The organism is Clostridium tyrobutyricum DSM 2637 = ATCC 25755 = JCM 11008 (assembly GCF_000359585.1).
Classification (GTDB): Bacteria; Bacillota; Clostridia; order Clostridiales; family Clostridiaceae; genus Clostridium_B; species Clostridium_B tyrobutyricum.
The window spans coordinates 115344-209042 of sequence record NZ_APMH01000002.1; the positions used below are offsets into that span (position 1 = coordinate 115344).

At 30.7% G+C, this 93699-nt stretch carries 89 protein-coding genes, 3 tRNA genes, 2 riboswitches and 1 other annotated feature (1 of these 95 cut by a window edge); of the genes, 17 read left to right on the forward strand and 75 right to left on the reverse strand.

The genetic code is table 11. The annotated features are described in order from the left end of the window. From fba to leuS, 7 genes are all read left to right on the forward strand, one after another. Nucleotides 1–208: the final stretch of a class II fructose-1,6-bisphosphate aldolase gene (fba, locus tag J418_RS0101650; RefSeq protein ID WP_017753111.1), read on the forward strand. It extends 725 nt beyond the left edge of the window; the window shows 208 of its 933 coding nt (coding positions 726–933); its start codon lies off the left edge, out of view; the stop codon is at nucleotides 206–208. Between the two features lie 149 nt (nucleotides 209–357). Beyond that, on the forward strand, nucleotides 358–891 hold the full coding sequence (locus tag J418_RS0101655; protein ID WP_017894669.1) for a class IV adenylate cyclase: 534 nt from the start codon (nucleotides 358–360) through the stop codon (nucleotides 889–891). Between the two features lie 6 nt (nucleotides 892–897). Next, nucleotides 898–1773 (forward strand): DUF5685 family protein, encoded by an 876-nt coding sequence (locus tag J418_RS0101660; protein WP_017894670.1) that lies wholly within the window; start codon nucleotides 898–900, stop codon nucleotides 1771–1773. Then, nucleotides 1757–2359 carry a J domain-containing protein gene (locus tag J418_RS0101665; RefSeq protein WP_017894671.1) on the forward strand — a complete coding sequence of 201 codons (603 nt, stop codon included), beginning with the start codon at nucleotides 1757–1759 and terminating at the stop codon, nucleotides 2357–2359. The genes J418_RS0101660 and J418_RS0101665 overlap by 17 nt, the downstream gene beginning before the upstream one ends. Before the next feature lie 115 nt (nucleotides 2360–2474). Then, a complete protein-coding gene (locus J418_RS0101670) occupies nucleotides 2475–2996 on the forward strand; it encodes a hypothetical protein (protein ID WP_017753107.1) in 522 nt (173 codons plus the stop codon). Between the two features lie 77 nt (nucleotides 2997–3073). Next, nucleotides 3074–3148, forward strand: a tRNA-Gln gene (locus J418_RS0101675). Between the two features lie 86 nt (nucleotides 3149–3234). After that, nucleotides 3235–3441: a binding site (T-box leader), on the forward strand. A 40-nt stretch (nucleotides 3442–3481) separates the two neighbouring features. Then, nucleotides 3482–5917 (forward strand): leucine--tRNA ligase, encoded by a 2436-nt coding sequence (gene leuS, locus J418_RS0101680; RefSeq protein WP_017894672.1) that lies wholly within the window; start codon nucleotides 3482–3484, stop codon nucleotides 5915–5917. Between the two features lie 43 nt (nucleotides 5918–5960). On the opposite strand, the gene yjbM is transcribed toward leuS, so the two are convergent. Continuing rightward, nucleotides 5961–6758 carry a GTP diphosphokinase gene (gene yjbM / locus J418_RS0101685; protein WP_017894673.1) on the reverse strand — a complete coding sequence of 266 codons (798 nt, stop codon included), beginning with the start codon at nucleotides 6756–6758 and terminating at the stop codon, nucleotides 5961–5963. A gap of 127 nt (nucleotides 6759–6885) precedes the next feature. On the opposite strand from yjbM, the gene J418_RS0101690 reads away from it, so the two are divergent. Further along, nucleotides 6886–7659 (forward strand): DUF2225 domain-containing protein, encoded by a 774-nt coding sequence (locus tag J418_RS0101690; RefSeq protein WP_017894674.1) that lies wholly within the window; start codon nucleotides 6886–6888, stop codon nucleotides 7657–7659. Nucleotides 7660–7671: 12 nt separating this feature from the next. On the opposite strand, the gene J418_RS0101695 is transcribed toward J418_RS0101690, so the two are convergent. The 4 genes from J418_RS0101695 to J418_RS0101710 form a co-directional block, all read right to left on the reverse strand. Then, entirely contained in the window at nucleotides 7672–8358 is a 687-nt protein-coding gene (locus J418_RS0101695) for a metallophosphoesterase (RefSeq protein WP_017894675.1), read from the reverse strand. Between the two features lie 51 nt (nucleotides 8359–8409). Further along, nucleotides 8410–8676, reverse strand: coding sequence for an EscU/YscU/HrcU family type III secretion system export apparatus switch protein (locus J418_RS0101700; RefSeq protein ID WP_023625210.1), 267 nt, complete (start codon nucleotides 8674–8676; stop codon nucleotides 8410–8412). A gap of 14 nt (nucleotides 8677–8690) precedes the next feature. Then, entirely contained in the window at nucleotides 8691–10718 is a 2028-nt protein-coding gene (locus J418_RS0101705) for a hypothetical protein (RefSeq protein WP_017894676.1), read from the reverse strand. Between the two features lie 136 nt (nucleotides 10719–10854). Beyond that, nucleotides 10855–11469 carry an ECF transporter S component gene (locus J418_RS0101710; protein ID WP_017753100.1) on the reverse strand — a complete coding sequence of 205 codons (615 nt, stop codon included), beginning with the start codon at nucleotides 11467–11469 and terminating at the stop codon, nucleotides 10855–10857. A gap of 97 nt (nucleotides 11470–11566) precedes the next feature. Beyond that, nucleotides 11567–11683: riboswitch (FMN riboswitch) on the reverse strand. A 177-nt stretch (nucleotides 11684–11860) separates the two neighbouring features. Between J418_RS0101710 and J418_RS0101715 the strand changes: the two genes are divergently transcribed. Then, a complete protein-coding gene (locus J418_RS0101715) occupies nucleotides 11861–12133 on the forward strand; it encodes a glutaredoxin family protein (protein WP_080629768.1) in 273 nt (90 codons plus the stop codon). A 164-nt stretch (nucleotides 12134–12297) separates the two neighbouring features. On the opposite strand, the gene J418_RS0101720 is transcribed toward J418_RS0101715, so the two are convergent. Beyond that, nucleotides 12298–14457, reverse strand: a complete 2160-nt coding sequence (locus J418_RS0101720) for a Tex family protein (RefSeq protein ID WP_017894678.1) — start codon at nucleotides 14455–14457, stop codon at nucleotides 12298–12300. A gap of 128 nt (nucleotides 14458–14585) precedes the next feature. Here J418_RS0101720 and J418_RS0101725 point away from each other — a divergent pair, with 128 nt between their 5' ends. Next, a complete protein-coding gene (locus tag J418_RS0101725; RefSeq protein WP_017894679.1) occupies nucleotides 14586–15926 on the forward strand; it encodes a M28 family metallopeptidase in 1341 nt (446 codons plus the stop codon). Between the two features lie 25 nt (nucleotides 15927–15951). On the opposite strand, the gene J418_RS0101730 is transcribed toward J418_RS0101725, so the two are convergent. The 15 genes from J418_RS0101730 to J418_RS0101805 form a co-directional block, all read right to left on the reverse strand. Further along, nucleotides 15952–17184: an MFS transporter gene (locus tag J418_RS0101730; RefSeq protein WP_017894680.1), complete on the reverse strand. Its 1233-nt coding sequence runs from the start codon at nucleotides 17182–17184 to the stop codon at nucleotides 15952–15954. 60 nt (nucleotides 17185–17244) lie between these two features. Then, entirely contained in the window at nucleotides 17245–18432 is a 1188-nt protein-coding gene (locus J418_RS0101735) for an ABC transporter permease (RefSeq protein ID WP_017894681.1), read from the reverse strand. Next, a complete protein-coding gene (locus J418_RS0101740; RefSeq protein WP_017894682.1) occupies nucleotides 18429–19118 on the reverse strand; it encodes an ABC transporter ATP-binding protein in 690 nt (229 codons plus the stop codon). Before J418_RS0101740 ends, J418_RS0101735 begins: the two co-directional genes overlap by 4 nt. Continuing rightward, on the reverse strand, nucleotides 19093–20172 hold the full coding sequence (locus tag J418_RS0101745) for an efflux RND transporter periplasmic adaptor subunit (RefSeq protein ID WP_017894683.1): 1080 nt from the start codon (nucleotides 20170–20172) through the stop codon (nucleotides 19093–19095). The genes J418_RS0101740 and J418_RS0101745 overlap by 26 nt, the downstream gene beginning before the upstream one ends. Before the next feature lie 25 nt (nucleotides 20173–20197). Then, nucleotides 20198–20767: a YIP1 family protein gene (locus tag J418_RS0101750; protein WP_017894684.1), complete on the reverse strand. Its 570-nt coding sequence runs from the start codon at nucleotides 20765–20767 to the stop codon at nucleotides 20198–20200. Between the two features lie 142 nt (nucleotides 20768–20909). Beyond that, nucleotides 20910–22017, reverse strand: a protein-coding gene (gene prfB / locus J418_RS0101755; RefSeq protein WP_182915944.1) for a peptide chain release factor 2 whose coding sequence is annotated in 2 segments (ribosomal slippage) — nucleotides 20910–21938 and nucleotides 21940–22017 — 1107 coding nt in all. Because the reading frame shifts where the segments join, the coding sequence is not laid out codon by codon here. Between the two features lie 16 nt (nucleotides 22018–22033). Next, nucleotides 22034–24592, reverse strand: coding sequence for a preprotein translocase subunit SecA (gene secA / locus J418_RS0101760; protein ID WP_017751483.1), 2559 nt, complete (start codon nucleotides 24590–24592; stop codon nucleotides 22034–22036). Between the two features lie 175 nt (nucleotides 24593–24767). Next, nucleotides 24768–25298, reverse strand: a complete 531-nt coding sequence (gene hpf / locus J418_RS0101765) for a ribosome hibernation-promoting factor, HPF/YfiA family (RefSeq protein ID WP_017751484.1) — start codon at nucleotides 25296–25298, stop codon at nucleotides 24768–24770. 251 nt (nucleotides 25299–25549) lie between these two features. Further along, nucleotides 25550–25747, reverse strand: coding sequence for a cold-shock protein (locus J418_RS0101770; RefSeq protein WP_017751485.1), 198 nt, complete (start codon nucleotides 25745–25747; stop codon nucleotides 25550–25552). 836 nt (nucleotides 25748–26583) lie between these two features. Then, nucleotides 26584–27240, reverse strand: a complete 657-nt coding sequence (locus J418_RS0101780) for a ComF family protein (RefSeq protein WP_017751487.1) — start codon at nucleotides 27238–27240, stop codon at nucleotides 26584–26586. Beyond that, nucleotides 27237–28259, reverse strand: a complete 1023-nt coding sequence (locus tag J418_RS0101785; protein WP_017894685.1) for a hypothetical protein — start codon at nucleotides 28257–28259, stop codon at nucleotides 27237–27239. The genes J418_RS0101780 and J418_RS0101785 overlap by 4 nt, the downstream gene beginning before the upstream one ends. Beyond that, a complete protein-coding gene (gene recD2 / locus J418_RS0101790) occupies nucleotides 28186–30480 on the reverse strand; it encodes an SF1B family DNA helicase RecD2 (protein WP_017751489.1) in 2295 nt (764 codons plus the stop codon). Before recD2 ends, J418_RS0101785 begins: the two co-directional genes overlap by 74 nt. A 117-nt stretch (nucleotides 30481–30597) precedes the next feature. Continuing rightward, nucleotides 30598–31773, reverse strand: a complete 1176-nt coding sequence (gene metK / locus J418_RS0101795; protein WP_017751490.1) for a methionine adenosyltransferase — start codon at nucleotides 31771–31773, stop codon at nucleotides 30598–30600. 68 nt (nucleotides 31774–31841) lie between these two features. Continuing rightward, nucleotides 31842–31940, reverse strand: a riboswitch (SAM riboswitch). A 42-nt stretch (nucleotides 31941–31982) separates the two neighbouring features. Next, a tRNA-Tyr gene (locus J418_RS0101800) sits at nucleotides 31983–32067 on the reverse strand. Nucleotides 32068–32072: 5 nt separating this feature from the next. Continuing rightward, a tRNA-Thr gene (locus J418_RS0101805) sits at nucleotides 32073–32148 on the reverse strand. Nucleotides 32149–32435: 287 nt separating this feature from the next. Here J418_RS0101805 and yyaC point away from each other — a divergent pair. Continuing rightward, nucleotides 32436–32978 carry a spore protease YyaC gene (yyaC, locus tag J418_RS0101810; RefSeq protein ID WP_017751788.1) on the forward strand — a complete coding sequence of 181 codons (543 nt, stop codon included), beginning with the start codon at nucleotides 32436–32438 and terminating at the stop codon, nucleotides 32976–32978. 58 nt (nucleotides 32979–33036) lie between these two features. On the opposite strand, the gene mreB is transcribed toward yyaC, so the two are convergent. The 29 genes from mreB to J418_RS0101955 form a co-directional block, all read right to left on the reverse strand. Continuing rightward, nucleotides 33037–34065 (reverse strand): rod shape-determining protein, encoded by a 1029-nt coding sequence (gene mreB, locus J418_RS0101815; protein ID WP_017751787.1) that lies wholly within the window; start codon nucleotides 34063–34065, stop codon nucleotides 33037–33039. 91 nt (nucleotides 34066–34156) lie between these two features. Further along, entirely contained in the window at nucleotides 34157–34411 is a 255-nt protein-coding gene (spoIIID, locus tag J418_RS0101820; RefSeq protein ID WP_017751786.1) for a sporulation transcriptional regulator SpoIIID, read from the reverse strand. A 160-nt stretch (nucleotides 34412–34571) separates the two neighbouring features. Then, complete coding sequence (locus tag J418_RS0101825; RefSeq protein ID WP_017751785.1) at nucleotides 34572–35291, reverse strand: M23 family metallopeptidase; 720 nt, start codon at nucleotides 35289–35291, stop codon at nucleotides 34572–34574. Nucleotides 35292–35383: 92 nt separating this feature from the next. After that, nucleotides 35384–36400: a stage II sporulation protein D gene (gene spoIID, locus J418_RS0101830; protein WP_017894686.1), complete on the reverse strand. Its 1017-nt coding sequence runs from the start codon at nucleotides 36398–36400 to the stop codon at nucleotides 35384–35386. Between the two features lie 157 nt (nucleotides 36401–36557). Further along, on the reverse strand, nucleotides 36558–37817 hold the full coding sequence (gene murA / locus J418_RS0101835) for a UDP-N-acetylglucosamine 1-carboxyvinyltransferase (RefSeq protein WP_017894687.1): 1260 nt from the start codon (nucleotides 37815–37817) through the stop codon (nucleotides 36558–36560). 52 nt (nucleotides 37818–37869) lie between these two features. Next, nucleotides 37870–38628, reverse strand: a complete 759-nt coding sequence (locus J418_RS0101840; RefSeq protein WP_017894688.1) for a hypothetical protein — start codon at nucleotides 38626–38628, stop codon at nucleotides 37870–37872. Between the two features lie 169 nt (nucleotides 38629–38797). Beyond that, nucleotides 38798–39196: a F0F1 ATP synthase subunit epsilon gene (locus J418_RS0101845; RefSeq protein ID WP_017751781.1), complete on the reverse strand. Its 399-nt coding sequence runs from the start codon at nucleotides 39194–39196 to the stop codon at nucleotides 38798–38800. Nucleotides 39197–39227: 31 nt separating this feature from the next. Next, nucleotides 39228–40625, reverse strand: a complete 1398-nt coding sequence (atpD, locus tag J418_RS0101850; RefSeq protein ID WP_017751780.1) for a F0F1 ATP synthase subunit beta — start codon at nucleotides 40623–40625, stop codon at nucleotides 39228–39230. 12 nt (nucleotides 40626–40637) lie between these two features. After that, entirely contained in the window at nucleotides 40638–41486 is an 849-nt protein-coding gene (gene atpG, locus J418_RS0101855) for an ATP synthase F1 subunit gamma (protein WP_017751779.1), read from the reverse strand. A gap of 22 nt (nucleotides 41487–41508) precedes the next feature. After that, nucleotides 41509–43023, reverse strand: a complete 1515-nt coding sequence (gene atpA / locus J418_RS0101860; protein WP_017751778.1) for a F0F1 ATP synthase subunit alpha — start codon at nucleotides 43021–43023, stop codon at nucleotides 41509–41511. Between the two features lie 10 nt (nucleotides 43024–43033). Beyond that, nucleotides 43034–43573 (reverse strand): F0F1 ATP synthase subunit delta, encoded by a 540-nt coding sequence (locus J418_RS0101865; RefSeq protein WP_017894689.1) that lies wholly within the window; start codon nucleotides 43571–43573, stop codon nucleotides 43034–43036. Between the two features lie 2 nt (nucleotides 43574–43575). Then, nucleotides 43576–44055 (reverse strand): F0F1 ATP synthase subunit B, encoded by a 480-nt coding sequence (locus J418_RS0101870; protein WP_017894690.1) that lies wholly within the window; start codon nucleotides 44053–44055, stop codon nucleotides 43576–43578. 56 nt (nucleotides 44056–44111) lie between these two features. Then, the gene (gene atpE, locus J418_RS0101875) at nucleotides 44112–44351 is read right to left on the reverse strand and encodes an ATP synthase F0 subunit C (protein ID WP_017751775.1); all 240 of its coding nucleotides are present in this window, start codon (nucleotides 44349–44351) and stop codon (nucleotides 44112–44114) included. Nucleotides 44352–44431: 80 nt separating this feature from the next. Further along, the gene (locus J418_RS0101880; RefSeq protein ID WP_017751774.1) at nucleotides 44432–45133 is read right to left on the reverse strand and encodes a F0F1 ATP synthase subunit A; all 702 of its coding nucleotides are present in this window, start codon (nucleotides 45131–45133) and stop codon (nucleotides 44432–44434) included. 33 nt (nucleotides 45134–45166) lie between these two features. Next, nucleotides 45167–45532, reverse strand: coding sequence for an ATP synthase subunit I (locus tag J418_RS0101885; RefSeq protein WP_017751773.1), 366 nt, complete (start codon nucleotides 45530–45532; stop codon nucleotides 45167–45169). Between the two features lie 651 nt (nucleotides 45533–46183). Then, nucleotides 46184–47365, reverse strand: a complete 1182-nt coding sequence (locus J418_RS0101890) for an acetyl-CoA C-acetyltransferase (RefSeq protein ID WP_017751772.1) — start codon at nucleotides 47363–47365, stop codon at nucleotides 46184–46186. A 218-nt stretch (nucleotides 47366–47583) separates the two neighbouring features. Next, nucleotides 47584–48744 carry a non-hydrolyzing UDP-N-acetylglucosamine 2-epimerase gene (gene wecB / locus J418_RS0101895; protein WP_026093912.1) on the reverse strand — a complete coding sequence of 387 codons (1161 nt, stop codon included), beginning with the start codon at nucleotides 48742–48744 and terminating at the stop codon, nucleotides 47584–47586. Nucleotides 48745–48754: 10 nt separating this feature from the next. Beyond that, nucleotides 48755–49783 carry an MraY family glycosyltransferase gene (locus J418_RS0101900; RefSeq protein ID WP_017751770.1) on the reverse strand — a complete coding sequence of 343 codons (1029 nt, stop codon included), beginning with the start codon at nucleotides 49781–49783 and terminating at the stop codon, nucleotides 48755–48757. A 29-nt stretch (nucleotides 49784–49812) separates the two neighbouring features. Beyond that, the gene (locus J418_RS0101905) at nucleotides 49813–50226 is read right to left on the reverse strand and encodes a deoxycytidylate deaminase (protein WP_017751769.1); all 414 of its coding nucleotides are present in this window, start codon (nucleotides 50224–50226) and stop codon (nucleotides 49813–49815) included. Nucleotides 50227–50357: 131 nt separating this feature from the next. Then, complete coding sequence (gene upp / locus J418_RS0101910) at nucleotides 50358–50987, reverse strand: uracil phosphoribosyltransferase (protein ID WP_017751768.1); 630 nt, start codon at nucleotides 50985–50987, stop codon at nucleotides 50358–50360. Nucleotides 50988–51018: 31 nt separating this feature from the next. Continuing rightward, nucleotides 51019–51468 carry a ribose 5-phosphate isomerase B gene (gene rpiB / locus J418_RS0101915; protein ID WP_017751767.1) on the reverse strand — a complete coding sequence of 150 codons (450 nt, stop codon included), beginning with the start codon at nucleotides 51466–51468 and terminating at the stop codon, nucleotides 51019–51021. Between the two features lie 76 nt (nucleotides 51469–51544). Further along, entirely contained in the window at nucleotides 51545–52003 is a 459-nt protein-coding gene (locus J418_RS0101920; protein WP_017894691.1) for a low molecular weight protein arginine phosphatase, read from the reverse strand. 31 nt (nucleotides 52004–52034) lie between these two features. Next, complete coding sequence (locus tag J418_RS0101925) at nucleotides 52035–53087, reverse strand: L-threonylcarbamoyladenylate synthase (RefSeq protein WP_017751765.1); 1053 nt, start codon at nucleotides 53085–53087, stop codon at nucleotides 52035–52037. A gap of 29 nt (nucleotides 53088–53116) precedes the next feature. After that, nucleotides 53117–53839: a ZIP family metal transporter gene (locus J418_RS0101930; protein WP_017751764.1), complete on the reverse strand. Its 723-nt coding sequence runs from the start codon at nucleotides 53837–53839 to the stop codon at nucleotides 53117–53119. A gap of 65 nt (nucleotides 53840–53904) precedes the next feature. Further along, entirely contained in the window at nucleotides 53905–54522 is a 618-nt protein-coding gene (locus J418_RS0101935) for a hypothetical protein (protein WP_017751763.1), read from the reverse strand. Nucleotides 54523–54566: 44 nt separating this feature from the next. Then, nucleotides 54567–55637: a peptide chain release factor 1 gene (gene prfA, locus J418_RS0101940; RefSeq protein WP_017894692.1), complete on the reverse strand. Its 1071-nt coding sequence runs from the start codon at nucleotides 55635–55637 to the stop codon at nucleotides 54567–54569. 90 nt (nucleotides 55638–55727) lie between these two features. Next, entirely contained in the window at nucleotides 55728–56585 is an 858-nt protein-coding gene (gene prmC / locus J418_RS0101945; protein WP_026093911.1) for a peptide chain release factor N(5)-glutamine methyltransferase, read from the reverse strand. Between the two features lie 34 nt (nucleotides 56586–56619). Continuing rightward, complete coding sequence (locus J418_RS0101950) at nucleotides 56620–57537, reverse strand: DUF1385 domain-containing protein (protein ID WP_017894693.1); 918 nt, start codon at nucleotides 57535–57537, stop codon at nucleotides 56620–56622. Beyond that, nucleotides 57537–58139, reverse strand: a complete 603-nt coding sequence (locus J418_RS0101955) for a thymidine kinase (RefSeq protein ID WP_017751759.1) — start codon at nucleotides 58137–58139, stop codon at nucleotides 57537–57539. Before J418_RS0101955 ends, J418_RS0101950 begins: the two co-directional genes overlap by 1 nt. Before the next feature lie 192 nt (nucleotides 58140–58331). Between J418_RS0101955 and rpmE the strand changes: the two genes are divergently transcribed. Continuing rightward, nucleotides 58332–58544 carry a 50S ribosomal protein L31 gene (gene rpmE / locus J418_RS0101960; RefSeq protein WP_017751758.1) on the forward strand — a complete coding sequence of 71 codons (213 nt, stop codon included), beginning with the start codon at nucleotides 58332–58334 and terminating at the stop codon, nucleotides 58542–58544. A gap of 65 nt (nucleotides 58545–58609) precedes the next feature. On the opposite strand, the gene rho is transcribed toward rpmE, so the two are convergent. The 5 genes from rho to ypeB form a co-directional block, all read right to left on the reverse strand. Further along, nucleotides 58610–60088 (reverse strand): transcription termination factor Rho, encoded by a 1479-nt coding sequence (rho, locus tag J418_RS0101965; protein WP_017751757.1) that lies wholly within the window; start codon nucleotides 60086–60088, stop codon nucleotides 58610–58612. 292 nt (nucleotides 60089–60380) lie between these two features. Beyond that, the gene (locus J418_RS0101970) at nucleotides 60381–61988 is read right to left on the reverse strand and encodes a CTP synthase (RefSeq protein WP_026093910.1); all 1608 of its coding nucleotides are present in this window, start codon (nucleotides 61986–61988) and stop codon (nucleotides 60381–60383) included. Nucleotides 61989–62244: 256 nt separating this feature from the next. Next, entirely contained in the window at nucleotides 62245–62550 is a 306-nt protein-coding gene (locus J418_RS0101975; protein ID WP_017751755.1) for a hypothetical protein, read from the reverse strand. 123 nt (nucleotides 62551–62673) lie between these two features. Further along, nucleotides 62674–63093, reverse strand: a complete 420-nt coding sequence (locus tag J418_RS0101980; RefSeq protein WP_017751754.1) for a YwiB family protein — start codon at nucleotides 63091–63093, stop codon at nucleotides 62674–62676. A gap of 72 nt (nucleotides 63094–63165) precedes the next feature. Continuing rightward, on the reverse strand, nucleotides 63166–64533 hold the full coding sequence (gene ypeB, locus J418_RS0101985; RefSeq protein WP_026142611.1) for a germination protein YpeB: 1368 nt from the start codon (nucleotides 64531–64533) through the stop codon (nucleotides 63166–63168). A gap of 313 nt (nucleotides 64534–64846) precedes the next feature. Between ypeB and J418_RS0101990 the strand changes: the two genes are divergently transcribed. Beyond that, nucleotides 64847–66097, forward strand: a complete 1251-nt coding sequence (locus tag J418_RS0101990; RefSeq protein ID WP_017751752.1) for an MGDG synthase family glycosyltransferase — start codon at nucleotides 64847–64849, stop codon at nucleotides 66095–66097. A 54-nt stretch (nucleotides 66098–66151) separates the two neighbouring features. Here the strand turns inward: J418_RS0101990 and spoIIR are convergent, their stop codons facing one another. The 10 genes from spoIIR to J418_RS0102040 form a co-directional block, all read right to left on the reverse strand. Beyond that, nucleotides 66152–66865, reverse strand: a complete 714-nt coding sequence (gene spoIIR / locus J418_RS0101995; RefSeq protein WP_017894695.1) for a stage II sporulation protein R — start codon at nucleotides 66863–66865, stop codon at nucleotides 66152–66154. A gap of 84 nt (nucleotides 66866–66949) precedes the next feature. Beyond that, on the reverse strand, nucleotides 66950–69205 hold the full coding sequence (locus J418_RS0102000) for a Ger(x)C family spore germination protein (protein ID WP_017894696.1): 2256 nt from the start codon (nucleotides 69203–69205) through the stop codon (nucleotides 66950–66952). 20 nt (nucleotides 69206–69225) lie between these two features. Next, nucleotides 69226–70689 carry a spore germination protein gene (locus J418_RS0102005; protein WP_017894697.1) on the reverse strand — a complete coding sequence of 488 codons (1464 nt, stop codon included), beginning with the start codon at nucleotides 70687–70689 and terminating at the stop codon, nucleotides 69226–69228. Nucleotides 70690–70834: 145 nt separating this feature from the next. Further along, nucleotides 70835–71677: a 4-(cytidine 5'-diphospho)-2-C-methyl-D-erythritol kinase gene (ispE, locus tag J418_RS0102010; protein WP_017751748.1), complete on the reverse strand. Its 843-nt coding sequence runs from the start codon at nucleotides 71675–71677 to the stop codon at nucleotides 70835–70837. Between the two features lie 107 nt (nucleotides 71678–71784). Continuing rightward, on the reverse strand, nucleotides 71785–74415 hold the full coding sequence (gene cphA, locus J418_RS0102015; protein ID WP_017751747.1) for a cyanophycin synthetase: 2631 nt from the start codon (nucleotides 74413–74415) through the stop codon (nucleotides 71785–71787). A 15-nt stretch (nucleotides 74416–74430) separates the two neighbouring features. Further along, the gene (locus J418_RS0102020) at nucleotides 74431–75237 is read right to left on the reverse strand and encodes a cyanophycinase (protein WP_017894698.1); all 807 of its coding nucleotides are present in this window, start codon (nucleotides 75235–75237) and stop codon (nucleotides 74431–74433) included. Nucleotides 75238–75373: 136 nt separating this feature from the next. After that, on the reverse strand, nucleotides 75374–76933 hold the full coding sequence (locus tag J418_RS0102025; RefSeq protein WP_017894699.1) for a DUF3794 and LysM peptidoglycan-binding domain-containing protein: 1560 nt from the start codon (nucleotides 76931–76933) through the stop codon (nucleotides 75374–75376). 402 nt (nucleotides 76934–77335) lie between these two features. Then, the gene (locus J418_RS0102030) at nucleotides 77336–77572 is read right to left on the reverse strand and encodes a Veg family protein (RefSeq protein ID WP_017751744.1); all 237 of its coding nucleotides are present in this window, start codon (nucleotides 77570–77572) and stop codon (nucleotides 77336–77338) included. A 204-nt stretch (nucleotides 77573–77776) separates the two neighbouring features. Continuing rightward, complete coding sequence (gene yabG / locus J418_RS0102035) at nucleotides 77777–78661, reverse strand: sporulation peptidase YabG (protein ID WP_017894700.1); 885 nt, start codon at nucleotides 78659–78661, stop codon at nucleotides 77777–77779. A gap of 126 nt (nucleotides 78662–78787) precedes the next feature. Then, nucleotides 78788–79795, reverse strand: coding sequence for a CotS family spore coat protein (locus J418_RS0102040; RefSeq protein ID WP_017751742.1), 1008 nt, complete (start codon nucleotides 79793–79795; stop codon nucleotides 78788–78790). 114 nt (nucleotides 79796–79909) lie between these two features. Between J418_RS0102040 and J418_RS0102045 the strand changes: the two genes are divergently transcribed. Next, nucleotides 79910–81037 (forward strand): glycosyltransferase family 4 protein, encoded by a 1128-nt coding sequence (locus tag J418_RS0102045; RefSeq protein WP_017751741.1) that lies wholly within the window; start codon nucleotides 79910–79912, stop codon nucleotides 81035–81037. Between the two features lie 61 nt (nucleotides 81038–81098). Here the strand turns inward: J418_RS0102045 and J418_RS0102050 are convergent, their stop codons facing one another. Genes J418_RS0102050 through J418_RS0102065 form a run of 4 tightly spaced genes read right to left on the reverse strand, consistent with a single transcriptional unit; the run spans nucleotide 81099 to nucleotide 84183 of the window. After that, a complete protein-coding gene (locus J418_RS0102050; protein ID WP_017751740.1) occupies nucleotides 81099–82127 on the reverse strand; it encodes a CotS family spore coat protein in 1029 nt (342 codons plus the stop codon). A gap of 42 nt (nucleotides 82128–82169) precedes the next feature. Beyond that, nucleotides 82170–82919: a hypothetical protein gene (locus J418_RS0102055; RefSeq protein WP_017894701.1), complete on the reverse strand. Its 750-nt coding sequence runs from the start codon at nucleotides 82917–82919 to the stop codon at nucleotides 82170–82172. A 39-nt stretch (nucleotides 82920–82958) separates the two neighbouring features. After that, on the reverse strand, nucleotides 82959–83153 hold the full coding sequence (locus tag J418_RS0102060; RefSeq protein WP_017751738.1) for a hypothetical protein: 195 nt from the start codon (nucleotides 83151–83153) through the stop codon (nucleotides 82959–82961). A 22-nt stretch (nucleotides 83154–83175) separates the two neighbouring features. Then, entirely contained in the window at nucleotides 83176–84183 is a 1008-nt protein-coding gene (locus tag J418_RS0102065; RefSeq protein WP_017751737.1) for a CotS family spore coat protein, read from the reverse strand. Between the two features lie 175 nt (nucleotides 84184–84358). Here J418_RS0102065 and J418_RS0102070 point away from each other — a divergent pair, with 175 nt between their 5' ends. After that, on the forward strand, nucleotides 84359–85480 hold the full coding sequence (locus J418_RS0102070; RefSeq protein ID WP_017751736.1) for a glycosyltransferase family 4 protein: 1122 nt from the start codon (nucleotides 84359–84361) through the stop codon (nucleotides 85478–85480). Between the two features lie 147 nt (nucleotides 85481–85627). On the opposite strand, the gene J418_RS0102075 is transcribed toward J418_RS0102070, so the two are convergent. From J418_RS0102075 to J418_RS0102095, 5 genes are all read right to left on the reverse strand, one after another. After that, complete coding sequence (locus tag J418_RS0102075; RefSeq protein ID WP_017751735.1) at nucleotides 85628–86902, reverse strand: ABC transporter substrate-binding protein; 1275 nt, start codon at nucleotides 86900–86902, stop codon at nucleotides 85628–85630. A gap of 112 nt (nucleotides 86903–87014) precedes the next feature. Then, nucleotides 87015–88406 carry a radical SAM protein gene (locus tag J418_RS0102080; RefSeq protein ID WP_017894702.1) on the reverse strand — a complete coding sequence of 464 codons (1392 nt, stop codon included), beginning with the start codon at nucleotides 88404–88406 and terminating at the stop codon, nucleotides 87015–87017. Between the two features lie 406 nt (nucleotides 88407–88812). After that, entirely contained in the window at nucleotides 88813–89562 is a 750-nt protein-coding gene (gene larB, locus J418_RS0102085; protein ID WP_017751733.1) for a nickel pincer cofactor biosynthesis protein LarB, read from the reverse strand. Between the two features lie 47 nt (nucleotides 89563–89609). Then, nucleotides 89610–90818, reverse strand: coding sequence for a nickel pincer cofactor biosynthesis protein LarC (larC, locus tag J418_RS0102090; protein ID WP_017751732.1), 1209 nt, complete (start codon nucleotides 90816–90818; stop codon nucleotides 89610–89612). Nucleotides 90819–90839: 21 nt separating this feature from the next. Beyond that, entirely contained in the window at nucleotides 90840–91520 is a 681-nt protein-coding gene (locus J418_RS0102095; protein WP_017751731.1) for a FadR/GntR family transcriptional regulator, read from the reverse strand. Between the two features lie 173 nt (nucleotides 91521–91693). On the opposite strand from J418_RS0102095, the gene J418_RS0102100 reads away from it, so the two are divergent. Together J418_RS0102100 and J418_RS0102105 are read left to right on the forward strand one after the other, a co-directional pair. Then, a complete protein-coding gene (locus J418_RS0102100; protein WP_017751730.1) occupies nucleotides 91694–92305 on the forward strand; it encodes a DNA-3-methyladenine glycosylase in 612 nt (203 codons plus the stop codon). A 12-nt stretch (nucleotides 92306–92317) separates the two neighbouring features. Next, the gene (locus J418_RS0102105) at nucleotides 92318–92563 is read left to right on the forward strand and encodes a GIY-YIG nuclease family protein (protein WP_017751729.1); all 246 of its coding nucleotides are present in this window, start codon (nucleotides 92318–92320) and stop codon (nucleotides 92561–92563) included. Nucleotides 92564–92598: 35 nt separating this feature from the next. On the opposite strand, the gene J418_RS0102110 is transcribed toward J418_RS0102105, so the two are convergent. Continuing rightward, nucleotides 92599–93666, reverse strand: coding sequence for a mannose-1-phosphate guanylyltransferase (locus J418_RS0102110; protein ID WP_017751728.1), 1068 nt, complete (start codon nucleotides 93664–93666; stop codon nucleotides 92599–92601). Nucleotides 93667–93699: the final 33 nt, after the last annotated feature.

Here is a 93699-nt window from a genome sequence, read left to right on the forward strand (position 1 = left end):
TAGAAAAGCTTCATCCATGGCTGTATGTAAAATAAACATGGATACTGATTTAAGATTAGCTATGACTGCTGCCGTAAGAAAAACATTTGGAGATAGTCCTGAAGTATTTGATCCAAGAAAATATTTAGGAGCAGGAAGAGACTATATACAACAAGTTGTAGAGGGTAAAATAGACAACGTATTAGGCTCAGCTAATTCACTAAACTAGCTTATTTAGTTAAACCCCATTTAACTAAAATAATAAAAACTTATATTTTACAAAATTAATCCCAATACTAAGTATCGGGATTAATTTATTTTTATGATAAATATATGATATAATTCAAAATAACAATAATTTTAAAGGTAGTTGATATAATGCGGGAATTTGAAACCAGAATAATTAAAATTGATGTTAAAAATATAAAAAGCATATTAAAATCTGCAAATGCATCAAAAGTTAAAATGGAGAATCAAATAAACAATATATATGATTTTGAAGATAAACGTTTAATAAACCATGGAGGTTATGCTAGAATAAGAATAGTGGAAAATATACTCAATAATTCAACCGAGTACTATATGACTACAAAGAAGATTATAAGTCAGGACAAATATAAAGTAATGGATGAAAATGAAATTAAGATATCTAATGGAGAAGTTGGAAAAAAGATATTCGAATCTCTAGGACTTAAACTTCAACAATCCATAAAAAAGAGCAGGGAAAGTTATAAATATAAAAATAGTCTCATAGAAATAGACATAAATGATACATCGTTTTGCCCTTTTCCCTATATAGAGATTGAGACAAAATCAGACGATGAACTTTCTGAAATAGTAAATCTTCTTGGCTATACAATGGATGATACAACTTCAGATACTATATATGAAATTTTAAAGCATGAGAGGTAGACATTTATGTTTGGTTATGTTACGCCGTGTATTTCTGAACTTAAAGTACGAGACTATGAAAAATTCAAAGCATACTACTGTGGTTTATGCAGAGCAATAAAAAACAATATTGGGAATCTGCCTAGAATAGCATTAAATTATGATATGACATTCCTTGCCATATTGCTTGATAGTCTGTCTAAAGATAAAATTGTATATAAAAGACAGTTGTGCTTGTTTCATCCTACCAGGAAGAAGACCATATTAAAAAGTACATCTGCTTTAGAATATGCTGCTTTTTATAATATTGCCTTCACTTACTATAAACTTTTAGATGATGTTCATGATGATAGCTCAATAAAGAGCAACTTTTTGGCACATTGGCTTAAAATATATCTAAATAAACTTCCTGATAGTTTTAAGAAAAACTTGGAATACATAAAAAAAGGTTTAAATGATTTGACACAAATTGAGACATCCAGAAACAATAATTCATTTGATAAGATATGCCATCCTTTTTCTGACATTACAGCTTTTACACTATGTAATTATACAGATAGCAATAGTGAAACTTTATATGCACTTGGCTATAATCTTGGAAAATGGATATATGTAATAGATGCTCTGGATGATCTAAAAAAAGATATGGAAAAAGGGAAATTCAATGTATTAAATTATTGCTTTAATAAAAATGAACTAAATTATAGTGAATTTTATGTAGAAATACAAAATAGAGTAGACTTTATCTTAGGAAGCTGTGCATCTACATGCATGAATTACTTTAATAAACTCCCTATATCAAAAAATCAAGAATTACTCCATAATATTTTACAATATGGACTTTTAGAAAAAATGGATAAAGTTTTTAAGAGAGGAGCCTATAAAAATGAAAAATCCATATGAGGTGCTTGGCGTAAATGAAAATGCATCTAAAGAAGACATTAAAAAGGCATACAGACAACTTGCAAAAAAATATCACCCGGACCAATATGGCAACAATCCCTTGAAAAATCTTGCAGAGGAAAAAATGAGAGATATAAATGCAGCATATGACTATCTTATGAAAAATTCCTCCAATACAAGCTATTCAAACAATTCCTATGAAAGCAGTGATACTACTTATTCAGGTGAAAATTCAGATCTCTATAAATCTATTGAAGTTGATATAAATAGCGGGGATCTAAGAAGTGCAGAATCAAAACTTGCAAGCTGTAGGACAAGAGATGCTGAATGGAACTATCTTATGGGTATACTGAATATGAAGAAGAGCTGGTACAATGAAGCTATCAACAATTTAACTACAGCATGCAATCTAGACCCAAACAATTTCAAGTACAGACAGGCGCTAAATAACCTTCAGGGTATGAACAATACATATAGACAGCCTTATTATGATACAAGAAGAGGTAATTCTGACATATGTAATATATGTGCAACTTTATACTGCCTTGACTGTCTCTGCGGAGGTGGAGACATTGGAGGATGCTGATTTATATTTTAAATATCAAAGTACAAATATCAAATAACAAATATTATTGACACAAATAGAAAATCAACTGAGTTTAAACTTTGAATCTTAAATTTTAAAAACGGGGGTGTAAAAAATGTCCAGTAATTCAAACAGAACTCAATATATAGCCAAAGGCGGACTGTTTACAGCTGTTGGAGTAATATTAGTATATATAAGTGGAATAATCCCAGTAAATAAAACCTGTTTGTTGGCAGTAGCATCTTTTATAATACCTCTTTCTATCATTACTACAAATGTAAGAAATACATTGGCAGTATATGCTGCAACTTCCCTGCTTTCATTGCTTCTATGTGGAATTAAAATGACCGTAATAGCATATATACTATTTTTCGGACTATATGGTATAGTTAAATTCTATATAGAAAAAATACAAAAGATAATTGTTGAGATCATTCTCAAATTAGCTTTTTTGAATATATGCGTAGTATTGCTGCTTTTAATCTATAAATTATTTTTTCCCGGAGTATTTAATTTTAGATTTTCAATGCATTGGATCATATTAGGACTCCAAATAGTGTTCCTTTTATATGATTATCTTCTAACTTTGATTATAAATTTCATAAATAGACGATTATATAGAAAAAATTTATATTAATATACAAAAAAATTTATATTTCGTATTGACATATCAGCCTAACATGGTATAATATTTTATGTCAACGATTTATACAATGCCCATTCGCCAAATGGTAAGGCACCTGTCTCTGGAACAGGTATTTGTTGGTTCGAATCCAGCATGGGCAGCCAAAAGAACTCATATGGGTTCTTTTTTATTTTTTAAAATTATCCTTGACAAAAGGTTGTCATTTATTATAAAATTTGAAATAAGTTAATATTTAGCTGTGAATAAGGATTAGTAATATTTACATCACTAAAGAGAGCTATTGTCAGGTGAAAAATAGTGTGATATTAAAATATGAACTCACCTTACGAGTTTACCTGAAAAAATCAGGTACGGCAGGAAACCGTTATTATTTAAGGGAAATCATTATTGATTTAATTAGAGTGGTACCGCGAAAATTAAACTTTTCGTCTCTTAGCTAGAGATGAAAAGTTTTTTATGTTAAAGGAGAGATTTTTATGTACAGTACTAAAATTGATGAAAAATGGCAAAAAAAGTGGGAAGAAACACATATCTATAAATTCAACGAAGATGATATAAAAAATAAATTATATGTAATGGAGATGTTCTCATATCCATCAGGCAGCAGACTTCATGCAGGTCATTGGTTCAATTATGCCCCTGTAGATTCCTGGGCCAGATTAAAAAGAATGCAGGGATACAATGTATTTCAGCCTATGGGTTTTGATTCATTTGGTCTGCCTGCTGAAAATTATGCCATAAAAACTGGGATACATCCAAGTGATTCCACTGAAAAAAATATTGCTACAATGGAAAAACAGCTCAAATCAATGGGTGCAATGTTTAATTGGGAAAATGAAGTAATTACATGTCATCCTGATTATTACAAATGGAATCAGTGGCTGTTCCTGCAATTATATAAACATGGTTTGGCTTACAGGAAAAATGCTCCTGTAAATTGGTGCCCTAGTTGTAACACAGTTTTGGCAAATGAACAAGTTCAAGAAGGCTGTTGCGAAAGATGTGGTACTGAAGTTACTAAAAAAGATTTAACCCAGTGGTTCTTCAAAATAACAGATTACGCAGAGGAACTACTTCAGGATTTAGATAAATTAGACTGGCCGGAAACTACAAAGGCTATGCAAAGACATTGGATAGGTAAATCCACAGGTACTAACGTAACTTTTAAAGTAGTTGACTCAGACATTGAATTCAGCGTATTCACTACAAGAGTTGATACCTTGTTCGGTGTTACATATGTAGTTCTATCACCTGAAAATAAACTAGTAGATAAAATAGCTAAAGAACAATATAGAGAACAGATAGAAAATTACAAAGAACAAGCTAAAAAGCAGACTGAAATTGAAAGACAATCCATTACAAGAGAGAAAACAGGTGTATTCTCTGGATCGTATGCTATAAATCCTATAAATGGTCGAAAAGTACCTATATGGATAGGTGATTATGTATTAAATACATATGGAACAGGTGCTGTAATGGCTGTTCCTGCACATGATGAAAGAGATTTTGACTTTGCCACAAAATATAAACTACCTATTGAAAGAGTTATAGATGGTGGTGATACCCTTCCTTATATAGAACATGGAAAAATGATAAACAGTGGCGAATTCAACGGTTTATCTACAAAAGACGGCAAAAAAGCTGTAACTAAGAAATTAGAGGAAATGGGTTTAGGTTCAGGAAAGGTAAATTATAGGTTAAGAGATTGGCTTGTTTCAAGACAGAGGTACTGGGGAACTCCTATTCCTGTAGTTTATTGTGAAAAATGCGGAGTAGTTCCTGTACCAGAAGAACAACTTCCGGTTGAACTTCCTTACGATGTAGAATTTTCTCCTGATGGAAAATCCCCTCTTTTAAAATCGGAGAAATTTATGAATACAACTTGTCCTCATTGTGGAAGTCCTGCGAAAAGAGAAGCTGACACACTTGACACTTTTGTATGTTCTTCATGGTATTATCTAAGATATGTAGATAATAAGAATTCCGAAAAACCTTTTGACGAGGATAAAATAAATAAGATGCTTCCTGTTGATATGTACGTAGGTGGCCGCGAACATGCCTGCATGCATCTACTATATGCCAGATTTATTACCAAAGCCCTTAGGGATATGGGATATTTAAACTTTGATGAACCATTCTTATCTTTAAAACATCAAGGTGTAATACTAGGCCCTGATGGTCAAAAAATGAGTAAATCCAAAGGTAATACCATATCTCCAGATGATTGCATAAAAGAATATGGGGCTGATGTATTCAGAATGTACCTTATGTTCGGTTTTGACTACACAGAAGGCGGCGCATGGAGTGATGATGGTATTAAATCCATGAGTAAATTTGTAGATAGAATTGAAAGATATATATCTCAATCCAAAGAAGCTATAGAAGATACTAAGAATAATACTAAAACTTCCATGGATACTCCTGAAAAGGACTTGAACTATGTCAGAAATTTTACTATAAAATCAGTATTAACTGATACTAATAAATTCCAATTCAATACTTCTATTGCAAGAATGATGGAATTTACTAATGAACTTTCAAAATACCTAAAAATTAAAAATAAAAATATTAAGTTCCTAGAAGATACTATAATCGACTTTGTCAAGATATTAGCCCCTTTTGCACCACATTTTGCAGAAGAACAGTGGGAACTTCTTGGTAAAAAATATTCTATATTCAATGAAAAATGGCCTGAATTTGATGAAAAGGCACTTGTAAAAGATGAAATTGAAATTGCCATACAGGTAAATGGAAAAATAAAATCAAAAATAAATATACAGACCGGTTTATCAGAGGATGAAATAAAAGAAATATCCTTATCTCAGGAAAATGTAAAATCAGCTATTGGCAATAAATCTGTTAAAAAAATTATAGTAGTACGTGGAAGACTTGTAAATATAGTTGCAAAATAACAGTTGGACAGTTGAATACATAATTCAACTGCCCATTCCCTTCTTACATTAATCTGCTATACATTTGAATAGTTTTTTCTGTAGACTTCAATAGGTTTACTAAATCATAGACTTCGCCCTCTTCAATAACACTGTTTAACTGTTTTTGAAATCTTGTGGAATCTGACAATTTTCCCATAGAAGACAATGTAAGTATATTATTCATTATATCTGATACCAAACTTGATTTCACTTCAAATAATTTTTGGGCATCTTTTATTTCGTCCTTGATTTCAAGCATTTGTTCATCAAGTTTAAATGCCAGATCTGCAGCACTTTTAAGTTTATGTTTTATATAATCCGGTATTTCATGTTTATATTTATAATTTAAAGAGTGTTCTATAGTAGCCCAAAAATTCATGGCAAGTGTTCTTATCTGGAACTCAGCCAGTATATCCTTTTCGCCTTCTGCCATATTCACAGGATATTTAATTATAACATGATAACTTCTATAACCGCTGTTTTTCACATTTGTTACATAATCCTTTTCATACATTATCTGCATATCTTTTCTATTCCTGATTATCTCAACTACCCTTTGAACATCATCTACAAATTGACACATTACCCTTATACCTGCAATATCCTCCATTTCATACTCTATTCTATTGAGAGGTATATTAAATTTATTAGCCTTTTCAAGTATGCTGGATATTTCCTTTACCCTTCCAGTTACAAACTCTATAGGCGAATATTCATTCTTCTTTCTGTATTCAAGTCTTATGCTCTTAATTTTTACCTTTAATTCTTCAACTGCCTGTTTATATGGTATTAAAAATGTTTTCCACTCTCCTATTGCCAACTCTACCCTCTCCTACATATATGAACTAAAATAATTTTATAACAAAATCTATACAAAATCAAAATTATATGATTTTTTTTGATATAATTAAATTATAATATTATTTATGATAAGGGTGAAATTTTAAATGTCCAAAGAAATGTCTAATTCAATCCTATATAATCCAGAAGAACAAATCTCTATGTTATATGATAGAAAAATAACCTGTCCAGTATGCGGCAGTGTATTTAAAGCTAGAGCCATTAAAAAAAATTCATATAGAATAATAAAAAAAGATCCTGATTTTTTTATAAGGTATTCAAGAATAAGTCCTTATTTCTATGATGTATGGGTATGCGATGAATGTGGATACGCATCTATAAAAACCGATTTTGAAAAGCTTTCAGATTATGATGCTGATACAATAAAAGAACAGCTGACACCAAAGTGGCATAAGAAGAACTTTCCTGAAGTATATGATATTGACCTTGCCATTCAAAGATATAAACTATCTCTATTAAATTATTATACTATAAATTCGAAACCTAGCAAGAAAGCGATGAATTATCTTAAACTGGCATGGATGTACAGGCTTAAGGAAGATTCAAAAAATGAAATGAATTTTTTAACACAGGCTTTGGATAATTTAAATTCTGCCTATTTCAACGAATCATTTCCTATGTATGGTATGAATAAATTTACTGCAATGTATCTTATAGGTGAATTGATGAGACGTACTGGTGCAGGAGAAAAATCCTTAATTTGGTTTAGTCAGGTTATAACTTCTACCATGGCATCTGAGAATATCAAGGATTTAGCGCGTCAGCAGAAAAATCTAGTAAGCAACGAAGTCAATGAAAATTCTATCAATAAACAACAAAAGGATAAAAAAAAGGGCCTCTTTAACAAGTTCCGTATATAAATTTTATGTTCTTTAGAGTATTATTACAGGATCAAAATCTATATAATCAGCTGATGTAAGTATGTATTCTATGCCTTCTATTGATCCTGTTACGGCTTTTGCAAGAGCCTCCCCATGAAGATGTCCATATATAACCTTTTCCACACTATACTCTTTTAGTACATCTATAAAACTTGACTTCATGGATTTTTCACTTATAGGTGGATAATGCACCATTACAATAAATTTTTTATATCCTTCATTTGATGCACAGTTCAAAGAATTCCTTAATCTTAAAATTTCTCTATTATAAATTTTTTCATCATGCTGTGTAAAATTTTCCGACTCAGGATATATCCATCCTCGTGTACCACATATTGCATATTCTCCATATGCAAAAAAATTGTTTTGGATAAAATCCATATCATCATATAAATTATTAAGTTTAGTTATGCTGGTCCACCAATAATCATGATTTCCCTTTATCAATATCTTTCTTCCAGGTAATTTATGAATCCATTCCAAATCCCAAAATCCATTTTTCATGTCCATTGACCATGAAATATCCCCTGCTATAAGTACTGTATCATCAGATTTAATTTTATTTATCCAATTATTATATATTTTTTTGTCATGTTCAAACCAGTTGTTTCCAAATACACCCATAGGTTTATTTCCACTGCTGTCCAGGTGTAAATCAGATATTGCAAATAAAGCCAAACTTAATCACCTTCTAAAACATATTATATCTTTATATATGCACATATCATTTCACTTTTTATTTAAATTATTATCTATGTCAACTACATAGGCTATTACTTTTGCAACAGCATCATACAATTCTACAGGTATACTGTCACCTACATCTATATTTGTAAGTAAATTGGCAAGCTCTTTATCATAGATAACAGGCACATCAGATTTCCTGGCTTTTTTTAAAATGTTATCAGCTATTTGTCCAATACCTGCTGCAGTAACAACTGGTGATTCATAATTAACATCATATTTTAAAGCGGCAGCCTTTTTTTTGTTATTAATAACAAATCACCTCTTTAAGCCCTTGTATTTATTACACCAAGCTCACTATCTTGGAAAAACTCCCTGCAAGTTGATATATTAATATCTTCTTTCTTTTCATTAAATTCTATATTTATATTATATCCTAATTGAGATAAGCTCTCCACTATTTTTTTATTGCCTTTTGCCAAAATTTTACTCCATAAACCTACGCTCTCTATATTTACATTCATATTTTTATTTTTTACACTTAAATAGGCATCAACAATTCCCATATTTTCTGTACTAATAGAAGTAGCAATTTTCACATTGGTAGTATCTATTTTTTTCCCCTTTTTCCTTTCGTCTCTTATCATCATCTTGAAATTATAATCATTATTTTGAATTTTCAAAGGTAAATCCATATAATAATACGAATTGGAAACTGTATTAAACACCTTAAAATCATTAATCACACTATTTATAATACTATTTTTATTAGCAATAGGCGATTTTCCATCTGAAATCATATTTTTTATAATATTTATGATCTCTTGTGTTTTACTATTAATTTGATCTTTTATAATACTTTCAGTATTGTTTATTGTGCCTTGTGTTACTGTTTGTGATTTATCTTTGAGCTCAATATTATTAAGTATATCATTTATTATATTTAATTTTTCAATGTTTTCATCTACTGTTCCATCAATACCACTCAAAATATTTTTATAGGATGACATGACAAGCCTTCCTTTATCACTTTCTAATGGTATGTCATTATTTGATAAATATTTTAATATAAAACTTTCTCTTTCTTGTGGATTATTTTTTAATTCATTTACAATGGTTTCAATATCTTTTCCATTGTATAATTTAGCATTCAAATCTATATTGTTTTTAATAAATGTAACTAATTCTTCATTATTTAGTTTTGACAGATTTGAAATTATGGATTGTCCTTTTGCACTATCCTCTGGTATGTTTTGAACCGATAAATACTCTTTTATCAGATTTTCCCTTTGAATCGGATCTTTTGCAAGAATATTTATGACTTTCTGTTTATCTTTAGTATCACTTATTATTTGATTTATAACATTTGTACCCCTACTATTCAAATCTACATTATTTTTAATAAATGTAACTAATTCTCCATCATCTAATTTAGATAAGTTTGAAATTATAAATTTACCTTTTGCACTATCCTCAGGTATATTTTCAAGTGACAAATAATCTTCTATTAATCGTTCTCTCTGACCTGAATCCTTTGTAATCATACTTATAATCTCTTGTTTATCCTTAGTATTGTTTATTATTTGATTTATAACATTTGTACCTTCACTATTCAAATCCATACTATTTTCAACAACTGTCGTATTTAGTTTTTGTGATAAATTTTCAATTTCTTTATATATACTGGAATCATTCTTAAATATATTATTAAAACTTTTTATATTTTCACTATTTAAGTCTATATTATTTTCAATAAAAGTTAATACATCTTTATCACTTAGTGTCGACAATTGCTCAAAAAAGGTTTTAAGATTTTCAGTTATAAATTTTCCTTCAGAACTTTCCAAAGATATGCTCTTACTTGCAAGATACTTTTCTATAAAATCACTTTTTTCTTCTGGATTACTTTGAATCTTGTTCATAAAATCGAAAAGTGTTTTTATATTGGAAATATTATCTTTAGTAAGAGAAATATTATGATTCAGCATTTCTTTAATAACTCCATAATCTTTTTCAGTCAGATTCATGAATTTTTCTTTTATAAAAAGTTCTATGGGATCTTTGCCTGGATTTTGATTCCCTGTTTCCTCATTTACAACTTTTAATTTAATTTTTCCATCTTCAAATCCTGAAACCTCAAATTTCATCATTTCATTCTCAGATATTTTTTCTGGATTTTCTACAGATGCAGGAAACTGCCAGCCATCTGAACGCTTTAACAATATGTTTCCTGAGCCATCCTCTGTTTTTACTACTTTAGCTGAAAATTTCTCTCCTATATCAAAAGAAAGTTTTGTGGATATTTTTTTATTATTTACATTATAAACACTATTTACATTCCATATTCCCGCCAAATCCATCACCCTTTATACTAAAAACTATATTATATTTATCGTATAAAATAAATTTTCATGAATAAAAATATCTGGTACCAATAAATTAATATCAATACCAGATATATATTCATAATCTATTTTGTATTATGCACAATTAAGCCGCTTGCCTTCCATCTTTATCTTCTTTTTTTAAAATAACTGATACCTTTTTATAAATTAAAAGTGTAATAACAGTAAGCATACATCCTTTAATCAAATTAAATGGTACAATACTTAGAAGTATTAATGTCCAAACATCAGTTATATTACCATTTATCTTGCCTGCTATAGCTACCATCTGACTTATTGGAAAATTGAATGCCCTCTGATAAAGTGGAAGAAGTACAAAATAATTGATTAAACCTGCTGCTATAGACATTGTTATTGTTCCGGATATAAGTCCTAAAACAGCTGATTTCTTTGTCTTTCTTGCCTTGTATATAAATCCTGCTGTAACTACAAGGACTGTTCCTACGATAAAGTTAGCAAGTTCCCCTACAAATGCTGTCTGACCTGCAAATATTCCATGAAGTATATTTTTTAAAAATTCTATGGAAATTCCAGCAACCGGACCTAATGCAAAAGTTCCTATAAGTGCTGGAAGATCACTTATATCTATTTTCAAAAATGATGGGAAAATAGGTACTGCAAATTCTAAAAACATAAGTAAAAATGCTATAACACTTAATACTGCAACTTTAACTAGCCTGTTTATTTTCTTGTCTCTCATTATTACACCCTCCCAATTATATAATCTCCTAAATTTTTAAAAAGTATAATAAAAAAGCCCTGACTTATTAAAAAATCAGGGCCCAGAAAAATCACACTTTTATCTTCTTTCATCCAGACTTTACTGTCGGCCTCGGAATTTCACCGAATCAACCATTTTACGGCTCGCGGGCTATACCGCCGGTAGGGAATTACACCCTGCCCTGAAGATTATATTCATATTATGTTTTAATTATAATACCTAACTATTTAAAAATCAATACCTTTTCACAATAATTTTTATTAAGTGATAATTAGTAGCAATTTATCTTGAATTTGTTATATAATATGGATATATAATTATACTAAAAGATGTAGATAATATAATTGGTACATCTAAAACCAAAGAAGAAATGAGTGATAATATGAAACCTGTACACATGTTTGTAACAAGCTGGTGTCCCTATTGTAAGCAGGCCCTTTCATGGATGAAGGAATTAAGAACTGAAGATCCTAAATATACTGATGTTGATATTAAAATAATCGATGAAGAACGGCAGCCTGAAATAGCCAAAAAATATAATTACTATTATGTCCCTACATATTTTGTAGGTGATACAAAGATACATGAAGGTGTCCCAACTAAAGAAATTGTAAAAAAAGTATTTGATGATTCCCTTAAGTAGCGAGCCCAAATCTTTGATTTGGTGTGAGTCACTTACTCATTCGACCAAATGGAGAAGGAGTTTCTTCTAAAGTCAGAGCCCAAATCTTTGATTTGGTGCGAGTCACACAAAGGCAGCCTTGAAATAAATTTATTTTAAGGCTGCCTTTTTTACTCTTTAGACAATTATTGTTTTTTCATGCTAAGTGCTATTCTCTTTCTCTTCTCATCCACTTCAATTACAGTTACATGGACTATATCTCCAACTTTTACTACATCTAAAGGATGTTTTACAAATTTATCAGAAAGCTGACTTATATGCACCAATCCATCCTGATGGACACCTATATCCACAAAAGCGCCAAAATCTGCTACATTTCTCACTGTCCCTGTAAGGACCATTCCAGGTTTTAACTGATTCATATCCACTATTCCAGTTTTAAGTATTGGCTTTGGCAATTCTTCTCTTGGATCTCTTCCTGGCTTTTTTATCTCCTTTATTATATCCTTCAAAGTTGGAATTCCTACACCAAGTTTATCTGAAAGATTGCCCATGCCTATTTTCTCAATTCTGTTGTCTATATCTGAAATGCTTGAATTTCTCAAGTCATCACTTATATATCCTATGGTATCCAGAAGTCCTTTAGCAGCTTTATATGACTCTGGATGAACGGATGTGTTATCTAGAGGTTCACTGCTCTCCATAACCCTTAAAAATCCCGCACACTGCTCAAATGCTTTTGCTCCTAACCTTTTAACTTTAAGAAGTTCTTTCCTGTTTTTAAATTTTCCATTTTTATCTCTATAATCTACAATATTGGATGCTATAGCTGAATTTATTCCTGATATATAGGACAAAAGTGAAGGTGTTGCTATATTCAAATCAACTCCAACGCTGTTTACACAATCTTCTACAATCCCACTTAGTGAATCATCCAACTTTTTTGGAGTAACATCATGCTGATACTGTCCTACCCCTATTGACTTAGGATCTATTTTTACAAGCTCTGCCAGTGGGTCCTGAAGTCTTCTTCCTATTGATATGGCACCTCTAATTGATACGTTTATATCAGGATAATCCTTGGCAGCAACTTCTGATGCAGAATATACAGAGGCCCCAGCTTCAGATACTATTACATAGTATAGATCTTTTCCCTTTTCTTCTTTTACTTCCTTTATAAGTCTTGAAATTACTTCTTCAGACTCCCTACTTGCAGTTCCATTTCCAAGGGATACTACATCTACGTCATTCTTATATACTAAATCTTTTAATTTTTTTATAGAACCATCAACATCATTTTGAGGTGCCGTAGGATATATTATAGCTGTATCCAATAATTTACCTGTATCATCCAATACTGCTATTTTACATCCGTTTCTAAAGCCAGGATCATATCCAAGAACATTTTTGCCTTTTATAGGTGGCTGCATTAAAAGAGCCTTTAAATTTGCCTTAAATATCTTTATAGCTCCTTCTTCACCCATATCCGTAAGTTCTGACCTTATTTCTCTTTCAATAGATGGATATATAAGCCTCTTTAATGAATCTTCCACACTTTTTTCTATATAAGCATCAGTAATGGAATTTTCCTTGATACACTGTGCCTTTAAATACTCAAGTATTCTATCCATGTCACAGGTCACTTTTACAGAAAGAACTTTTTCCTTTTCTCCTCTGTTTATAGCAAGTACTCTATGTGCAGGAATAGATTTAATTGCTTCTCTATAATCATAGTACATCTCGTAGGGAGTTGGCTCCTTGCTTTCCCCTTTTGTCTCAATCAACCCATTGTCATTTACAAATTTTCTTATCCACTTTCTGTATTTGGCTTCATCAGATATAATTTCACTTATTATATCCATGGCTCCTGCTAATGCATCTTTTACAGAATCAACTCCTTTTTCTTCGTTTATAAATTCACTGGCATATTTCTCTATATCTTCATTGAAATTGCCATCCCATATAACTTGAGACAGTGATTTTAAACCCTTCTCTTGGGCAATTATGGCCCTAGTCCTCTTCTTAGGTTTATAAGGCCTGTATATATCCTCAACTTCCGTTAAAGTATTGGACTTTTCTATGGATTTTTGTAGTTCATCTGTAAGTTTTCCCTGTTCAGATATTATCCTTATTACATCTTCTTTTCTAGATTTAAGATTTCTAAGGTATGTAAGCCTTTCCTCAAGCTTTCTTAAAGTTACGTCGCTCATACTTCCTGTCAATTCTTTTCTATATCTAGCTATAAAAGGAACTGTATTTCCTGAATCCAACAGTTCGATTACATTGTTCAAATATTTTTTATTTACATCTAGCTCTTCAGCCAGCATATCCACTATATTATTCATATTATCCTCTTATCCTCCTGTACAATCATTAGTTAATTTATAGCAACTAAAAATATATTACAACAGTTATATATATTTTGGCAAATTAATATATATTTAAAGAATCATTAATTGTGAGGTTGTAAACAATGAAAAAAATTGTAATTTCTCTACTTGTGATTATATTTTGTATAATATGCTCATTAAGTTTCGGCTACTATTCAGTAAAACCTTTAAATTCCAACGAAGTAAAAAGCACTATAAATTACCTGTCTTCAGATGACTTTAAGGGAAGATTAACAGGAAGTATTGAAAACTATGAAACTGTAAATTTTATAAAAAACTATTTTGAAAGTGAAAGCCTAAAACCTTATAATGGAAATTATCTAGAAAAGTTCAGTGTTCTTTATCCTAAAAAAACAGATGGCATTCCAAGTCTTGTAGTAAAGGATAAAGATGGTTTCATAGTAAAGCATTATAAATATGGTACAGATTATAAGGAAGACATGCTAAACTTCAGAAAAAATTCCCTGTCCTTTAAGAAAGATGACATTATAATTTGGAAAGGAAATACTTTTCAAGTACAAAAGGGAAAAGACTATTTCCTATTTTACAATCCAGAAAACAACAAATTGAATTTCAGGAGTTCATTTATAGCAAATTCTCCTCATAGTATGTACATAATGATATCCAGTAAAACTGCACAGGAAATAAAAAATTATATAAATTCTGGATATGAAATAAGCTGCTTTATCCCATATGAGAACGAACTAACTTCTGCATACAATGTACTAGGATATATAAAAGGTAAAAACCCAAATTTACCTCCTCTTGTGCTATCAGCTCATTTTGATCATTTAGGTACTGATCTGGCTGGGAATGTATATGATGGTGCCCTCGATAATGCGTCAGGTACTTCTTTTTTACTTGGTATGGTAAAATACATAAATTCAATCGGAAAACCTGATAGGAATATAATAATTGCTTCATTCAACGCAGAAGAATTCGGATGCCTTGGATCAAAAAGTTTTGTGAAACAATATAAAGACAATTTAAGGGGTGGTAAAGTTATAAATTTTGATATGATAGGCAGCAACAAAAGTGTGCCTCTTTCTATAATGTCAGGAAAATGGGATACAAAAAACTCTAATTTTGTAAAAGAAATGGCTCAAGTATTCTCTGCTCAAAATCAACCTTTTACTTACGTATTTGAAAATTCTAGTGACCATCAGTACTTCAGGGCTTATGGTATAGATGCCATAACCCTTTCAGATGCAGATATGTCAAAGATACACACTCCTATGGACAAATCTGCCTATATTGATACAAAGTCCATAGACAGATGCTTTAATATAGCTTCAAAAGAGATTGACAATTATGCTTTTGACAATAACGTGTATTTATTATATCACAGGGAGTTGTTCATAATATCATTTATAGGAATGCTGATAACTTCAATCCTATATGTCAGATTTACAAAAAGATCATAGACCATATTCTAGTGGTTAATGCTTCTTACGCATTAGCCACTCTTTTAATTTTTATAGTTGAAATTCCTATAATGGTAAGTAAAAATATCATTATACCACAACTAAAGAATCCAAATTTTCCACCGAATCTTTCCATTATGGAACCAACAAATGCATTACCAACAGGGGTACTTCCTGTATTCAACAGTGCATATATACTCATTACCCTACCTCTAAATTCATCTGCCGTATTAAATTGCAGAGTAGAATTTGATCTATTTAGAAAAGTAAGATTAAAGAATCCTATAGATATAAAAAGTGCTGCTATGACCAAATAGTTGTGTGAAAATACAGTTAGTATCTGTAAAATTGCTAGAATAAATGAATTTATAACAAGATAATGGCTTATATTTAACTTCCTTCCCCTGCTTGCCATGAACATAGCACCAAGAAGTGACCCAAGTCCTATAAGACTGAGGAAAATACTATATTCTGATGCCCCACCATTCATAACCTCTTTTGCAAATACTGGTATTATAATATTGCTGTTAAATGCAAAAGTACAAACTATAGCCATCATAAACATAGTAGATATAAGTACTCTATTATTAAATGTATAAATTACTCCATCTTTTAAATCATTAAAAAAACCAGAATTCTCTCCAGTAAGTTTAGGCTTTCCAATTACACTTATTTTAAATGCACCATATATAATTGGTATAAAACTTACTGCATTAATAAAAAAGCATTCAAATACTCCAACCTTGTTCATTATTATTCCAGCTAATGCTGGTCCAACTATACGTGACATGTTAAATACAGTTGAATTCAATGATATGGCATTTGGAAGATCTTTCTTGCCTACTAGTTCAATAAAAAAAGATTGTCTTGTAGGCATATCAAAGCTAGTTATAATACCGCTTGCTGCAGCTAGTATTGCAAATATCCAATATTTATTGTCTCCTATATATACTACAAAGCTTAGTGTAAAAGCCTGTATCATATATAAGGACTGTGTCATTAATAAAATTTTTTTCTTGCAATGTCTCTCTATTATAACTCCGCTAATAAGCGTTATTAAAAGTACTGGTACATATTGAAATACTCCTATAAGCCCTAAAAGAAAAGGAGAACCGGTTATTTTATATATGTACCAGCTGAGGGCAGTATTTTGAACCATTGTTCCCATAGTAGACAGAAGCTGTCCTGATAGAAAATATCTGAAGTCCCTATGTTTAAGTGATATAAATGTATCTTGAATTTTCCACTTGAGACTCATCTTTCATACCTCCCAATAAAAAACACTATTGGATGTAAGTCCATAGTGTTTTTTATTACTTTATTTATAAATTGCCTGGATAGGATCCAAATTTGCAGCTCTATATGCAGGAATTATTCCAAAGATTATTCCAATTATTATAGATGTAGCTGACGACCCTGCTAAAATACTTAAAGTTATAACTGGTTTAAATGGTAAAAATATTCCTGCAATAGACGCTATTAAACATCCTGCAAAAATACCGATTATTCCACCTATTACAGTAATAAATATGGACTCAATCAAGAACTGGCTTAGTATTGCACCTGGCTTGGCACCTATAGCTCTTCTAATACCAATTTCTCTACGTCTTTCAGTAACGGAAACATACATTATATTCATAACCCCAATTCCACCTACAAATAATGATATTCCGGAAACTACTGCTATAAAACCCGTTACCGAACTTATTATTTTTTCAAAAGTCTTGGAAATAGCATTAGGATCTCCTTGTGTATAGGTTCCCTTTACATCTGGATGTAAAGCTTCCAATTCCTTTTTTACTTCTTTGAATACATTTTTAGGATCATATCCCTGTATAAGTTTTACATCTATAGAGTTAATGGATGTATCATCCTCTAAAATATCTCTTGCAAAACCCGGTACATAATCTTTTGTCATTGATAATACACTTGAATCCTGATTTTGAATTCCTATAACCTTGAAAAACTCACCTTTTACTTTAATCCCTTTTCCAATAGAATCTTTCAGATCATTTCCAAATAAAGCCTTTGCATGCTCATCTGTAAGTATGATAACATAATTTTTAAAATCACTATCCTCTTTAGTAATATTTTTTCCATACATCAAGTTCAAGTTATCATTATTGTATTTATCTATGTTCAGATAAGTCTGTTTATCAAAAAATACTGCATTTTGATTTACTCCGATCAAGTTTTCCAATCCATTACTGCTTTTACTAACTTTCTCTACACCATCAACATTCTTCAATTTTTGAAAGTCCTTATAATCGAATGGATTTACTACAGATGGACTTCTTTCATCTTTTGGTTCAAAATTAACAGTAATAGTATTGGCATCTACATCACTGGTTGACTTATTTACCTGGGCTTTTAATCCCGCTCCAATAGAAAGTATTACAACTACAGAACTTATTCCAATAATTATACCTATCATAGTTAAAAACACTCTGAGCTTATGTGTACGCAAGCTCAAGACTGCACTGTTTATAAGCTCCAGAAAACTCATATATTATCCTCCTCAGAAAAGACCCCATCTTTAAGATAAACACAATGAGTAGCATACCTTTTAAGGTCATTATCATGGGTTACCATTACAATGGTTTTATTTTGATTATTTAGTTTAACCAACAAGTCAACAATTTTCAATCCAGTTTTCCAATCCAAAGCACCTGTCGGCTCATCAGCAAGAATAAGTTCTGCCTTTGTAACAAGTGCTCTGGCGATTGAAACACGCTGTTGTTGCCCTCCTGATAATTCATGGGGATAATTATTCAACTTTTCTTCTAATTCAACGTCCTTAAGACTCTGTTTTACCATTTCCACTCTTTGACTCTTACTGTATCCTCCATGATATAAAAGTGGCAATTCAACATTTTGTGCTATGGTCAAAGATTCAATCAAATAAAACTGCTGAAATATAAAACCAATATGACTATTTCTAAATGAACACTTTTCTACCTCATTCATCTTAGTAACGTCTTTGCCATTAAATATGTAGCTTCCTTCATTAAATTTATCTAAAAAACCTAAAATATTTAATAATGTAGTTTTACCGCTCCCAGATTTTCCTGTTATGACTACAAAAGATCCTTTTTCTACATTAAAATCAAGACTTTTCAATACATTATATCGATTTTTATCTTGTTCATACCATTTAGATAATCCTTTAATTTCCAGTAGCTGTTGTACCAAAAGTGTCCCCTTCTTTCATTCCAGCTGACGCTTTCTTAATAATCTTGTCTCCAAAATTCAAACCACTTCTTACCTGCATATATGAGGAATCATATTCGTCTAAATCAACTGGGGCTCTTTTGAGTTTGTTGTTTTTTATACGCCAAACATATTTATTGCCATTATGATCGAATACTGCAGACTTTGGAATTTTAGGCAGTTCACTTTCATCAACAGTAGTCGCTTCAACATGAAATCCTGAATATATGTCATTTTGATTATCTATATTGATGTATACAGGATAATTGGATACGCCGGATGATGACTGTGCTAAAGCCGTAGATGTCGCATCTGCTCCAACTTGTGTTCCTTGTACAGGCTCTGTTCCAATAGATGCAATCTTGCCTGTAAATTGCTTGTTTGTGCCATAAGTACTTATTTGAACTTTTTGATTTTTCCTAAGTTTTAAAACATCCTTTTCACTTACATTGGCTACTACCTGCATTTTGGGATTGATGAGTGACAGGACAACCTTACTTGAAACACCATTTGATCCACTGTTTGAATCAGTATTTGACGGTCTGGAAACAACTCCATCAAAAGGTGCCAAAATATCAGTATATCTTTTATCCTTTATGCTATCCATTTGCTGCTGTATACTTGACTTTTGTGTATTATTTGATGACATCTGAACATTTTTTGAATCATTTGTAATCATACTTGATTGTGAATCTAAATCCTTCAATTGTTGTTCAAGATTGTCATACTGTTCAATTATCTGTTCATTTTTATAATTAAATAGTGTTTGTCCCTCTTTTACACTTTGTTTGTCACTTACGTCTATTTTGTCAACAGTCCCATTAACATCATTTTCTACAAAATCCACTTTATTTGAGTACTGGACTTGTCCATCTAAAAATATAGTTTGTCTTTCTGGAATAGTATATGTCTCATTTACTAGATTACTTTCAGCTTTCTTTTTCTTATTGTGCTGTACGTTAAATATTAAAGCCACTATTACACAAACTATAACGATAACAGGAACTATAACAAATAACTTTTTTTTATCTTTCATATGTGCCTCCTAAATACTATATATACTAATGTAATTTTATAAAATATTTAATAACAGGAATTATACTTATTATAAATATAATTACAGGTAAAAATTTATGGACATTTTTGGTTTTTATATTTAATTTCAATGTCATATATATAAATATACTAACTAATGCAGATATAATCAAACTAAATATATTGGTAAATATACCACTTTGACCTCCCAATAGGCTATAAATTGATGTAATTATATAACTCAATATATATGGTACAACATAGCTTGTATATAATAGTTTTTTAACTATTTTCTTATTATAGGTCTTCTTCTCAATTTTATTACATGTAATATATACTACGAAATATACTATATTTACATATATAATAGTACCTATTATTCCTCCTACAACACTAAACGAAAATATAAACCATTTACTAAAATGGACCATGCCTATTACCTTATCAATATCTTTGTTTGAAACAACAAAAACTCCTACGTAAGTACCTAAAGCCAAAAAAATTAAAAATAACAGATACATAAATTTCATGGATATATCTTTATCTCTAGAAAAGTATTTCCGCGGTGATTGTATCAATTCAATTAAGTCATTCACTAATAATCATTCCTTTACTAAATAAAATTTTATTCCAATTATATGTTAATATATAACTAATTAACTTTCAATATAAATATAAATATATGACAAAAATCACCATAGCTTTACTAAAATTGAATAAAGCTACAGTGATTTATTGTCAATTGGCTTGTTGTTTCAAATAAGCAATTATAAAATTATCAATATTTCCATCCATTACTGAAGCTACATTACTGTTTTCCACACCAGTTCTGTGATCTTTAACCAGGCTGTAGGGATGAAATACATAGGACCTTATCTGACTGCCCCATCCCATATCCTTAAGTTCTCCTGTAAGATCCTCTACTTTTTCCTTATGAGCCCTTTCCTTTAGTTCTACAAGCTTTGCCTTTAACATTAACATGGCAGTTTCCCTGTTGTGATGCTGACTTCTTTCATTTTGGCACTGTACAACTATTCCTGTAGGTATATGTGTTATTCTTACAGCAGACTCGGTCTTGTTTACATGCTGCCCTCCTGCACCACTTGACCTATAGGTATCCACCTTTAAATCATCTGATTTTATATCTATATCTTGATTTTTGGTAAGTTCAGGCAGTACTTCTACAGAAGCAAAAGATGTCTGTCTTTTTCCATTTGCATTAAATGGGGATATTCTAACCAATCTATGAATGCCCTTCTCGGCTTTTAAATATCCATATGCAAATTCGCCCGTTATTTTAAGTGATACACTCTTTATACCAGCATCATCTGCAGACAGCATATCCAGAGTTTCAATTTTATATCCAGATTTTTCGGCCCATTTTGTATACATCCTAAGCAGCATTTCTGTCCAATCCTGGGCATCTGTACCACCTACTCCTACATGAAGGTTTAATATAGCATTATTTTTATCATATTCTCCTGATAAAAGTATCTCTATTTTAAGTTTATCAATAATATGTTCAATGTCTTCTACTTCAGACATTATTTCAGTGCATGCAGAGTTATCTTCTTCCTCTTCAGCAAGTTCAGCTAATACCTCTACATCATCCAATCTTTCCTTCAAACTGGTGTACATGTGGATTTTTTCATTTAACAGTCTTTCCTCAGAAGATATTTCCTGTGCTCTCTCAGGATCATCCCAAAAATTTGATTCCTGCATCTTCATTTGAAGCTCTTCTATTTTATTTTTACAGTTATCTAAGTCAAAGAGACTCCTTTACTTGAATTAATGATGTTCTTATTGATTTTATTTTCGATAAAGATTCTTCCAATTCCATTAGCATATATAAACAACCCCTTTTAATTACTAGCATTTCTTCCACAGCAATTTTTATATTTCTTTCCACTGCCGCATGGACAAGGATCATTTCTGCCTACTGTTTTTTCTTTTTTAATTGGCATTCTTCTAACCTTGTCATCTCCAACTTGATTGGTATTTATATTTTTAGCAACTCTTTCTCTTTCCGGAGCCTTTTCTATTTTTACATGGAATAGATATTTGATAGTATCCATCTTAATATTATAGATCATCTCATCAAACATCTCACTGCCTTCAAATTGATATGCCTGAGCTGGTTCCTGCTGTCTGTAAGCTCTAAGTCCTATAGCTCTCTTTAAATGTTCCATATCGTCTATATGATCCATCCATCTTGTATCAACAACTTTTAAAAGAATAACCCTTTCAATTTCCCTCATCTGTTCTGGAGTAAATTCTTCTTCTTTTTCTCTGTATATTTCATCTCCGAGCTTAATGTATTTATCTATTATCTCTTCATCTGAAATATTTGCTATATCATCAAATTTTACAGTATCCTTTGGAACAAAGATTTCTTCCATATAATCTATTAAATTCTTGATTTCATTTTCAAATTCTTCATCGTCCCCCGATATATGAGACTTTACAATTTGAATAACAAGATCCTCAAACATATTGTGAATCTGGTCCTTAAGATCTATGCCTTCAAGAACTTCACTTCGCTGTTTGTATATTATTTCTCTCTGTTTGTTTATTACATCATCATACTGAAGCAGCGTCTTTCTTATATCAAAATTGTTTCCTTCTACTTTCTTCTGGGCATTTTCTATGGCATTGGTAACCATTTTACTTTCTATGGCTTCATCTTCTCCAAGTCCCAGTCTACCAACCACACTTTGAAGTCTGTCTGATCCAAATATTCTCATGAGATCATCTTCCAGTGAAACATAAAATCGTGATTCTCCCGGATCTCCCTGACGTCCTGAACGTCCTCTCAGCTGATTGTCAATTCTTCTTGATTCATGTCTTTCTGTACCTATTATTTTTAATCCACCTAATTTTACAACACCTGCACCAAGTTTTATATCTGTACCACGTCCTGCCATATTGGTAGCAATAGTTACAGTTCCTTGTTCACCGGCATGTGAAATTATATCAGCTTCTTTTTCATGGAATTTAGCATTCAACACTTGGTGAGGAACACCTTTTCTTTTCAACATGTCTGAAAGAAGTTCCGACTTTTCGATACTTACGGTACCTACAAGTACAGGCTGACCTTTCTTGTAAGTTTCATATATTTCTTGCGCAATGGCTTTAAATTTTCCCTTTGCAGTCTTGTATATTAGATCCGATTGATCTTTCCTTATTAAAGGCTTATGGGTTGGTATTACTATTACATCCAAGCCATATATTTCCCTGAATTCGCCTTCTTCCGTTAGTGCAGTACCAGTCATACCTGAAAGTTTATTGAATATTCTAAAATAATTCTGATATGTTATAGTAGCAAGAGTTTTTGACTCTCTTTCTACTTTAACTCCTTCCTTCGCTTCTATGGCCTGATGAAGTCCATCACTATATCTTCTGCCTTCCATCATTCTACCTGTAAATTCATCTACTATAAGTACTTCACCATTTTTAACCATATAGTCTTTATCACGCTTCATAATATAGTTGGCCTTCAATGCTTGAATTACATGATGTTGAAGTTCCATATTCTCTGCATCCGCATAATTTTTTAAATTAAAAAACTTTTCTGCCTTTGATATACCTTGCTCTGTAAGCAATACTGCATTGGCCTTTTCATCTACAGTAAAGTCCCCCTTGTGTTTTACTTCACCAGTTTTCTCATCTGGAGTCTCTTCCTGCTTTTTTAAAGTCTTTGCAAAATGATCTGCCACTTTATAAAACTCAGTAGATTTTTCTCCTTCACCTGATATTATAAGCGGAGTTCTAGCTTCATCAATAAGTATTGAATCCACTTCATCAACTATTGCAAAATTCAGTCCTCTCTGAACTCTCTCTTCTTTATACACAACCATGTTATCTCTTAAATAGTCAAATCCAAATTCACTATTTGTTCCATAAGTTATATCACATTTATATGCTTCCTGTCTTTGAGTTTGATCTAAGTCATGAAGTATAACTCCAACTTTAAGTCCCAGGAATTCATATACAGGAGCCATAGAATCTCTATCTCTCTTTGCAAGATAATCATTTACAGTTATTATATGTACTCCCTTTCCTGTAAGAGAATTCAAATATGCAGGTGCAGTAGCTACAAGAGTTTTTCCTTCACCAGTTTTCATTTCAGCTATTCTTCCCTGATGCAATACAATTCCACCTATTAATTGCTCTTTGTAATGCTTTAACCCTATAGTCCTATACGCGGCTTCCCTAACTACGGCAAAAGCTTCTGGAAGTATGGAATCCAGGCTTTCTCCATTTTTAATTCTTTCCTTGAATTCATCAGTTTTAACTCTAAGCTGATCATCTGTTAATTTCTGCATATCAGCATCTAACTTATCTATCTTTTCAGCAATAGGAATTACTCGCTTAACTTCTCTATTACTATATGAACCAAAAAATTTTTGTAAAAGTTTCATTATTTTCATCCTCACATGTTATTTTATATAAAAGAATATATACCTTTTAATTATATCATCTACTCATTACCTATTCAATAAATAAAGGTATAAATTTACTTTAACTTTACATATAATCACTTTATGATAATAAATAAAAAGGAAGCTTTAAGAGCTCCCCTTTATATAGCTAATTCTAAAATTCAGGTTCTATAAGACCATAGTCTCCATCTTTTCTCCTGTATACCACATTGACTTCACCACTTCTAGCTTCCTGATATACAAAAAAGTTATGTCCCAATAATTCCATTTGGAGAACTGCCTCCTCTGGAGACATTGGCTTCACAGCAAATCTTTTAGTTCTTACTATTTTATGTTCTTCATCTTCTGTATCGTTTTGATCTGGTATAAATTGAAATTTCAATGAATCCGCAGAACGTTTTCTCTTCAAGAGCTTCGTTTTCTGTTTTCTTATCTGACCTTCCAATTTATCTACAACTAGATCAATAGAAGTATACATATCATTATTTGATTCTTCGCCTCTAAGTATGACACCATTAAAAGGTATTGTAACTTCTACAATTTGATTCTTTTTTTGTACGCTTAGTGTAACTTGTGCCTCTACATTAGGGTTGAAATACTTATCCAGTTTTGATAGTTTCTTGTTAACTGCATTCTTCAATGAATCAGTTACCGAAATATTTTTGCCTTTTATAATTATTTTCATATTTCCAGCCCCTCTCTTATTACTCTATGTAAATTATAATTTACATAGATATAACATAATTTGAAACAATTATTATGTTATATAGTTTATACTTATATATTAATACTATTTAATGTAAAATACAATAGATATTCAAGTAAACAATGGAAATCAGTATATTAAAATTTTATGTGATATATTATATAATATACCATATAAAAATCCCTTAAGTAGATGTCTCTACCTAAGGGATAAAATATTCATCCTAATTATTAAAGAACAGTAATATTTTCTGCTTGTGGTCCTTTTTGTCCCTTACCTTCATCATAAGAAACTTTTTGACCTTCATCAAGTGATTTGTATCCATTTGAATTTATCTGAGAAAAGTGTGCAAAAATATCTTTTCCATCTTCTCCTGTAATAAATCCATATCCTTTTTCTCCATTAAACCATTTAACTGTACCTGTCATATATAAGTACCTCCAAAATTTTATTTCTTAAACTCTTTGTAATAACTATATCCACTAAATAAAATTTCGACATTAACATATATAATAAACATAAGTACACATTGAAATATATCCGCGTTTAAATTAATTACGATTCATTTAAGTTCTTTATACAGTATAACATTTATAAATATATAAAGCAAATTATCATCTCTAAAAGTTGCTGAATTGTTGTTTTATTATAAGCCTTTTAACTATTTTAAAGTGAATTTAATTTAAGAGCATGGATATAATATTAATAAATTCATGTTTTGCTCAATCTTAAAGTCAGTTTTTTATTTACATAAATAAATTATATATTAAGGGAGATTAAAATGAAAAGTAAAATTAAATGCATTACTATTAGTACCATAACCATGGGAGTCTTGATTTGTACTCTTAATACAGTACTCAAAAAAAGAAAAGCAAGGAATAAAATATATAAACTTATTAATGACCTGTATTAATACTAATACAAGTTATAATATTTTTAAAAATTATAGTATTTCAATTTATCTACGCCGGGAATAGGTCGGGAATTCTATAATTTCAAATGAATATAGCAGCCTATAAAAGACTGCTAAATAGCACCACTGGTGCTCTTTCAAGCTAGCTGACCTGGTCTTTGACCCCACACTCGCCTGCTGGAACTTTTGCTACCCGGACTTAACCTCTCACTACTAATTCTCTCGCATCTTTGCGGCAGGACTTACTTCTAAACCGCACCATGCTCGTCAAACATTTTATTTGATTTACGTGGATCGCTTTGCCTGCGACTGGCATCGACTTTCAACCACAGACCTAACTTAACATATTAATTATACCCTACTTTTGGCACCAGTCAATATCGTAACTTTATTTGAACCATTATTTTTCAGTTCCGATGCGCAATAAAATGCAGTAGCTCCAGTAGTTATAACATCGTCAACAAGTAAAATGTTTTTATTTTTTACCATATCTTTATCTACAATTTTAAAACTATCTTTTATATTACTCCATCTGTCTTCTTTACTCAATCCTATTTGATCTTTTGTACTTCTCCTTTTTTGGATACAGCATTTAACCGGTTTTCTTAAATAGCCTTTAAGTATACTAGCTAAATACTTGCTTTGATTATACCCTCTTCTTTTTTCATCCTTTTTTGTCATGGGAACATAAGTTATGATATCAAATACTATATTGTTCTTTTTTATAACATCATACATATATGCAGCTATAACTTCTCCAGATTTAAAAGAATTCTTATATTTCAATTTTCCTATAAGCTCTTTCATACTTCCTGAGTAATATGAAGCACTATAAAAATCAAATTTTGTATTTTGGTATTCCAATTGGTTTTTGTTTTCACAGCTCATTATACCTTTTCTGCATGAATTACATATGAATTCATCGGAATATAGATCATATCCACACAATAAACATTTCTCATCATCACAATAAATAGTTGACAGCAAACAATCTTTTAAAAATTTCAAACTTTCAATAATCCCATGTTCCATGCTTCTTTGTTAAAATTTCTAGCTATACATTTGGCCTTTTCCATCTCTTTCGTCTCATAATTAGCTAAAAATATAACTTCTCCTTTTAAATTTTTCTTATCTCGCGCTACACTTGCACATAAATATATAAATTCTTTATAGTTAAAACTCTTATTGTCTGCGAAATATATCATTATATCAGAATTCTCTATATGACTAATTAGATCTCCAAAATAATCTGTAATTAACACTGCATTTTCCATATTAAAAAATTTTGAAATTACTTTTTCATCAGGTCTTTCCCTTTCAAAACACATTATATTTTTCAAAATATATTTGCAATATTGTCTTATGTATGAACTTACTTCCCTGACTTTTATATAATCAGGAACGTATATTATAACTTTTCTCCCTGCATTTATAGACCATTTTAAATAATCATAAATTACAAATGGTATATCTTTACTTATATTAATTCTAGTAATTACTGTCCTTGGCTCAACTATTGGGAATTTATTGTTTTTAAGAGGTATAATAATATAATCAGCATTTTTTAATATCTCTTCTATTGAATATGAAATTATTCTACTATTTTCATAAGCTAGTTTATCCAATATATCTAGTATTTCATATCTATTGTGGTATGAGAAACTACTTATATCATCGTAGATAATCAAATCAAATTTTTGATCAATCTTTGTTGCTGTTTCCAGGCTGCATATTTTTAAATTTGAATTATTATTTGTAAACTTTTTTATATAACTATAATCTTTTAAATTAGTATATTTCTTTATATTTGATATAATGCTTATCTGTCCCGGCTTTTCATCTGTTATATATATTACTTTTTTATCCTCTTTCATATATTTTTGAATAATTTCTATAAATATTTCTGTAGAATTATATGGAACAGATATTATATTTAAAAATTTTTTCTTTCCATTAATCCATTTTATTATATCCTGTTCTACTCTTGTCTTCTCCTCTCCAAGGTGCATCTTTTTCCAAAGCAACATTATCTTCACTCTCCATTATATCCATTATTCTATTTTTTAATAAAGAATATCTGTCGAAACTCTTGTTGTTGTCTATCATAAATTTTAGCGCCTTTAACTCACCAACCAGTACAACCATTTGTTTTGCCCTGGTTACAGCTGTATATAGAAGATTCCTATTCATCAAAAAACTTGATCCCATAAATACAGGCATGACTATTACCGGGAATTCGCTTCCTTGACTTTTGTGTATGGTTACTGCATAAGCCAAAGTTAACTCATCTAAGTATATATTATCATACATAACTCTTTTTTCATCATCAAAAATTACTGATAAAGTATTATTTTCATTATTTATACTCTCTACGTAACCTACATCCCCATTAAATATTCCCAATCCGCTTTCTTCTCCACTGTTTAGAATTGATTCCCATTTTAACGAATAATTGTTCTTTGTCTGCATCACCTTATCCCCAACTCTAAATAGTACATTTCTAAATTCCTTTTCATTTTTATCTTTACTTTTACAATTCAAAACATTTTGAAGTCTGTTATTTAAATTAAGAACTCCAAGAATACCTTTTCTCATAGGTGAAACTACTTGAATATCACTTAATTTATTCCATGATTTATTAAAGCCAGGCAGTCTTTTGTCAACCAATTGAATCAATGTATCCAGTATTTTATTCTGGTCATCACATTTTATGAAGTAAAAGTCCTTATCCTTTTTATTTAAAAACGGCATCATACCAGAATTTATTCTATGTGCATTTACTATTATCATACTTTCTTTGGATTGTCTGAATATCTCTTTTAACCTAACTACTTTAATGCACTTGCTTTCTATAAAATCCTTAAGTACATTTCCTGGTCCAACTGAAGGAAGTTGATCTACATCTCCTACTATTATAACTCTAGTGCCAATAGAAATTGCCTTAAGTAAATTATTCATAAGAATTATATCTATCATGGATGCTTCATCTACAATCACTACATCACATTCCAGTGTAATATCTTCACTTCTAGAAAACATAATTTCATCTTCATCACTAGATGCATTCATTTCTAAAAGCCGGTGTATAGTTTTTGCCTCTCTATTTGCAGATTCTGACATTCTCTTTGCAGCCCTTCCTGTAGGTGCTGCCATAAATACCCTTAGCTTTGCCTTTTCAAATATTTTGGTAATACAATTTATTATAGTAGTCTTTCCCGTACCAGGTCCTCCTGTTATTATTTCCACTCCATTTTCCACTGCACCTATTATAGCTTTTTTTTGTGATTCTGCAAATTGTATATTATTTTGTGATTCAAATTCTGAAATTTCTTTATCTATATCTAATTCAATTTCATCATACTCACTAAATGACAAATATAATATTTTTTTTGTCACACTAAGCTCGCAATAATAATAAATAGGTAAGAATACACAGATATTATCTTCAAATTTCTCCAATTTTATAGTTCCTTTAAGTGAGCTGTCATATATATTTTCTTCTATCTCATCTTTTGTCACCTCAAGTACATCCAGCGCTTCTTCCTCTAATTTTTTTAACGGCATATATGTGTTGCCAAAATTACAAAACTTACTTACTATATATTTAATACCACTCTGAATTCTAAATGGTGAATTGCCTTCTATTCCCAAACTTCTAGCTATTCTATCAGCAATTTTAAAGCCTATGCCTGATATTTCTTCCGTAAGTACATATGGATTTTCCTTAACTGTTTTTATAGATGCTGCTCCAAACTTCTTATGTATCTTTACACATTGATTTGGAGTAACCCCATAAGTTTGTAAAAATATCATTATATTTCTTACTTCTACTTGTTTTGAATAGGATTTACAAATTAAATCTATCTTTTTTTGTCCAATACCTTCTATCTCTCTAAGTCTTTCTATATGATTATCCAATACATCTAATGTATCTTCACCAAATCTCTCTACTATTTTCTTTGCAGTTACAGGTCCTATGCCCGATATTGCCCCAGATGATAAGTATCTTTCTATTCCAGTGGAACTAGTTGGCAATATCTCCTCAGAATATTTAATTTTAAGCTGCCTGCCAAACTTGGGATGGACTGACCAGTCTCCCGTTAACTTTAAATTTTGTCCTTCCATAATAAATGGTATACTGCCTACTATAACTGTAATTCCATCTTTTCCCTTTATTCTGGCAACTGTATATCCATTTTTCTCATTTTGATATACTATTTCATCTACAATACCTTGTAACTCCTGCATAGAATCTCCCTACTTTTTTAAGATAGTTATAATACATACAATTATATCATAATATTATATTAAATTGATTTTAACTTAAAAAGCACGTATCCATTTATGGATACGTGCCAAGAAATATTATAAATATTTCTTTATTTCATTCACTCTATTCAATTTTTCCCAAGGAACATCTATATCTGTTCTTCCAAAGTGTCCATAAGCTGCTACTTGTCTATATATAGGCCTTCTTAAATCCAAATCTCTTATTATAGCTCCCGGTCTCAAATCAAATACTTTATTTACTATTTCAACTATTTTATCTTCTGAAATTTTTCCTGTACCAAAAGTATCTGCTGTTATAGATACAGGTTGTGCTACACCTATGGCATAAGCCAACTGCAACTCTAGCTTGTCTGCTACTCCTGCTGCCACTAGGTTCTTAGCAACCCATCTTGCTGCATATGCAGCAGATCTATCAACCTTAGTTGGGTCTTTTCCTGAGAAAGCTCCGCCGCCATGTCTTCCGTATCCACCATATGTATCAACTATTATCTTTCTTCCTGTAAGTCCTGAATCTCCTTGAGGACCTCCTACAACAAATCTACCTGTCGGATTTATGAAATATTTAGTTTTGCTGTCCAAAAATTCTGCTGGTATAATAAATTTTATTACATTTTCAATTATATCTTCTCTTATCTGTTCTTGAGTTACATGTGGGTCATGCTGAGTAGATACAACTACTGTATCTATTCTAACAGGCTTATCATTTTCATATTCTACAGTTACCTGAGTTTTACCATCTGGTCTCAAATAAGATAATATACCTTCTTTTCTTACATCCGCCAATCTCTTAGAAAGCTTATGTGCCATACTTATTGGAAGTGGCATGTATTCTTCAGTTTCATTTGTAGCAAAACCAAACATCATTCCCTGATCTCCAGCTCCAATAGCATCTATTTTATCCATCTTACCTGATTTAGCTTCAAAAGCTTCATCTACACCCATGGCTATATCAGAAGATTGCTCATCTATAGAGGATATTACAGAACAAGTATCACAATCAAAACCATATTTAGCTCTAGTATATCCTATTTCTCTTACAGTCTTTCTAACTATTTTAGGTATGTCTACGTAACACTTAGTTGATATTTCACCCATAACTAAAATCATTCCGGTAGTAGTTATTGTCTCACAAGCTACTCTTCCATTGGGATCCTGACTTAATATAGAATCAAGGATAGCATCTGAAATTTGATCACACATTTTATCTGGATGTCCTTCTGTAACTGACTCAGATGTGAATAGTTTTCTCATATTTCTTACCTCCGTTTGTGTAAAATAAAAAACCTCTTCGTAAGAAGAGGTTAATAAACTTAACTACTCTCTTATCTTGCAGTAATTCTGCAGGAATTGGCACCTTAGTAATATTACTGGTTGCCGGGTTTCACAGGGCCCTTTCCCTCCACCTCTCTCGATAAGAGTTTTAAATTGTAAAATAAAAAACACTTGTAAGTGTTTTTTTATGGTGGAGGAAGATGGATTCGAACCATCGAAGTCAATGACAACAGATTTACAGTCTGCCCCCTTTAGCCACTCGGGAATTCCTCCGCATTTGGTGCTGACAGTAGGCATCGAACCCACGACCTACTGATTACAAGTCAGTTGCTCTACCAGCTGAGCTATGCCAGCGTATGATTAATATTTTGGCAATCAATAAAAATCCATAAATAACAAATTCATTACCGTAAATTAGTATACATGGTCAATATAATATTTTCAAATTTTATATACGACCATTTTCATAAATTACATAGTATTATAACCATTTTTCTCCGTTTTCCTTCTAATATCGTACATTAACAATTACAGCATTTATATCCTATTTATTAAAAAATATTGTATTACATTCTATTTTTTTAATTATGTCATATAAATTATATATAGCATTCAACACATAAATTAAAGAGGTGAACACTTTGAATAAAGTAAAATCTAACTATAAAAGTAAATTGGCTTACTACAAGTTAGCATATTTTTTAAAAGATTATATTAATGAAAATACTGTAATAGTTTGTATTGGAACAGACAAATACATAGGAGACTGCCTTGGCCCTTTGGTAGGTACACTTCTTAAAACAAATCATTTTCCCCTACCAGTGTATGGTACAATTGAAGATCCAATACATGCTTTAAATATTGATAATAAATTAAATGAAATAAGGTTAAATCATGAAAATTATAATATTATAGGTATAGATGCCTGTCTAGGCAATCGAGAAAATATAGGTGAGATACAAGCTAGAGATTTCCCGATTCATCCTGGAAAAGGTGTTGGTAAATCTCTGCCCAATGTAGGAGAATCATCAATAGTAGGTATAGTTGATTCAAATGCCAATGAAAATATATTTAGCTGTACTAATAATATAAGATTAAGTTTAATTTTATCCATGGCAAAAGTTATACTTCGTTCTTTAATGCATGGATACTATTTATACTATAATGATGATTTACTTGTATAGATAAAAATCTAACTTACTAGAAATTAATTCAAACTAATAAATTAGATTTAAATGAATATTAGTCTATAAGAGTTATATCATCACCACTAAATGTAAGCTCCATTTTGTCCAAATATTCAAGTACTTTGCCTGTACCAATAGCTACACATGATACTGCATCTTCAGCTACATATACCGGTACACGTGTGACCTCCTGTATCAGCTCATTTAACCCATTTAAAAGAGATCCCCCTCCAGTCATGACAATACCTTTATTAGAAATATCTGCTGCCAATTCTGGGGGCGTCTTTTCAAGTACTGCATGGGTTGTATCAGCTATTGCATTTATGGTATATTTTAGTGCATCTCTTATTTCAGTAGATGATACTGCTATATTTTTAGGAAGACCTGTAACTAGATCTCTACCCCTTATTTCCATACCAATTTCACTGTCTGGCTTATATGCAGAACCTATATTTATCTTTAATTCCTCCGCAGTTCTCTCTCCTATCATAAGTTTATGTTCTTTTCTTATATATTTCATTATTGATTCATCAAACTTGTCTCCAGCTATCTTAATAGAAGATCTTACAACAATACCACCCAAGGATATTACAGCAACATCAGTAGTTCCTCCACCTATATCAATAACCATATTTCCCTCTGGTTTTGTTATATCAATACCAGCACCTATGGCTGCTGCTAATGGTTCTTCAATCAAAAACACTTTTTTGGCACCTGCATTTTGTGCTGCATCAATTACAGCCCTCTTTTCAACTTCTGTAGCCTCACAAGGGACACAAACTACAACTCTAGGAGTAATTCTTTTTTTACCACAAGCTTTTCCTATAAAATATTTCAGCATCTTTTCAGTTACATCATAATCAGATATAACTCCATCTCTGAGTGGTCGTATAGCCACAATATTGCCAGGTGTCCTTCCAATCATCTGCCATGCTTCTTCGCCTACAGCCAGTACCTTATTTTGGTTCTTGTCTATTGCAACTACTGATGGTTCCTTTAATATTACACCTTTTCCTTTAATATAAACAAGTATTGTAGCTGTACCTAAATCAATTCCCATATCTGTTCCTATACTAAAAAACATTCCTTTTTCACTCCTACTCTCCCTTTCTTTTCATTGCAAAATTACATATCACTATTAAGTTTATCATATTATAATTATAATAGGAATGTTTTTAACCTTCAATAGCCTTATATTTCATTTTAGTTGCATTACCACCCCTAATATGTCTTTCTGCTTTATTAAAGTCCAATATGGTTTTTGCCTCTTTTGCTATCTGAGGATTTATTTTTGGAAGTCTTTCAGTCATATCCTTGTGTATAGTACTTTTGCTAACGCCAAAAACCTTTGCCGTTTTCCTAATAGTAGCCCTTGATCCTATTATATATTTAGCTACCTCTAAAACTCTTTCTTCAATATAATCTTTCAATTTATTTCAACTCCTCTATAAATTCTGAATTAATAATCAAAAGTTCAGTTTATTATTAATTAATTTTCAATACATAAAATTTCTATTATAATAAATACAAAAAGTATTTTAATTTTCTTTTTCTATGAGCCATTTCTTTATTTAAAGAAATGGCTGAAACTTAATATTTTATATATTTTCCTGGATCAACAAAGCTATTTCCTTTTAAAACAGCAAAATGAAGATGATCGCCATATTTTTCATAACCAGATCTAAGGCTAGTATTTCCAACTACTCCTATCACTTGACCTTTTGATATATTCTGACCTTTAGAAACCTTTAAGTTAGGATCTAAGTTTGAATATACTGTCTTCAATCCATTTTGATGATTTATAATTACTTGAACTCCATCTTGAGTATTAGTATCCACTTCTTCTACTCTTCCAGTCATGGCAGCAAATACTGGTTTGCCAATAGGAACTTGTATATCATATCCTAAATTTGGCCTATAAGTTCCTGTAGAATCCCAATATACTGGATCTGTTGAAAATCCTCTTGCTATATTCCCTTCTACTGGCTTTTGAAAAGTCGTACTAACTGAATTTGACACTCCTTTTGAAGGTTCTTGCTTTTGAGAATTAGCATTTGTTCTACTTTCTGCTTTACTACTTTTTTTAACTTGAAGGGCATTATCATATTTATCTTCTAACTTGGCCGTATCCTTACTCTTATTCTGTGATTGAGATATAGCAGCTCTGTTTTTTTGTTCAGCTTGATTTCTAGTATTCTTAGCTGTTAAATAAGCTGCCGTAGCTGCAACACAAAGACAGATAAATAATATTATATAAAAGCCCTCCTTTTTCAAAAAACTAAATGGTCTTTTAATAAAATTTTTGTTCATATCAACACCTCCTTCTTGTAGTTTGTCCAGAGTATAGAAAAAAATACATGTTTTGTAAAATTTAATCAAAAAAATAGCAGTGTTTTTAACTGCTATTTAATATCACTAATTTTTTCTATTTTCACTCCACTATAATAGTGGCAAAGTATGTCTTTATAATTCTTTCCTTTTTTGCCCATAATATTAGCGCCCCATTGACTCATACCAACATCATGTCCATATCCTAAACATTGAATATAAACTTTACTACTGCTAAAGCTTATACTAAAATTAGCTGAATTAAGTCCCATTAACATTCTAAATTTTGTACCTGCTATAGTAATTCCACCAAGCTTTATTTGTTTTACAGAACCCGCTTCTGTTCTATCCTCTATTTTTATTTGAGAACTTAAATTTTGTATGGATAATCTAGCTTTTGGATACTGCGAATTAACCTTACCTACAAACTCTTGCAGGGAAAATGTATTTGATGTTTTATATTTTGTAGCTATTTCTTCTCCCGGACTTTTTACACTTTTTAAATACCCAATATCTGAATTAAAAGCCTCACTGGCATCTTCCGTAACTCCACTGCTTGTAGAAAAATAATAGGGTTCTTTAACCAATTTACCATTATAAGTTAAAATTTCCCCCTGGGTAGATTCTGAGGCATCTACTACTTTGTTCCAATATGTATTGCCATACTTTAAAGGCCATTTTTCCATTCTTTCCTGCTTTGGCATAAAAACTTGGCATTTAGGAGTATCACATACATCGGCTCCAGTATTACTTTTATACTTTATACCTCCATACTGTTCCATATGGGCTAAAGCAAAGGTCCTGGCTGCTACAGCTTGTGCTTTAAGTGCCTCTTCCGAAAAGTTTGCCGGCATTTCCCCTGCCACTACTCCTGCTACATAATCTTCTATGGGTATTTCTTCCACCCTGTTTTCTTTAGTTATATAAACCTTGATTTTATCCGCATACCTTTCCTTGGATATTATATTTTTAGAGTTTATAAAAAAATCTGGCAAGTTTTTAATCTGTCTATACTGGAAACCAACTATAATTAATGACATTAAGATTATAAAGGTTGAGAACATCCCTATTAAAATAAATATTCTCTTCAATACTAACGGACTCCTCTCAATTATACCTGCAATGTTATAGTACCATCGCAGGCTTAAATTATAAAAACTTTAGATATTGTGCTATTTCCCAAACAATATAATTTATGATGAATCCGAAGAGAATATTACAAAAAATTTTTTAATATGGACTTTTATATCAGTTGACTACCCTTGCGATATCTGCACCAAGAGCCTTGAATTTATTTTCAATACTTACATATCCTCTATCCACATGGTATATATCTGATATTTCTGTTTCTCCCTCTGCAGCAAGGCCGCAAAGTATGAGTGCTGCACCTGCTCTAAGATCTGTAGCTCTTACTTCTGCTCCTGTAAGTCTTGGAACCCCCTCAATAACGGCACTTCTACCATCTATTTTTATATTGGCTCCCATTCTTTTCATTTCAGCTGCATGCATGAATCTATTTTCAAATATAGTTTCAGTTACTATACTTGTGCCAGTTACTGTAGCTAATAAGCCAGTAATTTGAGACTGCATATCTGTAGGAAATCCCGGATATGGCATCGTCTTTACATCTATTGGCTTCAAATCCCTATTGCCATCTACAATTACGCTGTTGCCATGAGGTTTTATATATACTCCTGCCTCAGTAAGTTTGGCAATTATAGGCTTTAGATATTCAAGGTTTACCCTGTTTATTTTAAACTTGCTCCTAGTTATTGCTGCTGCAACCATAAAGGTACCACATTCTATTCTGTCATTTATAGGATTATGAGTTGTTCCCTTTAACTCTTTTACTCCTATTATCCGGATAGTATCGCTACCGGCACCTATTATACTGGCACCCATATTATTTAAGAATTTTCCCAAATCTGCTATTTCAGGTTCTTCTGCAGCATTTTCTATTATAGTTTCGCCTTCTGCCATTACAGCTGCCATCATTATATTTTCTGTAGCTCCTACAGAAGGAAAATCTAAATATATATTGTTTCCAATTAACTTATCTACACTTGCCTCCACATAGCCATGCCCTACATCTATATTTGCACGAAGAGCATTAAATCCCTTAAGGTGCAAATCTATTGGTCTTGTTCCTATATTACATCCACCAGGTAAAGACAATTTAAAATGTCCAAATCTAGATATCATTGGCCCCATTATAAGAAATGAGGCCCTCATTTTTTTTACAAGTTCACTATCAGGCATAGAATCTCTAATATTTGAACTGTCTATTACTATTTTATTTGAATTCTTATCTATATTTATTTCTGCTCCAATGCTTTTTAATATATTGCTTATAACAAATACATCCTCCAACAATGGAACATCATCTATAATACATTTATCGCTACTTAATATACATGCTGCCATAATAGGCAATACTGCATTTTTAGCAGAACTTATCTTTACTTCTCCATGAAGTTTGTTTCCTCCCCTAACTATTATTTTACTCATTAATTGTCCTCCATTCTATAATTTCTGGTATGTTCTTTACTTGGATTAATCATCAATATGTCTCCATAATTTCTGGTGTTCCCATTATTAAATAAGTACCAGTAGAATATTCTACAACTGCAAAATTAAAATCAATTGGTGCTCCGTTACTATAGATTTTTTCATATTGACCTGTGTAGGCAGTAGAAGTATACCCATTTTCTATAGCTTCAGTATTTATCCTATTAACTCCGATAATTTTTAAAACATTTGTTACCTTTTTATAAGTTTCATCTATATTATTATTTTCCATTTTTATCTTAATATACCTATAAATCCTAACATTTTCTAATTTACTTCCCAGTATTTTATCTAAATTATTCTCTAATTGCTGAATCATATACTTGTTGTCTTTTTTAACTATATCAATCTTTACAATATTATGATCATCATATTGTGTACTTTCTATAAACCCATTGATGGAATTTCCTTGAAGTTCTATAGAATAACTTTCATTATTAGAAGATGTTTTCCTGCTCAATTTACCATACCTATTTATTTTATTAAATAATTCATCTACGGTTTTTCTCCTATCACTACGGCTGTCAAATTGAACCATAATACCATATTCTACAGTTCTTCCCTTTAATGATTTAATTATGTTACCAAATACATCTATCTTATTATGTGTATTTACTGATTTATTCTGAAAAAGTATCTCATTGGAATTGTTTTTTTCTTGAGTATATGTTTTGTTTGCTAATGATTTGAATGATAATGATAGTATAAATACTATACATAATGTAATTGAAAAGATAACCTTATTCTTCACGATCCGTCCCCCCTATTTATTTTAAAATTATGGACAGATCCAAAAATAATATTCACTATTTTAATATTTTATGCAATGCATCTACTACTAATATATAGTTGTTATAACTATATTGTGAATAAATCAGGTCAAAAAAGGTGCAGAGTAAATACTCTGCACCTTTTAATAATTATTTCAAGTTAATCCTGGCTAATGCTCTAGCTAACGCCATCTGAGCTCTCTTCACATCTATATTGTCCTTATGACTTCGCAGTCTTTCTTCTGCTCTTTTTTTAGCTTCTTCTGCTCTTTTTTTATCCACTTCATCTGGCCATTCGCAATCATCACACAAAATTTTTAGTTCGTTATTTTTTACTTCCAATATTCCACTGGAGGTAAACGCTGTTAGTTTTTTACCATCTTTTTGTGTGATTTCAGTATCAGCAGGTCGAAGCGTAGTTATTAAAGGCATATGATTTGGAAGAATTGCAATGCTACCTTCTATGCTTTCTGTTAATACTTCTACCACTTCTCCACTGTAAAATTCTCTTTCAGGAGTAAGGATAGTCAATTTTAAAGGTTCTGACATATTAATCTCCTTCTCTTACAACTAATATAATCTATTGAGCTTTATCCATGCTCTTAGCAGCTTCAACAACTTCTTCTATAGATCCCTTAAATAAGAAAGCTGTTTCTGGTAAATTATCGTATTTACCTTCAAGTATTTCTTTAAATCCTCTTATAGTCTCCTTTATTGGAACATATTTACCTTTATATCCTGTAAATTGTTCTGCAACAGAGAATGGTTGAGATAAAAATCTCTGGATTCTTCTAGCTCTTAAAACAACTAGTCTGTCTTCTTCTGAAAGTTCATCTACACCAAGTATTGCTATAATATCTTGAAGTTCACTATATCTCTCAAGTATGTGCTTAACTTTTGATGCTATATCATAGTGTTCTTTTCCTACAATTCTAGGGTCCAATATTCTTGATGTGGATCCCAATGGATCTACAGCAGGATAAATACCAATTTCTGATATGGATCTTGATAAAACTGTAGTAGCGTCAAGATGTGTAAATGTCGTTGCTGGTGCTGGGTCAGTCAAGTCATCTGCTGGAACATATACTGCTTGAACGGATGTAATAGAACCATTCTTGGTGGATGTTATTCTCTCCTGAAGAGCACCCATTTCTGTAGCAAGTGTTGGCTGATAACCAACCGCACTAGGTATTCTACCTAGAAGTGCGGAAACCTCAGAACCTGCCTGTGTAAATCTAAATATATTATCTATAAATAGAAGTACGTCCTGACCTTTATCTCTAAAATATTCAGCCATTGTAAGTCCTGTAAGAGCAACTCTCATTCTTGCTCCAGGTGGTTCATTCATTTGACCGAATACAAGTGCAGTCTTCTTTATAACTCCAGATTCCTGCATTTCATAATAAAGGTCATTTCCTTCTCTTGTTCTCTCTCCAACACCTGTGAATACAGATAATCCACCATGTTGTTTTGCTATATTGTTTATAAGTTCCTGTATAAGAACTGTTTTACCAACACCGGCACCACCAAATAATCCTATCTTTCCACCTCTTTGATATGGGGCAAGAAGATCTATAACTTTAATACCAGTTTCAAACATTTCAGGCTTTACAGACTGATCTTCAAAACTTGGTGGTAATCTGTGAATTGGATAGTAAGTATCTGTCTTTACTTCTCCCTTTTCATCTATAGCCTGACCTAACATATTGAAAAGTCTTCCTAAAACCGGTTCTCCTACAGGTACAGATATAGGCGCTCCTGTATCTACAGCATCCATACCCCTCATTAATCCATCTGTACTTTCCATTGAAATAGTTCTTACTATATCGTCACCTAAATGTTGGGAAACTTCTGTAACAACTTTTCTATCTCCAGATTGAATGTCTATAGCATTATATATATTAGGAAGGTTTTCTGGTTTGAATTTTATATCTATAACAGGTCCTATAACCTGAACAACTTTGCCTATATTTGGCATTAATGTCCCTCCTTACTTAAGAGCTTCTGCTCCTCCAACTATCTCAGTTATTTCCTGAGTTATAGCAGTTTGTCTCTCTCTATTATATTTAAGATTTAAACTTTCTAGTAAATCATTTGCATTTTTAGTTGATCCATCCATGGCTGTCATTCTTGATGCCTGTTCGCTAGCTTTTGAGTTCATCATGCAATTAAGCAGTTTTTGTTTTAAATGTGATAGAACCACATCATCTATCATATACTCTGCTGATGGCTCAAACTTCACAGAAACTCGCTTAGTTTCCTTGTTAGCTTCTAGAGGAAGTAATTTCTCAACAATTACATTTTGTCTAACAGTAGAAACAAATTTCGTATATGCTATATTAATTTCTCCTACTTCTCCATTTTTATAAAAATCGAGTGCTTTATATACTATGGTATTTGCTTCTTTCATGGTAGGAATATCCGGAATATCTACATATTCCGCCTCAGTTTTATAATGTAGTCTTTTAAAATACATTCTTCCCTTTTGTCCTACAGATATAAGAATAGAATTTTCTCTATCCTTTGACATTTTTGCATCCAATCCAGTTACAACACTATTATTAAATCCTCCACAAAGTCCTGTGTCTGAATTTAAACATATATATAATTTCTTTTTGCTTCCATTACCATGTATATAAATATTTCTTCCTTCAGCCTCTGAAACAAACTCATTTACAACAGAAGTAAATAACTCACAGTATTTATCATTTGCATCAAGCTTCTTTCTGACTTTTCTAAGATTAGCGGTGGCAATAAGTCCCATGGCATTTGTTATTTTCTGGGTACTGGTTACTGATTTAATTCTTCTCTTTATTGCAACAAGTCCTGCCCCTGCCATATTTCACCTCCCGCAAAGGAAATTACACCTCTGCTAAAAATATTTTTTTAAATTCTTCTATAGCACTTTCAATTTTATCGCTTAATTCATCAGATATAACTTTTTTCTGTACTATTTCCTGTCCTAGTTCTTTATGATGAGTATCCATATATTCAAGGAATTCTCCCTCAAATTGTACGATTTTTTCAACTGGTATATCCATTAAATGATTTCTACTAGCTGCAAATAATATAAGTATCTGATTTTCTACAGGCATTGGTTTATACTGAGGCTGCTTTAATATTTCCGTTAATCTCTTACCCTTTTCAAGTCTTCTCATAGACTCTTTATCAAGGTCAGAACCAAATTGAGCAAATGCTGCAAGTTCTCTATACTGTGCAAGATCCAATCTAAGTGTACCTGCTACTTGCTTCATAGCTTTAATCTGTGCATTACCACCAACTCTGGATACTGATATACCGGCGTTTATAGCTGGTCTTTGTCCTGCATAGAAAAGTTCTGTTTCAAGGAATATCTGTCCATCTGTTATTGAAATAACATTTGTTGGTATATATGCAGTAACATCTCCTGCCATAGTTTCTATTATAGGCAATGCTGTAATAGAACCTCCACCTAATTTATCTGATAATTTTGCAGCTCTTTCAAGTAATCTTGAATGTAAGTAGAATACATCTCCAGGATATGCTTCTCTTCCTGGTGGTCTACGAAGTAATAATGACATTTCTCTATAGGCAACTGCATGTTTGGATAAATCATCATATACTATAAGAACGTCCTTTCCCTTATGCATGAAATATTCACCTATAGTGCATCCTGCATAAGGAGCAATGTATTGAAGCGGTGCAGAATCCGATGCTGTAGCTGATACAACTACCGTATAGTCAATAGCACCCATCTCTGTCAAGTCATTTACTATATGTGCTACAGTAGATTGCTTTTGTCCTATAGCTACATATATACATATTACATCTTTTCCCTTTTGGTTTATTATAGTATCTATGGCAATAGCAGTTTTACCTGTTTGCCTGTCTCCTATAATTAATTCTCTTTGTCCTTTTCCAATTGGTATCATTGAATCTATAGCTTTTAATCCAGTCTGAAGTGGTTCATTAACAGACTGTCTAGTTATAACTCCTGGAGCTACAACTTCTACAGGCATAGTTTCTGAAGCTTTTATAGGGCCTTTACCGTCAATAGGTTGACCAAGAGCATTTACTACTCTTCCTACAACATCATCTCCTACTGGTACTTCAACAACTTTACCTGTACTTTTAACTGTATCTCCTTCTTTTATTCCCTCTTCAGAACCTAAAAGAACACAACCTACGTTGTCTTGTTCAAGGTTCAGAGCCATACCATAAACACCATTTGGGAACTCTAAAAGTTCATTTGCCATACACTTGTTAAGGCCATAAACTCTAGCAATACCATCACCAATTTGAATTATTGTACCTGAATCAACTGTTTTTAATTTCTTTTGATATTTCTGTATTTCATCTTTTATAATTGAAGTTATTTCTTCAGGTTTTATGTTCATAGGCTCACCTCTAATCTCTCTTAAGCATTATTTTTTTCATTTCAGAAAGCTTTGATTTTATCGTTCCATCAATAACTTCGTTATCTATATCAACATAGACACCGCCTATTATAGATGGATCCAATTCTGCTTTTATCAAAACTTTTTTATTGAATTTCTTTTCTAACTTATTTATCAATTCTTTTTCTTCATCTGGTTTTAAGGGAATTACTGTCTTTACTTTAGCAACAACAGTATTATTTTTTTCTAGATATATATTTTCAAATTCTTTGAAATTATTTTCAATACTCATAATTCTATCTTTTTGTATAAGAATCATTAAATATGAAAATATATCATCATCTACTCGTCCCTTAAAAATATCAGCAAATATTTTTTCTTTAGCTGTAGTACTGACTTCAGGATGTTCAACAATCTCTAACAATTTAGGATCATTTTTTATAAGTTTTACAACTTCTCTAAACTCTTCTAAATACTCTTTTACTTTTCCCTTTTCTTCTGCAATATTATAAATTGCAAGAGCGTATCTTCTATCTAAATATTCATACATAGTTAGATACCTACCTTAGCTATAAAATCTTTAATAAGTTTTCTATGTTGTGCTTCATCAATAGAACTTTCTAGAGCTTTTGATGATACTAAAACTGCCAAATCTACAACTTGATTCTTTATATCATCTTCTGCTTTCTGTTTTTCTCTTTCAGCTTCAGTTTTGGCCCTGTTAAGTATCAATTGGGCATCTTTCTGAGCATCGTCTACTATACCTTTAGAAACTTTGTCAGCTTTATTTTTATAATCCTCAACAATGGACTTACCTTCTTGTTTTGAATTAGCTACTAGTTTCTGATGCTTAACCAATAATTCTTCGGATTTCTTTTCATTTTCATTAGCATTTTTAATTTCAGAGTTGATCTCTTCCTGTCTTTTATCAATGGTATCACCAACTCGCTTAAAGAAAAAATGCTTCAAAATTAAAAACAATATTATAAAGTTTATTATTGTTATAATAACTCTAGTCCAATCAATTTCCATATTGAGTTTCAATCCTCCCCTCTAAATATCTATTAACTTGCTGGGGTATAATCAAATCAAACCTTAAATACTAAGATAAGAGCTATCAATAGTGAATATATAGCTGTTACTTCGGCTAAAGCTGCACTTACAAAGAAGGTACTAAGTATTTTACCACTTGCTTCTGGTTGTCTTGATACTCCTTCAACTGCTTTTCCAGCTGCAGTACCAACACCAATACCTCCTCCTAAGCATCCTATTGCTGCCAATCCTGCACCAATTGCTGCCATACCTGATATAAATGAATGTGCATCCATAATAAAAATCCTCCTTCAAATTTTTAAAATAATTTTAAAACTATAATTATTTAATAATTATTGTACTGTCTTTTTTATCCTTATGCCTCTTCGCCTTCTGCTTCTTCTGCTACAATCTTTATGTTCATCATTGTCAACATAACGAATACCAACATCTGTATTGATCCATCGAATAAATCGAAAAATCCATGTAAAGGAATAGGTATAATAAATTGTGCAGGCCAAGCTATGCCAGCTAGCCCTTTATATACCATTCCAACAATTACAGCACCTGCTGTCATATTACCAAATAGTCTTAAACTCAATGAAACTGGAAGAACCAATCTTTCTATAATGTTAATTGGAAGCAATGGTGCTGCTGGTTTACCATATGCCAACAAATAATGTCCTATTCCAGCCCTTCTAATTGCAGTATATTGAACCATTACAAAAGTTATAATTGCCAATCCTGCAGGAACACTTAAATCTTCACTAGGTGTCCTTACCCCTATAGCTAAAGGTCCAATATTAATTAATATAATGTATATAGCCAATGTTCCAATATAAGGTATAAAGGATTTATATTTCTTTCCCATATTTCCCTCAACCAGGTTCTTTACTGTATTATAAAGGAGCTCTGCTACGCTTTGTTTCCTATCAGGAATTTTTTTCATATTGCTCGTTATAACCAATGCAAATATAGCCAGTAATACGATTATAACCCATTGGGAAACAATACTAGATGTTATTGGGATCTTTAGTGAACCCAAATGTATTGTGAACAATGTTGAAAACTTCTCCACCTTATCACATCCTTTCCTTATAATAATAAATTGTCATTGATTATTTCTAATAACTGAATATATATATATTCCCAATAAATTGGAAGTATATCCAACTAGATAAGCAATAGTACTATATTTATCATAATTAAAGATTAAATATCCCACTACTGCAGCAATTATAATTCTTATTATAAAACCTATAATGTATAAAGATGCTGATGAATTTTTAAACTTTTCAAAAGCCAATCCACCTAATGCACTATTAATAAAGAAATTCAATACTGCTATAAGCACTCCAACCATTATAAAAAGGCCATAACTCTTGAATATTAACTGTCCTATAATGGATAGTATAATACCAAATATGATATTAATTATGGATACCTTCTTTATCATATAAACAATATCTTTATCCATGAAGTTCCTCCTAGAAGTAATTACTAACTTCTCAATAAATCTAAATATATTAAGATTATATCACAAAATAATACAATTTTCTCTAATAATTTATACAGTTTAAAGCTCATACAACAGACCACTTATACTGGTACCTCTTTTTAAATAAAAGCAAATTGTATTTTTAATATCAATCATTGTTACCTTACATGAGTTATTATATATCTAACTTTATAATTAATTAAAACATTAAATTTCATGATTTTAATTAGTATTCATTTATAATTACCAATTAAAACGTAAAACATGCCTATATATTATATATATAGGCATGTTTATTGTATTTATTGCATCAACTCAAAATATAAATCAGTATTATAAATAGTTAATTTTATCTTAAATATAAAAATTACTGCTATAATGATACGATTAGAAAATAATTTCAACATAATCTCAATATTATTCATAACAAACACTTACGCATATAAAGCTATGATAACGTTTAATATGTTATTGATATTATAATATAGCTTTACAATTGAAATCAAAAAAAGGCAACTGATTTCCATAAAATACAGGAATCAGTTGCCTTTTTTTCTATTTATATTTATCAGGGATACCACTTAAAGCTGTCTTTTTTAATAAAAATTTAATATTTTAAAATTTTGCTTATTATCTTTCAACGATTATAGCAGTTCCCATTCCACCGCCTATACATAATGTAGCTAAACCACGTTTTGAATCTCTTTTCTGCATTTCATAAAGCAAAGTAGTAAGTATTCTTGCGCCTGAAGCTCCAATAGGATGTCCAAGTGCTATTGCTCCTCCATTTACATTTACTTTGCTCATATCAAATTTCAAGTCTTTTGCAACAGCTAAACTCTGAGCAGCAAATGCTTCGTTTGCTTCTATTAAATCTAAATCATCTACAGTTAAATTAGCTTTTTTAAGTGCTAGTTTTGTAGCATGGAATGGTCCATATCCCATTATGCTAGGATCCAAGCCTTTTGATCCATAAGAAGTAATTTTAGCAAGTGGTTTAATTCCCAATTCTTTTGCTTTGTCTGCACTCATTATAACTAATGCTGCAGCTGCATCATTTATACCTGAAGCATTGGCAGCTGTAACAGTTCCACCATCCTTCTTAAATGCTGGTTTTAATTTTGATATTCCTTCGACAGTTACACCATCTCTAGGGAATTCATCAGTATCAAATACTATTTCTCCCTTTTTTCTATCCTTGATTACTACTGGAACTATTTCATCTTTAAACTTGCCAGATTTTATAGCTGCTACTGCTTTTTGTTGTGATGCAGCTGCAAATTCATCCTGCATTTGTCTTGTTATGTTCCACTTTTCTGCTATATTTTCAGCCGTAATACCCATGTGATAGTTATTAAAAGCATCCCAAAGTCCGTCTTTTACCATTTCATCTATAATCTTACCATCAAACATTCTTTGTCCCCATCTTGCACTAGGCATTACATATGGAGCAGCAGACATATTTTCCATTCCACCAGCTACAACGATATCATCATCGCCAGCTTTTATCATTTGAGCTGCTAAACTTACTGCTCTAAGTCCTGAACCACAAACTTTATTTATAGTAAATCCAGGGACTGTATTAGGTATACCTGATTTTATCAATGCTTGTCTTGCTGGATTCTGACCTAAACCTGCCTGTAATACATTACCCATTACAACTTCATCTACAAGTTCTGGTTTAACATTAGCTCTTTTTAATGCTTCTTTTATAACCAAAGCTCCTAAATCAGTTGCTGGAACTGACTTCAAGCTACCTCCAAATTTACCTATTGCTGTTCTAACGGCACTTGCAATTACAACTTCACTCATGACTATTCCTCCTAAATATTTATATTTTAAAATTTAAATTGATTACAAACCTTTTTACCAACAACTTCATTATACTAGATAATTAAAAATTTATCAATATTTTTGTTAAAAAAAACACAAAGTTTTCTAAAACAATAGCTAGGAGGTCTGACCACTCTAGCTATTCATCAATTTATAATTATATAATATACTATTTTCGCTGAATATTCAATAAAAAATTATAATTTTAAGTAATCAAATTCACTATATTTTCCCTTTTCTATATTAAAATAATCAAGTATAGCATCTACAATCCTAATTGAAGCTTTACCGTCACCATAAGGATTTATCGATTTACTCATTTTATCATATTCCTGTTGATTTCTTATAAGTTCATTTGCACTTTCAACTATAAATTCAGTGGATGTACCTACAAGCTTTACAGTACCTGCTTCCACAGCTTCAGGTCTTTCCGTTACATCTCTCAAAACAAGAACAGGTTTACCTAGGTGAGGAGCTTCTTCCTGCAATCCCCCTGAATCTGTCATAACCAAATGACATCTATTCATCAGATTATGAGTTTCATCTGTATCAAGAGGCGGAAGCAAATGTACTCTATCTAATCCGCCAAGTATTTTATACACTGTATCTTTGACAATAGGATTTAAGTGAACCAGATATATTAATTCCACATCTTTATTCTGTTCTACTATTTCCTTTAAAGCTTCACAAATGTTCTCTATACCCTGACCCCAATTTTCTCTTCTATGAGCTGTTATCATTATAACCTTGTTCCTGTTATAGTCTATTTTATTAAGCTCATTATTGTGAAATTCATAACTGTTACTTACTGTAAAGCCCATGGCATCTATGACAGTATTACCTGTTACAAATATTTGTTGCCTGTGTACTCCCTCCTTTAACAAATTATTCCTTGACTTTGGTGTAGGTGCAAAATGCAAATCAGCCATGGCACCTGTAAGTTTTCTATTCATTTCTTCTGGAAATGGGAAATACTTATTATAAGTTCTAAGGCCTGCCTCTACATGACCTACCTTTATTTTTTTATAAAAGGCAGCCAATGAACCAGCAAAAGTAGTTGTAGTATCTCCATGAACCAGTACTAGATCTGGTTTTTCATTTTCAAATATTTCATCTAGACCCTCAAGTACTCTAGTTGTTATACCTGTAAGACTTTGCTTTTTTTTCATTATATTTAAATCAAAATCAGGTTGTATTTCAAATAAATTCAAGACTTGATCCAACATTTGTCTATGTTGTGCAGTGACACAGACTTTATTGCTTATTTGAGATCTCTTATTTAATTCTTTTACAAGCGGTGCCATCTTTATAGCTTCTGGCCTTGTACCAAATATTGTAATAGTCTTTAACATCTCTATATTACCTCCATTACTCTCTATGCTTAAAAAATCCTACCTTCCAAGCTAGTATAATAAGTACTACCATAACTCCCAACAATAAAAAATAAGCTCTCTGTGGATTTACTTCCGCAGCAATTATAGAAAAGCTTCCAAGTATTGCACTTATTACATACATTATTAGAACTGCTTGTTTTTGATTTAAGCCCATATCTAAAAGTCTATGATGTAGATGACCTTTATCTGCCGACATAATAGGTTTTCCATTTATTTTTCTCCTTATTACAGCAAATAATGTATCATATATAGGTATACCAAATGCCAATATTGGTACTGCAATAGGAAATACTGCTGCTGATTTTATAGCTCCTTCTATAGATATGGCCGCAAGCATAAAGCCTAAAAGTTGAGCTCCTGTATCACCCATAAATATACTTGCAGGATTAAAATTATAAGGCAAAAATCCAAGTATAGACCCAGCAAATATAATAGTTACTATGGCTGCTTCATTTCTTCCATTTAAAATAGCTATTATAGAAAGTGTGACACTTGCTATCAGTGCTATTCCTGCAGCCAATCCATCCAAACCATCGATTAGATTCATTGCATTGGTTATTCCAACTACCCATATTATAGTAAGCGGTATAGAAAACATTCCTATATGTATATACTGATATATGTTACTAACAGGATTTGTTATAATAGTTATTCTTATACCAAAATATATAAGAATTAATGCTGCCAGTATCTGAAATAACAGCTTGCACCATGGTTTTATATCATATTTATCATCTATAAAACCTCCAATTACTATTACAGTAGCTCCAAATATCATACCTTTTTCAGGACTCGATAATTCTCCCCTGTTTAAAATTAACGTTATTATAAAGGAGAAATATATAGCTAAGCCTCCTAGAAGTGGAATTGGTTTGTTATGTACTCTTCTACTATCCTTAGGTATATCTATAACATCTAATTTTACTGCAATTTTCTTTACAAATGGTGTAAGTACCGCTGATATTAGTATTGAAATCACAGCAAGAGTATATATATTATTCATAAGTCAAACCTTTCTCATAAAATTACATTTTATTTTCTTACTATCTTTATCAATTCAATCTTAGGTGCATATTCAAACCAATTGATTTCAGGAATATATTCCTTACAAAATACTACTCTTTTTATACCACAGGTAATTATAAGTTTTTGACATTCAGGACATGGCATATGCGTAACATATAATGTAGCATCCTCCCTATCAATAGGAGGGACTTCTAAAAGACAATTTACTTCAGCATGAATCGTCCTTATACAATGCCCCTGTTTCATGAAACATCCTGCTTCATCACAATGAGCCAATCCTTTTGGACTTCCATTGTATCCTGTACCTTTTATCCTTCTATTTTTAACTAGGACTGCGCCTACATGGAGTCTTGGACATGTACTCCTTTCCGCAACTTGAAATGCAATATCCATAAAATAATTATCCCAATCTTTTCTCATAAAAAGTTATCTCCTAGCATAAATATGTTATATTATATTATAAACTATAAATTCATATTTTTAAAGAATTGCAGTTATCTTATAATAGAATTAAAGACCCTTGAATATGCAGTCAAGAGTCTCAATTTTAATTATTTAGTTCCGTAAAGTCTGTCACCTGCATCACCAAGTCCTGGTATTATATATCCATCCTGATTCAATTTATCATCTATAGCTGCTACATATACATCCACATCAGGATGTATGTCAGTAACCATCTTGATACCTTCTGGTGCTGAAATTAAACACATAAGTCTTATCTTTTTCGCACCTTTCTTCTTTAAAAGAGTTATTGCATCTGATGCTGAACCACCTGTAGCAAGCATTGGATCTGTCACAATTACATCTCTTTCTTCTATATCCTGAGGTAATTTGCAGAAATATTCTACAGGTTTTAAAGTTTTTTCATCTCTATAAAGCCCAATATGTCCTACTTTAGCTGCTGGAATAAGGCTTAACATTCCATCTACCATACCAAGCCCAGCTCTAAGTATTGGGACTATTGCTACCTTTTTACCAGAAAGCATTTTACAAGTAGTCTTGCATATAGGTGTTTCTATTTCTACTTCTTCTGTAGGAAGATCTCTCGTTACTTCATATGCCATAAGCATAGCTACTTCCTCTACAAGTTCTCTAAAATGCTTTGAACCTGTATTTTTATCCCTTATTAAAGCTAATTTATGTAATATAAGCGGATGTGCTATCTGTGTTACTTTGCTCATGTGTATTTCCTCCCTTTATTTATGACAAGTATCATTTACTATATTTATTTTCTATCATGGTAATCTTATCAATTCTTTTTTTATGTCTTCCTCCTTGAAATTCAGCATTTAAAAATGTATCTACTATATCCATTGCCAATCCTGAACCTACTACTCTCTGTCCAAGAGCCAATACATTGGCATCATTATGTTCTCTTGATGCATGAGCACTGAATGTATCACCACATAGAGCTGCCCTTATTCCTGGAATTTTATTTGCAGATATACTTATTCCTATACCTGTTCCACAAACCAATATACCAAATTCATAATTTTTAGAAGCTACCTGTTCTCCAACTCTTTCTGCAAAATCCGGATAATCACAGGAATCTTCTGAAAATGTTCCGAAATCCTTAAATTCTATATTTTTAGTCTTTAAATGTTCCATTATTTCCCTTTTTAAAGGAAATCCAGCATGGTCACTTCCTAAAGCAATCTTCATAAATATACCTCCAATAATTTATTAATAATCTAAAATAGCAGATGTACACAAGCCACAAAAAAAGAAGATAAAAACATTAAATAATGCCTGTATCTTCTTTCAGTTTTCTTAAAAGTAATAAAATACTAGCCTCTATCTGTTTATAAGTAAGTTCATATACATCTATGCTTCTTCCAAATGGGTCGGCTATATCACCCTTTAATGATGCAATTTCCCTTAATGTATATATTTTGTTTTTAAAATCTTGAAAACTGTCTGTAAGCATATCTTTTATGTACTGGGTCATAGTTAAAATCAAACTTGAATCATTTAACATGCTGTGAGTAATTTGAACTGCTTTTCTACTGCTTATATCAACATCAATATATCTTTTGACAACATCTACAGATTCAGGAGAAGTTATACTATTTGTAACTACAGATATACCTGCAGAACGTGAATATAAACCATCTATACTGCAAAGTTTATTAAATATGGCTTCTGCCATACAACTTCTGCACGTATTGCCTGTACATACAAATAAAATTTTTTTCATAGTACTCCCTCCTCATTAATAATAAAAGTCCTCAAACTTCTGTAATGTCAAAAGCAGCAGATTTTTGAAGTCTATTCATTACAGCTATTCCTATGCCCTGTTCTTCAAAAGCCTCCGAAATTACAATATCTATATTTTCATCATCAAAACTTCTCAATGTTTCAAAAAGATTTTTTGATATCTCCACCATATTCTTTCTACTTCCAAGAGATATTACAAAACCTTTTTTATAGTGTTCTTTAGTTTCATCTGTAGCCATTATACCTACTTTTTTGCCTTCATCTATATAATTTTGCACCATTTCACTGATTTTTGCAATAGTTTTTTTCAAATCTCCTTGAACTATTTTAACCTTGGCTTTTGGTGCATAATGTCTGTACTTCATTCCTGGAGCCTTGGGTTTTAAATCTCTACTTGGTTTTCTCATAACTGCAGGATCAATATATATATTCGGCTCAATTTTTCTGAGCATCTCAAGTGTTATTCTACCTGGCCTCAATACACAACTTGGCTCTACTGTACAATCTATAACTGTAGATTCCACTCCAAACTCAGACATACCTCCCCCTATAATCCAATCTACTTTTCCATTTAAATCCTCTATACATCTTTCCACATCCGTAGGACTGGGCCTTCCAGATATATTGGCAGAAGGTGCTGCAATAGGTACTCCTGCAGCTTTTATAAAATGATTTGCTATAATATTTGAAGGCATTCTTATTCCTATACTTGAAAGCCCTGCACTTGTAACATCTGGGATTAAATCTGTCTTCGGAAGTATTATTGTCATAGGCCCTGGCCAAAACTCATTCATAAATTTTTCAGCTGCCTCAGGTATAAATTTTACTAGCTTATAAATCTCTTTAATATCTGATATATGTACTATGAGAGGATTATCCTGAGGTCTTCCCTTTGCTCCAAAAATTTTTTTTACTGCATTTGCATCCAGTGCATTAGCTCCAAGTCCATATACAGTTTCTGTGGGAAATGCTACGAGTCCTCCTTCTCTTATAACATATCCAGCCTGTTTTAAAATTTTTTCGTCAATATTTTTTTCGTCTAACAGCTCAACTTTTGTATTCATTTCATTACCGTCCTTTTTTAATACTTACTCTACAGAAAGTATACAATCGCAAGTCCAAGAATTATTCCCACTATAGTTCCCAATGTACAAATTACTCCATCCCATAATTTAGAGGATTCTGGTATCATTTCACCACAGACTACATACAACATTATACCTGCTGCAAACGAGAGGCATACTCCAAGTACATTTTTAGATATTCCTGCAATAAAAGCTCCAAAAAATGCACCTATAGCTGTAGGAAATGCTGTAATAAAAGCATATAGAAGTATCTTTAACTTTTTTATTCTAGATGACATAAGGGGTGCGGATACTGCAAGGCCTTCCGGTATATCATGAATTGCAATTATAAGGCACATCTTTATTCCGAGACTATTGCCGGCTCCAAAAGCGCATCCCATTATTATTCCTTCAGGGAAATTATGAATCATAAGTCCAACAGCTGCCATAAAAGCTACTTTCAAATGCTTATTTGAATTTCCTATGTTAACCTTACTATCAATCAAGGCAATAATTAATGCACCTAATAAAATACAAATTATAGTACTTAAAAATCCCCAGGTACTAATTGCCTCCGGTATAAGTTCAAATACCACTACAGAAAGCATAAGTCCTGCGGCAAAGCCAACTATTGTTCCAATGAACCTGTTAGAAGGCTTTTTTACTACTATTCCCATAGATGCGCCAATCATCGTTCCCATAAGTGATATTATGCTGCCTATTATTACAATATCAGTAGTATCAATATTCAAAAAACCACCTATACTATTATTGTTTATGTTCTATATGTATTTAACATAGATGATTTATATGTGCATCATTTGTTTTTTATTTTATCAGAATTATCTCTATAGTATTTTATTTTATCTATAGCTTGTTCTGTAAAATGTGCATAAACACAACTTTTATATATATAATTTAAAAGAAGATATTTTTTTATACCTCCTCTTTTAATTACAGTATAATAAATATTCCATTCAGGATGTATCATTTTGAATTTGTCATATTCATAAGCTATATAAGAATATCTCTTTAAAAATTCCAATCTTACAGGAAGCATTTTGCTGCTTCTGAATTTTGAAGTAGCTAAAATTATAATTTTAAAATCTTCCAATGCATTACTTTGGGATGTATAGCTTTCTACATCTACAAGTATGATTTTATCGCAAATTATATTTATTTTATTTCTTTTTAAACCTAACATTATTACAAGTTTATATTTATTATACTCAAAACTCAAAAGTTCATTGCTGGTTCGTATTATAACAGCCAGAAATATAAGTATTTCTATAATCATCAGGTAGATCATATAAAATATAGTATATCTTTTAGAAAAATATAAAAACGTTGGAAGAGCAAAAAAGATAAAACTCATAGACAACATAAATATTCTATAAGACTTTTTTTGTTTTCTTACAGCTTTATCTATATTCATAAATATCCGTTAAAATAGATAACGGTTTTCAACTCCTCCCATATTTAGTTTCCCATAGATTCCATCTTTTTGGCCTGATCCGCTGTTATAAGTGCATCTATTACTTCATCAATATCTCCATCTAAAAATGAGTCTAATTTGTACAGAGTCAGACCTATCCTGTGATCTGTAACTCTACCTTGCGGAAAATTATATGTTCTTATTCTTTCACTTCTATCCCCAGTTCCTACCTGACTTCTCCTGTCCTCTGCAATACTATCATTTCTCTCTTTTTCCGCTATTTCAAAAAGCCTTGATTTTAATACCTTCATAGCTTTTTCTTTATTTTTAAGTTGAGATTTTTCGTCTTGACATGATACCACAAGTCCTGTAGGAAGATGTGTTATTCTTACTGCTGAATCCGTAGTATTTACACACTGTCCTCCATGTCCTGATGCTCTAAATACATCTATTCTTAAATCATTAGGACTTATTTCTATATCTACATCATCAACTTCAGGAAGTACTGCTACTGTTGCAGTAGAAGTGTGAATTCTACCACTGGATTCCGTATCTGGAACCCTTTGAACCCTATGGGTACCACTTTCATATTTCAATCTACTGTAGGCACCTTTACCTTTTACCATAAATACAATCTCTTTAAATCCTCCAATATCAGTGGCATTTAAACTTATAGTTTCTACATTCCATGATTTTCTTTCTGCATATCTGGTATACATTCTTGTAAGATTGGCTGCAAAAAGGGCTGCTTCCTCCCCTCCTGCTCCACCTCTTATTTCTACAAAAACATTTTTATCGTCATTTGGATCCTTTGGTAAAAGTAATAATCTCAATTCTTCCTGGGTTGCTTCAAGTTTTTCTGTAAGAGACTTTATTTCTTCTTGTTCCATTTCACGCATTTCTTTATCTGTTTCTTCTTTTAACATTGCTTTATTATCTTCTAAATCTTTATTTAACTTTTTATATTCTTTATATTTTTCAACTACAATTTCTAAGTCTGACTGTTCCTTACATAATTTTCGCCATTCCCTCTGATCTTTCATAACCACAGGATCAGCTATTTTAACGGACAACTCTTCAAATTTATTTTCTATAAAATCAAGTCTTTCCAACATTATCTTTATCACTCCGTATAAATATTTTCACAATTTATAATTATAGCATATAATTTTTATATGTATCAATTTTGAATATGCGAATTGTGTCTAAAATCTTCCATATACTACCCTATCCCTTCCTGCCAAATCTTTATTGCACCCTATATCCGTAAATCCATTTTCCCTAAGTATACTTTCTACTTCAGCTCTTTGATCATATCCTATTTCGAACATTAAAATTCCGCCTTTATTTAGAAGTTCTAAACTCTGGGTAACTATTTTTTTGTAAAACTTAAGGCCATCTTTTCCTCCACAAAGCGCTTCATAGGGCTCATAATCTTTTACATCATTCATCAATGTATCTATATCACTTTCCTTTATATAAGGAGGATTTGATACTATAATATCAAATTTTTCATCATCAACTATAAATCCCTGTAAAAGGTCACTTCTAAGTACCTGAACTCTATTTTCAAGAGAATATTTTTTAATATTCTTGCGTGTAATCTCACAGGCCAAAGGAAATTTGTCACAACACCTTACACGTACATTATCTACCAATTTAGCTATAGATATTCCTATAATTCCACTTCCGCAACATACATCACACACATGTTCAAAATTATTTTCCTTTATCTTGTTTATTGCTTCTTCTACAAGTGTTTCAGTGTCAGGTCTTGGAATTAGAACCCCTCTTTCTACATTGAAACTCAATCCCATAAACTCGCATTCACCTAATATATATTTTACAGGCATTCTTTTTTCTCGCAAATTTAATAACTTATAGTACTCTTCTATTTTATCTTTATCTACTTCATAGTCCCTATTTATAAGCAAGAATAATTTATCTTTATTTAAAACTTTTCCAAGTAAAAGTTGAGTATCTAATTTATAGCTATCTATATCCCTTAATTTTTCATAACCATAAGTTAGAAGTTCTCCAACTTTAGTTTTTAACATTTCCATTTTCCTTCTCCATTTCAAGGTAATTATAAATTTTTTATTTATTATCTTCTTCCATTCCTTCTGCATACTTTAATGCAGTTATAGCCACTTCAAGTTGTTCACAATCAGGTTCTTGAGTAGTAAGCTTTTGGAGCATTAGTCCTGGATATGCCAACACCTTTGAAACTATATTATTACTCGTTCCCATCCATTTTATCAATTCATAGGTTATTCCAGAAACTACTGGCAATAATGCTATTCTATACAGTATTCTCTGCCATATGTTGTGCCACCCAGTTAGTGAGAATAATATTATACTTACTATCATAACCAGAAACAAAAAATTAGTTCCGCATCTTGGATGAAGTCTTCCAAATTTTTTAGCATTTTCAGGTGTTAGATCACATTTATTTTCATAACAAAATATAGTCTTATGCTCTGCACCATGATATTGAAACAATCTTTTTATATCTGGCATTCTTCCTATAAGATATATATATATTAAAAATATTATAACTCTTATTACACCCTCTAGTATATTTAATCCTATACTAGTATTAATGCCTGTTTTCTTAAATATATTTGCTAAAAAGGTTGGAAATATAAAAAATATCATAATAGCAACCCCTAAAGAAATACAAAGAGTAATCCCTAAAATTACATCATCACTTTTATCTTTAAAAATCTTTTTAATCCAATTGTCAAATTTACTTGGTTCTTCATCTTCTGCAAAAAATGTTGCGGAATAGTTAAGAGTATTTATACCAACAATAAGAGATTCTATTAATGCAATAAATCCTCTTATAACAGGTAATGCAAAAAATTTATTTCTCTTATTATATGGTATGCAATCAGTCCTATCAACTGCAATATCTCCATCTGATTTTCTAACAGCAGTGGCTATTCCACTTGTTCCACGCATCATAACTCCTTCTATAACTGCCTGTCCACCAACCGATGTTGATTTTGGCATTACATCACCTCATTTTGAATTTTATCTCTATATTTAAAATAACATTTTCCACATAGAGATTCATATTCTACATTATCCTCCTTGTCTATAGCTACTTGTTTACCTGCAAATACGAATTTTCCATTTACTTTTCTTCCATTGAATATGGCTTTTTTACCACAATTGCATATAGTCTTCAATTCTTCTATACTATGCGCTAGAAGCAGCAGTCTCTCACTCCCTTCAAAGCCCCGCATTTGAAAATCCGTTCTAATTCCATAACATATCACAGGTATATCATCTATTACCGCTATTTTTAATAATTCATCTATATGTGTTCTTTTTAAAAACTGCACTTCGTCTACAAGTATACAATCCATACTGCCATTTTTATCTGTCCATTCTTTTACCATACATCTGATACTTTCATCTTTCCCAATTAGTATATCTACATTACGTGAAAAACCTAATCTTGACACAATTTTATCTCCACCTTTTGTATCTGTCCTAGGTTTCATTAAAACAACTTTCATTCCTCTTTCTTCATAATTATATGCAACTTGAAGCAAATTTGTGGATTTTCCACAATTCATAGCACCATATCTAAAATATAATTTACTCATGTACAACTCTTCCTTTTTTAAGCTTTTATACTAGTCAAATATATTTTATCAAACATAAATACTTTATTAAAGCATTTATTTATAACTTTTACATATTGTAAATTTTTTATTTATTGACTTATATTTATAGACATGATATGATATTTTAGTTAATATAATAAACGTGGTTAAATTTTGAAAGAGGTGAACAATATGAAAAAAGGCATACATCCAGAATACTATCATGATGCGGTAGTCAAGTGTGCATGTGGAAACACTTTCACAACTGGTTCAACTAAAAAAGAATTGAAAGTGGAAATATGCTCTAAATGCCATCCATTCTACACTGGTAAGCAGAAGGCTATCGATGCAGGTGGAAGAGTTGATAAGTTCTTAAAGAAATTCAACTTAAAAAATGAACAGTAGAACATATATAATTTAAACTTAGGCTATTAAAACCTGTCCCAATATTTATTAGGGCAGGTTTTTTATTACTTACTTTTATCCAGTCGGCGTGCATTCGTATCCACTTTACTTACAAATCCCATGAATTCCTTGTTGTCTTTAGTTTTTGTAAGTATATTTATAAGCTGTTCTGTAATACTTTGATTACTATTTTCGTCATACATAATTCTTCTTATATTAAACGCTGCATCTTTTTCTTCTTGAGTTTCAAATAATAGGTCATCTCTTCTCGTACCTGACTTATAAACATCTATAGCAGGGAATATTCGTCTCTCTTGAAGCTTTCTATCTAAATGGACCTCCATATTTCCAGTTCCCTTGAATTCTTCAAATATCATATCATCCATTCTACTTCCTGTTTCAATCAAAGCTGTTGCCAATATAGTAAGGCTTCCACCTTCTTCTATATTTCTTGCAGCGCCAAAAAATTTTTTAGGCATTATAAGTGCTCCTGGATCCAATCCTCCTGAAAGAGTCCTTCCTGTTGGGTTGATTGTCAGATTATAAGCCCTTGAAAGTCTTGTAATACTATCTAAAAGTATTACTACATTTTGTCCCTGTTCCACCATTCTCTTTGCTCTCTCAAGTACCATATAGGCAACTTTCGTATGATGTTCAGGTTCTTCATCAAATGTAGAATATATTACTTCTCCACGAATTGATCTTTGCATATCTGTAACTTCTTCTGGCCTTTCATCTATAAGTACAACTATTAATTTTATTTCTGAATGATTTATTGATATACTTTGGGCTATTTTCTTTAGAAGTGTAGTTTTTCCCGCCTTAGGAGGTGCTACTATAATTCCTCTCTGTCCCTTTCCTATAGGTGATATTATGTCCATAAGTCTTGTTGACAAATCTGAACTTCCTGTTTCCAATCTTATTCTTTGATTAGGATATATTGGGGTGAGAGTTTCAAATGGTTTTCTACCAACTGCTCTTTCTGGATTCTCTCCATTTACTTCTTGAACATATAGAAGGGCCTTAAATTTTTCTCCCTCTTTTGGAATTCTAACTTTTCCAACTACTTCATCACCTGTTTTTAAATTAAATCTTCTTATTTGTGATGGAGACACATATATATCATTAGGACCGGTTAGATAATTTTTACCTCTTAAAAATCCATAATTATTATTTTCTATAATTTCAAGTACTCCTCTTGCACTATCTGACTCATTTATCATTTCCTTGAGTTTTTCCTTTTTCTCTTCTCCACTGTCCTTGGAGTCTTCAGCTTTTCCATCATTTACATGTTTTAATCTACTCGCTGGAAGAGAGTGAGTTGATTCCTCTTTTTTCTCTTTATGATTATGTACTATTTCATTTTTAGGGCTTATTTTTTCTCTAAGTATGAGTCCATCTCTTTTTATATAAGCTGGAGACACTTTTTTTATTTGTTCAATTAACTCTGCCTTTTTATATTTATATATATTGCCTATTCCTAAGTTCTTTGCAAACTCCCTAAGTTCTGCTAACTTCATATTATCTACATCTTTATTAACCAAAAAGTAACACCTCTCATTATTTAACTTTGTACATAATGCTTGGGGAAAATCAAAAGAGATATAAAACAAGTAAAGAAAATTTCATATGGGTGGGTAATAATTATATTTTATATTATAACCTTTTACAATATTTTAATCCACATAGTTATAAATATTAACCTATTTTTATAATATTATTATTAATTGCAATAATCAATACTATTTAAATAAAAGCTATTGGAAATATTCAAAATAGTAGTACATTAACTAGTCAATCTAGCCAAATGTACTACTGAAATAACTGCATTTATGTCTAATTATTAGAATTATTTAAAGCTGCACTAATAAAGTCTTTGAATAATGGATGTGGCCTATTAGGTCTTGATTTCAATTCAGGATGGAACTGTACTGCTACAAACCATGGATGGTTTTTCAACTCTACAATTTCCACTAACCTTTCATCTGGACTTAATCCAGAAAATATAAGGCCTGCATCTGAGCATTGTTTTCTATATTCATTATTGAATTCATATCTATGTCTGTGCCTTTCATTTATAACTTCCTGTTCATATGCTTTATATGCATTACTGTCTTTTGAAAGTTTACATGGATAAGATCCCAATCTCATAGTTCCACCTTTTTCATCCATATCTTTCTGATCAGGCATTAGATCTATTACAGGATATTTAGTATCAGGATCTATTTCAGAACTGTGAGCCCCTTGATATCCCAATATGTTTCTGGAAAATTCTATTACAGCACACTGCATGCCAAGACATATTCCGAAGAAAGGAATCTTATGTTCCCTGGCCCATCTTACAGATTCTATTTTTCCCTCAATCCCTCTATCTCCAAATCCACCTGGAACTAAAATTCCATCTAAATCTTTAAGATACTCGGAAGAATTATCTTTTGTTACATTCTCAGAATTTATCCATTTAATATCTACGTGAGAATTATTTGCATATCCGCCATGATTCAATGCTTCAACTACAGATATATAAGCATCATGCAATTCTACATACTTACCTACAAGTCCTATAGTTACTCTATTAGATAAATTTTTTATTCTATCCACCATATGTACCCATTCATCATTATCTGCATTACCAGACTTTAATCCTAATTTTTTACATACTAAATCATCCAATCCCTGGTCATGAAGCATTAATGGAACTTCATATAAATTGCCAGCATCTAGATTAGGTATAACTGAATCCTTACCTACATCACAAAATAAAGCTATTTTCTTCTTAAGATCATCAGATACTTCCTTTTCAGATCTACAAACTATTATATCAGGCTGTATGCCTATACCCCTTAGCTCTTTTACTGAATGTTGTGTAGGTTTTGTCTTAAGTTCTCCGGATTTACGCAGATAAGGTATCAGTGTAACATGAATAAAACATACATTTTCTGCACCTATATCATATTTTATTTGTCTTATTGCTTCCAAAAATGGGAGTGATTCTATATCTCCTATAGTTCCACCAATTTCTGTTATAACCACGTCTTCATTCTTTTCCTTAGCTACTCTATAAACTCTAGACTTTATTTCATTTGTTATATGTGGAATTACCTGAACTGTACTACCTAAATATTCGCCTTTTCTCTCTTTGGATATTACAGACCAATATATCTTACCTGTAGTAACATTATTGTTTTTACTCAAACTCTCATCTACAAATCTTTCATAATGTCCTAAATCCAAATCCGTTTCTGCTCCATCATCTGTAACAAATACTTCCCCATGCTGATAAGGGCTCATAGTTCCAGGATCCACATTTATATATGGATCAAATTTCTGAATTGAAACTTTAAGTCCTCTATTTTTTAAAAGCCTGCCTAGAGAAGCTGCAGTTATTCCTTTACCAAGTGAAGATACTACTCCCCCAGTTACAAATATATATTTTGTGCTCATAGTTTCCTGCTTTGCAGCAGTACTCACCCCCTGCTTTCCATTTTTATTAAAATTTTGGCAAAATAATTATTGACAGAATATTTTTTTAGTATTATAATAAAAATTACTCAAATAATATAATGTTAATTAACTACTTTTTTTAACATACCTAATATAATAGCATATTAATCTAATATATGCTAGAGTTTTTTGTTTTTTAATTTGTGTTTATACCTCAGTGGATTTTAAATTCACTGAGGTTATATTTTATTATAAATTATTTTGCTCTATCTAGTAAATCTTCAGCTTCAAAATACATATTTCTTATTTTTCTATTAAGCAATAACTTTTTTTGTGCCTGATTTATATTATTCTCTAATTTAATTTTGTTTATAGAAGGAATATCTTTTTTCAGCATATCTAAATCAAAACATCCATATTTTTTTATTAGTAGAAAAAATAAATGTTTACAATCATTATCCTTTAGCACATTAAACAACTGTTCTTTGCTTAAGCCTTTATACTCACATAATATATCAATTATAGCTGAATATGTTTGGGTTTTATCATTAAAATACCTCATAATAATTTTCCTCACTAAATTTAACTATTTCAACTTTCTTGTTTATTATCACAAAACTAGTTGATTTATCTTTATATTGTCCATCTAAAATAATTTTAAACATAAATAAACATAAAAGATATTTTAATTATCATGAGCCTTTATATTAATTTTTAACTTTGTATTCTGATAACTCTGACCGGATATACTTAAATTATAGTCTATAAGTATATTCCCTCCACCTTCATTTACATCAATTTCAAGTTTATTAGTTTGTATTCTCAATTCCATAGCACCATACGGTGTGTCATATACAGTTAAATTATTCTTGTTTTTGCCAAAATCCATATTGGCATTTGTAGTTCCTATTCTCATAAGTGAAAAACTATCATCGTTCATCTTAAAAGTAGTCTCAGTACCTTCCATTCCAGATATTTCTGTTTCGTTGTACTTAGCATAATAAAAATTATCTTTCTTATAAAAATCTCCCGGAGTTACAACTTCTATAATATCTTCTTCACCTTCTCTGGTACTTGATACTGATATAACTGCATTTTTCTTCATGTATATTCCTCCCATGAATCATATTGTCATAAATATAGATTCATTATATCAAAACAACCAAGTTATTGAAAGTTACATTGTCAATTGTCCATTAGGAGTGTTTATTATTTGAAGAATTCTTTCTTCATATCCTGTATCCGCATTTATATATACTTTAAAACTGTCTCCGTTACATACTCCAGAAAATTCATAACATAGAACCTCTTTATTCTCTTCTGTAGGAATAATAGTCAACCTCTGGCCTGTTATATCTAGTCTTTTCCCAACTCTTTGTTTAGCTCTATTTAAACTTACTTTAGGAGAACTTATTTTCCTTTTTTCATCATGTGATACTAAGTATTTTACTGATTCAGCCCCAACTACTTCTCCATTATCCAATGCTACTTTTAATTTTATTTGATCTGGGTATATTATTACATTGCCCTGTTTATATACATAGCTTATAACTGCTTCATTTCCATATCTCAATGTATATGTAGGCAGCATATTTTTATATCCTAAACCATTTAAATATTTTGTTCCTATATCTATAGCCTTTTTCATACTTATTGAAGAATTGTTTATAACCCTGTCATTTATAAGATATACTACTTTACCACCATTTTTGCTTATCTCACACGATATGTTTTGATTTCTATTATTATTTTTTACAGTTGATGTAAACCTATATATTTTTATGTTTGAATTTTCTGTCAGGCTTTCAGTTTTTAAATCTTTAAACTTCTTATCATCTATAACTTTTCTTGCAATCTTTTCAGCTTGATTTTTGGAAACCTCTTTTTGTGAAGTTATTCTAGGTTTTATAGAAACAGTATTATCTGAAAAAGGGCCATCATATATCAAAGCAGGATACTGAGTTATCTGCTTTTGTATATTTTGAAATTGAGATACCGCAGAGTTGCCATCATTTTTAGCCAATACTCCCGTAACTTTCTTTCTTATTTCTCCCCATCTTACTTGACCTTGATTTATATTATTTGAAATATTGCTTAACTGCATTTCTAAATCGGTTGATTGTTTCTTTAACCTATCTATATCAGCATAATCCTTATTGCCAAGGCTTCCTCCCTTGCTGGATATATTCCCCAATGTATAGCAAAAATCGCCCACTTGATTTAGAAATTTACTTGTATTTGATATGGCAGGCTGAGAAACAGGGAGGGAATGGAGTTTATCACTAGCTATGGCTGAATGTCGAAATATTTCTTCAAACACGACTATTCCTTGTTCTCTGGAACCTATAACCTCTGCCTTCGCCAGGTTAACCCTTATATTTCTAACTGAGTCTATAAGCTCATACATATTTTTCCCATACTCACCTTGAAGATAATTTCTGTAATCATTTCTTTCCAAAGTCATAAGAATAGCAAAAGTACTTGAAAAGACTACAATTAATGTAACTATGGCAGTATATATTATCCTTTTTTTAGATGTTTTCATTAAACTTATGTCACGCAATTTGTGTGTGCTATGACTGCGCAACTCTTCCCTCCTTATTTACAATTTTAATTTTATAGATATTATCTGTATTATTTTAAATAATATACATGAACTGCCATATATAAATCACATATATAAATTACTTTTCTGCTATAATATAATATAGTATTATATATTAATTTTTTCTTAATTGTTTATAAAATCAGTTTATTATTGTTTTTATATTTTATATAATATTAGTAATATTAGGAAATAAGTGAATTTAGAATTCTATTGATAATAGCCATATATACTTAATCAGAAGGTGATTAAAATGAAAGTCCTAATTTTCTCGGTATCCGCTGGAGGTGGCCATGTCCGCGCAGCTGATGCCCTAAAAGATTATATTGAACTAAAAGATTCAGATTCAGAAATAAGGATAATAGACACATTAAAATATATAAATCCATTAATAGATAAAGTAGTTATTGGAAGCTATTTAAACACATTAAAAGTTACTCCCTTTTTATATGGGAAATTATATTCTTATTCAGAAAAAAATGATCCCATTGCCATAACTTTAGCTTCAAAGATAATGGAAGTTTTAACTTCTAAACTAATTCCATTAATAGAGGATTTTAAAGCTGATATACTTGTATCGACTCATTCTTTTACTACAGAAATGCTATCCATATTAAAATTCAAATACAAACTTAATATACCCTGTATGTCTATAATAACGGATTTCTATCCTCATAGTACATGGCTTCATCCTTATATAGACGCCTATGTAGTATCAAATGATGATATGATTGAAAAAATGGTATCGGAAGGAATTAAAAGGGATTCTATATACAACCTTGGTATACCAGTTAATCCAAATTTTAGAAAAGAGTACTCCAGGCAAGAAACATTAAAAGAACTGAATTTCTCAAGTTTCAAATTTACAATACTTATTATGGGTGGAAGTCTTGGAATGGGTAAAATCACTAATATATATGAACAATTGAGTAAAATACCCGAAAATATTCAAATAATTATAATAACGGGCAAAAACAAAAAACTTTATACAGAGCTCTCAAAATTAAAGAAATCTTCTTTAAAAGACACCTGTATAATAGGCTTTACCAATTATGTCAACAAATATATGCAGTGCAGTGACCTTTTACTAACCAAACCAGGTGGGCTTACAATTACAGAAGCCTTGATATCTCACGTTCCCTTAGGTATATTTTCACCAATACCTGGACAAGAAGAAAAAAATGCACAATTTCTTTTCAAACACGAACTTGCTGTTAATTTAACCAATATATCAAAATGTGGAGAAAACATAGTAAAACTTTTAAAATGTAAAAACAGGCTTAAGAAAATACAACATAACTGTATTAATTTTTCAAAATCATATTCAGGCAATCACATAGTTGATTTAATAGATTCACTTATAAATAACAACAAACTTAAACTTGAACCAGTTTCTAACATGATAGAAAACAAACCCTATGAAAAGGACGATATAAAAACTATACTCAAATCAGCTGGTGAACATCTGTTAAAGACAGCTAATAAATTATTTGAAGACAATTAGCTTTTTAGAAACTTGGGGCATTAACCCTGAGTTATTAAAAAGTTATTAGAAAATTTAAAATCCTAATCCTTTTACAATGTCTAATATCTTAAATCTAACCTCTATGTTATTATCTTTAACATTATTATCATTATTTTTTTTATTATTATTTAAATTTTCAATACCATTATCCACTGAATTATATTCTTTTTGATTCAATACAGTTTTCATTTCCTTTTCTGTCTTTTTATACGATGCCTGACCTCTGGATATATCTACAAAACATAGAGGAGGAAACATTACACACCACCAATTTCTTCCTTTACCTTGTCCAATTATTATTCTGTAAGCTTCATACTTTCCCTGAGGCAAGGTTATATTTCCATATGTTTTTATAGGAAAATTAAACTGTGAAAGTGTACTCGTAACTCCATAGCTATATCCCCGTTCTCTTATAACTTTTCTAGCTATGCTCAAAATATTATTATTATTTTCTTTTAAAATTTGTCTTGATTCAGCTATACTTTTAGAATTTGATAATTTAGGTGAAATATATTTTAATACTTCATCCCTTACTTTTAGTTTTAGGGCTTGATCACTTTGTGTATCACTATTAGCTATAACATGAAATCTTATAATTTTTGATGCTATACTCTGCTGAACATTATTTGATTGACTATTTGAACCATATTTGAATAAATTGTCGTTATAATCACTAGATTGGACAGTAAAATTCAAAGTAAATATAACCAAAATACATAATATCATTAATCCAAAAAATTTTTTCATAACTTTCTACTTCCCTTCAGATTTAATTTTCATTTATACTAGAAAGTATTGACAGATATTTTGGTTATATTCACTTAAGTTAAATTATTTTACTACTCCAATTCTTCTTATTTGAGTGTCTATATTAACATTTATAGTTGAATCTTTATATTCAGTATCCCAGTTATCCTTGACTCTATTCCATATACCTGGGTGATATTCTTCTAAATATTTTCCAAGTCCTATCGGATCTATTACTAACTCTTGCTGTATTTTTTTTAATGCTTCTTCACACTCTATCTTTATAGATTTATTAAAATTGTCTTGAATGAACTTTAGTGTATTTACTGAAAACAGATTCTTATCCAAATAATAATTTTTTATTTGAGCTTCCATCCTTAAGTGTATATTAAATTGCAATTTTCCTTTAACTTCACCTACACTTATTTTTCTATTGGTATTGTTAATATCTATATCAACAGGATGATTATCTAGATATATCATCCTCTTACTTCCCTTTAATTTACCTTTTAAAAATTCTATATTTGCAGTTTCTGTAGGATTTAGAATTCCTTTAGCTTTAAAATTTTTAATAGCTAAAGATCCCAATACTTTTACATCTTTATTATTTTCATCCATTCCTATTTTAGGTAGAAGACTATTACCATTTTCATTCATTTGAACTAAAAAATCATTTAAACTAACAGGAATTATTTCTGTATTGCTAGAATCGTTATTTATTAATCCTATAATATAACTTTCCATATTTTTTTCCATATTGGTTTTTAGTTTTATATACCTCTCTGCTTTGCCTTGAACTACAACTATATACATATTTCGGTTTAATGACGGCTCTCTTTGTAGATAATCCAAAATTTCTTTTAATACATATGGGTGTTCCATAATACCATCACTAAATACCAACAAGCTCGTGTGACTAAATCTTATAGATCTGCTGCTTTTAAGTCTTGCTTTACTAACTGCATCTTGAAAAGAGTATCCATCTGCATCTATATATTTATCCTCTGCCTGTGCACCTTTATCCGGCCCTAATTGAGATAAATCCGGTGAACCAAATGTAAGATGAATTTTTTTCAAATCTATGGAAGTTAGTGGGTCTTCAGGTTTTACATTCTTTAGATACTTCTGTTTATCTATGTCCTCTCCTGTATCCACTCCAATTATTGAAACCAACTGCTTATTCTCAATTTCCACCTTATCCCAGCATCCCGTAAGTAGAACACATATGAGAATTAATGGCATAACCTTTTTTATAATTGATTTTTTTTTTAACTTTCTGAAAAGAAGTATAATCATTGGAAGTATAACAACATTAAATATAAATAATGGAGGTATAAATTTATTCCCCATATCATACAAAGTGGCTATATTCTTTGGATAAAGAGCTATAATATAGACTATGACTCCTAAAACTATAGATGGAATAGTAATACTTTTTAACTTAAACATATCCTTTACTATATCCGAAGATAGATAATATAGATTAGAAAACGTGGTAAAATAAAACATAACCCACATTGCCATAGCTACACCTTCCCATCTTTCTATAAATGCCCCCTGGATATTTATAGATTTCATCATAGTCATAGTTGGCCAGAGTAATATATTGGTCTGGTGTTTTGAAAATACGGACAAGGATAGTATCACAATTACAGCATAAAATACTGTTATAAATACTATACTTTTACTAGTTGTCTTAATTAAAGAAAATCTAGATTTTATAAAAGGAATCATTAAATATATTATCTCTATTCCTGAAAAACTATATATACAAGTTTTAAACGCTTCTGCATACTTAATAGGGTTATTGTTGAATACGGGTAATATATTACTGAAGTCAACATTATTCAATGTAAAAATCATCATGATTATAACTGGTACAAACATTATCCAAAAGGATATTTCATTAAATTTTACTAAACTCCCCAAACCTCCAGTTATTAAATACATTCCTGTAAGTATAGTTACAATAAATATAAATTCAGTGGGGGTCTTTTCTAAAAGATACATTTTTACTACTTCAGTAAATATTCTCATACCAAAAGATATTGAAATTATATTATATGCTATAAAAATTAAAGCTAAAATCCCCCCAAATATTTTTCCAAAATTATTATTTAATATAATGTATAATTTATTATACCCATTTCTCTTTACCGCCAAATATGCTATATACAGTAAAAGATACGCTATAAGTCCTGCAAAAATGGTTACAATCCATCCGTCTGTACCTACAATAGAGGATATTTCTTGTGGATATGAAAATATTCCTACTCCTATAACAGTTACAATAATAGTACTAAATAATCCAAAACTAGTAATAAACTTTTTATATTTCATATTCAATATCACCTCTATTCTTATTTCTGCCTTACTTTATCCTGAGTTTTCATATATTTGGGTCTTTTTTTAAACAAATTAATTGGAAATCTCAAATACATATCTTTAAAATCTGCCATATTCTCATTTACCATAGGTGAAAGATAAGGAATACCAAAACTTTTCAATCTAACAAGATGTATTAAAGTCAATATAAGGCCTATCATCATTCCATAAAGTCCAGCTATAGCTGATAAAATTATAAGGACAAATCTTATTATTCTAAATGCAGTAGTCATTTCATAATTTGGAGTAGTAAAACTTGTTATTGCAGTTACTGAAACTATAATAATCATAATAGGACTTACAATTCCTGCTTGAACTGCGGCTTGCCCTATAATAAGTCCACCTACAATTCCAGTAGTAGCTCCTATGGCCTTTGGTAATCTAGCTATGGCTTCCAATAGCAGTGCAAAACTAACCTCCATTATTATAGCTTCCATAAAAGCTGGAAATGGTACCCCTTCCCTTGATGCTGAAATAAAATAAGCAAGCTTAGTAGGTATTATTCCAGTATGAAATGATGTTATTGATACATAAAGCCCTGGCATTACAAGTGCTAGAATTATAGATAGAAATCTTATTATTCTTATACTTGAACTATATATCCATCTTTGATAATAATCATCTGGGGATTGAAATAAGTTAGCCATTACCGTTGGTATTATAATGGCAGAAGGTGAATTATCTACAAGTATTGCAATTCTTCCTTCATAAACTGCAGAGGCTACTACATCTGGTCTTTCTGTGCTTTGAATTTGTGGAAAAACAGACCACTTATTATCTTCTATAAGCTGCTCTATATATCCACTATCCAATACTGCATCTATCTTAATTTTATCTAATCTCTCCCTTAAATTTTCCAATGCATCTTTATTTACTATATCATCTATATATATAATGGCCATATCAGTTTTTGATCTTATTCCTACTGGACTTGAAACTATTTTTAGCCTAGTGTCTCTAATTCTTCTTCTTATAAGAGCAGTATTAAATCTAATTGTTTCCGTGAACCCATCCCTTGATCCTCTTATTACAGTTTCGGAAGATGGTTCTGATACTCCTCTCGCAGGCCAATATCTGGTAGCTATTACATAAAATTTATTCAGTCCATTTACAAACATCAATGTATCTCCAGACATAAGTAAATTTACGCCTTTTTCCATATCATCTAATGTGCTAACATCTGATACTGTAATTAATCTATCTTTTATTTCACTCCTATCTTCTATGTAATTGGAAGCTGCCATAGTCATAATTCCTCTCATAAGATCATTAAGAAGATCCTTGTTAACCATCCCATCTATATGAACCAATGCAGTCTTTATATCACCTATATAGAACTCTCTAAATATAACATCTGAGTTATTACTAAATAATTTTTTTAAATAAGTGACATTTTCATCTATTTCAGGAGATACATAATTCTCTATTATTTCTTGCAAGTCCATCACTTCCTATAAAATAAGATTATCCCTTAAAATAGGATTTGCTTTTTTAAACCTGTTTATTCGTTTTATTGCAATATAATTGCATAAAAAAAGGACTATAAAAATATCATTTGAATATTTTTATAGTTCTTATTACAAACTAAATAGTTCTCGTTATAAATACTTCATTGTATTTGGATTTTATCTTGTCATAACAAAGCTGGGCTTTTAACATATCATCGAAAAAAGCAAATATAGCAGATCCGCTCCCACTCATAAGTGAGCCTATAGCTCCAAGATTATAAGCTTCTTTTTTTATCTGCCTCAGTATATAATGCTTCTTTAAAGTTACATTTTCCAAGACATTTTTCATGTTTTCACATAGTTTAATAATATTATTTTCTTGTATAGCATTTAATAGAACCTTAATATCAGGATGTTTGTTTATTTTATTTATATCTAAATTACTGTATGTATCTTTTGAGGACACTCCAAATGGCGGTTTAATAATTAATAATATGTGATCCTTAAATGAATTAACAGGAGTAACCTTTTCTCCTATTCCCTCGCAAAGTGCAGTTCCACCTTCAATGCAATAGACTACATCTGTGCCTATCCTTAAAGCTATCTTTTTTAATTCTTCATTACTGACCTTTGGCCTGTACTTATCTCTCATAGCTCTAAGTACTGCAGCAGCATCCGAGCTTCCTCCGGCAAGGCCTGCTGAAACTGGTATGTACTTCCTCACATCTATCTGGACTCCACATTTTATGCCATATTTATCTATAAATAATTGTGCAGCCCTATAGGCTAAATTCCTATTGTCAGATGGTATATATGGTTTATTGCAATATAACTTTATTCCCTTTTCTATCTCATTTATCGTTATAATATCATATAATTCTATAGTCTGCATTATTGTTTTCAAGAGATGGTATCCATCTTTTCTTTTACCTATTACATCCAAAGACAGATTTATTTTAGCATAAGCTTTAACTAACATATTCCCCTCCAAGTTTTAGCTTTATTCCAGTAAAACTAATTTTATTCTTATATTTTACTACAAATAAAACTAAAACTCTAGATTTAACTCTACATTGATTTTTATCATTAAACTGTTATCTGTGAATTTTGTGGCTTTTTTGAACTTTCCTCTCTTATCTTCCTATTTACCAAATCCTGGAGCGGCTTTAATTTCTCAAAGAATATTACTATTATATCTCCATTTTTTTGATTGTCTATAGCATCTTCAAGTGCAGATTTTTCATCTAATATGGTTCTTAATTCCTTTACATCAAAACCAGTTTGCAACACTCCTCGTTTTAAAATAGAAGCTATATCTCCTAAATTTCTACCTCTTCTATCTTTATCTTCCTTGATATATATACGATCAAAACTTTTACCTGAAATCCTACCAATTTCTTCTACGCTGCTATCAGATCTATCCCCGGGTACTCCTATTATTCCAACTAATCTTTTATGATTCAATTTTTTAATTCCATTTATTACAGCTTTATAACCTTCTATATTATGGCCATAATCCAAAATGATTTTTGACCCGTTTAGCTTATATATATTAAATCTTCCTGGATTAAGAAGTGAATTCCCATAAAAATTTTTCAGTGCATCTCTTATATACATATAATTAATATTCAGCGCTACAGCAGCTGCACAAGCCGCCATCGCATTTTCAACATTATACATTAATTTTCCATCAAGGGATATTTTTATATCTGAAACTTTAATTATCGGTATAGTATTATTGTCTTCTTCAAGATATATGACTTTATTATCTACATAAATACCATATCCACCTTTTTTTATATTGTTTCTCAGTATTGTATTATATTTATCTTTAGAAAACATTATCATCCTGCTTTTAATTCTGTTTATTATGCTTATACTTACCAAATCATCTGCATTCAACACTGCATATCCATTATCCTTTACAGCTTCTCCTACAAGTGACTTGACATATGCAAGATCATCCATTGTCTCTATTCCGTCTATTCCCAGATGATCTTCTGTTATATTTGTTATTATTCCCACATCAGCTCTGTCATAGGCAAGACCCTTCTTTATTATTCCTCCCCTGGCAGTTTCAAGAACCGCTGCTTCCACCTCAGAATTGTTTAATATAGCTTTAGCACTATAATATCCTGTAGTATCTCCTGTATATATACATTTATTATTTACATAAATACCTCCTGTTGTCGTCATCCCTACGCTATATCCTGCAGTATGCAGGATATGAGCTATAAGTCTAGTAGTTGTTGTTTTTCCATTAGTTCCCGTAACAGATATGATTGGTATACTACTAGATGAATTCTTAAATAATTCATCTAATATTGCCTTGGATACGTTTCTAGCCCTTCCCTTGCTTGGATATTGATGCATTCTTATACCTGGTGCAGCATTAATTTCAAGTATAGCCCCATTTTCAAATGCAGATTTACTTATATCACTGCAGCATAGATCTATTCCACAAATATCTAGCCCTATCGCCTTGGCAGCTCTTTCACAAATATCTACATTTTCACGGCATATCATATCAGTACAATCTTCCGCTTTTCCTCCTGTAGATAAATTTGCGTTTTCTCTTAATACTAATTTTTTATTTTTTTCAAGTATGCTATCTAGAGTATAATTTTCTTTTTTTATATGTGTTCTGAGTTTTTCATCAACCTTTATTTTAGTAAGTGGTTTTTCATGTCCATATCCTCTCATAGTATCACTGTTAATTTCATCTATAAGTTGTTTTACCGTACTTACTCCATTTCCAATAACATAAGGTGATATTCTATGAGATACTGCTTCAACTTTCCCATCTACCACGCATACTCTATAATCCTTGCCTGATATATTCTTCTCTACGATTATGTCGTTAAAATCCCCAGCCAACAGTTTATAAGCTTTTATAAGCTGCTCTTGATTTTTCAAATTTGGGAAAACCCCTCTTCCCTGATTGCCTCTTCTCGGTTTTAAGACTACAGGATAGCCAATCTCCTCAGCTTTCTCCTTTAAATCATCTATATCTTTTACCATTTCTCCTTCTGGAACTGGAAGACATTGATTCCTCAATATTTCCTTTGTAAGAAGCTTATCACATGCCAGATCCACAGCTATGGCCTTCGTATCTGAAGATATAGTCGCTTCTATGGTTTTACTGTATTTCCCATAGCCCAATTGAAATACACTTGTATCTCCTATTCTAGTTACAGGTATTCCCCTATTTTTAGCTTCATCAATTATGGATGCGGTGCTAGGACCTATTTTTTCATTTCTTAAAGTATCTCTCAGCAGATTAAATGCCTTGTTGAAGTCATATCTTTCATTATTTACTAAGGCATTGACAAAATCCACAGCTGTCTTACCCACTTGAACTGCCGTATTCTTAAGGGCATACTGATATATTATATAATATTTATCTCCGCTTATTTCCCGTGACTTTCCATAAGCTATGTCAATGCCCAGCATATTTTGAATTGCAATTATTATATGTTCACATACATGCGCAAGATAAGTTCCTTCATAAAGTCTTTTTCTAAATCCATTATCTTCATCTATTCCACATCTGTGTTCATTTAATTCCGGTATAGTTTTTAGTAAATTTTCATTAAAGTTTTTTATATCTTTAGTTGGGATTTCACTATATCCTTCTAAGTCCACATACATTTTAATGCATGTTTTATGAGAATATATATTTCTTCCCTCAAAAACTCTAATCTTATCTATTTTCATCTTAATTAAATCCTCCTAATCGCTGTACGGTAATTTATTTAATATATTGAACTTATTTCCGTTTTTAAGCACATGTAATTTCACGTCAAATATTGATAATATTTCTTCTGGATGTTGCTCTGAAACATTACTACTGCTTATATGAGAACCATCTATTATATATACGGCTCCAGATCCTATAACATTAACTTCACCATCATTTTTAACTACAATGGCAGTATCCTCATCTATTCCTATGCCTAAACTCTCTGGATTTTCTGCAATCCCTACAAGAAGTCTCCCTATTCTTCCTCTTTGAGCAAAATGCTGGTCTATTATAACCCCTTTTATAAGTCCAAGTCCCGGTGCCATCTTCAAGGTACACTTTTTAGGTGATTCATCATCCGGGCCTGTAACTATCATAGTTTCACTCATTACAGATGCTCCTGCTGAAGTTCCAACAAATATGCATCCGTTTTTATACAGCTCATGAATTTTCAAATAAAGTGGTGTGCCTCCAATAAGACTTGTTATTCTAAGTTGATCTCCTCCTGTAAAAAAAACTAAAGACGCATCTTTAATTTTTTCAATATTATCATTGTCATAAGCATTTTTTCTATTTTCTATATTCAATATTCTTATATTTTTTATTCCTAAATTTCTAAATATATTGTTGTATTCATTGCCAAGCTCTTCGGGAATTTCAGAAGCTATCGTTGCTATAACCAATATGTCTTTTTCCTTATTTAGTTTACTGCATATTTCTTTTAATATGCTTTTATCACCTTTTTTATCCTCTGCTCCCCCTATTATTATCAGGTTTCCCTCTAATTTTTCTTCCAAAATGACGCACCCTTTCCTATAGATATGTTATATTTTAACCATATTTAAAATAATTATACCCATAAGAAAAAACTCCAGTTTTAAATTAAAATACTGAAGTTTACGTTTTGATTAAATCACTTGTATATTCTATTTTTTAACTTATAATGGCTCTGCCTGGTATAAGAAGTTTATCACCTATCTTTATGGATTCTGGATCTTCAATATTATTTAATTTAACTAGGTCTTCTACAGTAGTATAATATCTCTTTGAGATTTTCCACAAAGTATCTTCATTTTGAACAACATATATGGTAAGACTTGAATTCTTTTGAGGAACTTCTCCATCTGCAGTATCTACATCTATCAAAAACTCCTTATGAGTGATATAATTAACCATTGCATAAATTTGTACTACTGCCTTTATAGATATAGTATTAACTTCCACTTCAGCATCTATACTCTCAAGAGAGGCCTTTGCTATACACTGCATATCTATTTTGCTTCCTGGTATATCAACAGAAAAGTTAAAGGGTATTTCCTCGTTAGCTTTTTTTATATAGCCAGTTGAAATACTATATAATGCTTTTATATTTAATATACCTTCTACTACTACTTTATCTTCTACTATTTTTTTATCTGTAATACATACATCACCATGGCACATAAATATTTTGTCCAGTGTTTGACCGTCTTCTATTGATATGTTGGACTTAATCATATTATCAGAAGTGTTCTGTCCATGTATAACATTTAAAGCATAGTCATTTTTATCTATTTTCATAGGTGAATGAGGCGAATATGCATCTTCAATTATATCCATGTCTTCCTTATACATAACCTTAGTATTTGAATTAACCAGCACCTCTATCTGTGCTATTCTATCCTCACCTAAATCATCTTCCCTAATACTATATTCTATTCCATCTACATTGAAATCTGTAAAGCTGTCCATAGAAGATGTTACTCCTTTTAACTCCAATTCCTTATTTACGAGTACATCATCTTCTATAACTGCAATCTCCTTAGTTTCTTTTCCTCTATATAGCATTTTAATGAGAACATAAGCTTCTACCTGTACCATATCTTCAAGTATAGTTATATCCTTTTTATGAACAGTTGCATCAATCTTCAATATATTTCCTATCTGTGGTTTGTCAGATGGTATTTGAAGTTCTGTCTTAGCTATTAGACTTCCCGGAACTGTTCCGAGTATCTTGTCTAAAGTAGCAGGATTTTTCAGCATCTGTATATCATCATCTGATCCAGCTATGTCTTTGATAACTTCAAAATCATAATTTTTATATACTTCTGACTTTAATTTTATAATTCCTTCGATTTCAACTTTTCTCTCATTTACCATGGTACAATCTATATGTTCAATATAGCAGTCAGCATCACAAAGCATCGTATGTTCAGCTCCATCTATTTCTACATAGTTTGAAAACTCTCCCGTATAATTTGTACTATATACGCCTGTATCATTATCTTCCTTTGCCAAATAAATTATATTGTAATCTATTTTACCTTCTAGAAATACCTTATCCTGCATTACTTCCTTATTTGTTATAGTTGGATTTGCATCTAAAACTAAAACACTTAAAACATCAGGATGAGTATCAGGTATAACATACTCTGCTTTTATAACAGTATCACAAAAATTTTCGGCAAGAAGTTGTTCACATTCTATATTTTCTCTAATTAAATCTATACTCATGTTAATTAACCCTCCTCATAAAACCTACTAGTTTATTTATATAGTCAAACCACAAAAAATATTCCACTAAATTGTTAATAAAATTTATTTGTATATAAATATTGATTATGAGTTAGGAATTGTATTATAATAAATATATAATTAGACAAATATTGCCCCATCTAAAATAGATGGAGCATAATCAAAGAGATTTGTTATAAACTTCATTATTCATGAACTATTGTACTATAAATGTACCTTAATTTATGAATACATTCTAGCTATTTCATTTCTCAATTGCAAATGAAGTATGATTAGACAACTCACTTGTTTGTATTCTTATAATATATATTTAATTGTAATGTATTCATTTTATTATTTGAAATAAAATATTCGATGAGATTAAGAATTTTACTATAAGTTTTATGCTGAAAATACCAATTGAACTGTCTTAGTTAAAATGTCTGAATAGCTATAGGAAACTTTTCGTCTAATGTTACTGTCTAGTCTAATTACAAATATGCTGGGATAAGCTTTTTCAATTATCCCTTCATTTACAAAAACTTTTCTTCTGCCACCGTTTGCCTTTAAGGTAACTTTATCACCTACGTGGTCCTCGATATTTCTTCTTATAGAAGCCAAAACATTTGGTCTTGCCATATTAAACACCTTCTCTCCACAATTTTATTATATACCCGTATGGGTATTATGTCAAGTGAAACTTTATATTGTAATGTAAATAATTTATTTTGTCAATATTATATTTTTGTAAACAAAGCTTATATAGCCTAATTTAACTGATTATTTATTAAAATTTCTTTAATTGACTCATATAAGCAATATTATTTACAAATTCCACACTTTTTATGCGTATGGTGATTTTGGAAATCCTTCCCTATATTTTCCTCTAGTTTGAAGACCTCCTATTCCATTTGTCCTAGTTATAGTATTTTCCAATGCCTCCTGAATAGATACTACTTTTTCTATATTGGTATAAGCTATTTTCTCACATAAAAATACTGGATCCAAACAGTGAATTAACACTCTACTTGGGGAACTTGCAAAATTTGCCCCTGAATCAAGTATGCTTTCATAACACGATTGGCAAGCTCCTGCAAATATTACTAAATCATCATAATTTGGTTCATAGTTTCTAAGTTTTGAAACTGACTCTACAAAATATTTTGAGTTTTTATAATTGTTTAAATCTGTATAATCTGAAGTATCTTTAGATATGGCATCATGTCCAGTAATAACTACTATATCAGGCTTTATATTTTTTACAAGCTCAACTATCTTTTTAGGCTGCTCTGCCTCTGATATGTTTTCACCAACTACATCAAGCATCAATTGCTTATATACCTTAAGACATACATCCAAATAGTCCTTATCACCATCTACATGAAGTATTTTACCTGGTCTGCCAAATGCAAGTTCATTTTTAGATTTACTATCAGCAAATTTTCGCATTTTATATTCACTCTCGGCACATCCCCCTCTAAAACCATCCCTGTGTGTCAAAATAGTTTTAATTGAATTATTAACTTTTTTGTTAAATATCTTTTCACCGTCCGTTAAAGACTTTTCAGGAACTATCTCCAAATCACTTTCTTTAGCATCTGCAATTATTCTAATATTTCTTCCTTTTAATTTATATAAAACTCCTTCTTTTGTATTTTCTATATCTATTATTTTAAAAGTTATATCTCGTCCATAAGATTTTCTTACAACAGAATCACCAATTTTCATATTTTCATCCCCGCACAAGTAGTCATAATAATATATAGTATGTATATAGGTTATTTTCGTGAATATAAAAAGTTAAACCCCATTTAGCTATTTCCTTAACTAAACAGGGTTTTTAGGAAATTTTATTTATACTTCTTTTAAATTATAATATTCTTTGAATTCATCAATAAAATTCACATATTTCTCACGTTCTAAAATTAATTGTTCTAGTTTATTGCTAAAAGTATTAAGAGGCCAATTTACTTCATTATAATAATACCTGTTAGAAAGTCTCCAAACACGCTGGGGAAATAGTAAAAATGCAAAAAGCACCGCGTATTCCTCCTCTTTAAGTTGACTCACCTCATTGTAAGAATCCAATATAAGTTTTGCATAGTCCATACTCCAATTTACTCTTTTCAAAACCTTAATCATAAAGGTAAAAATATCATACACTCTTATCTCTCTTTTACAATAATCAAAATCTATAACATTCACATTATTATCATTGTCTATTATAATATTGTGAAATGTATAATCATGATGACAGAAGCTCATCTCTTCTTCTGTAACAGCACACAATTCATTGTACTTGGAATTCTGAAGTACCTTTATAGCTCTCTTTCCAAAGTCCTTATAAAACTCTACATTTTTAATGTAATTCATATCAAACTTACCTTTGTTGTTCTTCTTTCTACTCATATCTCTCATCTTGTCAAAAGATCTAACTCTCTTTTCCATAAGATGATGCCATCTTCCTAGATCTGTTTTCAATTTACTATTTTCCGGTGGCTCGTACCCCTTGGAACATTCATGTAGATTAGCAAGACATCTTGCTGCATTTTTAATGTCCAAGTCATCTTTAAAATCACATTCTCTACCTGGTATCCATTCAGATAAAGTATATATGTCCTCATTAACTAGTGCATATGGATTACCATTTGTATTAAGTGAATATTTGTCCACCCTTGGGAATCCATTATTTATAAGATGCTCTTTTGCCCCGTATACAAATAAAAGTTTTTGAGTACCATAATTTATTTTTTTCAAACATTTTAAACCCTTGTCGGTTTTTAAGAGGTACACTCCTCTATTAGGTTTTATACTCTCAATCTTAATGCCAAATTGTCTCTCTATTTCAAATTCTCGCATCATGTTTAATCACCTCTGTATATTTATATGAATATATCTGTTAATTTAGAATGACATTAACACTTTTGTCCATATTTTAATATAATGAAATATACTAAGTTTATGGGGAATTTTATCATGAGAATAGGAATTGATGGACGTGCTGCCAAATGGTACAGGGGTACTGGTATAGGAACATATACCTACCAGTTAATAAATTGCTTGAATAAAATAGACAGAATAAATGATTATACTCTTTTTATGCCTGAAATCTGCAGAAAAGAGATGAATCTTGGAAAGAATTTTATACTGAATAATATTCAAAGCAATAATGAAAATAATTTTTGGGATGAGGTAAATACTCCAAATATTTTAAAAAATGGGCGAATACAGCTTTATCACATTCCCCAAAATGGAGTTGGCCTCCCTGCTATAAAAAATTGTAAATTTGTTATAACACTCCATGATGTCATTCCTTACAAAATGCCTGAAACTGTGAGTGATAGATATTTAAAATTATTTTCAGAATATATCCCCAAAATAGTACCAATGTGTGATGGCATAATCACAGTATCAAATTTTTCTAAATTAGATATAGTAAAAGCTTTTAATTTTCCTGAAGAGAAAATATATGTAACTTCACTTGCCAGTGAAGACATATATAAACCTCTCAATAAATATATAAGTAAATATATAGCTAAGAAATATTATGATATAAAAGATGATTTTATACTTTATGTAGGCGGTTTTAGTCCTAGAAAAAACATAATAGGCATTATAAAAAGTTTCAGTAAATTTATTTCTTCATATAAAAAACCAATAAACCTTGTTATAGCAGGTAATCGTGGAAAATCATATAGTATATATAAGCAATGTGCTGAAAAACTGCACATACAGGATAAAGTATTATTTCCTGGCTTTATATCAATTAACCACTTGCCTTATATATACAATGCAGCCAAACTATTTGTATATCCTTCTCTTTATGAGGGGTTCGGACTGCCTACTGTAGAAGCTATGGCCTGTGGTATTCCTGTAATAACGTCTAATATAACATCAATACCTGAAGTAGTAGATAACAGTGCATTATTAATAGATCCTAAGGATACCGATTCTCTGTGTGAAAGCATGCTGAATGTGCTTTCCAATCAAGCCCTTTATAATAATTTGGTAAAGTCAGGATTAAAAAGGGCTGCTCAATTCAGTTGGGAAAAAACTGCTAAAGATACAATAAGAGTTTATAATAAAATTATAAATGAAAAATAATTATAAAAAATTGTGTACTTTATACTTTAAAGCACACAATTTTTTTACACTTTTTCACAAATCATTTTTTACTACAGATATTCCGGTTAAAGTTTTCTAAAAATTCCTTCCTATCTTCTTTATATCCAGATTTTTTCTTCATTCTGTCTAAAAATACATTTTCATCCCATTCTTTTCGTTTAGTATAATAATCTCTAGATATAGTATAGAAATCATGAGGAAAGTTCAACATGGCATTTAGTACTTTTAATTCTCTCTCACTCAAAGTATTTGTAATACAATAATTATCAATTATTAATTTTGCCTTATCTATGTCAAATGCAAAATTTTTTATTACCTTATTTATAAAGTTACATAAATCATATACCTTTATATCAATAACTGCATAATCAAAATCTATAAAATAAGCTTCTCCATTGTTTATTAATATATTATGATAAGCCAGATCATTGTGACATATGACTACTTTGTCATCCTCACTGCAGAGCTTATAATAACCTGCCTTATCCAGCATATCTATGCTATCTTTTATCTCATCTATATAATAATCTGCATTTTGTACAAATATTTCATCAAACTCTGTTTTCTTTTCATGAATTGCTACAATATTTTTAAAGAATTCCATTTCTTGAATTCTTCTCTTAAAAGTATTGAGCAAATTTCCATTGGTATATTTGCTCTTTAAATCAGTTTTAAAGCCTTCAGATGCTTCATGTAATTGTCCTAATGCCTTTGATGCTATGGATAGCTCTACAGGGTTGTTAAAATTACATTCTGTACCATCAACTACATCTATTATACAATACATATTTCCCTTCCATATGGTACATATATCCCCATTATTATTTTTTGAAAAATTAACTACTCTAGGGAATCTATTTCTTATATAAGACAGTAAATCATATATATAATTTAATTCTTCTATAGTATATTCAACTTTTTTTAAAATCTTTTCACCTTTGTTAGTAGAAACCATGTAGACATTTCTAATTGGTACTACATCATGTACTTTTAAATCAAAACTTTTAAAAAGTTCTATACAGAGATCATATTGAATAAGATACTTTTTATCACTATATCTATATGCCACTCCAAGTTCCTCCAATTAGTATTGATATCAAAATATTAAAGATTAATTATATTTATTTATAATCTTTTTTATCTCATGAATATGTTTTTCTTTATCCTGTTCTTTCACATCTTCTCTATACCGATTACAGCATTTCATAAATTCATAGGGATATTCAACCATAGACAATATAAACTTCAAACTCTCTTTATCTAAATTTTCAACTCTACAGAATTCAGCAGCAATATTTTTAGTATTTATATTTAGTTTCTTTTTATTTAATTTTTTAATAAAATAAACGGCATCCATTTCAAGCATATTGTAGCAACATCCATCTAAATTTATTATCTTTATATTCTCTTCCTGCCTTAAATTATTAAAGTAAACATTTTTAAGACATATTTCGAATCTGTTAGAACTTCTCTTTAAAAGATCTATATAATTATTTTTATATATTTCTTTTATACATATTTCAGCTCTTTCAAGATAATGCCTTCCTACTTCTGCAACTATTTTCTCAAATTCATTACTGCTGCTTGTTTTTGTGATTTTCTCCAAATCTCTCTTTAGCCACTTTATATATATTTTATATTGCTCTACTATTCTGCCTGCATTGTTTGTAAGCCTTTTATTCATATGCTCTTTATATCCCAATATCCTACTATGAAATTCGCCTATAGCTTTAAGCTGAGCACTTATTTTTAACATATTTATATCTTTGCCTTTTACTTCAAATTTAAAATTATTTACCTTAATTATTCCTTTAGTTGCAAGGTATTTATAGAAACATGAATCAAGATCAAAATAATACACTAAAAAATCACCTCACCTCATTACCTCCTTTTAAACCAATCAATGATGATGTTTATCCATTTTCTTTAATATTTTTCTTCTTTTCCTCTCAAGTTCGGAAATTTCCTTTTTTCTTCTTTTTATCTTATCCATTTGTTTCACTGTTTTCTTTAAACTATTAACTTTGTTATCATAATATTCTAAATCATTATTTTCATCTTCTTTTCTATCTTTATATCTCCTTTTATGGGACATTTTATTATCTCCTTTCAATATTTTAACTATATTTTCTTATTCTAAAATCATCTATAAAATTCTGCTTTTCTTCTTCATCATCGTATATCTTTTTTAATTTCTTTATAAATACATCTTCAGTCCATCTATGCTTCTCCCAATAATACTGTATTCCTAACTGCCAATAGTCCTGGGGGAACTCCATAAACCCTGCCATAATTGAAATATCATCTTTCATAACTCTATTTATAGAATCATATGCATCCAATATAAAAAGTGCAATATTCATATTCCATTTTCCATGTTTCATTATTCTTAAAAGTAAACTTGATAAATCATGAAGATGAGTATCTAATATACAATAGTCAAAATCTATTACATTTACATTACCATCACCTGTTATAAGTACATTGTGATTGGCATAATCATGATGACAAAATCCATTTTTTACAATTTCAATTTTCATTTTTTCAAGGTAATTACTTTCCGATAGATTTTTCTTAGAAGATTTGCAAAATTCAATTTCCTCGTCCATTTTGTCAAGATACATAACATCAAATTTTGTTTTTTTATCCTTTTTTAAAATTCTTCCCTTAAAATCCAATATTTCATTTTCCCGTGTATTAAAAGTCTCTATCCATTTAAACCATCCAATCCTGGGATTCATATCTTCTGTCAGCTTAAATCCCAAGCTTTTATTATGAAGTTCTGCAAGTTTAGATGCAGCCAATAAAACATCCAAAGAATTATCATAATCTGCTACTCTAGAATCAACCCATGGAGTTAAATATGCAAATTTATCTTCAAGCTGTATATATTCTTGCCCACATTGAGTGTTTAATATCTCAGGTGTATTTTTAAAATCATTTTTTTTCAAATATTTTATAGCAGAAATAATAAATAAAAAATGACCAAAATCATAATTTATTACTTTTAGGCAAAAATTATTATAATCGTTGCTAATTTTATATACATTTTTTATTTTTTGAATATATTCAATATGGAGATTATAATTATTTTCTACAAGCTCTTTGACTTTTAAAATATCCAAGCTCTTACCCCCAAAATTACTATATTTGTAGTATATGAATAAGCATTTATGTATGTGATAAATCTTATAATTCACCTTTTTAAACAAGTAGTAATAATATATAAAAGACTCCTTTATCGGATAAAGCCCCGCTAAATCGATTTTTGGATTTAGCGTACTATGGAGGTGAAAGTTAATGAAAATTGCCATTGATGCAAGAGGAATCAACTGGTATAAAGGTACCGGGATAGGAACTTATACAGATAGAATATTAAATTATATGATAAAAAATCATAATGAAAACTTTTATCATATATATTGGTCAGGGAAAAGATATGATAATTTTAACAAAAAAAATACCAATATAATAATGGCATCTAAGAAACAACATAGATTTTTTGAACAGTATTATTTCCCCCAAAATATAAAAAATGAATCTATAGACATATATCATGTACCTCAAAATGGTATAGGTATATCAGAAAATATTACTTGTAAAAAAGTTATAACTATTCATGACTTAATACCTTATATATTACCTGAAACAGTTGGGAGAGGCTACCTTATAAAATTTTTAAAAGAGATGCCTAGAATTATAAATATGGCCGATGGAATAATAACCGTATCTCAGTGTTCAAAAAAAGATATATTGAAATATTTTCCTATAGATGAAAACAAAATATTTGTTACTCCTTTGGCTGCAGATAAAAAATACAAGCCACTTGACAGAAAAGTATGTATGAATAAAATAAATATCAAATATAACATAAGTAAGCCTTTTGTACTGTATATAGGTGGTTTTAGCCCAAGAAAAAATGTCTCCTTATTAATTAAAGCTTTTTCTAAAGCATACAAAAATTTAGATATTGAGCATGATTTGGTTATCATAGGTGCAGATAAAGACGATCTTGGAAAACTAAAAACTCTTTCTCATAATTTTAATGTTGAAAATAACGTCAAATTTACTGGTTTTGTTCCAAATGAAATGCTGCCAATATTTTATAATGCAGCAGACTTGTTTGTATATCCTTCTTTATACGAAGGATTTGGCCTTCCCCCACTTGAAGCTATGAGTTGCGGTACTCCTGTAATTACATCTGATGTATCATCAATTCCGGAAGTTACGGGGGATAGTGCTATATTAATTAATCCAGAAGATGAAGAATCCTTGATATATTCTATTGAGGCAATTTTAAATGATAAGGCTATAAGAAAAAGCTTAAGTTTAAAATCCTTGGAGCATTCTAAACTGTTTTCCTGGGAAAAGACTTCTGAAAAAACTATAGAAGTATATAATAAAATATTAAATTCACAATAAAAATAAAAATAAAACCTTTTAACTAGTATTCCGATCCTAGTTGAAAGATTTTATTTATATGTTCAAAAATCCCTATGATTAAATTCCCCTTATATATTATATAATATATTTGATTGCTTGTAAACGTTTATTAAACATTTTTTGATTTTATTTTAAACTTTTTTCCAGTGACTTTCCTATAATAGCTATTAATGTTTTGGTATCTTTCGTTTTTAAATTATCTGAACTTAAAACACTATTTATTTTATTTTTTACCATTGGAAAATTCTTTGTATATTCTACATTATAGGCACTTTGTTGAGAAATAGCAAACATTTTCCATACATTACTATTAAAATAATCTACAGTTTTATCCATGTATTTAAATGAATATGCAGTTTTATATACAGGAAATCTTCCAGTATTGTTTAATAGGTCTAGTTGAAGTTTATCATCTGTCAATGCAAACTTTATAAATGCCAAAGCCAATTGAGAATTTTGAGAACTTTTATTTACTATAACATTCATTCCATTAGTAGATACACTGGTATTGCCACCTGATTCAAAAGCTGGCAACTGCATAATTCCCCATACCCCTTTCACTTTTGGTATATCCTTCATAAGTTTATAAACAGAATATGGGATTCCGATAAAGGTGAGCGTTTTACCTGACTCTGCACTTTCCAGCATCTCTCTCTCTGAACCAAAATTTAAAACAATATTTTCCGTATACATCTCTTTTTCCAAATCAAATATCCTTGACCACTTCTCGGATTCCAAATCCAATTTTTTATTATTAAAATAACTAGTATCAAGTTGATTGGCAAAGAGCAAATTCAAATTATTATTTTCATAATTTCCCATAAATGTTTTTCCTGTGTCCTTAGACAATTTCTTGCCTACTTCTATATAGTCTTTCCATGTCTTTATGTCATTTGTATCTATTCCCTTACTATCAAATAAATCTTTTCTATATACTATAAGTTTGGGAGTTGCATCCCAAGGCATTGAATAAATTTTACCATCTATGCTATTATCATTGATTCTATTATAAACTATGTTGTTTTTATAACTCGAAACCAAGTTAGTCAAATTTAAAATATCATCTTTATATTTATCTACAATATACTGTAAATTTTCATTATCAACACTTATTATATCCTTTTTATAATCTTCATTTTTTAAAAATCTTTCAAAATTACTTTGTATATTGTTACTAACTATTATGTTTATATTTACTTTGTTTTGAACTTTTTTAAATTCCTCCGCTGCATATTTAAACTGAAGTTCATGATTTTTGTCAGTTACTATATTTATATCCCCTTTATAAACTTCCTGCTTCTTATAGGAATCCTGCTTTTTACATGATACTACCATGCTTAAAATCACAACCATTAATATAATTATGATTAACTTTGTGCATCTATTGTTATCCACAAACATCCTATACTCCCTTCCTTACCCAAATACAACAGATCTATCTTTGATAATATTATATCATAAAGTATATATTTATCTGATAAAAAAAGCTGAAGATTAAATCTTCAGCTTGGCTTTAGCCTTTTGACATTTCAAAATTTCCTTTTTCACCAAATTCCTCTTTCCATGCTTTTTCAGCATAAGGTCTGAATTCAGCTGATAAATCATCCAACTTTTTCTGGAATTCTGGATCTTCAATCATCATTCTAGCACCTTCATCTGTAGGCTTTGCCCCTGTTCTCTTTACAATATCTCTAACTTGTTTTGTGTTATCAATCATCATGCAAGGCATAAGCAAATTACGGTTATAAGGTTGTCTATCTCTTAATAATTTAAAGAATTCTGATCCAAATACATCCAATAACTTTTTGCCTTTTACATTATCTACAGCAAAATGCGCAAATATGCATGGCTCTAAATCTTCTTTTGAATTAATATGGCAATAATATTTTCCTGCAATACATCCTCCTACATAAGGAGCATCATTGAAGAAGTCAAGAGTAAAGTAAGGTTTTGTAGTTCTTAAAGTTCTTACTCTTTCTCCAAGATGTAATCTCTGTTCTGGAGTAAGCATCAAACTTGTATCTGGCTCTTTTCCTACAGGCATGAAAAGAAAATACCAGCTCATTCTTGCTCCTTTTTCTATAAGCATGTCAATAAATTTATCTGAAGTTACTGTATCTATGTTGTGTCTACCTGTAGCAGAAGATACTCCAAATAGAATTCCACGTTCCTTTAATAGATCCATTGCGTGCATAACCTTTTGGAATACACCTTTTCCTCTTCTTTCATCTGTTTCTTTTTCAAATCCTTCAAGAGAAAACATTGGTATAACATTACCAAGTTTTTGCAATCTATCTGCTACTTCCTCAGTGAAAAGTGTTGAATTTGAGAATGGTGTGAACATACAATCATTGTATTTCTCATATAAATCCAACATGTAGTCATTTATAAAAGGCTCTCCTCCAAGTATTACAAAGTAATAAACTCCAAGGTCCCTTGCTTCTCCTATAATTCTATCCAATTCTTCTAGTGGAATGTCATCTTTTTTGCTATAACTAGATGCATAACAACCAGTGCATCTTAAATTACATCTCATAGATGGACTTATAAGAATTGTAAAAGGTACTTTTGTTCCTGTTTTTTCAAATAAAGCCTCTCTCTTTGGTATTCCATACCAAGCTGCATTTGCAAAAAAATTAACAAAAAACTTGTCTAAGCAATTTTTGTTAGTTTTCGAAACTATGTCTACTACCAATTTGTGTATAGCTGGATTTTCATTGTATAATTGCTGAACTTTATCAATTTGTGACATACTAATTTTAGATTTTGATTTTCCAACTGTCTTTTTTATTATTGCGAATAACTTATCAAGGCTTTTTTCTGGGTCTTTGCCGTTTAGTATCTCTAAACCAGCTTTTACCAATGTATCTTTGGCTTTTCTTTCTAATATTCCTGCTACCTTCATTGCCATTCCCTCCCGATAAAATAATAATTAAGAAATGATTTCTCGTGTCAATATATTACATATTTCTTATAACTACTTATACATTATAACCTCTACCATTTTAATGTTCAATTAGATAATGTCATAGATATCATACGATATTTATAGAGACTTAAAGACTTATTAGATAGTTTTTAAGAATTTAATCATAAATCATTCAGAATAAGTATATTTAAAATATTTTGCCATTAATGACTATTGAATAGCAAACTATTATATATGATAACGATATAAATATTTTTTTATCATTATATAGATTATTCATTATAGTCAGAAAAATAGGTTGTATTTTTTTATAAATTTTTTATTATATATTAAATTATAAGAGCGAAATTAAAAAAATATATAAATTTTTTCCATTGGTCTTCTAATGTAATCTGTTTATTATACTTGCCAGATATGCGGCTCCAAATCCATTATCTATATTTACTACACTTACACCACTGGCACAGCTGTTTAACATTGATAAAAGAGCTGAAAGTCCATTAAAATTAGCTCCATATCCAATGCTGGTTGGAACAGCTATAACTGGTTTATTTACTAAACCTCCTACGACACTTGCCAGTGCACCCTCCATGCCAGCTATAACTATCACTACCTTAGCACCTCTTATTAATTCCAACTTACTAAATAACCTATGGATTCCTGCTACTCCTACATCATATATTCTTTCTACTTTCTCCCCAAATATTTCAGCTGTTAGTGCTGCTTCTTCAGAAACTGGAATATCTGATGTTCCTGCAGTTACTACAGCTATATATGTTTTAGACATTTCTATTTTTTTGTTCTTTATTGTTATAATTCTAGCCTGTTCATTATACTTGGCTTTAGGACATATTTTTTTTACAGCTTCGTATTGTTCTTTAGTTGCTCTTGTCCCAAGTATGTTATCTTTATTATCCATCATAGCTTCTACTATACCCTTTACTTGAGCTACAGTTTTACCTGCACAGTAAATAACTTCTGGATATCCAACTCTCATTTCTCTACTATTGTCAATTTTTGCATAACCAAGATCTTTAAATGGTAAATCTTTTAATCTTTCAACTGCATCTTCCACACTCATAGAACCTTGTTTTACTTTTTCAAATAGTTTTTTTATATTTTCCGAATTCAATGTATCACCCTACTCCACAATATTATGCAAATCAATATTTAATTATACTAATCAAGTTTTGATATAAGTACTGATTTTTTAATTTCCAATATACTAACATCGTTTTCACATGCCAGCCTCTTACAATCCTCATATTCTGGCTTAGTTCTTATTTTTTTGCCTTTATAGTAACAATTCTTTACTGTAACTTCTCCATACTTAGTTTTTACCCTTTCAAAATCCCTTTTGAGCATATCTCGATTCACCATATATTTTCTAACTCCCAATGTAGTAGTATTTATAAAAATAGCATCCCTAATATCATCCTCATGTTCACTTTTATATAAAACACTTATTTTTACTGCCGGTCTTTCCTTCTTCATCATTATTGGTGCAAAATATACGTCCAATGCTCCCTTGTCCAACAAAAGATCCATAACATGTTCGTAATCTTCTGGACTCATGTCATCTATATTACATTCCATTACTTTTACTTGATCTGTATCAGTGTAAATATCCTGTTGTTTAGATTCTCCTATGAATACTCTGAGAATATTTGGTACATCAGGATTATCTCTCATGCCTATTCCATAGCCTATTTTATTTATTTTGAAATCTTTAACATCAGTAAAATCAGATGTTAAATAAGTCAAAATAGCTGCACCTGTTGGAGTTGTGGCCTCAAATGGTATTTTAGCTTTTACTGGAATATTCTTTAATATTTCTGCTGTTGCAGGTGCTGGCACTGGCATAATACCATGTGCACACTTTACAAACCCATAACCTACTTCCACTTTAGATGCCATAACTTTATCTATATTCAGATAGTCAAAACATATTGCTGCACCCACAATATCAATTATTGAGTCAACTGCACCTACTTCATGAAAGTGCACCTCTTGTATTGGCTTATTATGAACTTTTGATTCAGCCTCAGCTACCTTTTTAAAAATTTCAAGACTCATTTTTTTCACTTTTGGACTTAATTCACTAGAATTTATAATATTTTTAATATCGGATAAGTTTCTGTGATGGTGATAATGTTGATGTTGAACCGAATCATGAACATGATGAATTTCCTCTGATATGATGATATCTACTTTTGTTCCTGAAATACCATTTTTAGTATCTTGTTTTATAATTATATTATATTCATTAATTTTTAATTTTGCAAGTTCTGATATAAGGTGATTTTTATCTACTCCAATATCTATCATGGCTCCTAAGTTCATATCTCCACTTATTCCGGAAAAACAATCATAATAAAGTATTTTCATAAGTTCACTACTCCCTAATTTTTAATTTTTATCGTTCAATAATTTTTGGTTAAATTTAATTAATTCCAATGTTAACTTCTCCGCCATATCAGGATCTTGTTTTTCAATTGCATCAAACAAATCGTCATGAAGATAATCTTGTTCGGCTCCAAATTCTGAAATATCTAAAGAATTATTTATATTATCACGTATATACTGATATACATATTTATAAATATCAAATAACACTGTATTATGTGTTGAGCGTGCCACTGCAATATGAAATTCCACATCTTTTTCCAAATTCTCCTGTGAATTGTCTGTACAATTATTCCTGTCTTGTAAATGTATTTTAAGCACTTTAAGATCCTTATTTGTACGTCTTATAGCCGCCAATCTAACTACCTCTTTTTCAATGGCAAATCTAGCTTCCAATACGTCCAGTATATCTGATTTTTTTAAACGATTTAACATAGCAGCCTCAAATCGGTTTGACATCCTAACATATGTACCATCACCCTGCTTAGCTTCTAATACTTCAGCATTTATTAAAGATTGAACAGCTTCTCTTATGGTATTTCGGCTCACCCCAAATTGTTTTACCAGCTCTGGTTCAGAAGGTATTTTTGCCCCTACGGCCCAATTGCCCTCAAGTATAAGTTGTTCCATTTGATTTAATATTTGTTTTGACAATGACACTCTAACGGGTTTATTAAGATGCATTTTATAACCTCCAAATGTACTACATCCAAACATATGATGTTTGGTTAATATAATTATATCAATTAAATACTATAAAATAAAGCATATAAATCCAATATATTAAATTTGACAAATTATTATAAACTTATATAATCTATTATTAAAACACACTATATAATAGGAAGGTAAATTATATGAAAAAACTTACAAGAGATTTTTATAACAGAGACACTTTAATAGTTGCAAAAGATCTTTTAGGTAAAATACTGGTACACAATATAAACGGTAAATCACTTTCAGGAAAAATAGTAGAAGTGGAGGCATACAAGGGAATCTCAGATAAAGCTGCCCACTCTTACAATGGAAGAAGAACTAAAAGGACTGAAGTCATGTATGGTATTTCAGGAATTTCTTATGTATTCATGATATATGGAATATATAATTGTTTTAATATAACAACAGAAAAAGAGGGTATTCCAACAGCCATACTTGTAAGAGCATTAGAACCTGTAGACAATCTAGATGAATTATCTTTTAATAGATTTAATAAACACTACATTGAGCTTTCAAAATACCAACGAAAAAATATCACTAATGGCCCTGGGAAACTATGTCAGGCTCTTTTAATAGATAGGAAACAGAACGGTGAAGATCTATGTAATAATGAATTATATATATTAGATAGCAATTTACATAATTTTAAAATACAATCTTCAAAAAGAATAGGAATCGACTATGCAGAAGAAGCAGCTGACTATTTATGGAGATTCTATATAAAAGATAATATCTATGTATCTAAAATATAAGGAGATTTTATAATGTACTATGTTTATATATTAAAATGTCATGACAATACTTTATATACCGGTTATACCGGCAATATCCAAAAAAGATTGAAGATTCATAATAATGGTAAGGGTGCAAAGTACACAAGATCACGGCTACCCGTGGAACTGATGTACTTTGAAAAATATGATTCCAAAAATGATGCCCTGAAGCGAGAATATCAAATAAAGCAATTATCCCGATATCAAAAATTAGAATTAATCAATACCATACAGTGATTTTAGTACACTGTATGGTATTTTAATTTATATACTTACAAATATCTCTTAAGATTATTCTTGTTTTTCAAAATATCAACCAAGTACTTTACTTCTTGATCTTTGCTCTTGTCCATAACTAATAGTACATCTTTAGAATCTATAATTATTAAATTTTTAACTCCAAATGCTACTATAAGCTTTTCCCCTCCAAAAACTGTACAATTCTCACTTGATTCTACAAATGTATTCCCGCTTAAGTTATTTCCCTTATATTTCTTTAAATATCTTCCTAGTGCAGTAAACGTACCTATGTCATCCCATAAGAACTCACATTTAACTACATAAGCCTTTCTTGTTTTCTGCATTATTCCAAAATCTACAGAAATACCACTAATTATACTATAGTGTTCCTTTATAGTATATACTTCTTTTTCTGTCCCTAAATCTTGATATATAGCAAGCATACTTTTATACATCTTGGGAAGATATTTTTGCATTTCTCTTAGAAATACATCTGCCCTCCATACAAACATTCCACTGTTCCAAAGATAATTTCCCTTAAGTATCAAATCCTTGGCAACTTCCAAATTGGGTTTTTCCAAAAATCTTTCTACCTTAAAACTAGCTATACAGGTATTTATAAGTTCACCCATTTCTATATATCCATATCCTGTTTCAGGCCTTGTTGGTTTAACTCCTATAGTTACAAGTGCCCTTTTTTTCTCTGCAATCTCAACTGCCTGATTTATAGTACTCAAAAATAATTCTCTATCCCCTATATAATGATCTGATGGCAAAATTATCATAGTGGCAGATGGATCCTTTTTTAATAGTTTTACTGCTGAAAATCCAATACATGTAGCCGTTTCCTTGTTCTCCGGTTCCGAAAATATATTTTCCTTATCTATATCAGGAAGTTCTTCTTGAACTTTATCTATATATTCCTCATTAGTAATAACATATATATTTTTTTTATCTACTAGAGGAGATATTCTATCCACTGTACCTCTTAAAAAACTTTTATTATTTATAACTTTTAAAAACTGCTTAGGATTCTTTGCTCTCGAAAGAGGATAGAGTCTTGTACCCTTTCCACCAGCTAGAATTAATGCATATAACAAGTAATTTCCTCCTTGTATAATGTGGTTATAACA

What these genes read in the sequence shown, in the direction of transcription:
- J418_RS0102095 (WP_017751731.1), bottom strand. Translation starts at nt 91,520, where the DNA reads ATGCATCTTAATAAACCCGTTAGAGTGTCATTGTCAAAACAAATATTA.
- J418_RS0101920 (WP_017894691.1), bottom strand. Translation starts at nt 52,003, where the DNA reads ATGAAAAAAATTTTATTTGTATGTACAGGCAATACGTGCAGAAGTTGT.
- J418_RS0102060 (WP_017751738.1), bottom strand. Translation starts at nt 83,153, where the DNA reads ATGTCCCATAAAAGGAGATATAAAGATAGAAAAGAAGATGAAAATAAT.
- prfA (WP_017894692.1), bottom strand. Translation starts at nt 55,637, where the DNA reads ATGTTGGAAAGACTTGATTTTATAGAAAATAAATTTGAAGAGTTGTCC.
- atpD (WP_017751780.1), bottom strand. Translation starts at nt 40,625, where the DNA reads ATGCCAAATATAGGCAAAGTTGTTCAGGTTATAGGACCTGTTATAGAT.
- J418_RS0101725 (WP_017894679.1), top strand. Translation starts at nt 14,586, where the DNA reads ATGAAAAAAATTGTAATTTCTCTACTTGTGATTATATTTTGTATAATA.
- atpA (WP_017751778.1), bottom strand. Translation starts at nt 43,023, where the DNA reads ATGAACATAAAACCTGAAGAAATAACTTCAATTATAAAAGATGAAATA.
- spoIIR (WP_017894695.1), bottom strand. Translation starts at nt 66,865, where the DNA reads ATGAAAAAATTTTTTGGATTAATGATATTATGTATTTTGGTTATATTT.
- J418_RS0101980 (WP_017751754.1), bottom strand. Translation starts at nt 63,093, where the DNA reads ATGAAGAAAAATGCAGTTATATCAGTATCAAGTACCAGAGAAGGTGAA.
- J418_RS0102100 (WP_017751730.1), top strand. Translation starts at nt 91,694, where the DNA reads ATGAAAAAACTTACAAGAGATTTTTATAACAGAGACACTTTAATAGTT.
- J418_RS0101885 (WP_017751773.1), bottom strand. Translation starts at nt 45,532, where the DNA reads ATGGATAAAGATATTGTTTATATGATAAAGAAGGTATCCATAATTAAT.
- yabG (WP_017894700.1), bottom strand. Translation starts at nt 78,661, where the DNA reads ATGAAAATTGGTGATTCTGTTGTAAGAAAATCTTATGGACGAGATATA.
- atpE (WP_017751775.1), bottom strand. Translation starts at nt 44,351, where the DNA reads ATGGATGCACATTCATTTATATCAGGTATGGCAGCAATTGGTGCAGGA.
- J418_RS0101950 (WP_017894693.1), bottom strand. Translation starts at nt 57,537, where the DNA reads ATGCCAAAATCAACATCGGTTGGTGGACAGGCAGTTATAGAAGGAGTT.
- J418_RS0101710 (WP_017753100.1), bottom strand. Translation starts at nt 11,469, where the DNA reads ATGAGAGACAAGAAAATAAACAGGCTAGTTAAAGTTGCAGTATTAAGT.
- J418_RS0102105 (WP_017751729.1), top strand. Translation starts at nt 92,318, where the DNA reads ATGTACTATGTTTATATATTAAAATGTCATGACAATACTTTATATACC.
- atpG (WP_017751779.1), bottom strand. Translation starts at nt 41,486, where the DNA reads ATGGCAGGGGCAGGACTTGTTGCAATAAAGAGAAGAATTAAATCAGTA.
- J418_RS0101665 (WP_017894671.1), top strand. Translation starts at nt 1,757, where the DNA reads ATGAAAAATCCATATGAGGTGCTTGGCGTAAATGAAAATGCATCTAAA.
- J418_RS0101670 (WP_017753107.1), top strand. Translation starts at nt 2,475, where the DNA reads ATGTCCAGTAATTCAAACAGAACTCAATATATAGCCAAAGGCGGACTG.
- rpmE (WP_017751758.1), top strand. Translation starts at nt 58,332, where the DNA reads ATGAAAAAAGGCATACATCCAGAATACTATCATGATGCGGTAGTCAAG.
- J418_RS0102000 (WP_017894696.1), bottom strand. Translation starts at nt 69,205, where the DNA reads ATGAAATATAAAAAGTTTATTACTAGTTTTGGATTATTTAGTACTATT.
- J418_RS0102045 (WP_017751741.1), top strand. Translation starts at nt 79,910, where the DNA reads ATGAGAATAGGAATTGATGGACGTGCTGCCAAATGGTACAGGGGTACT.
- leuS (WP_017894672.1), top strand. Translation starts at nt 3,482, where the DNA reads ATGTACAGTACTAAAATTGATGAAAAATGGCAAAAAAAGTGGGAAGAA.
- recD2 (WP_017751489.1), bottom strand. Translation starts at nt 30,480, where the DNA reads ATGCAGGAGTTACAAGGTATTGTAGATGAAATAGTATATCAAAATGAG.
- J418_RS0101655 (WP_017894669.1), top strand. Translation starts at nt 358, where the DNA reads ATGCGGGAATTTGAAACCAGAATAATTAAAATTGATGTTAAAAATATA.
- J418_RS0101900 (WP_017751770.1), bottom strand. Translation starts at nt 49,783, where the DNA reads ATGAATAATATATATACTCTTGCTGTGATTTCAATACTAATATCAGCG.
- J418_RS0101970 (WP_026093910.1), bottom strand. Translation starts at nt 61,988, where the DNA reads ATGAGCACAAAATATATATTTGTAACTGGGGGAGTAGTATCTTCACTT.
- J418_RS0101935 (WP_017751763.1), bottom strand. Translation starts at nt 54,522, where the DNA reads ATGAATATAGATAAAGCTGTAAGAAAACAAAAAAAGTCTTATAGAATA.
- J418_RS0101730 (WP_017894680.1), bottom strand. Translation starts at nt 17,184, where the DNA reads ATGAGTCTCAAGTGGAAAATTCAAGATACATTTATATCACTTAAACAT.
- J418_RS0101845 (WP_017751781.1), bottom strand. Translation starts at nt 39,196, where the DNA reads ATGTCAGAACCTTTAAAATTGACTATCCTTACTCCTGAAAGAGAATTT.
- hpf (WP_017751484.1), bottom strand. Translation starts at nt 25,298, where the DNA reads ATGAAAATAATTATAAAAGGCAAAAATATTTCGGTAACTGATTCATTG.
- J418_RS0102040 (WP_017751742.1), bottom strand. Translation starts at nt 79,795, where the DNA reads ATGATGCGAGAATTTGAAATAGAGAGACAATTTGGCATTAAGATTGAG.
- J418_RS0101990 (WP_017751752.1), top strand. Translation starts at nt 64,847, where the DNA reads ATGAAAGTCCTAATTTTCTCGGTATCCGCTGGAGGTGGCCATGTCCGC.
- ispE (WP_017751748.1), bottom strand. Translation starts at nt 71,677, where the DNA reads ATGTTAGTTAAAGCTTATGCTAAAATAAATCTGTCTTTGGATGTAATA.
- rpiB (WP_017751767.1), bottom strand. Translation starts at nt 51,468, where the DNA reads ATGAAGATTGCTTTAGGAAGTGACCATGCTGGATTTCCTTTAAAAAGG.
- upp (WP_017751768.1), bottom strand. Translation starts at nt 50,987, where the DNA reads ATGAGCAAAGTAACACAGATAGCACATCCGCTTATATTACATAAATTA.
- J418_RS0101715 (WP_080629768.1), top strand. Translation starts at nt 11,861, where the DNA reads ATGAGTGATAATATGAAACCTGTACACATGTTTGTAACAAGCTGGTGT.
- J418_RS0101720 (WP_017894678.1), bottom strand. Translation starts at nt 14,457, where the DNA reads ATGAATAATATAGTGGATATGCTGGCTGAAGAGCTAGATGTAAATAAA.
- J418_RS0101825 (WP_017751785.1), bottom strand. Translation starts at nt 35,291, where the DNA reads ATGAACAAAAATTTTATTAAAAGACCATTTAGTTTTTTGAAAAAGGAG.
- J418_RS0102070 (WP_017751736.1), top strand. Translation starts at nt 84,359, where the DNA reads ATGAAAATTGCCATTGATGCAAGAGGAATCAACTGGTATAAAGGTACC.
- metK (WP_017751490.1), bottom strand. Translation starts at nt 31,773, where the DNA reads ATGAGAAAACTATTCACATCTGAGTCAGTTACAGAAGGACATCCAGAT.
- ypeB (WP_026142611.1), bottom strand. Translation starts at nt 64,533, where the DNA reads ATGAAAACATCTAAAAAAAGGATAATATATACTGCCATAGTTACATTA.
- J418_RS0101660 (WP_017894670.1), top strand. Translation starts at nt 898, where the DNA reads ATGTTTGGTTATGTTACGCCGTGTATTTCTGAACTTAAAGTACGAGAC.
- larC (WP_017751732.1), bottom strand. Translation starts at nt 90,818, where the DNA reads ATGAAAATACTTTATTATGATTGTTTTTCCGGAATAAGTGGAGATATG.
- J418_RS0101735 (WP_017894681.1), bottom strand. Translation starts at nt 18,432, where the DNA reads ATGAGTTTTCTGGAGCTTATAAACAGTGCAGTCTTGAGCTTGCGTACA.
- J418_RS0102025 (WP_017894699.1), bottom strand. Translation starts at nt 76,933, where the DNA reads ATGAGTATAGATTTAATTAGAGAAAATATAGAATGTGAACAACTTCTT.
- cphA (WP_017751747.1), bottom strand. Translation starts at nt 74,415, where the DNA reads ATGAAAATAGATAAGATTAGAGTTTTTGAGGGAAGAAATATATATTCT.
- J418_RS0101890 (WP_017751772.1), bottom strand. Translation starts at nt 47,365, where the DNA reads ATGAGTGAAGTTGTAATTGCAAGTGCCGTTAGAACAGCAATAGGTAAA.
- J418_RS0101770 (WP_017751485.1), bottom strand. Translation starts at nt 25,747, where the DNA reads ATGACAGGTACAGTTAAATGGTTTAATGGAGAAAAAGGATATGGATTT.
- prmC (WP_026093911.1), bottom strand. Translation starts at nt 56,585, where the DNA reads ATGGAAATGTTAAAAACTAAAGTTGGAGAACTTCTAACTTATGGTTAT.
- J418_RS0101745 (WP_017894683.1), bottom strand. Translation starts at nt 20,172, where the DNA reads ATGAAAGATAAAAAAAAGTTATTTGTTATAGTTCCTGTTATCGTTATA.
- J418_RS0101690 (WP_017894674.1), top strand. Translation starts at nt 6,886, where the DNA reads ATGTCCAAAGAAATGTCTAATTCAATCCTATATAATCCAGAAGAACAA.
- J418_RS0101905 (WP_017751769.1), bottom strand. Translation starts at nt 50,226, where the DNA reads ATGAGAAAAGATTGGGATAATTATTTTATGGATATTGCATTTCAAGTT.
- J418_RS0101865 (WP_017894689.1), bottom strand. Translation starts at nt 43,573, where the DNA reads ATGTATGAATATTTAGATAGAAGATACGCTCTTGCAATTTATAATATT.
- J418_RS0102080 (WP_017894702.1), bottom strand. Translation starts at nt 88,406, where the DNA reads ATGAAGGTAGCAGGAATATTAGAAAGAAAAGCCAAAGATACATTGGTA.
- J418_RS0102030 (WP_017751744.1), bottom strand. Translation starts at nt 77,572, where the DNA reads ATGGCAAGACCAAATGTTTTGGCTTCTATAAGAAGAAATATCGAGGAC.
- J418_RS0102075 (WP_017751735.1), bottom strand. Translation starts at nt 86,902, where the DNA reads ATGTTTGTGGATAACAATAGATGCACAAAGTTAATCATAATTATATTA.
- J418_RS0101925 (WP_017751765.1), bottom strand. Translation starts at nt 53,087, where the DNA reads ATGAATACAAAAGTTGAGCTGTTAGACGAAAAAAATATTGACGAAAAA.
- J418_RS0101975 (WP_017751755.1), bottom strand. Translation starts at nt 62,550, where the DNA reads ATGAGGTATTTTAATGATAAAACCCAAACATATTCAGCTATAATTGAT.
- mreB (WP_017751787.1), bottom strand. Translation starts at nt 34,065, where the DNA reads ATGTTTTTTAGTATAGGAACAGATATGGGAATTGATTTAGGTACAGCT.
- J418_RS0101955 (WP_017751759.1), bottom strand. Translation starts at nt 58,139, where the DNA reads ATGAGTAAATTATATTTTAGATATGGTGCTATGAATTGTGGAAAATCC.
- J418_RS0101870 (WP_017894690.1), bottom strand. Translation starts at nt 44,055, where the DNA reads ATGGAAATTGATTGGACTAGAGTTATTATAACAATAATAAACTTTATA.
- murA (WP_017894687.1), bottom strand. Translation starts at nt 37,817, where the DNA reads ATGAGTAAAATAATAGTTAGGGGAGGAAACAAACTTCATGGAGAAGTA.
- secA (WP_017751483.1), bottom strand. Translation starts at nt 24,592, where the DNA reads ATGAAACTTTTACAAAAATTTTTTGGTTCATATAGTAATAGAGAAGTT.
- J418_RS0101785 (WP_017894685.1), bottom strand. Translation starts at nt 28,259, where the DNA reads ATGTTGCTTTGGAAAAAGATGCACCTTGGAGAGGAGAAGACAAGAGTA.